We start from the raw sequence: 115,343 nt of genomic DNA, 5'->3' as shown, positions 1-115,343 counted from the left end.
TCATCGATTGACACCAACTTAATATGGCGACGAAATTTGCCACTGCCTTCGAGAACCTTGTGTGGATCGCTAAGATTCGCGCCTGAGCTAAACTCCAATGAAACATGCTGTTTATAGGCAAACACACCACAAAAACTGGCTTTAGTGCTAAAGAGTATACCGCCGTACTTAACGGCTTCAGTAATGGCCCGCGACGATGTGGTAGCGGCGGTTTTGACCTCCTGTCGCACCCCCTGCACTATTTCAAACAGACTCGGGCTGGTACATAAAATATCTTCTAACAGTTTTTCAAGTTGCGGTTGATCTTCCATCATGATCTCTTTACCTCTCATACAAGCAAGACTATCTCAGCCAGATTGTAGCGCGCTAATCGGACTGAATAATACCCTATTGAAGCATCCCCAAAAAATTGAATAGTGACGTGCCAATAAAAAGGCCAAGCGTGGAGTACGCTTGGCCTTTTGCTGGAGTTGTCCAACTTAGCAAGGCTAAGTCACACGGATAAAAACTGCGCCCTAGATTAAAACCCCTTCACACCGGCCATGTCAGGGAGATGATGAGCAATCCCCTTGTGGCAGTCGATACAGGTCTTTTCGCCGCTTGCCAGTGATGTTGAGTGCATCTGCGCCGCTCTGGGTGATTGGCGAGTAAAGTCCATGTAAGTGAAGTTATGGCAGTTACGACACTCAAGCGAATCATTGGCCTTTAACCTTGCCCACTCATGTTCTGCCAGTTCACGGCGCTTATCTTCAAACTTCTCACGGGTATTAATCGTCCCAAAAACCTTACCCCACACTTCCTTAGATGCCTGCATCTTACGGGCAATTTTATCGGTCCAGTTATGCGGTACGTGGCAATCAGGACACGTCGCCCGCACGCCACTGCGGTTAGTGAAATGAATCGTCGTCTGTAGCTCTTGATAGACGTTATTTTCCATCTCATGGCAACCAATACAGAAAGCTTCTTGGTTGGTCACTTCTAAGGCAGTGTTAAATCCGCCCCAGAAAATCACCCCAGCCACAAAACCACCTAAGGTCAAAAAACCTAAACTGTAATGCACACTCGGACGATTGAGTACCTGCCAGATTTTTTTCAGTTTATCTAACATGCTAACTCCTAGTGTTTTTTCTGCTCAGTGTTGGCTTTGATCAGATGTTCCATATCCACAAAGTCGTTTTCGACCAGTAACTTGGCATCTAACTGCGGCACATGACACTGAGTGCAGAAATAGCGGCGCGGCGATAACTCGGCTAAGAAGTTATTGTCCCTGTCCATAAAATGCGTGACGCTGACCATAGGCGCTTGCGAATCACCAATGCGGTTACGAGCATGGCAAGCCATACACTTGTTCACTTTAAGATCAAGCTGATAGCCGTCGATCTTGTGTGGGATCACCGGTGGTTGCATAGGATAGCTGCGCACTTCCTTCACATCGGTATTACGCACACTTTGCATCGCAGGTGGCGTAGGCTCGACATTGATAGGCGCTTGGCGCAGGGTATCAATTTTATCTTCGGGAATACTGGCGGCAGACACACTTGTCATGATGAATGAGCCAAATACCAATAAACCGATCGCTGAGACTAATTTTAGGGTTTTCATCGTGTTCTCCTTAAACCTTGACGATCTTCACCGCACACTTTTTAAAGTCAGTTTGTTTTGACAAGGGATCTGTCGCATCTAAAGTGACTTTATTAATGAGCTGGCTAGCATCAAACCAAGGCACGAACACTAAACCCACGGGCGGTTTATTGCGGCCACGGGTTTCAACTCGGGTCTTAATTTCACCGCGACGGGACACAACGCGAATTTCATCGCCACGGCGCAAACCGCGTTTTTTCGCATCTTCAGGGTGCATAAAACATACGGCATCGGGGAAGGCACGATATAGCTCAGGCACACGTTGGGTCATAGAACCCGAATGCCAGTGTTCCAATACTCGACCCGTCGACAACCAGATATCATATTCTTCATCGGGCGCTTCTGCGGCAGGTTCATAGGGCAGCGCGAAAATCACCGCACGACCATCGGGATGACCGTAGAACTCAAAGCCCTTACCCGCTTTAACATAAGGATCTGTGCCTTCACGGAAGCGCCACTTAGTTTCTTTACCATCGACCACAGGCCAACGTAGGCCATGAGCCTCATGGTAAACATCAAATGGGGCGAGATCGTGGCCATGGCCGCGGCCAAAGGTCGCATATTCCTCGAATAAGCCTTTTTGGACATAGAAGCCAAAGTGTTTAGCCTCATCGTTCAAATATTTAGGATCGGCATCCGCCAGCGGGAACTTATCAACATTACCGTTCTGATACAGGACTTCGAATAGGGTTTTGCCTTTAAACTCAGGGTTCGCCGCTAATACATCCTTAGGCCAGACTTCGTCTGTGGTGAAACGCTTCGCAAACTCCATCAATTGCCACAGATCCGAATGGGACTCACCCGGTGCCTGCACCATTTGATGCCAAAACTGAGTACGGCGCTCGGCGTTACCGTAGGCGCCCTCTTTTTCCACCCACATAGCGGTGGGCAAAATCAAATCGGCAGCTTGAGTCGTCACCGTCGGATAGGCATCGGACACCACGATAAAGTTGGCAGGGTTACGGTAACCCGGTAAACCTTCTTCATTGATGTTTGGGCCCGCCTGCATATTGTTGTTCACTTGCACCCAGTAACAATTTAAGTCGCCATCTTTTAGACGACGGTTTTGCTCGACAGCGTGATAACCGGGTTTAGGTGGAATAATGCCGCTTGGGATCTTCCAAATGTCTTCGGCATGCTTTCTGTGTTCAGGATTGGTCACGACCATATCGGCGGGTAAACGGTGGGAAAACGTCCCTACTTCACGGGCCGTGCCACAGGCTGATGGTTGACCCGTCAAAGAGAATGGACTGTTACCTGGGGTTGAAATTTTACCCATCAAGAGATGAATGTTATAAATCAGGTTGTTACACCACACACCTCGGGTATGTTGGTTAAAACCCATGGTCCAAAATGAGGTCACTTTGATGTCGGGATCGGCATACAGCTTGGCCAGTGCAATCAGTTTATCCTCAGGTACACCCGACAACTTACTGACTTTTTCGACGCTATAATCCGCCACGAAGGCTTTAAAGGTCTCAAAATCAATTGGGGTTGAATCCCCCGCCGTTTTAACATTTTTCGCTTTTTTCTCAAGGGGATGTGTCGGACGTAAACCATAGCCAATATCTGTTGTGCCCTGACGGAAGTTAACGTGTTTTTTCACGAAGTCCCAGTTCACTTTATCATTCTGAATGATGTAGTTAGCTATGTAGTTCAAAATGGCTAAATCAGTTTGCGGGGTGAACACGATCGGCAAGTCAGCCAAATCGAAGGATCTGTGTTCAAACGTCGACAACACGGCCACTTTTACATGGCTGGCACTGAGACGTCGGTCTGTCACTCGACTCCAGAGGATCGGGTGCATCTCCGCCATATTCGAGCCCCAAAGGACGAAGGCATCGGCGGCTTCCATATCGTCATAGCAACCCATAGGTTCGTCGATACCGAAGGTGCGCATAAACCCGACCACGGCTGACGCCATGCAGTGACGCGCATTCGGATCGATATTATTCGATCCAAAACCAGCCTTCATCAACTTAACGGCAGCATAACCTTCCCACACAGTCCATTGGCCCGAGCCAAACATGCCCACAGCAGTTGGCCCTTTGGCTTTAATGGTTTCTTTCCATTTTTGCGCCATGATGTCAAAGGCACTGTCCCAACTGATGGGCGAAAACTCACCGTGCTTGTCGTATTTGCCACCTGTCATCCGCAGCATAGGCGTGGTTAAGCGATCGCTGCCATACATGATTTTCGACAGGAAATAACCCTTGATACAGTTGAGCCCACGGTTCACTTCACTGTTGGCATCGCCATGGGTGGCAACCACTTTGCCGTCGCGAGTTGCGACAATCACGGAGCAGCCCGTGCCGCAAAAACGGCAAGGGGCCTTATTCCACTCTAATTTGGTTTGTTCTGAGCTGGTAATTAAGTTGCTTGCGCCAGCGGGCAAGGCTAAACCCGCGGCGCCTGCAGCGGCAATCACCGCATTGGCCTTGATAAAGTCACGTCTGTTCATATTCATTCTTCACCCTCTTCGAGCACTTCACTCTGGTGGTAAACCATCGTGGCTGATAACACGCCCGGAATGGCATTGATCGCTTCGATACTGTCCATCAAGGCGCGTTGCGTTTCGCCTTCGATCACGACGACCAATTTCACTTCGTTGTTGACGGAAAGTTCGGCATTTTCAATGGTCATTATTTGTTGTCTAACATCTGCCATTTTCTGCGGTAAGACCTGCACCACTAAACTGGTGATATGGAGTTCTTTGCTCATCCGACATTCCACTCTTATTTTTAACTATTTTATGATGTTACGTTTAACCAGCGCCCGGTGGACCCGTCAAAATTTGGCTGAACCAAATAGCAAAGCCCAGACCACTGACCAGTAGTACGGACAATAACGGTGCGAGAAACACGGTTAAAAAGATAAAGATTTTCAGTTCTAAGGATTTTTCTTCTGCGGTGCTAGCACTCATGCATCCTCCAAGAGGTGTGTTCCTGCCACTTTGAATGCGCTGCAAAAAAATCGCCAGCGGCAGGTTTTATGTATATCTATTGCATCTTTGGATCACGAAGCGATCATACCTTTTAGTTGTTAACAAAATGTATACCTCCAAATTGGTAAAGCGGATGATGCTTGATCCAGATCATCAATTTGATGTGAGTATTCGTCAGATCTCAGTTTTTAAACGTTTTTTGCTATTACAAATTAGATTATTGAATTTATTTTATGATTAATAAGCGACTGAAATGGATAAATCACTACGAGAAAACAAAAGAAAACCCGCAAAAAAAACCTGAGTATTCATAAAGGAGTAGGCAGTAGAAAGGTGTTAAAACATGTGAGATAACGACTTGATCCCAAAAGAAAGATATTCGGCATAAAAGCATCGCTGCCACCCAGAAAAAGCGCTCATTTCATGGCGCACCACTGGAGGTATATCGCGTGAGAAGCGTAAGCATAGGGAAAAAAAAACCGAGAAAATAGTTAGTTTTCTCGGTTTATTTAGTCATTTTTTGATCGCGTTATTGTTACATCAATCGGACAAAGACGCTCAGCTCGACCTTTAAATCAGTCTATTAAACCTGTTGAATATGATTCAAGATCCGCTTTTCAGATATCGGATAAGCCGTGCCTAATACCTGTGCAAAACAAGAGACACGGTACTCTTCAATCATCCAGCGTGCCTCGATTAACGCGGGCGGTGTCGGCATAGAACGTGGCACTTTCGCCAGTTGTGCGTTCAATGCTTCCAGTACCTTGTTGATGCTCTGCATATGCAAACGGTCACGGGTCGGATCAACGGGCAACTTCTCGACACGGATTTCAATCGCTTTTAAGTAACGCGCCACATCAGCTAAACGATTCCAACCACAGGATTCGACAAACCCTTTAAACACTAATTTGTCCAATTGGCTTTGAATATCACTCATAGCAAAGGCAATATCTAAGCTAATTTTGCCCTTGAGACGCTTTTTAATGCTCTGGTATAAGGTCAAAATCTGCTCGACCTTCAAGGCGATTTGCTCGGCGGTCGGGTTGAGTTCTTGGCGAACCCAATCCTTTGCCTGCTCAAATTGGGCTTGATTACGCACATCGAGGGCTTTTTCATCCAACAATTGCTGCACAGCGGCGGCAATAATGTCATCAATCAAGATTTGCACTTGACCGAAGGGATTGAAATACATCGCCAATTTCGCCTTATTCGGCAAAGCTTGCTGTAAGTGTTTCACCGGTGATGGAATGTTTAGCAGCAATAACCGTCGCAGACCTTGGCGATGGGCATCTAAGGCCTCAAATTCATCATCAAATAATTTGATCGCAACACTGTCTTTTTTATCGATCAGCGCCGGAAACGCCCGCACTTGGTAATTGCCTTTTTGCTGCTGATATTGCTGCGGCAAATCGCCAAAGGACCACTCAGTTAACGCTTCTTGCTCTATACCTTTATCCGCGACCTGACGAATGGCCTTCGCCACCACGCCCTGCAACTCGGCTTTTAAGGTATCGAGCACACGACCTTCGGCCACTAAGTTGTTTTTATCGTCTTCGATTTTAAAGTTCATCTGCAAATGCGCGGGCAGTTGCGTTAAATCAAAATCCTCCGGCGATATACGCGTGCCACTCATGCGCAGCAATTGCTTGCACATGGCCTCAAGCAAACTGGCACTAAAAGGCACCATGGCCTGCACACAAGCGCGGGCATAGTCAGGCGCGGGCACAAAGTTACGCCGTAAACTCTTAGGCAAAGATTTGATCAGCGCGATGCACTTTTCTTCCCTCAGCCCAGCCACTAGCCAATCAAAATCGCTATCGTCGATTTGATTAAGTAGCGCCACCGGAATGTGCACCGACACACCATCATCCGCCGCCGCGGGTTCAAAGTGATAACTTAGCTGCAGGCGCAAATTGCCCTTGTGCCACGTATCGGGAAAATCCAAGGTCGAAATATGGTCGGCATTGCGCTGCATTAACAGCGCTTTGCTGAAATCGAGTAAATCCGGTTGCTCGCGCTTGGCCTTCTTCCACCAGCCAAAAAACAGCTGGGCGTTGTAAATCCCTTCCGGGATCCGCGGCTCGTAAAAGTCCACCAACACTTGCTCGTCCACCAAAATATCGCGGCGACGGGATTTATGCTCGAGGGATTCAATGTCTTCGAGCAGCTTTTGGTTAGCGACAAAAAACGCTTCTTGGGTCTGTAACTGCCCTTCTGCCAAGGCGCTGCGGATAAAAATCTCGCGCGCTTCAACGGGATCGATGGGGCCGTATTGCACTTTGCGGCGGTGCACAACCGTCAAACCATAGAGCACTTGATTCTCAAGGGCGATAACGCTGCCAGGTTTTGCCTCAAAATGGGGCTCAACATAGCTTTTCTTGATCAAATGCGCCGCTAAGGGCTCTAGCCATTCGGGTTCGATTTTGGCGCAGCAGCGAGCAAATAAGCGTGAGGTTTCGGTAAGCTCAGCGGCCATGATCCACTTAGGGCCTTTTTTGGCCAACGGCGAACCGGGAAACACAAAGAATTTACGATTACGGGCACCTAAGTACTCGTTATTGTTATCTTTAAAACCAACATGGCTCAATAAGCCCGATAAGAGCGCGCGGTGCAAGCTGTCATAATTAGCTGGCGTATCGTTTAAGCGCCACTTTAAATCGTGCACGGCTTGTTTAAGCTGGGCGTATAAATCCTGCCACTCGCGAACGCGCAAATAGGCCAAATATTCATCGCGGCACTTTTTACGGAACTGACTAGCAGATAACTCTTTTTGTTGATCTTTTAAGTGCTGCCACAGGTTTATCCAACTGACGAAATCGGAACTGGGATCGGCAAAACGGCGATGGGCTTCATCACTGGCTTGCTTCTTCTCCATCGGACGTTCGCGGGGATCTTGAATCGATAAGCCCGCGGCAATCACTAACACTTCGTTCAAACAACCTAACTGCTGACTCTCGACCACCATACGCGCCAAACGCGGATCCACAGGAATTTGCGCCAAGTTGCGCCCAAGTGGTGTCAGCACTAGCTTGCCGTGTTTGCTCTCAACCGCTTGTAATTCTTCGAGCAGCAAGAAACCATCGCGGATATGGCGTGGATCGGGTGGCTCGATAAAGGGGAAACCGGCGATATCACCTAGGCCGATGGCCAGCATCTGCAAAATGACCGAAGCCAAGTTAGTGCGCAAAATTTCGGGATCGGTAAACGCCGGACGATTATTAAAATCTGCCTCATCGTACAAACGGATACAAATACCCGGCCCTACACGGCCACAACGGCCTTGGCGCTGATTGGCGCTCGCCTGCGAGATAGGTTCAATCGGTAAGCGTTGCACCTTAGTGCGATAGCTATAGCGGCTGATACGCGCCGTACCTGGGTCAATAACGTAACGAATGCCCGGCACAGTCAGCGAGGTTTCCGCCACGTTCGTCGCGAGTACAATCCGCCGACCTCTGTGACTACTGAAGACTTTAGACTGCTCGCCATAGGATAAACGCGCGTACAGCGGCAAAATTTCGGTATCGCGGTAATTACGCCGACTCAATTGCTCGGCCGTATCGCGAATTTCCCGCTCGCCGTTCATAAAGATCAGAATGTCCCCCAGCCCTTCGGCCACCAGTTCATCGACGGCGGCAAAAATGCCTTCGATTTGATCTAAATCGGCATCGCTATCTTGCACTAAAGGTCGGTAACGGGTTTCGACCGGAAAGGTACGGCCCGACACTTCGATAATAGGTGCATTGTTGAAATGCTTAGAAAAACGCTCAACGTCTATGGTCGCCGACGTGATAATAACTTTGAGATCGGGGCGTCTTTTGAGAATTTGTTTGAGGTAGCCCAGAATAAAATCGATGTTGAGGCTGCGCTCGTGGGCCTCATCTATGATGATGGTATCGTATTGATCAAGATTACGATCGGAGGTTAATTCCGCCAGTAAAATACCGTCGGTCATCAACTTGATATAAGAGTCACTCTTAAGCGCATCGGCAAAACGCACTTTAAAGCCAACCACTTCACCGAGCGGACTTTGTAATTCTTCGGCGACTCGGCTCGCCACACTGCGGGCTGCTAAACGTCGTGGCTGGGTGTGGCCTATCATGCCACGGCAACCTAGGCCTAATTCCAAACAGATTTTAGGTAACTGGGTCGTTTTACCCGAACCCGTTTCACCGGCGATGATCACCACTTGATTGCCCGCAATCGCGCGTGCAATATCATCGCGCATCAAGGAAACGGGCAGGTTTTCAGGATAGTGGATTTTAGGCCGAGCGTTACGACGCTGCTCAACCTTCTCAAACGCCGCCTGCGCTTGCTCGCTCAGCTGAGCTAAGACTTGGGTCTTTTTATCTGAGTCGGCTTCTTTATTGAGCTTAAATAAACGACGACGGATCCGCGACGCGTCGCTCTGATAACAAAGATTAAGAAAGGCGTTCGATAGCGGATGTTTGTCTGAGTTCAAATCCAAATTCCATTGCTAGCATCAAAAACGGCGATCCTAGCAAGGAAAGTGGCGTAATGGTATTGCTAATTTACTCTGCACTCAGTATATGGCGTGTCAGTTTCGCACTGGCTCGACTTAGATTAAACCGGTGACAGATAACATTGTTGCATATAGATATTCATGGCTTTGAGCACATTGGTGCGATTAATCGTGCCAATTACTTTGCCATGTTCAACCACTGGATACACTTTAGGTTTAGGCCCTAGCATTTGTTCGGCGAGCTGCAAAATACTGTCATCTGGCCCAACGAACAGCACTTCAGTGCGCATGCAATCCTTCACCACTGAGGTCATATCACAGTGATAGCTACTTTTAATCATCACAGCCAAACAATCCTGCTGGGATAAAAAGCCCACCAAATCGCCCGTATCATCAACCACTGCTGCGCCCATTTTATTATTATCTAACAACTTTTCGACCGCAGTTGCGAGCGACATATTAGCGCGCAGCAACACGGGCTGACGATCCATATGGTCGCGGATTTTAATTAAGTCCATAGTCTTTCCCTCGAATTAACCCTACGTTTGTAGTCTAGTCAAAATATCGGCAAGAATGTGCGATTTATATCGATTGGGCTTATCTAGTGCATAATACCAATCACATTAAATATCTAATCAGTTCAGAGCCTCACAGGCATCTCAATCCAAGGCGCATTGACGCAGAAATGGTTATTCCCTTTTAAGTCTATGCAACACGGGAGTGGGATGCCTGTGTGGCTCCCGAAGGGCGGCTGATGTTCACTACATGGCAAAGCGCTTTACACTACGTTTAAGGCTTTCGACAGAGCACCACTATGCCTTCAAGCCTTCGCCTTGTCTAAAGCGCGTTGAACTCCCGCTGAATGAACAGATATTTAATACGATTGGTATAATCCAATGTCAACAAGAGCTAACAGGACAAAAATAGCGTCAACAAAGGCAGCCAGAAATAGCGACTTAGAGTTAACTGAAGCGAACACTAGAAACTGAAATCAGGCAAGTATCTGATTGAGCTTCAATGAATGATGGCAGGTAATACCATCAGTCTTCGGTGATCATTTTACTTGTCATTCCAACGCGTTTTAATTCGCTATTGATACAAGCTATAAGTCGATATAAAAGCGATAACCCACACCGGGCTCAGTCCGCACATACTGAGGTTCACTCGGGGAGTCGCCTAATTTTTGCCTTAAGTGACTGACCACAATTCGTAGATAATGTGTGTCTTCTGTATGAGCGGGCCCCCAAATTTCTTTGAGCAACTGAGTCTGAGTGACAACGCAGTTAGGTGACGACGCCAATTTAGACAATACCGCGTATTCCTTGGGTGTGAGTTCGACAATTTGATGATCAACTTTAACCAGCCTGCGACTTAAATCAATCTGCAACTTGCCATCATCTAATATGGGTAATTTTTCAGGTTTGATATGGTCCCTTAAAATCGCTCGCACCCTTGCCAGTAACTCTTCCACACTAAAGGGTTTGGTCACATAATCCTGCGCGCCTGCATCTAATGCTGCGACTTTTTCTTTATCTTGATTGCGAACCGACAATACAATCACAGCAACATCGGACCATCCCCGTAACTCCTGTAGCACTTGATGGCCTTCCATATCCGGCAAGCCTAAATCCAAAATAACTAATTCAGGTTGCTGTCGAGCGACAGCTGCGAGCCCTTGCTGACCATTTTCAGCTTCGGTAACGTCATAGCCCTCACTGGTGAGTGCAATCCGCAGCATGCGGCGTATTTGGGTCTCATCATCGATAACCACGATTTTTATTGCCACGTCTCTAGTCCATTCTGTGGTTTATTAAGGATATTTTGGCTGAAAATGATTAGCCAGGAACGGGATAGTCTAACGGCAATTCAACTTCAAAACGAGTGCCTTGCCCCTGTAGGCAATCGGTAACGCGAACACTACCGCCGTGTGCAGCTATCATGCCTTTACAAATAGCCAGCCCCATACCTGTATTCTGTTTTTTCTGATCGCCATCGGCAACCACATAAAACATATCGAAAATTTGATCCCTATGACTTGCAGGGATCCCCGGCCCTCTGTCTTCTATTGCAATACAACAGCGATGATTTGAGATGGATAATTCAATACTAATAGGCTCTTCTGGTGGTGAAAATCGAACAGCATTTTCAAGAATGTTAAATAGTCCTTGTTCGATCAGCGCCGCATGCACAAAGAGGAGTGGGGGTTCTTTTTCTCTGTGATATTCAACGATTGCATTAGGGAAATAGCGTTTAAGCCTGCCAAGTACGCTGCCAATAATGTCATCTGCCGAAACCCAATCACGCTCTATGCTCAAAGTGCCATGACCCAGGCGTGTCATATCGAGTAGATTTTGGATATAGCTGTCCAAACGACGGCTTTCTTGCAAAATAGTATCAAGTAGCTCGTTACGGTCGGCCTCTAGCAATTGTTTATTCAATAGTTTTAAGCTCTCCGCCGCCCCCATCATGGCTGAGAGTGGTGATTTTAGATCGTGAGACACTGACGATAATAATGCGGAACGTAACTGCTCAATTTCTGTTTTCACCCGTGCTGATTCAAGATCTGACACTAACTGAATACGCCGCCATGTATTAGCGCCTTGCTGTAACATGGCCAGAATAAGCTCTCTATCAAACGGACTGAGTTCGTTGACCGTAGGTTGCCAATCTAAAATCGCCGCGCCAATCGTCGTACCTTCTAGTTCAATGGGGAACACACTCACACCCGATGCGCTCAAGGTATCGCTCAAACGCCCCGCCGCTTGCCCATGGCGCAAGGTCCAATCGATTGCGGCTAAATCAAGGTCGTTAAATGGCGTATTCAGCTGCGGTAAATAGGATCGCTGACCGTCTTTACGCTGCAAAACAATATAACAATCAGCATTCACTGAACCAGCAATCTTGCGCCCTATCGTTTGCCAAAGGGCTTTTTCATCATCGGCGACCGATAATTCTTGGGCAACATCTTTTAAGGTTTCAGCATAACGATTTGACTCACGCAGTAAAATAAACTGATTTCTGATCCGAGATGCCGCAGGGCCACTGATAAGCCCTATACACATCAAAAAGATTAAAGTGGCAATATCATCCTGACTATTTACATTCATAGTAAATTTGGGATCAGTAAGAAAGAAATTAAAGCTGAAAAAAGACCACACCGCGGTTGCCATGGCAGGCCTAGCGCCATAGGTTAAGCCAATGCTGACAATCAAGAAAACATATAACAACACCAGATTGCCATTACTGAGCCAAGTATCTAAAAATACCACCAGCGGAAAAATAACCACCACGCCAATCAGCCCAAGAATATGGCCTCGAAGATCACCAAAACTGGCTTTAGGCGTAATAGGATCTCGTACTTGCATTTGGTTTTCGGGTGCGTGATAGACACTCACCTCAACAGGTAAACCGGACTCAATCAAGCGTTGATACAGCCTTTTACGCCACCAAGGATAGGTGCGTTTCACACCCGCGCCGACTAATACTGTGTTAATTCGATGCAGGGCTATGTAAGGTAAAATGGCCTGATAACTGCTCGTATCGCGTAATACTTCGGTCTGCGCGCCAAGTTCCTTCGCTAAGGCAAAGGCCTCATTTAGCCTTTTCCGCTGATAAAGGCCCAGCGCTTTGCCGGTATCGACCCAAAGCACTAACCAAGGAATTTGCCGCCGCTCGGCAATCTGCCGACCTATGCGGATCAAATACTGATGATCACTGCTGTTACTCACTAAAACCAACAATCTGTCTTTGAGAACAAAATCCGTTCCCTGTGCTTTGGCATCGAGTTCACAAATCAGTTTTGCATCGACTCGCTCTATGACTTTTTTCATTGCTAATTCGCGCAGTGCAGTCAAATTCGAGACCGAAAAAAAAGCATCTAAAGCCGAGCGAGCATACTCTGGCAGATAAACTTTGCCTTGCTGTAAGCGTTCGATGAGTGTTGATGGCGGTAAATCGACAAATATAATTTCATGGGCTTCATCAAGGAAGCGATCGGGGACGGTTTCCCGTACCCGCACTTGAGTAATTTGCAAAACCAGATCATTCAAACTGACCAAATGTTGGATATTGACTGTGGTATAGACATCAATGCCCGCAGCCAATAATTCTGCGACGTCTTGATAGCGCCGTTTATGACGACTACCGGGGACATTCGTGTGGGCCAACTCATCGACTAAGATAAGCTTAGGCCGACGAAGCAGCGCCGCATCCAGATCGAATTCCGTTAAACGATTATGATGATAATCAATGGGTTTACGTGCCAATACCTCAAAACCCGCTACCATGGCCTCGGTATCGGCACGCCCATGGGTTTCCACCAGTCCAACCAGCAAATCGACACCTTGCTGGGCCATTTCCCTTGCCGCACTGAGCATTGCATAGGTCTTGCCCACGCCAGGTGCCGCCCCAAGAAAAACCGTCAGTTTACCTTTATCATTTTGCTGTATCTGACTTAAGAGCGCATTGGCTTGCTGTGTTTGACTGATTGGTACCACGATTAGAAACTCCTTGAAAGACTCACTATCCAGCGCGCATCACACAGGGACTGGCACTGACTCTGCGATAAATCCGTATCGACATAACCGACACTCAACACATCCAGCTCAGTCATATTGAGGTTCAGCCCAACTCGCCAATCTAAATAGTGGCTATTGCTTGCGGCCATAGAACCTAAAAACAGTGCCATATCTTGCTGAGAAGCAAAAAAATTGCTCCCAAGATGCAGTACTAGACTTACATTAGAGAACAGTTGCGGTTCATAACTGGCATAAACATACTGAAAATCGTCCACATTCTCGCCAAAATAATCAGGAGAATAAACCAGCCCTAACTTAGCATCGGCGTAGCTTACCACAGCATAAATTTCGTTATAACTCAGGTCGGTATCGTCCTGAGAGTATTGGTAACGTATCACGCCTAGGTCCGTTGTTAAGCCATTACCCCAATCCTTGGCCCAGCCAGCGGACAAGTCGAGTTCTAAACTTCCATCCCCAAATTCGATGTTACTGCCCCAAAGCGAGCCATACCAGCCAGAATCATGGCTTAAGCTATACCCTGCTTGAACTGCAGGTCCTTCATCAGTTTGAGAAATACCGCGAAACGCATAATCACTGATGAGCATCACACTCCCTTGACTCTGCCAAGAGGCATTGCCCCCATGAGTCTCAGTGCTGGCAAGCGCGCCCATAGAGAGTGAAGATAACGCCATCATCACACCCGCACAGAGGCGTGAACAATTAATATGTAACATAAAAATTTATCCTTAAATTCAGTAGAATATTGTTTTATTGAGCGTGTTTAGCAATCTGGTCGAGAGCGAGGTTGAGCTTGAGCACATTGACGCGCGCTTGCCCAAAAATGCCCCACTGCGGTGGTTCGATAAATTGCGCCACTAAGGTCAACACTTGTGGTTCGGCTAACTGTCGAGCCTGAGCCACGCGCGCAACTTGCAGTTTGGCCGCTGCGGGTGAAATATGGGGATCCAGTCCCGCGCCCGATGTGGCGAGTAAATCCACAGGGATATCAGCGGCCTGAACGGATTCTCTGGCTTGGATTTCTTGGCTTGTTGCCATCACACGTTCACGTAACGCCGGGTTACTCGGCGCAAGGTTACTACCACCTGTCGCCATAGGATCGTAACCGACAGCGCTCGGCCGACTAAAAAAATAGGCCGGATTAACAAAGGGCTGAGCGATGAACTCAGAACCCATAGCAACATTATCCCTGTGGATCACACTGCCCTTAGCTTGTACGGGAAATAAAGCGCCACCGAGCTGAGTCACAGTGCCGGTATAGACAACACCACACACAAATAACAGGGCGAGACTGGCTCTCAATCCCATAACGGCATGCTGAGTTTTAGTGGTATATACGATTGAATTCATTACTGTCTCCTAGAGCATAAGGGCAATGATTGAGTCGAGCGCTTTAATGCCGACAAAGGGTAAAATCACCCCACCTAAGCCATAAATCAGCATGTTATTTCGCAGTAATTTTTCGGCACTTATGGGTCTGAGTTTGATGCCTTTTAATGCCAATGGAATTAAGGCGGGAATGATAAGAGCGTTAAATACGAGCGCTGCGAGTACGGCTGAGGTTGGGCTGTGAAGCTGCATCAGATCCAGTGCACCAATCGCAGGCAAAGCCCCCGCAAATACCGCTGGAATAATGGCAAAATACTTAGCCACATCATTAGAGAGAGAAAATGTAGTCAAGGCGCCGCGGGTGATCAGCAATTGTTTTCCGACTTCAACGATAGCCAGTAATTTAGTGGGATCTGAATCCAAGTCCACCATATTGCCAGCTTCTTTAGCGGCTTGAGTACCTGAGTTCATCGCAAGACCTACATCGGCCTGCGCTAATGCCGGCGCATCGTTAGTGCCATCCCCCACCATAGCCACTAATCGACCTTTGGCCTGCTCTGCGCGAATAAGGGCAAGTTTATCCTCAGGTTTAGCTTCAGCGACAAAATCATCAACCCCAGCTTCGGCGGCAATCACGCCAGCCGTTAGCGGATTATCCCCTGTCACCATGATGGTCCGCACACCGAGCGCTCTTAAACGGGCAAACCGCTCCGCAACGCCTGGCTTAATCACGTCACTTAAGGCTATAACCCCTAAAATGTGCGTGCCACTGGCGACGACTAAGGGAGTGCCCCCCTGCAAAGCCACTTTGCGGATAAGCGCGTTAACAGATTCAGGCCAGTGAATTTGATGCTGCTGCGCCCAAAACTGCATCGCATCGCCCGCGCCTTTAATACCTTGAATACCATCGGTTAAAATCACCCCAGAAACCCGAGTCTCCGGCGTAAAAGGGATAAAAGTCGCATCCGTAGGTTTGACGGGCAATACCGCGCCCAAATCTATGGCCAATTTGAGTACAGATTTCCCTTCAGGGGTGGGGTCATCGAGGGAAGACAGTACCGCCGCATCACGCAACATCTCAGCAGCAATGCCTTTCACGGGTAAAAATGCGGTCGCTTGACGATCACCGAAAGTGATAGTGCCAGTTTTATCTAGCAGTAACGTATCGATATCCCCCGCAACTTCCACGGCTTTACCCGATTTAGCGACCACATTGGCGGCTAAGGCGCGGTTCATGCCTGCAATACCAATGGCAGGTAACAAGCCACCAATCGTCGTTGGGATCAAACACACTAACAGCGCAATTAACATAGTGTAATCAAGGCTTGCACCGACGAAACCCGCCATGGGTGGCAAAGTCACCACCACGATGAGGAAAACCGCAGTCAATGATGCAAGTAGCACAGTCAACGCCGTTTCGTTCGGTGTTTTCTGACGCTTCGCCCCTTCGACCAGCCCAATCATGCGATCTAAGAAGCTATTCCCAGGATCGTTAGCAACCAGCACGGTAATTTCACCCGTAAGTACCTTAGTGCCGCCAATCACACCGGAATGATCTGTACCCGCTTCACGCAGCACAGCCGCAGATTCACCGGTAATCGCCGATTCGTTGATAGTGGCTATCCCTTCGATGATTTCACCATCGGCAGGAATATAATCACCCTGTAAAACCTTCACCTTATCGCCTTTGACAAGCAAAGTTGCGGATACTGATTCCAACTCACCGTGGCGTATGCGCCTCGCCTGCAAGGCCTCTTTCGCCGACTTTAAGCTGGCCGCTTGTCCACGACCCCTTGCCTCTGCCACGGATTCCGCAAAGTTAGAAAACCACACAGTAAGCAAAAGAATAAGGGTCGTGGCTAACTCAAAACCAACAGTCTCGCCATTGAAGAACTTTTGTCCAGTGATCAAAGCGGCGAGTAAAGCGCCCACCATCACCACGAACATCACAGGGTTGCCAGCCATACTCACTAAGGACATTTTCTTTACAGCACCGAAGGCAGCTTGCTTCACGCCGGCGCTATCTAATATTTGAGCAGGTTTATGCATGACTATTTCTCCAAACTCATAGTGGCAAGTTCTAAAGCTTCGCCAATAGGCCCTAATACCGCCGCAGGTAAGAAAGACAGGAAGTTAATGATTAAAATCACAGCAATAAGGGTGAAACAAAAGGTGGGACTCTCAAGCTTCAAGCTCGCGTTACTGTCGGGACTCACTCTTTTACTCGACATCATCCCCGCAATCGCCAGCGGTAAAAACAGCGGCAGGTATCGACCGAGCAGTAAGGCGATAACGCAACTGATATTCCACCAAGGCGTGTTATCACCTAAGCCTTCAAAACCCGAACCGTTATTAGCAAAAGCGGAGGTATATTCGTAAAAGACTTGCGAAATCCCATGAAAGCCGGGGTTACTGTTGCCCGTAATACTCGGGATAGCCACAGTGATCGCCGTCAAACCTAAGACGCACAAGGTAGGTAAAACTAATAGACTTCCCAAAAGGGTGATTTCACGGGTTTCGAGCTTACGACCAAATATCTCTGGCGTACGGCCAATCATCAATCCCGATAAGAACACAGCAATCCACACATAAACGATAAAGTTAACAAAACCGCAGCCAATACCGCCCCATATCGCATTGAGTAGCATGCCTGATCGCGTCATCAATCCCCCTATTGGATTGAAGGAATCGTGCATGGCGTTGACCGAACCGTTAGAGGTTTGTGTGGTAAAAGAAGCCCATAGCGCCGATAGCTCAGGTCCAAAGCGAACTTCTTTACCCTCCATATTAGGCCCTTGGGCGCTTAATCCCGCAAAGGCGGCGTTGGGTTGCAACTCGCTGTACACAGTTGCCCCAAGAAAACTGACGCTCAATAAACCCATAGCAACCAGAGCCATCAAGGTAAATTTTTTGCGTCTTAGCATTCCACCAGCCATAAAGACGACGGCCATAGGGATCAGCACTAAGGCAATGGTCTCGATTGCATTACTGACTGGCGTTGGGTTTTCTAGCGGGTTACTACTGTTGGGGCCATACCAGCCCCCGCCATTAGTACCTAACTGCTTAATGGCCACCATAGATGCAACGGGGCCAATCGGAACGACCTGCTCAGTAATAGGTGATGCAGAATCTAAGGTGTTCACTTTTTGCGCACCGTCAAAACTACTCGGTACGCCTTGCCAAGTCAGTAACAGCGCCACAATAGCCGCTAATGGCAGCATAAGTCTGAGTACACCGCGCACTAGGTCAACATAATAGTTACCCAGATTTCGAGCCTCGCCCTCTTTGGCGCTGTCATTATTCAACCCGCCTAACATTCCCCGCAAAATCGCCACACAAACAGCCAGCGCCATGGCTGGAGTGACAAATTGCAGCGTGACAATGACAAATCCTTGGGATAGATAACTGAGCTGAGCCTGCCCGGAATAGTGCTGTTGATTGGTATTGGTGAGGAATGACACCGCAGTGTGCAACGCCAGATCCCAAGATAATGGTCCTATACCATCGGGGTTAAGTGGTAACACATGTTGGAATTTAAGGATAAGAAACGCCAAAATGCCAAGTACCAAGTTGCTGATAAGAAACGCCGCACCATAAGATTTCCATGTCATCCCCGAATGGGCATTTACGCCTATAGCCCGATAAATCCACTTTTCAATGGGATTAAATAAACGATCTGAAAAATGGGACTGACCAGAGAAAACTCCTGTCATATAGGATCCCAACAGCCATGCGAGCCCAAGCGCAGTAGTAAAAATAAGGGTAATTTCAAACATAACGACTCCTAAAACTTATTAGGGGCAAACATTGCCACTGCTAAGTAGATGAAAAGTGCTATGGAAAGTATTAGAAATATCCAGTCCATATAATTTGTCCTTAAGAAAGTGAGTAACAGGACAAATATATGAATTAACCGCGTAAAGTCTCTAGAGTTCAAATGACTAATCCCGTAAAGAATACGTAAAAGTCATCATAATCAGTGGTAAATAAGGCCACAATAAACCATGGCATTAGCTATAAAAGTAAAATAAAAATGCCAGCTAGAAATACTAACTGGCATTAACACATGACCAAGCGATGATATTGTAGATTAATTAAGCTCTATATTTTTCATTTTATTATAGCTATCAGTCTTAATCTCTTTAAGTACACCTTTATTGTCATCAATAAATAATGCTTTTATATCATTCTGATTAGCGACGACTAATCCTTCTTGACTTCCTAAACATAATAGCGCTGTAGACCAAGCATCTGCTCTAGCCGGATCCGTTGCCAATACAGTTACAGATACTGTGTTATGGGTTACGGGTTTACCGGTTCGCGCATCAAGAATATGTGAATAACGCTGCCCTAAATGATCAAAATAATGACGATATGTACCCGATGTCATGATCGCTTGAGGGAAATCAATAAGCAGAACCTTTTGCATTGTTCGCTGTTCTGGCAGCGGTTTTTCAATCGCGATTTTCCAAGCAGAACCGTTGAGCTTACTGCCGTGTACGACCATTTCACCGCCAATCTCTACCAAATAATTATCGATATTGTATCGCTTTAGCACATCTGCAACTTTGCCTACGCTATATCCCTGTCCAATCGAAGATAAATCAAGATGTACCTCTGGCAAATCTTTAGTTAACATTTGATTATCAATACTTAAATGATGTAAGCCAACATAGGTTAATGTCTGTTGAAGTGCACTTTCTGTAGGAATAGTTAATTGATTATGGGTAAATCCCCACAAATCGAATAATGGTTTAATGGTCAAATCATAACAACCCTCCGTTTTTGAAGTGACCTCCTTGGCTATCCCTATGAGCCCTAAAATATCATCCCCGACCGCCATAGCGGAGTGCATACTGTTAAAACGAGAAATCACCGAATCTGAACGGTAAGTAGACATATGAAGATCTATTTCTGCCAATTGCCGCTCAATCTCGCGATTTATCTCTGTACTATTTAACTTGTCTTTACTCCAAAATGTCACATGCCAACTCGTTCCCTGCGCAAGGCCTTCTAACTTGGTATAAACTGGCGATTTCTGACACCCTACTAGCGTAATGAGTAATATACATGTTAATAACCATTTCATTTAATGACCCTCCCAGTCAATTCGACAAATCAACCATAAAATACACTTAAAATTAAAATCGCCAGAATGCCCGTGAGAAAATAATGAGTACAGGAAATATTTCTAATCGCCCAAAAAGCATAGCGACACACATCAGCCATTTAGCCGCATCTTTTAACGTGCCAAATCCAGATGCAGTGTCACCATAACCAATCCCCATATTATTAATGCACGCGGCGACAGTTCCAAAGGCGGTGGCAAAATCATGTCCAATGGCGACCAATCCCCATACAAAAACGCAAGTAAAAAATATGTACAGGAAAAATAATCCCCATACTGAGCGAATGACTCTGTCTGAAACGACTTGGCCACTGATCTTTGTCGTTAAAATGGCATTAGGATGAACCAATTGATGAATTTCTCGGATCCCTTGACGGTACAAAAGTAAAAATCTGACAGCTTTAATACCGCCACAAGTAGAACCAAAGCATCCACCAAAAAAGCTCGCGCCTAATAATAAAAGCACAATATGACTGGGCCAATTAGGATAACCTGCAGAGCCTAATCCATTGTCCGTCATAACTGAAACCGTTTGAAAAAATCCATGTACCAATGAATCTTTAATATCAAAAGTTTGAGTACGATTCAGCTCTAAACAAGCGATCCCAACAACGATAGATAATATGAGAATAAAAAATCGAACCTCCGCATTATACCAAATAGGCTTGAAGCTTCGCCGAACTAACACTATGTAGTATAAGGCGAAATTGATTGCTGCAAGTATTGAAAACACACCACCCACAAGCTCAATTGCAGCACTGTTATAATATCCTAAGCTGTCGCTATGTGTGGAAAATCCACCCAATGAAACGGTAGATAGGCTATGACATATGGCATTAAACCAATTCATTCCTGCAAGTTTATAAGCAACTGCACAACCTAAGGCAAGTACGCTATAAAGCCCCCATAAATTTCGAGCCGTATCCGCAAGGCGAGGCGTCATCTTTTCCTCTTTCATGGGACCTGGCATCTCAGATTGATATAATTTTGCGCCACCAATACCAAGAAATGGCATAATTGCAACAGCCAAAACAATTATCCCTAACCCACCAAGGAAATTAAGCTGTGCTCGATAAAATAAAATCGATTTGGGTAGTTCATCAATATCTGAAAAAATCGAGGCTCCAGTCGTCGTAATGCCAGACACACCTTCAAACATGGCATCGGTTAAACTCAAGTCCAATCGTCTATCAAGAAGAAAAGGTAATGCACTCATTAAGGAAAATATCAGCCAAAATAAACAAGCGACCATGAAGCCATCACGTTTTTGCAGATTTTTATTTTCCTCACTTGTCATCTTCCAACCGACCACACCAATAAAAAGGGAAAGGAGGAATGTGATTAAAAATGGAGTGATATATCCATCTTTATAAAATAATGCAACAGCGATAGGCATCAACATGGTGAAGCTATATATGACAATCAAAAAGCTACATAGATGAATTATGGTATGAAATCGAGAGCTAGATTTCTGTATTCCACTGACTGCAATCATTCCAACTCACCTTTAGATATTTATCGTGAAAGACTTAATGAATAATTTATTAGGTATCATAAAATACAAGCGCTCACGTCCTGTTCTAAAATTATATGCTATCGATAACAGAGTTAGGTTAGGAAATAGATCGTCCCCTAATACTCTTTGTCGTCTAAGGTGGATTGCAAGTTGACTTATCGTCGCGACAATGGCTATGACAATAAAAGTGATTAGATTGATAAAAACAGCCACATCTATCATTGGGAGAGAATAACAAGGAACATTAAATAAAAAATAAACACGAATAGCTTCAACAAATACAGCCATATACGTATATTGAAAACAACATTGAAGTGTAATCATAACGACAACGAGTTGGAGTACAATAATAATGCTTTAGATGACACCCTCCAAGAGGGTAAATACAAGCAAATAGCGAGTAGGCACTCAGAAATAAAGCTCAACCTAACAGAGAGTTTAAAAACACTTAGTTTGTCCATCAAAATGTAAGTCGTTATGTCATACAGATTTGCACTTTAACAGACGAAAACAATTCTGACGCGTAAAAAAAACGTAAAAAATACGGAAATTAACTTTAGATAGACGAAATTAATAACATTATACGTTTGAAATCCCCAATCAATTTAACTGGGGATGGCTAGTATCAATATGCTTAAATGGCTAAGGCTTGCTCAAGATCGGCAATCAAATCTTGAGGATCTTCGACGCCAATGCTCAATCTAATCAGGTTGTCATTCACCCCTGAAGCTAGCCGACTTGCGGCATCCATAGCAGCATGGGTGGTACTTGCTGGGTGACAGGCAAGACTCTCTAAGTCGCCTAAACTGACCGCTTGAGTAAACAAGTTCAAATGATCTAAAAACTGCGCCGCTCGATTAAAACCCCCTTCGAGCTCAATACTCACCATACCGCCAAAGGCGTTGATGGTTTCACTCAGAACTTGATGACCTTGATCCTCTGCTAGCCCTGGGTAATAAACTTTTGCAATGCTCGGATGGGTTGCAAGAAAAGCGGCGACCTTAGCCGCGCCCGCAAGATGAGCATCCATTCTAAGTGCTAAGGTACGTAAGCCTCGCTGCAATAAATAGGCTTCCTGTGGCCCAATCGCAGCGCCGATATGTTTAAGCGCTATAGTGCGAATAGGTTGCATTAATGCCTTAGGTCCAGCGACAACACCTGCGATTAAATCGCCATGGCCACTTAAATACTTAGTGGCACTGTGCATCACGATATCAATGCCATGTTCCAGCGGTTTGAATAAATACGGGGTTAAAAACGTATTATCACAAATGGTTATAGCGCCCACTTTTTCGGCGGCAAGCTTAACCTTACGGTAGTCACTGACTTTTAAGGTCGGATTGGTGATGGGCTCAAATAAAATAATTTTTGTTTCGGCGGTAATCTCTGCCAACAAATGATCATCGTCTTGATAACGGCGCACAGTAATACCCGCGCGGGTTAACGTTTGGATTAAAAATGCCGCAGTGCCACCATATACCGGGTCGATAAATGCGATTTCATCACCTTGACTGGCTAAGGCATAGAAAATACTGCTGATTGCCGCCATCCCACTCGCAACAACGAGTGCTTCATCAGCCCCTTCCAGTTGTGCTAATTGATATTCAAGCGCCTGCACTGTCGGATTCGCCATGCGACTGTAGATAAAGCCCGGTTGCTCACCTGCAAAACGGGCTCGACCATCCTCGGCACTACCGTAGGCGAAGGTGCTACTTTGATAGATAGGAGTTGTAAGAGCGCCCGTCGAGTTATCAGCGGCATAATGGGTGTGAAGTAATTTAGTTTTAAATTGCATAATAGATCCTAATAACCATTAAATGGCATGAGCGAATGAGGCGTAATGTGCTTGAGCAACGTCGGGATGAGAGCGTAAACGCCCTTTTAATACGTTCTGGCCCACTTGGTGGAAAAGAGGATTTAATGGATCGCTTGCCGGTCCTTGAGCTTGGTTCGCCAGATGCTTTGGCAAAGGTAACAAAGGAACTGTCGCATTCAACTGCGCCGCCATAAAAAAGGCGCACGAATAGCGCTCGACCCCAGCAGGCGGGCTTGCCACCCTATGGTTGGTTGCCTTTAAATACCCATTAGAAGCCAACTCAAGTAATTCACCTATATTCACCACAAAGGCGTCTTCTAATGGCGGTATGCTTAACCAACCGTTGTCAGTCTGAACCTCTAAACCGGATTGCTTATCTTGCAGCACTAAGGTCAAATAGCCAGGATCTTTGTGTGCCCCTACGCCTTGGCCAGAAGTCTGTCCATCCGCGCTGGGATAGCGAATAAGCTTCATATGCTGATAAGGACCCGCTTCAATCGTGGCATCAAAGGCGCTTTCTGGCTGCTCCAGCGCAACAGCTAAAGCCCTCAATAGTGTGACACTGGTATCGGCTAAATCCTGTTGCCATGCCAATAAAGTCGATTTCATCTGTGGTAATTGTGACGGCCATTGATTAGGCCCCTGTAGCTGCCACCATATAGGCACATCAGACTGCTGAGGGTTAGCCACTTCTTCTTGCATGATATCAAACTGTTCCCGTAAGTCCGGTTTCCCTAAGGTCAATTCACCTTGCAAACGGGTATAACCGCGAAAATGCGGTGTATTAGCCATTTTCACCGCAAGTTTATCTACGACGGGCAGCGCAAAGAAATCTGCCGCTAACTGAAGTACTTGCTGCTGTCTAGCAAGCTCAATGCCGTGGCCCGTGAGATAGAAAAACCCTATTCTTCTGGCAGCATCGGCAAGCTTAGTAATAAAAGCGTTACGACGTTGTCCACCGGCATGCCAATCACTTAAATTCAATATCGGTAATTGTTCCATCAATGACTCCCATTTAATGCATTGTCTGAGCCGGATTCTATGCCTTAATGGGTCGATGGATAATGAATTAATAACTATTTGATATATTAAACAGTAATAATAGATCTTTTAGATATATAGACATCTAGGCTTCTACACTGCTAGATTTGAATTTCAAAGGTTAAAACAGCGGTAATTATTAGGCCAACTCAAACCGCACCACTCAGATAAACATCATAAGCCATACTGCTTAATGATCTTTATCTGGTTATTTTTCAATATATTAGTACCATTAAGATATAAAAATAAAAGCGAGTCCACTTTTGCGGCACTCGCTTTTTAAGGTTTCGAAGTTTTAACGTTTCTAAGTCATGTCAGTTATAAACCTAGATGCTTCTACAAATGACATTATTGATCATGCCAAATTAGCACTTGGGCTGGCTCACCATTACTACGGGTGGCGCGGTACATACCTTCGGTATTAAATGGCGTAGCAATATTGCCACGCTGATCGACTGCAATCACACCACCCGAACCGCCAGCAGTGATAAGACGTTGATTAATAACTTCATCTGCAGCCTGAATGATAGATTTTTGCTGATATTTCACCTTGGCACAAATATCCCCCGCGACGAGGTAACGGATAAAGAATTCACCATGACCCGTTGCAGATACGGCACAAACACCGTTTTCAGCATAAGTGCCAGCACCAATGACAGGAGAGTCACCGATACGACCAAAGCGTTTTGCCGTCATACCACCGGTCGATGTACCTGCAGCTAAGTTACCCTTTTTATCTAAGGCGACAGCACCAACGGTACCAAATTTGTAATCGAGGTCCTTCATCTCAACATTAGCAACTTGTTCAGATTTAGCCGCAACTTGCAGTTTTTGCCGTGTATCGAGTAATTGCTGATAACGCTCGTCAGTATCAAAATGATGGTTTGGCACTAAAGTAAAGCCTTGAGTCAGGGCAAATTCTTCCGCTCCTGCGCCCGAGAGCATCACGTGCTCAGATTTATTCATCACGGCCAAGGCTAAGTCAATTGGATTGGCAATATGACGCACTCCAGCGACAGCACCGGCATTCATCGTTTTGCCATCCATAATGGAGGCATCTAATTCATGTCCGCCGTCATAGGTGTAAACCGCGCCTATACCAGCATTAAACAGAGCACTATTTTCAAGGATATTAATTGCGGTTTGTACTGCCACTAAGCTGTCACCGCCCTCCTCTAAGACTTTTGAGCCTTTATCGACCGCTTCCTTTAACTTATCTTTGTAGGCTTGGCGTTGTTCAGGGGTGAGATTAGCTTTAGAAATCGTCCCCGCACCGCCGTGGATCGCAATGGCGAACGGTTTATCATTGGCAAAGGTGTTATGTGACATAAAAAGTAGGCCCGAAATAATTAAACTAAAGGTGGCTAATTTTGTTTTCATTCTTTACATCCCCTTAAAAAGTAGCGTCCTTTGTAACCATTTCATCGTGTAATTTCAATCATCTCCTTGCCTGTTGGTTTTATTCTGGCGACAATGATGCCAAATCACAGGGACTATAAAGTGCAGCCATTTTTGCAAATCACCTCACATTACATTCGTCTTTGCTTGTTTCTGAGTCTGATTTCAGTCACATCAGTCGCGGCAGCAGATGATTTTATCAAATTATCTGTTACAGGCGTGAATGAAGCGCTTCGAAGCAACATAGTTGCTCACTTAGGCGCTTTACCTGAATCTGAGGTGCAGCGCCGTGCCTTTTTGTTTAATGTCGATGACAATATCAGCACCGCCTTAGAATCCATGGGCTACTATCACGGTGAAGTAGAAGAGAAGCTGATTGAGCATGACAAGGGACCGTGGGAATTAAAACTTGAAATCAGCCCCGGCGAGCCAACCATTGTTCAGTGGGTCGATATTAATTTTAGTGGTGAAATGCTTGATGACCGAGCCTTCGATCAATGGCTCGCAAAGGTCAACATTAAACCCGGCGATGTGTTAAATCACGGTGTTTACAGCGACGTAAAATCGCAACTCGTCACCTTAGCCTTGGCACGAGGTTACTTCGATGGCGAATTTACTGAATCACAAATTAAAGTTAACCGCGATATTAATACCGCACAGGTAAGTTTGCATTTTGATTCAGGCAAACGTTACCGATTTGGCCAAGTCAGTTTCGATGGCCATAACTTAGAACCCGATATATTAGAGGATCTTATCCCCTTTAAAGAAGGTGCTTCATACTCAACTCGCCGTGTAAGCGCCTTGAATCGTCAGTTATTAGATACTGGTTATTTCGCCAATATCAAAGTGATCCCGCAAATCGATAACGTCGAAGATAACCATATTCCAATGCGAGTCGAATTAACGCCTAAGGCAAGTCACGCAATTGAACTTGGTTTTGGTGGTGATATTGGCAAAACAGATCAAGCCTTTGATCCGAGGGTGCGCGTGACTTGGCGTACACCACAAATCAATAAATATGGGCATTCCCAAGAAACCAGTCTCGAATGGTCGCCCGATAGACCAAAGTTATTAACCACTTATACGATTCCGCTCACACATCCCTTAGACGATCAATTAAAGATCCGCCTCGGTTTGCTGCGGGACAAATACGGTGTGACTCAAGTATATGATGCCGAGAATCGTGATTTTAGTAACACAGGCCAGCTCGAGTCGACTAAGTACCTTCTGGGGCTATTACGTCAGCAAAGACTAGAAAATCAATGGCTAATGAGTTATTCGTTGGAGGCCATACGCGAAGAATATACTCAGTCTGACGTCGATTATATGCCGTCATTTTATCTGGCAGGAATTAACTTTTCTCGGACTAGCCGGGGGGATAACTCACTGGATCCTAAATCCGGGTTTAGACAAATTTACAGCCTAGACTATGCCGATCCCTATTTAGGATCAGAAACCCGCCTAGCACGCTTGCAAGCTAAATTTAAATGGATTGATACCTTCTTCGATAACCACAGAATCGTCGCTCGTATTGATTTAGCCGCCAACTTAGCTAACGAAAATGATCTTGCCTCTATCCCACCATCACTACGCTATTTTGCCGGTGGCGATCAGAGTGTCCGCGGTTATGGTTATCAAGAACTCGGCCCCTATTTAGACTATGTTGCTGACGATGGAAAAACCAATCGCGAGGTTATCGGTGGTCGCTATTTAATGGTTGGTAGTTTGGAATATCAATATTATGTGACCCCCACTTGGCGGGTCGGCACATTTATCGATGCAGGTAACGCCTTCGATAATAATCAATTTGAACCTGTCGTATCTGTCGGTGGCGGTATCCATTGGATCTCCCCGATTGGTCCAATCAAATTAGATTTAGGGGTCGGATTGAAAGAAACTGAGACCATTGAAAGATCATGGCGAATTCACCTAACCATGGGGACAGATCTATGAGCCAGCCCCCAGAGCATAATAAGCCAAGCGAACAAGATATCGTTGATAATCCCATCATTGAAGCCAATGAAGCCGAAGCCACTGAAACCATAGTGACCTCTGTCACCCCATCGATGTCATTCATTCAAAGACTATGGCGGCAGTTCAAACTCTGGACTCGGATTATTATCTATGTGCCATTAGGGCTTTTAGTGTTAATCGCCCTATTACTCGGCACTGAATTTGGCTCGCGCATTACCGTGGGTTTAGCCGATCAATTTGTACCCGATCTTGAACTGACTTATACCTCTGGTTCTATTAACAAAGACTTAGCCCTATCTCACGCGGCTTGGTCTATGGCCGGAATGAACGTGCAACTTGAGGATCTGCATTTACTGTGGCAACCCGCCTGTTTGCTACAAAAACGCTTATGCGTGAATAGCTTATCTGCGGCCAAAGTCGATGTCACTATTGATACCCTAGCGCTTTCTGCAGACTCAAACGAAGCGCCAGTCGCGCCACTTGATGAAGAACCCAGCGAGCTCCTATTACCCTTTGATATTGTTTTAGATTCTGCTGAACTCAATGGCGTTAATATCCAAGTGGATGATATGCAATTTACCGCTAATCGTCTTAACGCAGAAGCACAATGGTTTACCGAAGGTTTGTCGGTTAAACAGCTATCCAGCGAAGGATTATTCGTACTGATCCCTGCATCAACCGATGTAGCAACACAAACTAGCACGGCAACGGTAACGAATGCAGCAGATCCCAACACGGCCACGGGAACAACACCGACACCATCGGCCAGTCCGTCGCTACCAAAAGAGGCTGAATGGGCTTTAGCACAATTGCCACAGGTATTTATGCCTTTCCCTGTGACGGTCAATGCCCTAACGCTAGACAACACCACACTGCAAATCGGCGATCGTAAAGATGTTTTTAGCCATGCAGAACTACAAGGCAGTTTCCGTGAATACCAATTGACCTTACACCATCTCGCCATTAGCCACACCGATGGCAGCGCCGATATCACAGGCAGCCTAACACTGGATAAAGATTATCCACTCGATTTAGAGGCAAATCTCACCCTTAACCAACTAGTCGAATTGCCAGAGCTCACTCATCAAGTATTAACGTTAAAGCTGAGCCAAAGTTTAGGGCAACTTCAGGTGAATGCCGTCGCCAAGGGCGATGCCGACTTTACGCTAGATGGCCAAATAACACTGCAAGACCCTAACCTGCCCTACAAGGTGAAACTTGAACAGACACGGCTTCAGTGGCCACTGAAGAACCCTCAATACTCGGTAAGCAATGCCACTCTCGATAGCCAAGGCGACCTCAATCGGCAAGAGGCGAGTCTTACTGGCAAACTGATCACACCCTTTCACAAAGTGCTCGACATAGACACTGACATCCAACATCAAGATGCTAAGTTAACCATCAATAACCTTGATGTAATGGGCGCGATTGGTAAGGTCAAACTCACAGGCGAACTCGATTATCAAAAAGCCATTAGCTGGAACGCCAATCTCTGGATCAATGACGTCAAATTGCAAGAAATACAGCTGCCACAAACGGATACAGCGCAAAGTAAAACGGGTTTACCGGACAGTTTGATTTCAGGAAAATTACGCACTAAAGGCTCATTTACAGACCCCCGTTGGCAAGTATCCCTGAGCGATACTGAGCTCACTGGCACTTTGCAAGGTTATCCCTTCGATATTACAGGGGATATCAGTGTGAATGATTCCCTGTATGTCAGTGCTAAGGGGCTGAACGCCAAAGTACTAGGTTCAACTCTGGCACTCAAAGGCGAAGCCAATGCCAACTGGAATCTCCAAGGTGAATTACAAGTGCCCGACTTTGGCCTGTGGTTACCTAAGGCCAGCGGCCAACTACAGGCGCAGATCAATGTCACTGGTGACGAGAAACACCCCCAGGTCGAGCTTACAGCGCAGCTGGCAGAACTTTACTATCAAAACATTAAACTGCAGGAATCTAATTTAAAGGCCTATTACAAGCCGCTAGATCAACATGAATTTGCTATCTCGCTAAAATCAAAAACCTTACAGATTGCAGAACAAAATTTAGATACAGTGACACTCGGGGCGAAAGGTACCATTAACGCTCAAAAACTCACTCTCAACGCCACGGGCGATCTTGGGCTCGATGCAACGATGAGCAGCCAATACGATGTGAAGAAGTCACGACTACAGCTCGATGTTGATCGTTTAAATCTCAACACGCCCGTAGGCCTATGGCAGCTCGATAACACCATTAATCTGGCTTGGGACCAAATCAAGAATCAAGGCAGCATTACGCCCTTTTGCCTCATGAATCCCAATAGCCGTATCTGCCTAAACAGTAATACACCAATAGGTAAAAAAGGCAGTGCACAGGTGAGCTACTCAGGTAATCCAGGGCAATTACTTGTCCCAATATTACCAACGAATATGCGTTGGAATGGCCCTGCATCGCTATTAGCCAATGTTGCATGGGCTGCTGGCCGTAAGCCTACTGCCGATGTGAACTTTGATTTTGCTCCCGGCAGCATTATGCTCAAACGGGATAAAAATCGTGAAGTCACCATTAATTACCAAAACCTGTCATTAAAAGCGACCTTAGATGCAAAACGGCTGGCGACGGTTTTAGATTTTGAATCAGAAGGCGTGGCCAGTTGGCAGAGTGAGATTAACGTCAATGTCACACCTGATCGCACTCTGTCAGGTTATGCCAATATCAAGCAAATCAACTTGCAGCCACTTGGGGAGTTTTTCCCTCAATTAAATACAGTGCAAGGTTTGCTAACGAGTCAACTTAACTTTGCGGGTAGTCTAGATGCGCCCGAAGTATCGGGGAGCATGGCCTTAACTGAGGGCGCCTTAGCCCTAACTGCAAACCCAACATTAATCGACAAAATTGACATGTCGATGTCATTTGCGGGTCAACAAGCGCAGCTTAAGGGACGCTGGATGATGGGCAATGGTTTAGGTAGAGTGAATGGTCAACTGCAATGGCCCCAAGGTCAATTTAGTGGCGAGTTAGCCCTCGAAGGCGATAAGCTCGCCGTGATCCAACCGCCACTGGCTATTCTCGATGTCTCCCCCGAGATCAACTTAACCTTCAACAGTAAGCAACTGGCAGTAAAAGGAAAAATAGCAGTACCTTCTGGCAACATTAAAATTGTGCCATTAGCGGAAGGCGGTGTCGCAGCCTCCGAAGACGTGGTATTTGACGACTCCATTGCCGCCACTCAGCCTAAAACTAGCCCCTACGCCATCGTTGCAGATCTGAATATCAGTGTGGGGAACGAACTCAGAATTGATGGTATGGGCCTCAAAGGTAAACTCCAAGGGACCTTAAAGCTACAGCAGCAAGCTTTCCGTCCTCCTTTGCTCTTCGGTAATATCAAAGTCAATCAAGGTAGCTACAAGTTTATGGGCCAAACCCTAAAAATCCGCACTGGTGAAGTGCAATTTGTGGGGCCAACGTCATTACCAAACCTGAATATTGAAGCAATACGGGAAATTAAGACTGAAGACTTAGTGGCAGGTGTACGCGTCACAGGCACGCCATCACGCCCAGTGGTGACCTTATTCTCCAATCCCGCCAAAGAGCAGGCCGAAATCTTGTCTTACATTATCAAAGGCAGTGGCTTTAACAGCGCCAATAATGAGCAAAATAACTCGCTGATGATGGGGGCTGCACTCGGTTTAGGATCACAGGTGGGCGGTGGCGCAATTAACAACCTAGGGAATACCGCGACAGGACTCATTGAAGAGTTTGGTTTCTCTAACGTGCAACTCGACACTAATGATGAAGGGCGTGTGGCGATCAGTGGCTTTATCGGCGATAACTTAATGGTGAAATACGGAGTAGGTGTATTTAACCCTGGTTACGAAATGACAGTCAGGTATTACTTACTCTCACAACTCTATCTAGAAACCGTGTCAGGCACTTTAGGCCAATCACTTGATATCTATTACAACTTCAATATCAAGTAACCATATGAATACCAAGATATTGACACTGAAAACTCTAGCCAAACAATCTCAAAATACGCGTTACAGTATGTTGAGGTTGTTTGGGTAAAGCCTAAGTGTCTACCCATAAATACAAACAACTAAAAATCAGCCACAAAAAAAGCGCCCTTAGGCGCTTTTTGCTTCAGTTACGACAATTAAGCGTAAACGAAGTCAACATGTTCAATGATTGGCTTGAACACGTGGCGTTGCATAGCTTGTGCACGAACACCCACTTCTTTACCATCAACAACGATAGTCAGAGTAGAAGTGTAGAAGTCAGCATTAGCTTGAATGTTAATGATATCTTTGTGATCAAAAACAATAGAAACTGGCTCTTTGCCTTGGCCATAAATAACAGCAGGTACTTTACCAGCATGGCGTAGGCGGCGGCTCGAACCTTTCCCTATTTCAGTGCGGGTTTGTGCTTGGATAGTGTAAGACATGTGTTTCTCACTTAAATTTAGAGTAAAAAGTTGCCGGCATTTTCGACCAATGACGGCTCATATAAAGCGCGCGAATACTAACATAGATACCCAAGGCGCACAAGAATACCGCAAACCCTCTATTTATCGGCGTCAGCGTTAGCAAAACAGACCGCTATTTATCAAATTGAGGAACTTGTATCTTGGCTGTTACGGCAGAGAAAAGGCTTTGATCTCAAACAAAAAACACGAGATCTAGATCACACTGGGAAATTGAGAAGCCTGTTAAGCTCGGGCAAATTTCGATAACTGCTGTGTCAAAAAATGCGTCATGCGCTATACCAGTTACAACAAGAAAATAGACTTTCATGCCAACTGGCCCGTGAACTCGTCTCTCTTATCGAAACCGTTCCTTATCAGCAAAATACCCTCGAATTAAAATTCTTAGAATTGCTTGCCTGCACCCAACAAAAAAACCGCAGCTTGATCTTACTTATGCAAATTATTGAGTCTGTCGATATTGAGTCACAGAGGCAAAGACAATATCAATTTTCACAACGTCTCAGCCTATTGATCTGTGATTGGCAACAACATAGAGAAATGAACAAACTCAATCAACAATTTATCCCGCTGCTCAGACATTACTTGATCGAATCGCAAGCCTTGGAACAAGATTTTTATCAGCAGATCCAACAACAGATCATTGCTACCAGTGCCTTACCGGACCACAATCGACGTGCACAAAGCCAGAATTAGGGTAATAACCCACACCACCGAGTTTCAGGGATAAAGCCGCTTCTCTGAGGGTTTTTAGTTTAACGCTAGGGATCGCTATGTCCATCGCCATGCCGCGCATGTGATAACTCTTCTTAGCAACTCCGCCACTGTGGCTCACGAGCATGGCATTGGTTTTTGGTGAACGGTAACCGGAAATCACATGGATTTCATCGTTGGTATTCAAGGTTGTTTTGAGCGAGTGGAGTAAATCAAATAAGCGCTTATCCATAGGTGCTGCCACATTCTGACGATGATCCCGCAGCAAATGATTAAAATTGTCTAACACCTTGCTCTGATAATGACCATCTACCCAGTAACTACCGTCATCGCGCTCGCCAGTATGACGATTAAACAAACTTAACTCGCGGATCCCTTTGGTTGAACGGCTGGCAACCGCTTTTGAGGGAATAAAGGAACATAATGCCACACCACTAAGGCCTAACAATAACTGCCTACGGGCAGGACATATTAAAGTCACATGATCACCTTTTGTATGCTTTTTGGTCACTAGTAAGGCAAATTATACTGAATAAGCCCTAAGATCAAGTTTTGCCAACCCCATTCTGAGTAGGATTTCAAAATGCCAAGCGAGTTCAGATGCTTATCTTGCTCAACTTTACAGCACAAAAACGTTAATGTTGTTCCAAAACCGTGGCAGGCACAGCATTCGTCAGCTCAAGCTCCAAATGATAAATGTCGCGACGGTATTGATCCTGCCCACTATCGTCTAACCATGCAGTCCAGTAAACCAGATGCACTGGCAGCTTTTCGGAAAGTGAAAACCACTGAGGCTCAGTAATACCAGGGGCTAACTTGTCCCATAAACGTTTGTCTTTTACTAAATGCTCTTTAAACCACTGGGCTAATTCAGTGGCTTTTTCAATACGAATACACCCAGATGATAGTGCCCTATCGTCCTTTTTAAAGAGACTTGGCTCAGAAGTTCCATGTAAATAGACACTGAAACTGTTATCAAAGTGAAACTTATATTTACCTAATGCATTCTTCGCCCCAGGGCGTTGTACAAGCTGATAGGGAAACGAAGCGCTGGCTAAGGCCTGCCATTCCTCTGGCATGCGTTGTACCCGTTGACCGTTATAATCGTACACATCAAATTGACGTTCATTAAGATAATGACCATTTCGCTGAATTTGCGGCAGAATGTCCCGCCGTAAAATGCTGCTAGGCACTCGCCAACTGGGGTTAAGCACCACGCTAGAAATCTGACTGTCCAAAATCGGTGTTTGCCGAGAAGATTTACCCACAATGACCTTGGAACTTAACACTGGCGTACCATTATCGACCAACGTCATCTCAAAAGCGGGCACATTAATCAGCAAATAACTCGGCTCTAATTTACGTTCAAACACTCTTTGTCGAATAGTGTTTTTAGCTAATAGTACCGCCCTCGCCCTTGGCGATTGGTTCACCCAAAATAAGGTCTGCTTACCTATCACCCCGTCCTGTTTTAGCCCATGCTTTTGCTGAAAGCGCTTAATGCCAATCATAAGTTCTTCGGTATAAACTTGATTCACTCTAAGCTCAGTGGCTAAGTCTCCCAATATCCACACACGCTTTGCTATGGTATCAACGATTTGATGACTCATTCCTAAGGTTAACTTTTCATCTAGCACTAAAGTTTCCCATGGTTCAATTGTGTCCAATTGCACTAAATGGGCGATTTGCTTAAGCACCCTTTGATATTGGGGATCCTCTGGAATAACGGATGAAACCGTCTCTGGGGCTCCAGCGTTGTTACATTCAACGGATGTCATCACATAATGCCAGTAACCGGTAACATCAGCTTGGATTCGTACTAAATCAGCAGTAGATAAGGTATTAGGAGAAAGTGTTAAGTCACGATAATGCTGACCAAATACCGGATTAACGCCTGCGAGATCCAATAGCAACACCTGTGGCACTAAGGCCGCAAGCGGCAGCACAGCAGTAAGATCTTCAGTTTTACCCTCAAGATTTGGCTGCGCAGCAATACTCGAATTTGATGTCAGGGATTGAGCGCCATCAGCTGCACCTACCTTTGGCACTAAAATTATTGGAATACAGAAAAAAAAGGCTGAGTAATAGTTGCGCTAGATTACGCCTCGTCGGCATAGGGTTAATCTGCAATGCTTTCAAGTTCGCGATGTGGAACTCCTGCTCTATCAATTTGAGTTCTCTCACGTTTAGCGTTACACGCATGGATGGGGGCAAATAGCGAATGATCTTTTTCAATATCATAAATACTCCCTTAGCTATTTTTAAGGTCACCTGAGAGCCAGCGGTAATATCAGTCAACAACACTATGATATAACTATTCCATGGAGATCAATTAATTACTAGGGGTTAACTCAAGATAACAAAAAGAAAAATGCCACTGAGGTCGTCAGTGGCATTGATATCAAACAAACTCGCATAAATATGCTGAGCAAGTGCTCGTTAGCAAAAAGACACGAGATCTTCTTCGACAAATTGCTCTGGTAATTTCTGTAGGCTACGTAACATCAAAGGATTTGCCAACACCATCGCCATTTCTTGACGATTGAGTAAAGCTAATGCGCTCTGTTGACAACGAGCTTCATGCACCTTCACATGTACTATGGCTTCCATCGCTTCAATTGGTGTACCCGCAGCACGCAAAGGCTGTTTATCCACCATGGCTAAATGCAATTCCATCAACGCAGGGTCTTTAAGTACCTGTGCTAACGTCCAAGGCTCAGCAATGTGTCTTTGGTAAGCGGCGCGCGCTTCTTGCGCTTGCAGACAAATTTGCGCAGGGTTACGTTCTTCTGGTGTTGCAAGAATACCGGCACGCTTGAACACTTCGCCAATTTTGACTGAACCTGTCCATGCAGAAATTGGCACAGCAATCCACAGACCGATCAACGCCGGACTCATCCAAGCTAACAAAGTCAAAGAATCCAAAATAGCCGCATAACCTAACATCACACCTGCCAGCATATGCCAGCGGTGACGATAAATTAACGTCATCCAAGGCATACTGCCGTCATCACGACGTTGCGGCGACCAACCACTGTCCCGCCCCATCAGAATTGACATCACAGCACCACAATGGATAAACATCATGATAGGTGCAATCAGCGCTGAAAGTATGACCTCAAAGATTACACTAAATATCGCTTTAATTCGACCACCAACACTGCGAGCAAACTCACCGTCTTTAAGCAGCAACAAGACACCAAATACTTTAGGGCCAAACAAAACCCCCATAGTAATGTAGAACAATCTTAATGCCCTATCCGAGTCCATGATGGGCCAAGTCGGGAACAGTGAAAATTGATCGGTGAAATATTCAGGTCGAATAAAGTGTGCCTGCAAAGCCAACATCAAACCGGTCAAAATCAACATCAACCAGAAAGGAGATGACAAATAAGCCATGATACCCGTCAGTAAATGTAAACGGCTTACCCAGTGCAAACCTTTAGTCGGCAAAATACGCGAATGCTGCAAGTTACCTTGGCACCAGCGGCGATCACGCACGGCTAAGTCGATAATCGACGGTGGACATTCTTCGTATGAACCCGGTAAGTCATAGGCAATGACCACACTCCAACCCGCACGGCGGATCAGCGCAGCTTCAACAAAGTCATGGCTCATGATGTGACCACCAAAAGGTGGCTTACCCTTAAGGTTGGGTAATCCGGCCGCGGTCATAAAGGCTTCGGTGCGGATTATGGCGTTGTGGCCCCAGAAGTTACCTTCTTTTTGTACCCACCAGCCTAACCCGGTACCAATTACCGGACCATAAATACGCGCCGCAAATTGCTGTAAACGGGCCATTAAAGTGGTGCCATTGATCAACGACGGAATCGTTTGGATCAAACCCGCATCAGGATCGGCCTGCATGCGCTGAGCTAAGCCAGTGATGGTTGAAGACTCCATCAAACTGTCGGCATCAAGCACTAACAAGTGATCATAACGCGACCCCCAACGACGGCAAAAATCGGCTACGTTACCCGCTTTACGGGCGACGTTTTTACGACGGCGACGGTAATACACCCGCGAATGCTTATGGGTTTCTTGACGTAACACCAGAAACGCCTGCTCTTCGAGCAAAGCAATATCGGGATCGGTAGTATCACTTAAGATAAACCAATCAAAAGCATGACCATGACCCGTTTGCGACAAGGTTTCAGCCATCACTGAAACCGCCGAGAATACCCTATCAGGAGATTCGTTATAGGTCGGCATCAAAATCGCGGTTCGCGTATGCAGTTCAGTCACTTGTAAATCTTTTGCCCGCGGTTTTCGCAGTAAAATTAAAAAACCTGCAATACCGCTACAAAACGCCAAAGCAATCCAGCAGAAATTAACCGCAAACAGCACTAGCACTAAATATTCCAGAGGAGTAATTCCGCCAATGCTAAATACCGCCCCCATTTCATAGATAGCAAACAAAGATAATAATAAAGCCCCACCCACCACAAACACACGACGGTAGGTACGCGAGCGTACCCCATCAGCCACAGTGCTACGGCGAGGGAATCCCTCTGGCATCTTACTTAAATTTTGGGGTTCCATAGCGCCAGGCCGTTCATTTGGCATAGCACTACCACCCACGAGGACTTCCGTCTCGAGTACCGAGTTATCGGATACAGTCATATCATGTTGCTCCGTCATGAACCTTACAGCGTCCAGCGATAGAGCCAGGTTTCAACCTGACGAGGAGTTGGGAACTTAAGTTCAGCGCGCAGTTCGATAAGATCTTTATCTTCTGGCTCTAATTCAAAAGCTAAGCGATAGCCATTTTTAGCGGCATTACGGGCAATCACCACGTTCGTGACCACACCACTAGAAGCTTCAACTTTAGCGACTGGCATTTCATCTGTCATCGGACCTTCAACTTGATAGTCGACCACAAATAAACGTCTTGGAGTCGCTTTAGCAATATCGGCACGACCACTGGCAGAGCGAGAAATATGTACAGCACCGACTTTCGCAGCAGGTTCTTCACCCCAACTCATGCGATAGGCAAAATGAAATTCACCGCCAGCAGGAATAGGCTGACGTGGTTTCCAATAACTAACAATGTTGTCATGAATCTCAGACTCTGTCGGAATTTCAGTCAACACCACAGAACCTTGCCCCCAATTACCCACAGGCTCAATCCATAGGCTTGGGCGACGTTCGTAATGGGCTTCTAAATCTTGATATGACGCATAGTCACGCTCACGTTGGATCAGACCAAATCCCTGAGGCGAGTTGTCAGAAAACGCACTGACTTGTAACTGACGTGGATTAGCCAATGGGCGCCATAAATGCTCACCACGACCATTTAACATCAATAAACCATCAGAATCATGTACTTCAGGTCTAAAATCATCGGTGTCGTGACGACCATTGAGTGAATGTAAGAACATGCTAGTGCTTGGTGCTAAACCGACTTTGCTCAGCTCAACACGAGGAAACAGTGTCGCTTCTACATCAATCAAGGTGTTATCACCGGGACGGACAGAGAAAGTATAGGCACCTGCTACGCTTGGGCTATCTAACAAGGCATGCACAACAATCAAGTTGCTGTCATTGTGTGGACGCTCAACCCAGAAGGCGCGAAATATCGGGAATTCTTCCCCTTCAGCGTCAGCCGTTTTTAACGCCAAACCGCGGGAAGATAAGCCATAGGCGTTACCTTTACCTAAAGCACGGAAATAACTCGCACCTTGGAATACCATAAGCTCGTCAAATACACCGTTCGTATTCAATTGGTTATGAATACGGAATCCTGAGTAGCCAATGTCATCATTTGGTAGCGCTTGAGTAATCACTTCACCCGCGGTGAAATATTTAGGCTCATAGGCTAAGTGCGTTGCATTCTGACCTTCTACAATCGCAATCTCGATCAGATCTTGAAAATAGAAACCACGGTGGAACATTTGCATTTGAAATGGCACGCCCTGATCACGCCAAATAGACGCAGTCGGGTTAAAACGAATATCTCTGTACTCATCGTATGACAGTTTAGCAAGGCCAGCTGGCAAAGGATCTTTGAGGGTCACATAAGGTTTCGCTGCCAAACGTTTTGCAATCTTCACGACAGTTTCGCTATCAAAAGCGCCTGTCTTAGTGAATCTGATTTGATTTTTTGTACTGGGCTGAGAAATCACTTTCGGTGGAGTAACCACAGGAACTGCCTCGGCGGGTTTTGTCTCTTCAGCGTACGCGACACCAGACAGGGCGACTACAGCGCCTAGCGTCAGTGAACATATGAGTGACGAATAAGGTTTGGACGATGGGCAACGCAACAAGCTAACCATAGATAGGTAACCTAAAAAATAAACTAAGAAATCAATGTTTTTTATGTATACAGTGAATTTTTTTCACTCTGATTTAGGGATGAAAAAAAACAGTTGCTTACATATCGCGAAAGATATCAGAAGGAGAAAAAAACTCATAAATAAAGATGCAGTTAACCCCTTCTACACAATACTATTTGAGAATAAGCTTATACCAAAAATGAATATTAAAATAACATTATCATGCTTATTTCTGTTTTCAAAGTTACAAAAACAAATTAAGTGATCCAAATGCTACATTATTGAAAGTAAAATGAGCCTTTTTACGCCTCAACTAAGTGTTGATGATCTTAGATGAAATATCACAATAAGCGAATCAATCTGTTGGTAAGCCTAAGGATTAACACTAAGACAGCAGGAAAATTCAAAATTTTACCCGCTTAAATGTATCAAAACAACTGAGCTGATGTCACTGAAACTGCGGATCTATTTTAACATTTCATTGCCTGAACTATTTTGGCAGAAAAAGTGTCACAGATAATCCACCTTGATCCCTAGGCGCAATCACTAAACGACCTTGGTGCAATTCTATGATGTGATAGCAGATAGACAAACCTAATCCCGCGCCTATGCCTTCATTTTCATTCACACGATAAAAACGTTCTGTCGCATTGGCAATCTGCGGCTCTGTCATGCCTTGGCCTCGATCCGCGACACAAATACCGATTTCATCATCCAAAGCATGGGCCGACACTGAAATTTCCGATTCCTGTGGGCTGTATTTACAGGCATTTTCGATAATATTCTTCAGTACAAGCAGCAAATAAAAACGATCACAGGTCACCGTTAGATTGGATGCGATATCGATATTCCATTCATAATCTGTGATTTGTGGCATTAATTGATTAAGCGCATCTTCGACCATAGGCAAAATGGCGTGGGATGACACATTAAGCTCATTAATCGAGTCCACCCTTGCTAATACGAGTAATTGTTCAACGGTATGACTCATGTGCACTACGCCAGCATCTATCGCAGCTAAATGGAAATTCTGCTGCGGATCATCATCAATCAGACTCTCTAAGCCATGTTGATGTAATTTAATCACAGATAATGGCGTTTTAAGCTCATGGGCCGCATCGGCGCTAAAACGACGCTCACGGGCGATAAATCGCGCGATACTATTGATATATAAGTTCAATGCGCGCCGAACAGGGACTAATTCTTTAGGCAATGACATAGTCAACGGGGTCAAATCGTTGGGTGCCCGTCCAATTAATTCTCTTTCAAAGGTTTTTAATGGCCGAAACAAGAGATAAAACAAGAAGCTAACAATAATTAATGTTAAAGGCACTACCATCAAGGGCACGATAACGGCATTATGCATGATTTGCGATACAAGCTCTTGGCGTACTTCATCCTGTTGAGCAGTGACAATCCAAACATGATTTTTAACCGAAAAAAAACTGAACACATGCCAGAGTTCTCCTTCGAACACTTTCTTATGATAACCCTGTACGAATCGACTGATAGGTTGATGACCAATATTATCCGATAAAACTAAGGCTTCACCCGCCTCACTCCAGATTTGAAACGCCAATTTATGCTCATAGGCCAGTTTCAGCGCATCGGCCTTTTCGGCAAAGGAACTGATCTGGCTATCGGGAACGTGGAGCACTTGGGGTATGACGAGATCCTGAGCTGTTGTATTGGGCTCAGTATGATAGAACAACTCCAACATTTTAGCAGTTTGGAGCATTTGCGCATCGAAGAGTTCTTCGATTTGATGCTTAGAATCCCGAGTACTCAACCAGCTAGACACAGCGACGGATACTGAAATACCTGACAAAATTAATAATGTCAGTACCAAACGCAGTGAATACACATCTAGCCCCTTTAATCGAATCACTTCTTTTTCCTAACGACTATGCTTCAAGTCATCACTGCATTATCAGTACCCACAAAAGTGGAGCTTGTCACTTAACTCTTCAAATTAATTTATTTCAATCAAGGTATAGCCTATTCCACGCACGGTTTTGATTAATTCATTGGCAAGTTTTTTGCGCAGATGGTGGATATGCACTTCTATTGAATTACTGCCGACTTCATCCCAGCCATAGGTTAACTGTTCTAACTGACTGCGGGTCAATACACGCCCTGCCGACTGAGCGAGTTCGAGCAGTAATTGAAATTCACGCCGTGAAAGCAGCACATTTTGATCGCGAAAGGTCACTTCACGGGTATTTAAATCGATACACAAAGCACCAATAATCAAACTGTTGTGATCGAGCCCATACTGACGCCTGACGATAGCACGAATGCGCGCGGCTAATTCACGCACATCAAAAGGTTTACCGAGATAATCATCGGCGCCCATGTCTAAACATTCAAGCTTAGTGTCAAAATCCGTATTAGCGGTCAGAACTATTGTGGGAATTGACACTCCCTGCTGGCGCCAAGCTTTAAGTAACTCTTTACCATTACCGTCAGGCAATCCCAGATCGAGCACTATGGCACTGAAGCTTTCATTTTTAACCCCCAGCAAAGCTTGCTGATAACTATTAAGGTGATCAACTTGCATACCCAGCTTTGCCAAACTCAAGCAAATCCCTTGGGCTAATAACTCATTGTCTTCAACCAACATAATACGCATTCAATGTCCTTAACTGAGCCCTAACGGAAAATACTGAACTTAACATCTTGTTGCTGTAAAAAATCTTCCGCGTCTCGCCCCTGCAGCATAGCCATAGTGGCGAGCATACCTGCAGTCACGCAGTTTGGCCCTAACACAGTCACAGAGCGCGGCGCATGGATAACGGGATAGCCAGTGCGTGGGTCGACAATATGGCCGTAACGCTTTCCATCGACTTCAAAAAATCGCCGCGTATCGCCACTGGTCGCTAATGCACCCTGACTAATCGCCAGTACACTCGCAGCGTGATCGAGGTGTCGTGGGTCTTCAATTCCCACTTGCCATGGCGTCACTTTGGACACGGGACAAGCGATATCACCGCCAAAATTCACTAACACTGGAATGTCTGGATAACATTCGGCTAACTCATAGGCGACTCTGTCGACCGCATATTCCTTAGCAACGCCACCAAAATCCAATTTCATTCCTGTTGGCATATCAATATGGCGCGAATCAAACTCGATGCGTTCAAATCCCACTAAGGCTTTCGCGGCAAGTATGCGACCATGTTCGGGCAATTGGGCTTTGGGATCAAAGCGCCACAGTTCCATTAACGGCCCAGCAGAAATATCAAAGAGTCCATCACTGAGCTGAAAACATTGTTTAGCAAAAGCTAATAACTGCCAGGTTTCTTCATCGATAAGCTGCTTATGACCATTGGCATGGTTTAATTGCCACAGACAATTCTGCGCGATAAAGCGACTGTACTTATGTTCGATACGCAGCGCCTCAGTGACAGCCATGTCCAACATATCGTCAGCAATATCGAGTTGATCACATGCGATGAGTATTTCACAGGGACTCGCCATGGCCCTAAATTCACCCACATAACCCCAATCACGTCGCTGCAACGAATAAGGTGCGGTCTTTAGGGACGATGTCGACATCATAAATCACCTCTTCACATGGCATCCCACTGGGATTCCGATTGAATAAGTTCAGGGGTAAATTGAGTATGGGTAGCTAAGCTACCCATACAGTTTAACGCCTTGCTATCTGAGCCAGTAGCATTATTTCGTATTAAAAAGAATAACTAAACTGTGCTGTAATTGCCTTCTGAGTCGGAAACAGATCGAAGTTTTGCAGCTCTCCAGGAATCGTAGCGCCGTTATTTTTCGGATCCTGTTGGTAATACTCTAAGCGATACGACATTTCATGACCGCCCGATAATCTATGGCCAAATTTAACCCCAATCGTATAAGCCGACATATCACCGATACGATAATCGGCACTGGCAAACTCAGGCAATGGCGTATCAGCCATCAAGAAAGGTTGATAGAAGTTAGCCGCCGTTTGTTGGTAATAACGTAGATGCAATTGACCGTAAAAATTGCCCGTAAAGTAATACCGATAATGGGTTTCTAAGGTATGCGATGTGAGGTCCCAGTCATCGGTATTATAACGATAGGAAAAATCCACCACACCCGCATCTAATGCGCCTTTGGTCATCACGTAAAAACTGTGCTTCAAGCGCGAATCAGGGCGGCTTTCATACAATAAATCCTGAGTAATGCCGTTGTTATCCACCACACTGAGCACCTTGTAGGGATCCGTTAAATAGCCATTGACACTCGACAAGCCGTAATTGGCTTGCAACAACCAGCGCTGACTAAGCACTTGGGTGATACCTAACATCACATCCGCGGTCTGCTTATTATCACTGCCACCTTGACGGGTCGCATCGAATGCGCTGCGATAAGCTTCCTCACTGGTGAAGTTATCGCGAATGACCATCGAAGATAAATCCACCGGACGACCGCCAACGGGGTCAACCACATCGAAACTATAAGCCGTACCTAAAAATAAAGTGGTGTTGTCTTTATTAAACCCTCGCTCAATTCCGGCATTGATGCCCATTGACATATAATCAAACTCTTTCGAGCCATATGCGCCAACATTGAGTTTCCAATCTGGTGTTAGCACTTCACTCCAACCGACATTGGCTTGTACGCGAGTATCGTGAAAGGTGTCATCTAACGGCGTTTCTCCCGCTGAAACATGATATTGACCATTACCAGATGGTCGAGTAAACGTTTGGCTGGTACTTTGGGCCACGGCGCCCGATGCTGAAGGCCCCGTTAGACTGTCAACCACGAGTTTGAGATCCAGCACACTGTCATCGCCAAAGGCTTTTTGCGCTGTGCCTATGGCTTCGATGGCTTGTACTCTATCTTGCTCACCGTAATACATTAACGCAGCATCGATCTTCCAGTCGTCAGCTTTTTTAGATAATTCAGTCGCATGGCCACTTGTTGCAAACAGTCCACAACTGGCTAATGCGAGAGCACCCGCTATCTGCTTCGATTGTCTTGTATTTATTGGGTTCTTTTTTTGGGTCATAACTGACAACACCTGTAGGTCACTTCAATCTATTCAATACCGCGGGATTTCGCCCCAGATTTTAGAACATCTGCTCGTCACATTTGTTTTAGTACGTCTGTTCATTACATCTGTGCGTTACATCTCAGGGCAAATAACACCAACGGAGAGTTTAGTTACAGCCACATCCGCCACCGGCAAATGCACGACCGCCGCTACTGCCTTCTTTACTAAAATAAATATGATCATCGAGTGCAAGGTCGAGCTTCTCACTGTCGAGCGCCATATCGCTGCGGGCCAACTGGCCTTTCTCCCACGGCTGCACTCCTAAACTTGAACATCCACTCAAACCTATGATGAGCGTTACTGCGACTAATGCGGGTTTAAGCATAAATTACTCCTTCAGTAAATTGACGAGTTCTTGCTCGTATTCAGCGGTTTTATCGGCATAAAAGCCAACATGATGCTGTACTAACTGACCTTGACGATTGAACATAAAACTGCTCGGCATGCCCAGCAAATCGAAACTGCGAGCGACATCACCTTCGGGGTTAAAACGCACTGAAAAATTGGCAGGGACTTGTTTTAAGAATTCCTGGGCTAACTCATTATCTGTATCTAAGTTGATTGCCACGACAGCTAATCCCTGATCTTGATACTTTTTTTGTATTTCATTCATCCAAGGAAACGATTTACGGCAAGGGCCACACCAGGATGCCCAAAAATCGACATAGACGACTTTGCCTTTAAACTCACTCAGGGAAACAGCTTGGTTTTGCGCGTTAAACACTTGATAGTCCAGCGATGGCGCGGCTTGTACGCCTGCGGCCAATAAACTGAGTAACAATAATATTTTCTTCATAGCATATTCCGCATTAACGATTACGTTCGAATCTATTAACTGAATCTTAAGGTTTTCTTAAACAAGCTTATATAAGTTTAATTAACCTGCTCGCCCAGACTCACCACGCGAATGAACCATAATCATCTGCATCGCCTTCATCACATGAGTGCTTATTAAGTGACCGATTTCATCCAAAATGGCAAATGTGAGACATTTTGTCCCATTAGAAAAAGTGAAATTAGATCTGTGTCATGTTAATTAAATGTCAAAATCAGTTCGGTCACATCTCTTAAAAATTCTTGATATACATCAATAATCTTTACACTCCAACGGCCTAAACTGGCACTGTCAATTATGTAAACCCTTACCAATTTACATTTAAATAACAAAAAAGGTTGACCCATGGACACACATGCAGCCCTATATGAACAGGGAAAGGCGCGCTTAGATGCGTTACGCCAATTCGCTCCCCGTCAACAACAATCGCTGATTGAAAAAATGCAACAGCACGGCATTAGTCGCCGTGATTTTATGAAGTGGAGTGCCATGGTGACGAGCATGCTCGCATTACCCCTCCCCTTTAGTAACTTAGTGGCCGAAGCTGCCGAATTAGCCGATCGTGTACCCTTAATCTGGTTACATATGGCCGAATGTACTGGCTGCTCCGAATCTTTAATTCGTACCGATACCCCCAATCTAGACTCACTGATTTTCGATCATATTTCCTTGGAATATCACGAAACCTTAATGGCTGCAGCGGGTTGGCAAGCCGAAGAAAACCTCGAACATGCACTCGAAACCTACAAGGGCCGCTATTTACTGGCCGTTGAAGGGGCGATTCCGACTGCAAATAACGGCAGTTTCTTAACTGTGGGTTGTAAAGGCCACACGGGTTTAGAAATCATCAAGCATGCTGCAGAAGGCGCCGCCGCGATTATCTCTGTTGGCACTTGTGCGGCGTTTGGTGGGGTGCAAGCCGCTTATCCAAACCCAACGGGGGCTAAAGGCGTGCATGAAGTGGTCAGTAAACCCGTGATTAACTTAGGCGGTTGCCCACCGAGTGAAAAGAACATAGTCGGCACTTTGATGTACTTCATCATGTTCGGAAAATTACCTGCACTGGATATGTTTAATAGACCTAAATGGGCTTACGGCGCACGGGTACACGATAACTGTGAACGCCGCGGCCGCTTCGATGCCGGTGAATTCGTTGAAGAATTTGGCGATCACGGTGCGAAAGAAGGTTACTGCCTTTATAAAGTCGGTTGTAAAGGTCCTTACACCTACAACAACTGCCCAACCGAGCGCTTTAACCATCACACTAGCTGGCCAGTACTCGCTGGACACGGTTGTATGGGTTGCTCAGAACCTAACTTCTGGGACGATATGGCTGACTTTGAAAAACCCCTTGGCCGTCAACTCCTCCATGGATTGGATGCGACCGCAGATACTATTGGTGCGGTGATTTTAGGCGCGACAGTGGTGGGCATTGGAGCCCATGCCGTTGCCAGTATTTTTGCCAAACCGCTGGAGGAATAACCCATGAGCAAGCGCGTTGTTATCGACCCTATCACACGTATCGAGGGTCACTTACGTATCGAAGTCGAAGTTGATGAAAATAACGTCATCAACAAGGCTTGGTCATCCTCCACACTTTGGCGCGGTATTGAAGTCATTCTCAAAGGCCGCACGCCTATGGATGTTGGCCTTATTGTGCAACGTATCTGTGGCGTATGTACCTATTCCCACTACCGCTGCGGTACTGAGGCGGTTGAAAATGCGTTAGGAATTCAAATTCCATTGAACGCGAGATACTTACGTTCATTAATGCAAACCTCTTTATACATGCACGACCATATTGTGCATTTCTACCATCTACACGGCTTAGATTGGGTTGATGTGGTTTCTGCACTGAGCGCCGATCCTGCTAAAGCGGCACAAGTTGCCCTGAAATACACAGACCATCCCATAGCGGCGGGTGAAGGTGATTTAAAAGCGGTACAAGAAAGAGTTAAAGGCTTTGTCGAAACGGGAAAATTAGGTCCATTTGCCAACGCTTATTGGGGTAACGGCACCTATAAATTTACCCCAGAGCAAAACCTTATCGCGCTATCTCACTACCTTAAAGCGCTTGAAGTACAACGAGTTGCGGCAGAAATGCTAGCCATTTTTGGTGGCAAATCACCACATCCACAATCCGTTGTTGTCGGTGGTGTGACTTCGGTGCGCGACATGCTCAGCCCTGCTCGCCTGCAGGAATGGAAGCAAAAACATGCGACCGTAACTGACTTTATTCTGCGTGCCTATCAAGCAGATATCGTGATGGCGGCCGAAGCCTTTGGTACTGAACCTAGCGTGTTGGGCGGGGTAAACGTGAAAAACTTCATGGCGACCGATGACTTTGTGTTAGCCAATGGCGAATACATGTTTAATCAAGGCGTGATCATGAATGGCGACCTTGCCGGCGTCAGTGATGTGAATCCAGATCTGATTGCCGAAGACGTCAGCCACGCTTGGTATAGCGCCGATGCACCGCAACATCCCTATGACGGTACAACGATTCCTAATTACACTGGTTTTGTTGAACGCGACACTGTCTACGGCAAATTGCCAACACTGGATGGTGATGGCAAATACTCATGGGTGAAATCTCCCCGCTATCAAGGTGAACCTGTCGAAGTGGGTCCACTCGCTTGCCTATTGGTGAGTTATGCCCGCGGTAACAAGGTGGTCGTGGATTCGGTTAATGCCCTGCTCGCTCGCACAGGTCTACCCGTAGCGGCTCTATTTACCACTTTAGGTCGCACTGCAGCCCGTATGTTGCAGACAGTCATCGTCGCCCAAGAAGGGTTAAAAACTTTTGATGCGCTGCTGACGAATATCCAGTCCGATGAATCTACCTATGTAAAACCTAATATTGATCCAAATAAAGAGTATGTAGGTCACGCCATGATCGAGGCGCCACGCGGCATGTTAAGCCACTGGATCCGCATTAAAAATGGAGTGATTGAGAACTATCAAGCCGTGGTACCGACGACCTGGAACGCAGGTCCTGTGGATGCCAACGGTAAAATGGGTCCCTATGAAGCCTCTTTAATTGGCTTGAAACTGGAAGATCCAACTAAGCCCCTTGAGGTGATACGTATTATTCACTCATTTGACCCTTGCATGGCGTGTTCTGTACACGTAATGGATTTCAAAGGCCAAGCATTGAGCGAGTTCCGTGTCAGTCCCAATGGTCAATAATCGAGGGAGGGAACGCAAAATGAACCATTCTGCAACCCGCATTCGGACACTGATTTTTAGTCCGGCAATACGGATTTTTCACTGGCTCAGGGCACTGTCAATTCTGGTGCTAGTGATCACCGGATTCTATATTGCTTGGCCGTTTCTGGTGGCGCCTGAAAGTACGGACGTACTCGTACAAGGCTGGATCCGCTTCGCTCATCTGATTTGCGGTTTTGTACTAACCGCAATCACCTTAGTCCGCTTCTACCTGTATTTTTTCAGCCGAAGCGACATTGAGCGGCGCTCATTTCGCGATGTCATGAGCGTAAAAAGCTGGATCACTCAGCTGAAATCTTACTTATGGATGGGGCACTTACATAAAGCCGGTGTCTATGGACCGCTGCAATTTGTGACTTATGTAGCAATCTCACTGGTCGCTCTTGTGATATGTATAACGGGTCTGGTGTTGTATGCCAATGTGTATCACCAAGGTTTAGGTGGCATGCTTTGGGGCAGCGCCGCTTGGATCACGGCACAAATGGGTGGGCTAGCACAAGTTAGGATTTGGCATCACTACCTCACTTGGGCATTTGTTATCTTTGTGGTTATCCACGTCTATATGGCGGTTTGGTCAGGGATACGCTTCAAACATAACTCAGTTGACTCGATTGTCTCTGGCTATGACTACCCAAAGCCAGACTCACACCACTAGGAGTCCAATGAAGATATTGCTACTCGGTATTGGCAATGTCCTGTACGCCGATGAAGGCATCGGCGTACATTTTGTCAATTATATAGCTGATAATTATCAGTTTACCCATGAGTCTCACCAGCTAACGCTGCTCGATGGCGGCACCTTGGCTCAGGGACTTATCCCTATTATTTGCCAATATGATTATTTAATCGTGGTCGATACTGTCAATGCCAATGGCGTAGAAGCGGGCGAGGTCTACTTCTTCGATTTTGATAAGGCTCCGAAGGAAATCGACTGGCAAGGCAGCGCCCATGAAGTCGAAATGCTGCAAACCCTCAATATGATGGAAATGGTTGGCGACAGACCTAAGACCTTTGTGCTGGGCGTCACCCCAACCGTGCTCGAACCTATGGTGCTGGGTTTGACCCCTAAAGTTGCCGCCGCAGTGCCGTTAATGGAATCAAGCTTGTTATCCCACTTAGCCTCCCTTGGGTTCACTGCGACGCGTATTGCCGATCACAGTATCGACTCGCTGATCCCTGACTCTTATAAACGCGGCGTTACTACTGGTGAAAGTATATAGAAAATGAAAAACATCAGATTCGATTTTACCTGTTCACGTCAGGTGCCTTTGTACGCGCATTTATGTAATCAATACCTAAATTACGATGCGCTGAACATCAGCATAGGCTGTGATGGCCTACATGACTTTGGTCAGCACAGTTACTTTATTGAAGCCCAGGGCGAGCAGACTCAACTCGAGCAACTGGCCGATGCCATTGCCGCGGACTTTTTGATTTCCGCTTGGTTGATTGACTCCGGCATTAAGGTCATCGACGAGCCCCAAGGCGGCAAAACCTTACTGCCCTACTCACAGTCTGGATCAAGTCCTGCCATCGCGTCTTTTTGCCAGCAATGTTATCCGCTGATTGGCGATAATCAGTCGGCGAAGTTTGGCGCGCTAGATTTAGCCTGCCCTTGCTGCAAGGGCGAAACACAATTAACGCCAGCGCAAAAAGCCTTAACCTTGTCAGATATAAAAGCCATGGCACAGGGGCTGCTGACACAAGGCCCACTGACATTAGCGGCCGCCGATGATCTGCAACTTAGTCTGACACCGTTTGCTCAGCCCTTAGGCGAGCGGCCACAACTGTTAATTTGTAATCCCAATACGCTGAACGCCCATTTCTGCCTGAACGATTCACAGGTGCTCGCGCTTTCCAGTATTGAAAAGCCACTTATCTGCGCCAGACCCATCCAAGAACACGACAAACTCAGTGCGCCACTGTACGACATTTGTTTTGCCTACAGCCGGGTGATTTTAGTACTCGCCGAAGTGTTGCGGCAAAAAGGGATCGATTGGGTTTACATTAAAGGGCCGCATAATAGGCCGAAGCTAGCGTGGGTCGATGGTGCTTGGGCACAAATCGCCAGTCACGATTTAAGCTCAACACAGGTTCAAACCAAGCACTTTATCGCTCCAGAACCCTTAAGGGAAAAAGTCAGTTTTCACGGTTATCAAGCCCAATGGCAAGCGGCGAAACGTTCACGATCGCACCAAGGCGAACTGAGTGTGGCAGTATTGACTCAAGTACCGTCAAGTGAAGACAGTGATATTCATTGCACCAGTATGCTAAGCGATAATAATCAAAATACAGTCAACACAGAAAATCACACCCTTGCAGACGCAGCGCTATTCAGTGCGCTGCTCAACGGTAAGTTTACCAGTCATAAACAGGCAAAAAATGCTGCGGTCATTTACTTAAGCCATACCCACGCCAGTCAAATTGTCACCTGCGATAATAAGGGCGACACTGAACTTTTCTTCGCCCTGCCCGAGCTGCCCGATAACGGTTACGAAATCTTCCATCAACTGGACAGCAGTCCACAAAAAGCCGTAGCGCAAAAATTTAAGAGCCTGTTTCCCGAAGATTACCTAAAACTTTTAAGCCTAAAGCTTCACGGCAGACGGGACAACTTACAAAGCCTGTGGGCGATTGCAGCCATATTAATTGGCCTCAATACCCAAGAAGAGACTCAAAGCCAAGCAAGGCTAAGCGATGCACTCATGGCCGCCGCCATGCGCTACCACGGTGCTAATGCACCGCGTATCGATTATCCGCTGACCAAAGGTGAAGCCCACCGCAGCCTAAATTGGTGTAAAACCTTAGGCACTGTCTTAAGTTTTCGTATTGCGGGTAATGACGATCCGAGTCAGCTCGCCTTTGCGATGCAAGACTCGCTGGCGGACTATTTATCTAACTGGATCGAGCATATCGATTTAAATATCGGCGTGCACAACATAGCCTTAGCGGGCAATGAATTAATCAATGAAACCCTGTGCAAACGCATCAGCTTACGCTTAGGCAAAAACTTCCCCTTAGTGGTCAATCGCAGCCTGGATTTAGACGGCGATAACTTAGCTGTTGGGGCACTTTACGTTAAGCAGCGCCAACTGAATGCCCATGATTAGGAGGCCAAAAGTTAAGTCACAACGTATGAAGCCACATAGGCACAATAGTCGCCACAAAAAGCACAGTGACCTGCAGATAAAACGAAGGCTGGCGTTGGAATACCTTGTCCACAAGGGAGCCACGTTAAAGCGTTGTCAGCTGCACGTCACTGGCATAGTACAAGGGGTGGGATTTCGCCCCTTTGTCTATCGTTATGCCCTTGAGTTTCAACTGACGGGCACTGTGCTCAACAATGCTAAGGGCGTGACCATTGAGCTGCAAGGTAATGATGAAAACCTCACTCGCTTTTTCACTGTACTCAATACCACTCCACCGCCACTCGCCCGTATCGACAATATAATCCAAACACCGCTGCCGATTTTGCTAAGCGAAACCACATTTGAAATTATAAAAAGCGACAGCCATGAGGACGATGACCCAAGTTCACCGATAGGTGCGCAGGTGGTAGTATCGGCGGATAAAAGTACCTGCCAAGATTGCTTAAACGACATGCATAATCCTGATGATCGCCACTTTGGCTATGCTTTTACCAACTGCACTAACTGTGGCCCTCGATACACGATTATCAATGCTTTACCCTATGATAGACACAACACCGCCATGGCCGATTTTGACATGTGTCCCGAGTGCGCCAAAGAATATCAAAACCCACTCGACCGCCGCTACCATGCCCAGCCCGTGAGCTGCCCCGCCTGTGGCCCCAGACTCAGTTTAAAAACACCGCAAGGGGAATACATCCTTCCCAGTTCCTCAAATGTCAGCACACCTGAATTGAGTACGGACCTTGCGGTACTGACAGCAGCGGCTGACAGATTACGCCAAGGGCAGATTCTGGCAATTAAAGGATTGGGTGGATTTCACTTAATCTGTGATGCCCGAAGTGACAATGCCGTCAACGCACTCCGGCTACGAAAACAGCGCCAAGTCAAGCCGCTAGCGGTGATGATGGCGGATATCACCATGGCGCAGCACTATGTCACAGGGACGGATGCTGAGTGGCAAGTGCTGAGTTCGCAGGAAAGGCCCATAGTGCTGATGAGCAGCCGAGCCGAACATGATCTCAGCTTAGCTGTCGCCCCCAATCTGAATAAACTCGGGGTATTTTTACCCTACACACCGCTACATCATTTGCTATTAGGTCTCTTCAAAGGGCCATTAGTTGCAACCAGCGCCAATGTTTCCGGTGAACCTATCATCACTGATTGTGATGAGCTTATTAGTCACTTAAGCCATGTGGTGGATGCGATAGTCGATCATAATCGGCCGATTATTAATGGCTGTGATGACAGTGTGGTGCAAGTGATCCAGCCGCAACTGGATTCCTCCGCAGAGGTGCAAGTATTGCGCCTCGCCCGCGGCTATGCACCGTTAAGTTTCCCCTTAGAGATACCGCTGACCCAATCGATTTTGGCCGTGGGCGCACAGCAAAAAAATGCCATCGCCTTAGGCTTTGGCAATAATGTGTTTTTAAGTCCCCATATTGGCGACCTGTTCAGTGTCAGCGCCGAGCAGTATTTTGAGCGCACCTTAGCCACTTTTGCTCGGTTGTATCACTTTACGCCAAATCTTATTATTCGCGATAAACACCCAGATTATGCCCCTTCGCGCTGGGCTGAAATGCACTCCAACTCAAGTGTACAACTCAGCGATTCCAGCCAAGCACAATGTTTATCGGTGCAACACCACCATGCCCATGTGCTCAGCGTGATGGCGATAAATCAATATCGAGATCCCGTATTGGGCTTTAGTTTTGACGGTACTGGGCTTGGGGAAGATGGCAGTTTATGGGGCGGTGAAGTGCTATTAACTACGCTCGATAAAGCGCAGCGACTGGCCCATTTTGAGCCCATAGCCCTGCTAGGCGGCGAGCAAGCCATTAAGCAACCCGTGAGGTTGTTACTGGCATTATTGTTCGAGCAAATGAGCCTCGATGCTGTGCTCGCATTACAATTACCTATATTAAACAACATGCGCCCAAACACTCTGGCTAACTTACATAAGATCTGGCAGAACGGCAGCGCGATAAAAACCTCCTCTGTCGGGCGACTGTTCGATGCCCTCGCCTGCGCCTTAGGTTTAATCGAAACCACACTGTTTGAAGGCCAAGCGGGCATGGCAATAGAAGCCGCGGCCAATCGCGCCGATGCATTAGCCCTTGAAGTCATTTCGCTTAACTTACCTCTTGACATCGACCAGTGGCGAAGCAGTGAGATGTTCAAGCAAATTGTTGAATTGATTACAGCACAACCGCTAACAGACAATAGATGCTATGCCATCGCCCGCGCCTTTTTACACACCTTAGGTGATGCTATTTGTGATTATGCTGCCCAGTATCAACACCTCCCAACCGTGCTCTGCGGTGGCGTATTTCAAAATAAATATCTATTGGAATACTGCCTGAGCAAGCTCAGCGCCCAAGGAAATAAAGTGTTATCCAGTAAACAGATACCCATCAATGATGGCGGCATCGCCCTAGGCCAACTTTGGTATGGCATTCATCAGAGTCAATAACCTTACTTATTTGATAACCCCTGATGTTCGCTCGCCATTTTTATCCCCATAAACCTGACGAACATCAAAGATCCGTAGCGCAATTTGTATCACACTCAACATTAGCGTAACCAAATTAACGATTCGTACATCAATCATTATTTGTCAGGCAAAGTCCTCGTACTCTGCCGATACAAGGAGAGGTAAAATGTGTAAAGACTGCGGCTGCTCCCTTACCCGCCACGACCATGATCATCTAGGCGCGCATGCCCATAGCCATGAGCATAATCATGACCATTCACATACTCATGAGCATAGCCATCAAGAGTTACACACAAATCCTCAGTTAAACGATAAAAAAACCTTGTCAGTCATCCACAAAATTTTAGATAAAAATGATGTCGAAGCAGGTCATAACCGCGCCCACTTTGAGGCACATAACATTACTGCCTTCAACATCATGAGTAGCCCGGGCAGTGGCAAAACCACCCTATTAGAAAATCTCAAAGAATACACGCAGCTCAACTATGCGGTGATCGAGGGCGACTTAGAAACCTCCCGCGATGCCGACCGCCTCATCGCTAAAGGCATTAAGGCCTATCAAATTCAAACGGGCAGCGCCTGTCACCTCGACGCCTTTATGGTGCACGGTGCCCTACATCATCTGCCGCTTGAAGGACTCGATATTTGCTTTGTCGAAAACGTCGGTAATCTCGTCTGCCCAGCCAGTTATGATGTGGGCACTCACAAAAATATCGTGCTGCTATCAGTGCCAGAAGGTGATGATAAGATTGAAAAATATCCTGTGATGTTCCGCCGCGCCGATGTAGTTTTTATCACTAAGTGCGATCTACTGCCCTATTTTGATTTCAAGCTAGACGAAGCCAGAGCGCAGCTTAAAAAACTCAATCCAGCAACTCAAATTATTGAAGTCTCAATTAAAGATGGCGACTCCATGCAGGCTGTAGCCGCTTGACTTAAAGACAACATTCGAGGTGCACAATAATGTGCTTGTCCATACCTTCCCAAGTGGTGGCGGTCGATATTGAGCGCCAGAGCGTCACCGTCGACACCTTAGGTGTGCGCCGCGATGTCAGCAGTCATTTAATGAATGAGCCACTGGAAATTGGCGACTATGTACTTATCCATATTGGTTTTGTGATGAACAAAATTGATAAGGAAGATGCGCAGCAAAGCATTGATCTATACGAAGAAATCGTCACTAAGCTTGAAAATGAAGCCATACACTGACCATCAGCAGTGCAGGATTAAGTCGCAAGGCGCACCCCTATCGAGTGCACCGAGGAAAAAGCATGCTTGAACTAAGACACCTCTATCAAGGCTTTCGCGATCCCCAAACGATTGCCAATTTAGCACGGGATATTCAGTTAACCGCTAAATTGGTTAAGCAACAAATCAATATCATGGAAGTCTGTGGTGGCCATACTCATACGATTATGAAATACGGCTTGCTAGATTTACTGCCGGATAATATTGAATTTATCCATGGTCCTGGCTGCCCAGTGTGCATTATGCCTAAAGAGCGCATCGACCAAGCCGCGGCGCTTGCCTCCCAAGAAAATGTTATTCTTGTGACCCTGGGCGATATGATCCGCGTGCCCGGTTCTCAAGGCTCTTTAGCCAGTTTTAGGGCCAAGGGCTGCGATATTCGCCCAATTTACGATCCCTTAGATACGCTCAAAATTGCCCGCGACAATCCCGATAAAACCGTAGTGTTCTTCGCCATTGGCTTTGAAACCTCAACCCCAATGACAGCAATTTTGTTACAACTGGCCGAACAAGAAAAACTCGAAAATCTACTATTTCATATCAATCATGTATTAGTGCCACCCGCAATTGATGCCGTGATGCACGATCCAAAAGCGAGGGTCAACGCCTTTATCGGCCCAGCCCATGTGAGCGTGATCAGTGGCGCAAAAATCTATCGCAGCACAGTCGAAAACTATGGCACGCCAGTGGTTGTCGCAGGATTTGAGCCCGTCGATGTGATGGAGTCGATTTTACGGATTGTGCGCCAAAAAGCCGCGGGCAAAGCTGAGCTCGATATCCAATACAGCCGTGCAGTATCGGAGGACGGCAACCTCACGGCGCAGGCCAAAGTAAATCAATTCTTCAATGTCAGACCGCAATTTCGCTGGCGTGGACTAGGCCCAATCCCCAATTCAGCGCTGCAGCTTAAACCCGAATATGCCCATAGAGACGCCGAACTGCGCTTTAAAGACCGCCTACCTGTGAAGGAAATTGACGATCATAAAGCCTGCCAGTGCGGCGATATACTTCGTGGGCTTGCTAAACCAAAGGACTGTAAAGTTTTTGGCCGCGGCTGCAATCCCGAAACGCCCTTAGGCAGTTGCATGGTCAGCTCCGAAGGTGCCTGCAATGCCTATTACCGCTATCAAGGTATCGATATCAAGGAGCCACATCATGGCTGATACGCTTAAAGATAAATCCATTCAACTCAGCCACGGCGGTGGCGGCAAAGAAATGAATAAACTGATCCGTGATCTGTTTTTTGCCGAGTTTGATAACCCAATCCTTCGCAGCGAAGAAGACGCTGCTAAACTCGATTTGCACGGTGCCAACGCCTTTACCACGGACTCTTTCACCGTATCCCCTTTATTTTTTGCCGGCGGTGATATCGGCAAGCTCGCCATCGCAGGCACAGTCAACGATCTCGCTATGATGGGCGCAGAACCTCAGTTTTTGAGTTGTAGTGTGATCATCGAAGAAGGCTTTTCTATCAAGGATTTAACGACGATTGTCCGCAGTATGGCGAAAGAATTAAAACACAGTGGTGCACGGATAGTCTGCGGCGACACTAAAGTCGTACCCAAGGGGTGCGCCGATGGTTTATTTATTAATACCTCAGGCATTGGTCGCATCTTGCGTCCCAATATTTCCTCGGCGAATGTCACCGTGGGCGATGCCATTATTGTCTCCCGTGATATTGGCTGCCACGGTGCAGCGATTTTAATGGCGCGTGAAGGACTCACGCTCGAATCTGCATTGCAAAGTGACTGCGCGACGCTCTGGCCCATAGTCGAGCAATTAATCGCCGCCAATATTCCCATTCATGCGATGCGCGATGCGACTCGCGGTGGCTTATCGGCAGTGCTCAACGAATGGGCCGTCGCCTCCAATGTCGGCATCACAGTGAATGAAGCCAGTATTCCCGTTAGCGATGAAGTCAAAGGTCTGTGCGAACTCTATGGTTTCGAAGCCATGGATCTTGCCAACGAAGGCACTTTCATCCTCGCCGTCCCCAACGACATCGCCTTAGGTGCGCTCGAGATCATGCAACGCTTTGGGCGCTGTGAGCATGCAGCGATTATCGGTACTGTGAGTGATGATTTAGTGGGGAAAGTCGTGCTAAGAACACCTTGGAATACTAAGCGTTATCTCGATCTTCCCCAAGGTGAACTGCTGCCAAGGATTTGCTGATGCACGAATATTCGATTGTGAGTGCCCTGATTGAGCAATGCGAACAGCACGCGCTGGCCAATCATGCCGATAAAATCACCCGAGTGGATATCAAGCTGGGCGTCATGAGCGGGGTTGAACCTAGCCTGCTACAAACCGCCTTCGATACCTTTAAGCTCGATGGGATTTGCAAAGAAGCCATACTCAATATGCAAATTCAGCCGCTAGTGATACTTTGCCAAGACTGCCAGACTGAATCCGTACTGAGTGAGCGCACGGTCGTCTGCCCTGCATGTCAAAGCTTTCGTACTCGCGTACTCGATGGCGAAGATATGTTACTGATGCAACTTGAGATGGAACAAGATGAAGATTAAATCCTGCATTGGTAACAGCACAGTCGATAAAGATCTCAATCAATAAAGAGTCCTATCAGCAAGAATATTCCTCAAAAAAATGGCTTTGAGCAATCAGCGCTCAAAGCCATTTTAAACCACACTATTTCAGTCACGCTACATCTCAGCTGTAGATAGAAACTTCACCCTCTGGGCGCGTCTTGAGAACGCGCAGGAACCACATATACTGCTCTGGGTAAGCTAAGATAACTTGCTCGACCACTTTGTTCAGTGCCAACGCCTCATTTTCTTTGCCCACCATTTCTTCAGGCGCAACGGCCGCCATCACGGTGAGATCAAATTGGCGTGTCGCTTGGTTGTAGCCAATCTTTACTGGCAGCACTTGGGCATTACCCGCCTGCGCTAAACGCCCAACAACAGGTAGCGTTGCCTTCACTGTGCCTAAAAAAGGCGCAAACACGCTTTGTTCAGGACCTAAGTCTTCATCGGGAAGATAAAAGAAACTGTTACCGCGCTTAAGCTCAGCCAATAACGCCCGAATGCCCGCCTCGCGCATATACACATGGCCACCACAACTGCTGCGTACACGATTACTAAACCAATTGAATAAGCCGTTTTTATGGGCTTTGGCCATAGTCACCATAGGCAACTCAAGGTTAAGGCGTAAACCAGCATAATCGATTGGCCACACATGGGGCATGATAAAAATGATCGGTTGCCCAGCAGCCTGCGCTTTAGTCACATGCTCAAAGCCGATTAAATTGACTCGACGACGTAAATGCGCTTTTGAGCGCACCAGCAATTCGCCCTGTGCTAACAACACCAAAACGAAGTTTTGCACGTTCTCACGGATTAACACTTCAATCTCGGCGGTGGATTGCTCAGGAAAGCACGCCCTTAAGTTGGCTCTGGCAACGCTAATGGGCTTTTTGGCAATTGGCATCACTATTTTTGCCAATAATCTTGCAATAGGATCACGCAGCCATGCGGGCATGAGTCCGAAAATCACTAATAGACCAATCACTAACCAAGTGGCCCAGTATCTAGGGTGTAATAAGGCGAGTTTAAAACGACGGTCAAAATGTTTGGGCTGTCTTGACAAAGAATTCACCTCAGACAGTGGATAAAAACAATGGAGATATTGCATGAAAAAATAAACAGGAAAGCCACTCTCTAAGGAGTGGCTTTCCCATCAAACAAACGAAATTACTTACCCGTGTTTGCTGCTTCTACACGAGTTTTCAGCTTTTGGCCGGGACGGAAAGTCACGACACGACGAGCAGAAATTGGGATATCTTCGCCTGTTTTTGGGTTCCTTCCCGGTCTTTGATTCTTGTCCCTAAGGTCAAAGTTGCCAAAGCCAGATAACTTGACCTGCTCACCACTTTCAAGTGCGCCCCGAATCTCTTCAAAGAACGACTCAACCATCTCTTTGGCGACACGTTTGTTCATTCCGAGTGTTTCAAAAAGATGTTCTGCCATTTCGGCTTTGGTAAGTGCCATACTTTAATCCCTCAACGATGCGTTGAACTCGGACTTAAGGGCAGAAACGACTGAACCAACGGTCTCAGCAATCTCTTTTTCCTCAAGCGTACGAGTAGTGTCTTGTAATGTAAGTGCTATCGCCAGGCTCTTCTTGCCAGGTTCAACACCTTTACCTAAGTATACATCGAACAAGTTTATGCCAACCAACTGATTTTCGCCAACTTTTCTTATCAATTTCATTACATCACCTGCAGATACACTCTCATCTACTACGACTGCGATGTCACGACGATTAGCTGGAAACTTAGATACAGCTTGGGCTAGCGGCAAACTGGTATGCAATAAAGCATCCAATTCCAACTCAAAAACGATGGTTTTACCATTGAGTCCAAAAGGCTTCTCCAAACTAGGATGGATTGCACCTATATGACCGATCGCTCGATCATTTCTCAATATTTCAGCACATTGCCCCGGATGGAGAGCAGAATGCGTCGCTCCTCTAAAGCTAAATTCTGATGCGGAAACTGTCAAGCCGATAATTGCTTCTAAATCACCTTTAAGGTCGAAAAAATCAACAGTTTTCGATTCCATAGCCCAATGTTCATCATTTTGGAGCCCAGTAATGACACAAGCGAGCATTGCTTGCTGTCTTACACCGGATTCTGCATTGATATCAGGAACAAAGCGCAGGCCAGTTTCAAAAAGTCTCACGCGACTCTGTTGACGACTTTGGTTGTAGCCAACGGCGGCCAATAAACCGGTGAACATTGACAGGCGCATGGCCGACATTTCACTGGAAATTGGGTTTGGTAACACCATAGCGTCTAAACCAGGGTGAACCAGATTTTGCAGTTTTGGATCGACAAAGCTGTAGGTTACCGCTTCTTGGAAACCACGAGCGACCAATAAGGCACGCACGCGTTTTAGGCTTAAGTCAGATTCTTTATGATCTGACATACGCAGCGCGGCAACAGGCGCCGTATTCGGGATATTGTTATAACCGTAAATACGGGCCACTTCTTCGATCAAATCTTCTTCAATCGCCATATCGAAACGATAAGTCGCGGTAGTGACCTGCCAACTATCTTGGCCCACAACCACACTGAAGCCGAGACGTTGTAGAATTTCGACCACATCTGTGTCTGGTACATGGTGACCTAAAATTCGATCTAACTTGCTGCGACGTAAAACGATTTGTGCAGGTTTGGGTAAATCAGCCTCTGATTTAGCCTCAACTACAGGGCCAGCTTCACCGCCACAGATATCAAGTACTAAACGGGTCGCACGGTCGATAACCTTGTGTTGCATCTCAGGGTCAACACCACGCTCAAAGCGGTGTGATGAATCTGTATGCAAACCTAAACGACGTGACTTACCCAAAATGGCAAGCGGCGCGAAGAACGCACATTCAAGCAGTATGTCTTGGGTCGTGTCGCTCACGCCTGAATATTCGCCGCCAAACACACCAGCAAGGGCTAATGGACGCGCATCATCGGCGATCACTAAGGTATCGCTGGGAATGGTCACTTCGCTGCCATCAAGCAGGGTGATTTTCTCTTCGCCAGTGCCTAAACGCACTTGGATATCGCCTGTTAACTTGGCAAGATCGAAAGCGTGCATAGGTTGACCGAATTCAATCAACACAAAGTTAGTGATGTCTACGATAGGATCGATAGAACGAATACCGCTACGACGCAGTTTTTCCTGCATCCATAATGGCGTAGGCGCTTTAACATTGACGTTTTTAACCACACGGCCTAAGTAACGTGGACACGCTGCAGGCGCGTTAACGTTAATCGTGACCTGTGCATCTGTCGTTGGCGTGACGGCTTGCCACTGTGGCTCAACCACTGTTTGGCGGTTTAACACGCCCACTTCACGGGCAAGACCTACCATGCCTAAGCAATCGGCACGGTTAGCCGTTAAATCCACATCGATAACGGCATCGTTAAGTTGCAGATAATCACGGATATCAGTGCCAAGCGGCGCGTCCAATGGCAATTCGATGATGCCATCGCTTTCGACGTTGATGCCAAGCTCGCTGTATGAACACAACATACCTTCTGATGGCATGCCACGCAGCTTGGCTTTCTTGATTTTGAAATCGCCAGGTAATACGGCGCCAACCATAGCCACGGCCACTTTAAGACCCTGACGGCAGTTTGGTGCACCGCAGACGATATCGATAAGTTCACTACCACCAACGTTGATTTTGGTCACGCGCAGTTTATCGGCATCGGGATGCTGACCACACTCCACCACTTCACCAATCACTACACCGCTAAAATCGGCAGCCACGGCTTCAACGTCATCGACTTCGAGACCGGCCATAGTGATCTGGTGGGATAATGCTTCACGGCTGACTGAAGGATTTACCCATTCACGAAGCCAAGATTCGCTAAATTTCATGCTATTACAGCTCCGTTATTTAAATTGCTTCAGGAAACGTAGGTCGTTTTCGAAAAACGCACGTAAATCGTTTACGCCGTAACGCAACATAGTTAAGCGCTCGACACCCATACCAAAAGCAAAACCAGAGTATTTTTCTGGATCTATGCCAACGCTGCGCAGCACATTCGGATGTACCATACCGCAGCCAAGCACTTCTAGCCATTTACCATTTTTGCCCATCACGTCCACTTCCGCTGAAGGTTCAGTGAATGGGAAGTAAGATGGACGGAAACGCACTTGCAGATCTTCTTCGAAGAAATTACGCAGGAAGTCATGCAAAATGCCTTTCAATTCGGCAAAGTTAACATGCTCATCAACCAACAACCCTTCCACTTGGTGGAACATAGGCGTGTGAGTTTGGTCGTAATCGTTACGATAAACACGACCAGGAGAAATAATGCGTAATGGTGGCTTTTCAGTTTCCATAGTACGGATTTGCACGCCCGAAGTTTGGGTACGCAGCATCAGTTTAGGATTGAAATAAAAGGTATCATGATCAGCACGCGCAGGATGGTGCTCAGAGATATTCAGTGCGTCGAAATTGTGGAAATCATCTTCAATTTCAGGCCCCTGCTTTACCGAGAACCCTAATTCCCCGAAAAAGGTTTCGATGCGCTCAATGGTTCGAGTCACAGGATGTAAGCCACCGATCTCTTGGGTGCGGCCTGGCAAAGTCACATCAATCTTTTCAGCGATTAATTTGGCTTCCAATTCCGAACTCTTCAGACCATCGATGCGCTCAGTTAATTTTTGTTGAATCGCCTGTTTAGCATCATTGACCGCTTGGCCAAAGGCTGGCTTTTCTTCAGGGCTTAAGCTACCCATCATTTTCATCATGTCGGTGATCTTACCTTTCTTACCAAGGTAATCGACACGGATATCATCCAGTGCTTTTAGATCACTGGCCTGGTCAATAATGACTAAGGCTTGTTCTACGATCTCAGTTAACTGCTGCATTTTCTCTTCCACTGCATAGTCGCGCTTGATAAACAAGTGCTATGGGCGCCAAACTTTCAGGCTATTTGGGTGCTCAGGTTATCGGGCGTTAATGCCAGACGCTTTGCTAGCTATAACGAAATAAAAGGATAGAAATTTTACGCGAGCGAGCGGCATATTACTAGGGCTTATTGGGGGTTTTATCATGCAAATTCATGTGTTACCCCAGTTCAGAGCCTGAGTTTTGCTCAAGGTGAAATACAAACCTCGATTCTGACCAAAACAAGTTCTCTATTCAGCCACTAGCAGCACTTGTAACTAAACTGTAAACTAATGGTTGTACCCTGCCAAAATTGCAGCAAACAACACAATAACGACAGCAATTAGACTACATTAGCGATATAAATCATTACAAAACAGAAAACTATCAAGTCTATGGCAAACTGACCGATATACATTCGGTTCACAGCCCATTTTATCGAGGCACTCATGAAAGAAGTAAAGTTTCGCTGGATAGATCAATATCTTATCCATATGACCTTAAAAACTAAATTCGCTATTCTCTCTATCGTTCCCATGCTAATGATTGTTGGGCTGGCGATTTTTCTTGATAACCAATCCCAGCAAACCTTAGTGCAAGGACAGCTCAACGGCCTGCAAAATGCGTCACAACAAATCAACCAAGTCACGGGCACCTTATATAACAAACTACCAGAGCAAGAACGCCAAGCTATCCTTAGCCAGCTAAGCCGCGACATCAAAGGCAATGTCAGCATTATTTCGGTGAATGAGGCCGACAGTAAAGCGCAATCCTTAGCTCGCAGCGGTGGCGGTATTGATAATAGCGGTAAGCTACCTAGAGCTGTGAGTGGCGTTAACGATCAAAACCTGATCACGATTATTCCCTTAGACAGCAAAGAAATTGATGCCCTGCTCGCCAAAGATAACCTGCTGGTTTACGGCCTGATGGCGGCGCTTCTATTTGTGTTGTTTTTATTTAGCTACTACATTTCGACCTTCGTGGGCGGCGCACTTTATACGACAGTGATGGCATTAAAACGGGCCGCATCGGGCGATTTAACTGGGCGTTTAAACTTCTTCGAAGTAAAAGACGAGTTCAGTATCTTAGCTATCAGCATAGATACCTTAGTTGAACGTCAACATCTGTTAGTGAAACAAATCGCAGAATCGACAACAAAAATCCGTGAGGTAGTCTCCTCGTTTCGTAGCACAGCGCAGCAAGGTCAATCTTTGGCGGTGAACCAGAGACAACATTTGGATTCCCTAGCAACGGCAATGGAAGAAATGACCGCTGCAGTGAAGGAAGTTGCCCGTAATGCTGAACAATCTTCAGCTGAAACCCAAGAAGCCAATCAACAGGTTAGCGCTGGCGGTAAAGACATTGAAACCACAGTCAAGGCTATTGACGTGTTATCGGATGAAATTTCTGCGGCCTCAAATGCGGTGGGCGTTCTCAATGACAACGCCAGTAAAATTGATGAAGTGGTGTCAACCATTAATGCGATTTCCCAGCAAACCAACCTACTGGCCCTCAACGCTGCGATTGAAGCGGCACGCGCCGGTGAACAAGGTCGTGGCTTTGCCGTGGTGGCCGATGAGGTACGTACTTTAGCGGGGAGAACTCAGGCCGCAACGGTTGAAATCAAAACCATGATCGAATCACTTCAATCGGGTACTCGCAATCTGACACAAGTGATGTCGCGTACTGTGAATCAAGCCAATGAAGGTAAACAACACGTACTGCAAACGGGTAAAGACTTAGAGTTTATCGCCCACCACAGCAACAAAGTGTTTGAAATGAGTGTGCTAATTGCGACCTCGGCCGAAGAGCAGTCGGCAGTGGCCAACGAGATTGCGACTAACTTAATGGAAATTCGCAACCAATCACACGATGTGGAGCAATCGGCCAACCAGTCGGTTTCAGGTTGTGATGAGCTGCAAGCAACAGCTGGTCAACTTGATCAGTTGATGGTGGGATTAAAAATCTAGTCGAGCATTATTTGATGGAATTTAAATTCACTTAACACCCAAAATGCACAAGGGAGCGATAATCGCTCCCTTGTTGTTTTCATTCTGACGGTCACTTTCCAATCAACAAGTGTCGTTTCAATTAATAAGTTAATTTTCAATCGATAACGCTATGGCAAAATGAATTCACGTCTGTTAATCCACGTCTTTAAGTGGCCATAGCACGATATGATCTTCAATATCCTTTACGCGTCTTTCATCCACCACCTTGCCTTGGATCGACATACCCGCTAAATGCATCGCTTCTTTGGAGCCTGTGAGCAGCGGGTGCCAGCTCGGTAGCTCACGCCCTGCCGCTAGGCGGCGATAGGCACAACTGTCGGGCAACCAAGTTAACTCATGGATATTATCAATCGTGATCACTGTACATTGGGGGACATGGGTGAAACGGTCACTGTAATGCAGACAGCCTGCCGTTTGATGATCAAGCAAAAGGCAAGCTGCATTGGTGTAATACAAGTCTTCGGTTTCATCATCTATCAACTTGTTTAAACAACATTTACCACAACCGTCACACAGGGATTCCCACTCGGTTGTGCTCATCTGCGCTAATGTTTTACTCTGCCAAAATGCCATGATTAACTGTATCTTCTTAATAAAAAACCCGCTCAATGCGGGCTATTTTACACTAATTTGTCGTCAGATACGCAATGCCACTGAGATTAACGAGTGTGGTTTCACGCGCCTGAGCTCATTAGTAGCGTCTTGATGCTACCCAGTTAATCTTTGATCCCAAGGCTCAACTTATGCTCAGCCAATAAATTCACCTGAGGTGGTGGAATTTGTAAATAAAAGCCATTTTCTGCCATTGCCGCTCTGACTTTATGTATATCTGCCATTCCTAACGCGTCCCGTTTAGCGATAGGAAACACCATCACCAACTTTGGCACGCCAAACATTTCCATCAAAGGCACTGGAACATCGTCAAAACAATCTCTTTTCTTCACAAATAAATAAGTATCAGCCTTTCGGCTACTTTTATAAACGGCACATAGCATAAGAATCAAATATCCAATAGTTCAAACTTGCCAGTCAATGGGGCACACTATAACATGGTCGCCTAGTAATTTAATTGTAAAATCAGCGAACCGACTGATGATTTCTGGAGAATAGTGCCGGGATGTCAAAACCTAGCTTAGAGTTAAAAGGCGCTTCTTTTACTCTTTCAGTGCTTCATATTAATAGCAGCGATTTACAAGCTGTCATGACTGAATTAGACCATAAATTGGCACAGGCTCCTCAGTTTTTTCTGGGTGCTCCTTTAGTCGTCAATCTGAGTGCCATTCAGCACGACAGCTTGAATTTAAGTGCGTTAAAGGATCTGCTGATCTCACGTCAATTAGTGATTGTTGGTATAACGGGCGCGACAACCGTACTCAGTAAACAGGCTAAAGACTTAGGCCTTGCCATAGTCAAAGCGGGAAAACAGAGCAGTACCCCGCCGCCGGCCCCGCGCCAAACTAAAATAGTGAAGCAAAATATTCGTTCAGGCCAACAAGTCTACGCAAAAAATGGTGATTTAATCATATTTGGTGCGGTAGGCAATGGCGCAGAAGTCATCGCAGATGGTAGCATTCATATCTATGGCGCATTACGAGGGAAAGCCATGGCAGGCGCCGCGGGCGATACCAGCGCCGTTATCATTGCCCACTCTCTGGAGGCCGAACTCGTTTCAATAGCAGGGCAATATTGGCTCGCTGAAAATCTACAACAACATAGCTCAGATAAAAGCGGCTGCATTCGCCTAAACGGTGAGTCGCTTATGGTTGAATCATTGCCCCTCTAAATGGCAGAACAAAGGATAGAGAGAAACATGGCACAAATTATTGTTGTCACTTCAGGTAAAGGCGGCGTAGGTAAAACCACATCGAGTGCTGCAATTGCGACCGGTCTTGCCATGCAAGGACACAAGACAGTCGTTATTGATTTCGATATAGGTTTACGAAACTTAGACTTGATCATGGGTTGCGAGCGTCGTGTTGTTTATGACTTCGTTAATGTGATCAATGGTGAAGCCAATTTAAATCAAGCGCTGATCAAAGATAAACGCTGCGATAAGTTATTCGTTTTACCCGCTTCACAAACCCGTGATAAAGATGCACTGACCAAAGAAGGTGTTGGCCGTGTTTTAGACGATTTGGCCAAAGACTTTGAGTTTATTCTGTGTGACTCTCCCGCAGGGATTGAGCAAGGCGCTATGATGGCATTGTATTTTGCCGATATCGCCATTGTGACCACGAACCCAGAAGTCAGCTCAGTGCGCGACTCAGACCGTATTTTAGGTATGTTGCAAAGCAAATCACGCCGCGCAGAACTGAATCTAGAGCCGATAAAAGAATATTTACTCTTGACTCGCTATTCACCGAGCCGTGTAAAATCGGGCGAAATGTTGAGTGTTGACGATGTTCAAGAAATTCTGGCCATTGAGCTACTCGGCGTTATTCCTGAGTCACAATCTGTACTGAAAGCCTCTAACTCAGGCGTACCTGTGATTATCGACCAAGAAAGTGATGCAGGTTTAGCCTACAGTGATACAGTCGCACGCTTACTGGGTGAAGATGTACCAGTACGCTTTATTACGGAAGAAAAGAAAGGTTTCTTACAACGGATATTTGGTAGCTAATTATGTCTTTACTCGACTATTTCAAAAGCAAGAAAAAGCCTAGCACTGCGGTAATGGCTAAAGAGCGCCTACAGATCATTGTGGCTCATCAACGTGGACAAAGGGACACTCCCGATTACTTCCCGCAGATGAAACAAGAGATCATCGCCGTTATTCGCAAATATGTGCAGATTTCTGATGATCAAGTTTCTGTGCAGTTAGATCAAAACGACGCGAACCTGTCGGTACTCGAACTTAACGTCACTTTGCCTGACAGATAAGTCGATTACGCAAAAAGCGTCATCTTCTGTGGAAGATGACGCTTTTTGTTGGCTGTTTTTCCGCTATCGGTAAGTTTTAAATACTGCGCATAAAGTACAAGACTTCACGCGCAAGATTTAAATACTAGATCAAAAGCTTTAGACCTCAAGCTTAGCTAGGGACTCAGCGGCAATCTCGCCCCGCCATCCGCATAACACCGCGGGCAAATCCCCTTGTTGCTTATCCCAACGCCATTGCAAAAACTCATGGATATGACGTTTAGAACCGAGCATTTCCTGCGGCACATCATGCTGTTCGCATAACTCAACTAAGCAGCTTTTAATCGCCTTAAAGGCCGATTTATAACCTGATTTTAACGCCAGCACATCCACTAACTCGGGTAAATTGACCAAATCAGCGGTTTGCAGCACACGTAATAGATCTTTGCCGTGGATACGTTTTTCTTGCTCAGTCAAATCATTGAGCTTAAACAAGTCGGCCGAGGATTTAGGTTGCTTCTTCGCTAATGCGATAAGACCATGATCTTTAACCACAAAACCTAGAGCTAAATCACGCACTAAAGCTTTTTCAAGACGCCACTTAGCAAGCACTTTAAGGTAAGCCAATTGGATTTCGGTCAGTTGGAAAGCATTTTTCACTTTCAAATAAGCCGTGTCGAGATCAGGATCGGCAAGCCTGCCCTGAGTCATCCTCTCCCCTTCCTCGTATAACCAAGCTAAACGCCCTTGGGCGCTGAGTTTCGCTTCCAGTTGAGGATAAAGCTGATACAAGTACAGGACGTCATTAGCGGCGTAGCTTAACTGTGCTTCCGTTAAAGGACGGCGGATCCAATCGGTACGCGACTCGCCTTTATCGATCACTTCGCCAAGGCAAGTTTCAACTAACTTGGCATAACCTACACCATGCCCCATACCACACAAAGAGGCGGCAATTTGGCTATCAAACAAAGGCGTAGGCTGACATTTACCATAGTGGGCAAACACTTCTAAGTCTTCACTGCAGGAATGCACAAGCTTAACGATATTCGGGTCCGATAACAGCGCCCAAAACTGGGCTAAATCAGGTAAAGCCACAGGATCAATCAAAGCTAAGGTTTTACCATCATAAGCTTGGATCAAACCTAACTTGGCATAATAAGTACGAGTACGAACAAACTCGGTATCTAACACGAGTATCTTACTCTGTTTATATTGGGCAACGAGGGCATTAAGGCTTGCTTCATCACTCACATATTGAAACGCTGACAAATTCTTCTCCAGATCCTGTGGGTCAATCACAGTCCATAAAAACAAAAGCCGGCAAATGCCGGCTTCAATCTTACGCGCGCTTAGCTTCGTCTCTAAGCTCTCGTCGCAAGATTTTACCCACGTTGGTTTTAGGTAACTCGTCCCTAAATTCTACCAGCTTCGGCACTTTATATCCCGTTAAATGAATACGGCAGTGCTTAATGATGTCTTCAGCGGTTAAAGATTTATCTTTTGCCACCACAAATACCTTCACTAACTCGCCACTGGCGTCGTTTGGCACACCAACGGCAGCCACTTCAATCACTTTTGGATGAAGTGCGACCACTTCTTCGACTTCGTTAGGGAATACGTTAAAGCCTGATACTAAGATCATGTCTTTCTTACGGTCGACAATATAGAAGAAACCTTTCTCATCCATATAACCAATATCGCCCGTAGCTAACCAACCGTCAGTGTCGATCACTTTGGCGGTTTCTTCAGGACGTTGCCAATAGCCTTTCATCACCTGAGGACCTTTACCGAACAGTTCACCGGTTTCGCCTTGGGCTAATACCTTGCCGTCATCATTACGGATTTGGATCAGTGTCGAAGGTGCAGGAAAACCAATTGAACCGTTATAACCGTCTAAGTTATATGGACAACAGGTTAATAAGGGTGAGGCTTCCGTCAGACCATAACCTTCAAGTAAACGGGTTTTAGTAATGGTTTGCCATTTATCCGCCACGGCTTTCTGTACCGCCATACCGCCACCGATAGAGAGTTTTAAGCGTGAGAAATCCAACTGGGAAAAATCATCACTGTTCACTAAAGCGTTAAATAAGGTATTCACCCCAGTTAATGCGGTAAAAGGATACTTTTTCAACTCAGCCACAAATCCTGGGATATCGCGAGGATTGGTGATGAGTAAATTCTGACTACCTTTGTGCAAAAACAGCAGGCAATTCACGGTCAAGGCGAAGATGTGGTACAGCGGCAAGGCCGTTACGACAAACTCACTGCCATCGTTTAAAGCGGGAGAATATGCACCATCGGCCTGCAATACGTTTGCGACAATATTGCCATGGGTCAACATAGCGCCTTTAGAGACCCCAGTGGTGCCACCTGTGTATTGTAAAAATGCTAAATCATCGTTAGTGACTTCAGGTTTGATGTATTGCATGCGACGACCCGTTGATAAGGTATCGCGCATTGATAAAGCATGGGGTAAATTGTATTTTGGCACTAACTTCTTAATGTACTTCACCACAAAGTTCACTAAGGTGCGTTTTGGTGCACTTAATTGATCACCTAAACTGGTGATAATCACGCTTTCAACGGGAGTTTGATCGACCACTTCTTCTAAAGTGCGGGCGAAGTTTGACACCACCACAATGGCTTTAGCGCCAGAGTCAATCAACTGATGTTTAAGCTCGCGCGGTGTATAAAGTGGGTTAACGTTAACAACCACCATACCTGCACGCAAAACACCAAACAGTGCAATGGGATACTGCAACAGGTTTGGCATCATCAAAGCGACACGGTCGCCCTTTTCAAGCTTTAATTCATTTTGTAAATACGCAGCAAATGCTCGGCTGCGTTCTTCCAATTTACGATAGGTTAGCGTGGCACCCATGTTGATAAATGCAGGTTGATCTTCATACTTAGCCACCGCTGTCTCGAACATGTCGACAAGCGATGAGTATTGTTCCACATTAATTTCAGCAGGCACATCTTCTGGCAAATGATTAATCCAAGGCTGATCCACTACTCTCTCCTAAATCCCCACAACTGCGGAAACAATATCCATACAAGCGTCAAGACTCGATAAATACCGAGTTAAAATACCGGCTTACATTTTATAGTTATTAATTTACTCGTCATAAATCATACGAGCGTTTTAATTTTGATCATCATCACATAAAAAAAACAAAAAACCTAGCGTCTTTTTTATACCCATATAAGCAACCTATTAAACGAATTTGCGGATCAAACGTGCAACGCCTTCGGCATTGTCCATATGCACATGATGATCGCCCTCAATTATGTGTTCAGACAAATGCTTGAACCACGTTCTGGCCTTAGGTATCGCGCTCTGCAACTGACTAAATCCCTGTTTGCCACAAATTAATAAGGTTTCGACATTGATGTCCTGCATCAAGGCATCAACTTGGGCGAAGGTTAATCGTTGGGGTGAATCTAATCTTAATCGAGGATCACTACGCCAACCTATGCCATCACCTTCGGGCTGCATATTACGATCGAGCAACAAACGACACCAAGGTTCGGCAAGTCCTGTTAAATGTGCCCTCGCCCGCACCGCAGTATCTATACTGTCGTAAATCTTTGCCTGCCCATGCTTCTGAGTTAAATACTTCTCATGCTGATAGAAGCTTTTTTTCAATCGCGCCTTAGCTTGCGTTGGCAACTCAGACAAGGGGCTTAACGCTTCAATCAATACCAGCTTGTTAACCTTTTCGGGAAACGTCGCCGTGTAAGCTGAGGCGATAATACCGCCAAGCGAATGCCCAATCATTGCCGCTGGCTTTTGCGGTAATGCCGTTAACAACGCGTCTAAATCATACAAATAATCAATCCAATGCAGCGGATAGTGTCCCGGCCTATGTGCAGAAAAGCCGTGTCCCGGCCAATCAATGGCAAGCACTTGATAATCAAGTAAATGCGCTGCTAAGGGTTCAAAACTGTTGGCGTTATCTAACCAACCATGTAAGGCAAGTAATAAAGGTTTATCCTTCGCCCCCCATAATCGGCCCGCGACCGTAATATGAGGTAATACAAATTCAATTTGATTTTTGGGGGCGAAAGATTGCCACATAATGCCTCTGATGTCAGGTAATTAAGATGATTTTTTGACAAATTTAAGTGTCATACGGTCACTTTCACCGATCGCTTGGTATTTTTCTTTATCGGTATCACCCAAGGCAAAAGAGGGCGGTAGCGTCCAAACACCTTTGGCGTAATCTTTCGTATCTTTGAGGTTCGCATTGATTTCTGCACTTTCAACTAAGGTAAAACCTGCTTTTTTGGCTAAAGCAACCATAGCCGCTTGATCCATATAGCCAGTGCTGAAGTTCATTCCTTCGTTGGCTCTATGCTCTACCACGCCAAAGATACCGCCGTCCTTCAACACTTTATAAGACGCGGCAAACACGTTTTCCAGCTGATCTGTCGATGCCCAGTTATGTAGATTTCGGAAGGTTAATACCAGATCAGCACTACCGTCAGCGCCTAAATCCATCTTATGTGGAGGATCGAAGGTTACAATCTTAGCATTGCCCATGACGTCTTTATTGGCCGTCATCCACGCAGCATACTTAGTGCCAGCGTTCGCGCGATAACGATTTCCGGGAGTATCTGTCGCAGGAGCCGTTTCGAAACTGGCTGCGATATATTGGCCCTCTTTAGCAAGATAAGGCCCTAATATTTCACTGTACCAGCCATTACCCGGCCAGAGTTCAATCACAGTCTGTTTTGGGGTAATGCCAAAAAAAGTTAAGGTTTCAGCGGGATGACGATAAACGTCACGACTGGCATTTTTAGCCTGACGAAAATCGCTTTTTAAGACTTTATCTAAGCTTTCATCGGCATAGGTAACACTCGAACATAAACCAGCAAGCAGCAGACTGGCAACTAAGGTGACTTTTTTCATTGTAATTCTCCATGGATACCGAAGGCTTAACCTAGCAGCCAATGGCCAAAAATCCAAGGAATAGAAGTCGGAAAACTAAGCTTTAAGCGACATAAGTGGTTATAGCTCAAAGTGATGAGCAAAATCACCTTTACCTAAATCAACAAAGTTCAAAGCAGAAAAAAAGATGGGGAAAACACTAGACGACTGAGGCATTAAACAAGCTTGAGAACTAACGGCTTGCGGCATTATCTACGCGGCGCCACGCAAAATACAAAGCGCAGGCACTGGTTAATAACCATAATCCCACCCAAATCCACGCGGGGATCCAAGAACGCTCGGCCAACATCACTGCATCACCTTGACCATCAAGCCCGAGCAACACAGTCGGACTCGCAAGTGCATTAAGCATGATCATCAAGCCAATAATACGCAAAAACTGAGTCAATATTTTGTTTTGACTGAGTTTAAGCGGTAACAACAAAATAATAGTCAGCACAGCTAAAATCGCTAACGTGAGAATATCCCTGCCCCAAAGCAAGCCGCTTAGCACGACTAAGGCACCTAGCAAGGCAAAACTCACGCGGATCCCCTTTGGCCAAGTCGCTAATAAATAGATTAAATATCCCCAACAGGCTGCACCAAAATACCCAGCAAAGCCAATAAACATCGGCGAGCCGCCTTGGCTAAAACAAAATCCTGCGCCGTTTGGAAACAACTGAATATGGCTGACCACGCCCGAGCTTAAAATCGTTGCAATACCATGGGACAGTTCATGAAAATAGCTTTCAAGCCATTTAAACGGCACGCTCAAATAGGGAATTCGAGTTATCAATAAAGCTAAAACTAGCTCGATAATAAACAAACCACGGCTTGGCACACCACTTGTGGCTAAGCCTGTCAGTTTAGAAGAGGAAAATCGCGAGGTTGAACGAGAAGACGTTTTTTGATGCTCAAGCATACAAATCCACACCCACCATTTGCTGAATTTCATCGCGTTTGGCGGCATGTTGGGTTTGTAAATATTGGGCAATCGCTCCCTGATGACCGCGAGTATCTTGCTCATACTCGAGGTGCGCACCAAGCCTTGACTGTAAATTTCCCGCTGCGTTTTTACTTTTAGGCTGAGTTTCTAAACTAAGGGCTTCGACGGCATTTTGCTCAATCACTGGGCGTGACGATTCAGGCGCAGTCAGCCCCTGAGCGATAGCGGGTCTATTACTCGCTACAGCATTCGTCAAACTCATTTGATTCACATTAACTTGCATCAAGAAGCCTTAAGTTTGCACTATCCATCGTTAAGCCATTCATCGTAAAGAATGCTTAGTATCAGTTGCCTGAGATTCTATCGCAGATACTCAAGCAAAGAACAGCTTATTCACGGCCGGGTAACTTTTTCCATGTGACTGTATCACGTAAATACACAGGTTCAAGCTCATCGACCGAGGTTGTCAGTCCAGCTTTTATGCCTGCTTCAGCCAATATCAGCATAGCCTTTGCATCGGGATATTTCACGGCCTCGAGAGCTAAAATCCCCTTGCCGAGTGCCAGCAAATCGGGATAAGCATCAAAACCTGTGCCGCAGCCCACAATTGGCGCTTGAGTATCGAGCTGAAGTTGTACGTCCGCAGGTGAACTGACCACTTCTTTACCGACAAGCGTTGCAATACCGTCAACGGCCACAAACTGGCCCCAATACACTTCGCCCATGCGCGCATCAATGGTGCACAAAACTTGCTCGGCTTGATGCTCGCTAATCGCCATTTGTGCCATTGCCGCTAAGGTTGAAATACCAATCACAGGCAAATCTAACCCCAGTGCCAGACCTTGCGTCATGCTAGTGCAGATGCGGATCCCCGTAAAACTGCCAGGGCCTCGTCCGTAAGCAATCGCAGTCACTTTATCTAAGCGAATGCCCGCTTGCTTGAGCACTGAATCGACCATAGGCAGCAGACGTTGACTGTGTTCACGCGGTGCATCGGCAAGTTCAGCATAAATCTGACCTTGGTATTGCAGCGCAGCTGAGCAGGATTCGGTACAAGTGTCTAAGGCAAGAATACAAGCAGAGTGTTCATGTGTTATTGTCATTTCAAAACCGGATTAGCGGGCAAGATTTCGCATCAAATTTACATAATCTGTATTGCGCGAATATGCCATGAGAAAACTGGCGCAAATAATAACATCAAATGCCCGAAAACAAAGGGCTAAGCAAGCAACTCAGCTAAAATAGCGCTCGCATGACATTCAGTCGCAAATCTGGACGAGATGGATTTATGTGATCTAAGTCAATGATCAATAAACTCATTAATGAATATAGCTCGCTTGGGGAAACTTTTTCAACTTTGATTGTCAGAGCAGAAAAGTAAGGGGCGAATTTATCCCTTGCCATTCCCTTAGTATTGTACGATTGCTTTAACCCGCCTTCGATAAGGACATTTCATGTTAAACACGCCTCCATTGCGTCGCCTAAGACGCTTACGTAATTCAGAAGCAATGCGCGATCTACTGCGCGAAACCCATATTTCGCTGAGCGATCTTATCCATCCCCTGTTCATTGAAGAGCACATCACCCATGCCGTGCCCATCTCCACGCTACCTGGCATCAGCCGCTTACCTGAGAGCGCACTGGCGGGTGAAGTTCGCGAGCTTTATGCCCTCGGGATCCGCTATGTGATGCCCTTTGGGATTTCCCACACTAAGGATGATAAGGGCAGCGATACATGGGACGACAATGGTTTACTCGCCCGTATGGTGCGCACCATTAAAGCTACCGTGCCTGAGATGATGGTAATCCCCGACATTTGTTTTTGTGAATACACAGATCACGGCCATTGCGGCGTAGTTCACAATAATGAAGTCTGCAACGACCTCACCGTCGAAAATTTAGTTAAGCAATCGATAACAGTCGCCAAAGCGGGCGCTGATATGTTAGCACCATCGGCCATGATGGACGGTCAAGTAAAAGCCATTCGCCAAGGGCTCGATGCCGCAGGTTTTGAACATGTGGCGATTCTGGCCCACTCGGCAAAATTCGCCTCTTCCTTCTACGGTCCTTTTAGAGCCGCGGTTGATTGTGAACTCAGCGGAAATCGCAAGGGATATCAACTGGATTATGCTAATGGTCGTCAAGCCCTGTTAGAAGCCTCATTAGATGAAGCCGAAGGCGCCGATATCCTGATGGTTAAACCTGGCACCCCCTACTTAGATGTGCTCAGCCGTTTAAGACAAGAAACCCACTTGCCACTCGCCGCCTATCAAGTCGGCGGTGAATATGCGGGCATTAAATTTGCCGCCCTTGCGGGCGCGTTGGATGAGCGTGCTGTGGTGACTGAAACGTTTATCGGCTTAAAGCGGGCGGGTGCAGATTTGATTGTCAGCTATTACACCAAACAATACGCCCAATGGTTAACTGAAAGCCGATAGTTGCGTCGGTAGCTAATCAAAAGTTACGCTAATCGTTAAACCGATAGCTAAGCGGCTTGTTAAGAGAACAACTAGGTTTTGCACTTTAGAAACCCCATAAAAACGCCACCTTTATCGGTGGCGTTTTTGTATTTAACACCTTGTGCTAAATCGCTTAAGCCTTCTGCAATCTTGCAAACAAGGCTTTCACTTTTTCCACTTTAGGACGCACGACCATCTGACAATAGGGCTGCTCACCGTGTAAAGCGAAGTAGTCATTGTGATAATTTTCAGCGGGATAAAAAGTATCAAACGCTGAAACCTGGGTCACTATCGGCGCATCAAAAACCTTGGCTACTGCTAACTGAGCAAGCATAGCGGTAGTTTGCTCTATCTGCTCAGCATTATGGGTAAACACCACGGAACGATATTGTGGCCCCTTATCATTACCTTGACGATTAAGCGTGGTCGGATCATGGCTCTCAAAAAAGACCTGTAATAGCGTCGTAAAATCAATTTCCTCAGGGTTGAACTCGATATGCACAACCTCAGCATGGCCGGTTTGGCCCGAGCAAACAGATTTATAATCGGCATCATGGGCTTCGCCGCCGACATAACCTGAAGTGACATTCACCACGCCCTTTAGGCTTTTAAAAATCGCTTCGACGCACCAAAAACACCCTGCACCAAAAGTCGCAAAGTGATTCGGTGCTGGTTCAACAGCATCATCCATCCCTTTGAACACCATAGATACGGAGTTAACACAGTGACGGATATTGTTAGGTGTTAACATTTCACCTTCAAAGACATGCCCCAAGTGACCGCCGCACTGGCTACAAACAATCTCGGTTCTGCGGCCGTCAGCGTCTATATGGCGGGTTACAGCGCCGGCAATTTCATCATCGAAGGCAGGCCAGCCACAATGGGCATTAAATTTATGCTCAGAGCGATACAAGGGGGCATGGCATTTTTTGCATAAATACAAACCCTTAGCATCGTGCTCATAATACTCACCACTAAAGGGGCGTTCAGTGCCTTTCTCTTCGATAACATAGCGTTCAAAATCGGTCAGTTTATTCATATTAATGCCCTTTCGACTCACGTCGTTGTGTATTTCGATATTCTTTGATTAAGAAGCTGATTTATAAGGAAGCCAACATAAGACCCACTCCAAGCAAGATTTCTTGCACTCGGCTTCAAAATGCGGCTGACATCAATCCAATCACAACAAATCTAATGCCCATACTAACGGATTTGGTGACTAAAATCTTACCACTCAAGTAAGTACTAATATAAGTGCTCATATTAAGTACTCATATAAGCGACTGCATAAATGACGGAAAATACGGCAGTTGATCCAGATCACAGTCGCTGAGTATTTGCACCCACATCAGCGCACGGCTACACTTGCTGCGGGTCAATTTACAACTAAATATAACAAGTAGAAACCAAAATGAAATTAGAAACCATTGATTACCGCGCTGAAAACAGTGCCCAGCAATTCGTTGAATCACTTCGGGAAACTGGCTTTGGTGTTTTATCTAATCATCCGATTGATAAGCGCTTAGTTGAAGACATCTACACCGAGTGGCAAGCCTTTTTTAACTCAGAAGCTAAAAACGATTATATGTTTAAAAAAGAAACCCACGACGGTTTCTTCCCTGCGTCGATTTCTGAAACTGCCAAAGGCAACACAGTCAAAGACATTAAAGAGTACTACCACGTCTACCCTTGGGGCCGTATCCCCGATTCACTACGTGCCAATATTCTCGCCTATTACGACAAAGCCAACGCGCTGGCCGCTGAGCTTTTAGAGTGGATTGAAACCTACTCACCCGAAGACGTAAAAGCCAAGTTTTCGATGCCATTGCCAGAAATGATCGCCAACAGCCAAAAAACCTTGCTGCGCATTCTGCATTACCCGCCGATGACGGGCAGTGAAGAAATGGGCGCCATTCGCGCCGCAGCACATGAAGATATCAACCTTATCACAGTGTTACCTGCAGCCAATGAGCCTGGATTGCAAGTGAAAGCCAAAGATGGCACTTGGTTAGATGTTCCCAGCGATTTTGGCAACATTATTATCAATATCGGTGACATGTTACAGGAAGCCTCTGGCGGCTATTTCCCATCGACGTCACACCGCGTCATCAATCCTGAAGGTACGGATAAAACCAAGTCGCGGATCTCTTTGCCGTTATTTTTACATCCAAACCCTGCTGTAGTGCTATCGGATCGCTATACCGCTGACAGCTATCTGATGGAAAGATTGCGCGAACTCGGGGTGATCTAAGCCTTAATTCAGCCTATTAATCCAAGCAACAATCGCAAGAGACAGTCAAGGATTAAGCGATTAAAGCGCCTTAGGGCGCTTTTTTTATGACATTCGCCACCTTCAAGGTAGAATAGCCGTTCTTTAAGTTATTTAGGACAAGGCGTTATCATGGCAATTCAGTGGTATCCGGGGCATATGCACAAGGCACGCAAGGAGATTGAAGAGGCAATGCCTCAGGTCGATCTTGTTATCGAAGTGCTGGACGCGCGTATTCCCTACAGTAGCGAAAACCCCATGGTGGCTCAGCTTCGAGGCGACAAACCTTGTATCAAACTGCTCAATAAATCTGATCTGGCCGATCCAGAGATCACCGCACAATGGATTGAATACTTAGAGCGTGAGCAAGGCGTCAAAGCCACGGCGATCACAACGCTGCAAGCGGCAATGGTGAAAAAAATCCCTGATCTCTGCCGTAAGCTAGTGCCAAGTCGCGATAAAACCGAAAAAGACATTCGCACTATGATCATGGGGATACCCAACGTTGGGAAATCTACCATTATAAATACCTTAGCTGGCCGTGTTATCGCCAAAACTGGTAACGAACCTGCGGTAACCAAAACCCAGCAACGGATCAATTTACGTAACGGTATCGTGCTGTCGGATACCCCGGGTATTTTATGGCCCAAAGTGGATAACGAAGCGAGCAGCTATCGCCTTGCCGTCACTGGTGCAATTAAAGATACGGCAATGGAATATGAAGATGTGGCCCTGTTCGCCGCCAAGTATTTCTTAACCGCTTATCCAAAAGAGATTTGTGAGCGTTATAACTTAAGTGAATTACCCAAGGATGATGTCGCACTTCTCGAGGAAATCGGCCGCAAACGTGGTGCGCTGCGTCCCGGTGGTCGCATCGATATGCACAAGGCATCAGAGTTATTACTGCATGAATATCGCTCGGGGAAAATAGGCTTACTCTCGCTAGAAACGCCTGCGATGGCAGAGCTTGAAAAGATTGAAGTCGCCCGTATCATGGCCGAAAAAGAAGCAGAGAAAGAAGCCAAACTGGCAGCAGAGAGACTTAAACGTTCAGGCAAACGTCATAACGACTAGTCAGCCTGTCACTCTGCATTTGGAATATAAGGCGCATAGTTTGTTAAAGACGTTAAAGACAAGACGCTGATGACTTTTATATTCCAGCTTATGGCGCTCATTCATCAATGTTTAAAGTTAAAGCCAGTATATTGAATATACTGGCTTTTTTATTATCTGAAACGAAACTTTCGCGTTAAAAAACACTTTTACGCCAATGACTTCTGCGTGCCTGATATAAGCTCTCAATATCAGCCAGTCATCATCCTCTTGGCACAATACACCAAGGAGCCATCTTGGGTTTGACTGCACAGCAAAGGTGCTTTAGTCGCGGGATAGATCGACCACTTCTTTCAAGTTTTCTAATGGTACCCACCCTGATTCTTCACTGACAGCTTTTATACACCATACCCAGCCATTCAACATTCGTGTGCCAATGAGTTGTTCCCTTTCATGCACATTAAGTTCTCTTGCCGTATAGTCCTCAAGCGCCAGCCCGTTGGCATTTTTTAGGCGCTGAATCACTTGACCAGGAACCCAACCAGCATCTTGCCCTGGCGTAGTGCAAAGGAACCAGAGATCCCAGCCTTCAGGACCTGCATATTTTTCTCCAACGGTAAGAGGATCACCTTTTTTGAACGTAATGGGGTTAGGAAACTCACTTTCATGTGGATTGACAACGATATATTTCTTAGTAGTCATGTGTTCAGCTAACCTTTTGATAAGTATTTGTGAACGTTAAACTTATTGGCTTATCAAAGCACGCCTAATTAACGCATTGTTTGAATGAAACTTATCAGTTTTCTATCAAACATACTATCCGACAACACACGCATGCACAGTTTTCAAACCAATTATCAGCATAAAAACTGTAATATTTTGATTTTAAATACGATGACAATAAACTGCATTGTGAGTAGGAAAATGCCAGTTAGCGTAATATGAAGGTATATTCAGTTAGCCAAAAACCGCGCCAATTTGCACGCGGTTTTCAATGGGAATTAACAGCAAGCTAATGAATAATTACAACTTTTTTAACTTATTTTAAGGTCTTCCAAAACATGATCTGCAGCCTGGAATGCCAACGCTGCCAAAGTGAGGGTTGGATTACCCGTTGCAACCGTTGGAAACACTCCGCTACCGACTAAAAACAGATTGCTATGGTCCCAAGATTGCTGACGAGGATTCACCACCGACGTATCTCTGCAGTCCCCCATTCGATACGTCCCCACAATATGTCCAGCACCGTAAAACGTAAAATTATGGCCCTGATATTCAAAATTATTCGACGTTACTTGACTCTTATCACCATAAAATACCGGCGCAGGCGGAGCCTTGGTATATTCCCGCGCATCAAGGGCGTCAAAGAGTTTGGTCGAAATATCTTTAGCCGACACGAACGCATTGCGCACATAATCTTCGCGGACTCGATAGGTTAATTTTGGGCGCGGTAAACCTAAATTATCAGTCAAGGTCTCAGACAGTTCGACACGGTTTTCCGGATCAGGCAATTGCTCAATTAGATAGCCCATACGAATTTGCCGTGTGTAAATACCATTCAAGGTATTCACCAGTGAGGCACCAAATAAGACGCTATTCGCAGACATGGCGGGATCAAACCGTAATGGAGTCCCCTGCTGATTGACAGAATCCCCATTTAATTGCGAATTATTTTGTCCAAATACAAAATCAGCTAAGGTCGTGAATGGATCATTTGCTGCCCACTGCCAACCTTCATTGCCGATTTCAATACGATAGGCGGCACGGTCTTTACGAAAGGCGCCATCACGTAAACTTTCGATACCCGCAGTAGATAAAGGCCCCCGAAAACCGTAGACAGGATCTTTCGCCAAACCCCAGGCCAAATACATAATGTGATCCATCAAATTACGCCCCACTTGATCGCTATGGTTGGCGACGCCGTTTGGACAGGCTTTATTACGTTTAGACATGAGCAATAATTTTGGCGTCTCAATCGCGTGAGCTGCAATCACATATTTTTTACCCGTAACGGTACCGCCACCCGTCGCTATCCCTCCGTGAGTTTGATAGGTCACATAATCAATACCAACAACATCCTTTGTATTTTCATCCACTTGAACATTTGTCGCAACATGACGATAAAACACATCAACATTGCCGGTTTGCAATGCTCGCCCGAGCGTCACAGTGGCATCGTATTTGGCTTGGATAGGGCAAATAGGAATACAATTCGTATTCCCCGCACATTGACGGCGTTCACCCGGTAATGAATTGCGCCCCTGGGGGGTTGGCGTAACTGATAATTGAATATTGTCGTACACCATATCGCTCACAGCTTGTTCATATTGTTGATCAACTAAAGATGAAACAATGCCAGGCATTGGGTAATCGTAATTCGGCCCATAAACACCATCCGGTGAAACATTAAATCCGCGATAAAGCTGATCCATCGCCTCTTTGTCACCGGCGACGCCAATCTCATTGGTCGCCTGTTCATAGTAAGGAACCAGCGCCTGATAAAATTGTTTTCCACCGGGCCAATCCACACCCTGCTTATACTGGGTTTGCAACTCAAAATCATTGGGCAATAAATGCAAACTGGTTCCTAGCCAATGCCAAGTTGTGCCGCCGCCAATACGCTCATAGGAACTAGCAAAAGCAAACTTTGCTTCAGGGCTGTCAGGTTTCAAATGTTCAGGCTGCGGCGTGTAGTCGAAATAACATTGCTTTGGATTACGCCATGCGCCAATTTGCAACACGGTATAACGCGGCACATTTTCCTTCGCAGGATCAGGCAGCCCGAGTGGATTATCCGCCGTCGATGCAGCTGGATTTTGCGTAGTAGGAGGATAAGGTGATTCAGGTGTTTTGGCATTGGCTTTAAAAAAGGTTTCCATGTAACCACTGCGGTCAACAGGCACTTCCAGCCCTGCTTCGAGGATTAATACTTTTTTCCCCGCCATCCCCAATTGATAAGCCATGATAGAGCCGGCAATACCTGATCCCACAATAATGACATCGTAATTAGTTTGAGTGCTCATACAGCACCTCCTTGATGACCCGTATATGCCGACAGTGCAGCGGGTGGTTTTGCCCAATAGCCATAGCGATAATTTGAATCCCCCATCGGATGAGCCTGCATAACTTGCCAGACTAGACCCGTGGTATAACTTTTTGCCGAAATCATATCGCTAACCGTGGTTTCCTGCTCTGTATCCGTCGCGGGAATGATGGTTGGCCATGCACCTGAGTACCACATAAAAATTAATTTACGACAGGCCAACACAAAATTAGCCCCGTTATCAGGCGCCAGCATTTGCGTGCCAATTTGTTGATCTGATAATTGCTGCGCTTTTAACGCCGCAAATTTTTGCAGAATAGTTGTAACTAAAGTTGGGTCCTTCGATTCTTCGGTTATTTTTTGCGTAAACACGGCTAAGTATTCGGATTTAATATCCACGGGATCCAATGTCGGGGCAATAATACTGGTAGCAAAGCCGGTTAATACCGCGCTCAAACCAATAAAATTATTCATAGTATCGGCAGTCGCGCCTGTAATATCAGTCATGATGAGTTCCTTTCGTAAATTATTGCGCGCGTTGCAGCAAGTATGTGAAATCAGCAAAATTACCGTTAGTGGTTGCCGCATTATTGTGACAAGCCATACAGCTACTTGATGTTTGCTTTACCGAACCTTGGATATAAGTTTCGAGTGTGGTGTTCGCTAAAAATGAAGGAGCAGGCACGCCTGTTGGATCGGTGGGATTTTTGGCATCGGTAGGCCATTGCGTGCTGACCAATTCGTAATTCATCCATACCGATCCCGGCACGACAGCGTCGAGTGCAGCGTGATAACTGGCATTTAAGGCTTTAGCATCGGCAGTGATAGGAATAACGCGTTCAACTTGAGTTGGTTTAGTGTGCGGGTTTGCCGGATCCCACGGACGTGCTGGGGGTTCATTCACTTTGCAGTCAGTACATTTAGCATCGTAAAAATTATATGCCGACAATGATGCTGACTCACCTTGGGTTGGCGCGTTAGCGACATGCTCAAAGGTAGACCAAATCCATTGTGGTTCACCCGTGGTTTTGTGAGCAATGTGAAACCCCACTAGACCGACTTGTTCAAGCGCACACGCGGGCTTGACCCCGTGTTGCTCTTCGGGATTGTTATAAACAAGCGCGTAAGTTGTATAGTAATTCGTCGAATCAAACTTGCCGCCCATTTTTATCCATGAGGCTTTAAGCATGATAGAACCTACCTGCCCGGTTTTACTGTCGCTCGCGGTAAAGTCGACATCGGCATTAAACTGTTTCTGACCTTTTTTACTGTAGAGGTTATTGTCCAAAATAAAATTGAACATGGTTTCATTGGTTAATATTTCATAACGGGTATAAAGCCCGTTTTGATCAATCAATGGACCCGTTGTAAAAGGTTCACCACTTTCATCCAACACATTCGGGGTCTTCCCTACTTGCGTTAAATAAATAGTCCCTTCAGGAATGGACTTTGGATCAATACTTTTGCAAACATCCGGCACATTATTGGACTGATCCCACCCAGGTGGTTTTACGCCATCGGGTAAAAAAATCTCCCGGCTTTCCTTCCAATGCAGCCACACGACTGGCTGGTTAGTTTTTTGCCCAATGGTAGACATAGTATTGGGTGTGCCATCGGCATTTGCTGGCCAGTTAAGTGCAATAAAGGATTGCCAAGAAAAATCATCAAAATCATGTTGCAGGCTTTCGAGTAAGAACGGGGGTTTTGCTGTGATTTCCAGCGGCATAACAGGGCTTAACGTGGGTAGCGTTATAGCTGCTTTTGTCTCTACTGGTGCTTCTGCATACACAGCAGCACTCATACACAAAAAAAGCGCTCTATAGCTAAAAATTTTGATAGACATGAAATTAACTCTCCTTGTTATTGGGACTTATTCAATGCTTAAAACGTTTACGATTCCACTTTCTTTAACGACTTAAAATCAGGGCTTTCACAACACCCGCCACTGCAGGCGTGATGTCACGATACAAATAGCGTACAAGACTTAACCTCAACCAAATCCAAATAAATGGGTTTCGATATTAAAATTGAAGTTTGCTGTTTTGATCGCAGTCTCTGGCTTACTGAGCCGGTCTGAACAGGTTGATTGATACGGATAAATATTAACGTCTTTCATTGAAATTCCTTTTCATGATTGCGTTTTATCACGATACCTTGAGTCTAGATTATTCATTGATGATCACCTCAAATGAAACCTAGTTATCTCAGTGGAAGGGTTAAGCACTCCTGTGTTCCCGTAGTGAAAATAATTCTATTCTGCAGAAAGAAAAGTAACCTTCTGAAAATATTCCATGTTAAAAGATTGTTTACGTTTCACTTATTGTCAAGCGTGAGGCAGGAGGTTTATTTTATTTGCAAAAAAGCCCGCCGCACGACGATAACAGCAGTAAAAGCATAATGTGATATCAAGAGTTCAACATTGATCTGAAGTCTGCGAGGGCCAAGCGTGGGCAGAGCTCCAACACTGACTAAGCGATCGTAAAATCGGTCGCAACTACTCGTGGCCTAATTCTTATTTGGTAGCCATTGATTCAACAATAACTGTCAAAGTTTGGAAGATTTCGACTCATTTTCATCATTAGATTCTGTAAAGAGTCACTCAGCATCTGATTATATGGCCTTGCTAATGACTTTATAAACACTTTGACTGAAACAGAACACAACTTGTTCTTACTGTTGAAACAGGAAATCTATTTTCTTGTACTGACGAAAACTCTAAGATTAAAAATGATGCCATTTGGGGATGCTTTGACCTACTTAGGTAGCCCTGTGAAATATGATCATATCGTTCCACTTGCTTCCCACAATTGAGCCGCAGCATACCTTCACAAACTTGTTATTCACCGATGTTTGTGCCCATAACCAATACATTTATACCTTTATAATTCACTTGTTCTATAGGCTTAAACCCATGATGTAAGTACAAACCTCCAGTTAAATCTTCTGTTTGAAGATATAATTTTTTCACGCCTATTTTATGTGCTAGCGATATTATCTCTTTCACAAGTTTTGAGGCGACACCCTGTCCCCTAGCCTGCTGAGTGACGTAAACACCACCAAGCCAAAATTCAAATTCTGGGTAAATGTCCATTTCTCGAATTTTTAGCTCTGCTGAGCCAGCAAGAACACCATTTACTTTTCCAATGATCAGAATAGGCGCGGTATCTCGATTTATTGATGCAGAGACTTTTTCAACGACTTCCTCCTTGGTATAACTACCATTGTCTTGGCACCATTCGTTGAAATACCAACTAGCTACCGTGTCTATCGCAGAGGGATTATCGGCAAGTAATGAAATTTCCATATATGTCCTTAGATGTACAACGATTTGATTTTCTTTATGAACAACATCTTACCAACTTAACCTTGTAAGGCAAGCAGCCCACAACCATTGATGTTTGTAGTCAAACTATACTGATATCTATTAATGACTTTATGATGATGTGTACTTTACTGTGGCTTTATTGAAAGTTCGGACTGGCATGACTTCTAGGTTGAAAGTAACCTCATCACATTAGCTTTTTTATAGCCACAACTTTATTCGCCCTACTTGCATTTTAAACTTTAAAACAAGCTTTGGGGCATTTTAGAGTTAACCGATTTTAAGCACGCCACGCTTTAATCGCTTCTGTTGCTAAACCAGCTAGCTGTTTTGAAACTTCACGACCTTTGTAAATTGACGTTGTGTCTTTTGCGATTGGAACAGAATAATGAATATCGTGAGCAAGATTATTTAGATACTCGCGGCCACCACCTTCATAATTTTGCAGTTCCTGACCATTGAGCTGGATCATATAGCTATAGCCAAATGCACTCATGTTGCAATTTGCATTCAAGTACAAGCGACCTTCATGCTCCAAAAGGAACCATACTCGGTTTTCAGAATCCATTACTTTCATCGTCATCTCGCATAAGGGGATTTACCCGAACTTATCATAAAACCCAAACCGTAAATGGAAATACGCATCTCAACGGAACTTTTCGGTCAATTGATCTAATAAAGCTTCCATACTCTGCTCGAGGAGATCGAGCACTAGTTCAAAACCCTGTGCGCCGCCATAGTAAGGATCTGGTACTTCCGTTATTTGCGTATCAGCATAGGACAACATTAACTGTAACTTGTGTTGATACTCAACCGGACAACGGCTAAGCAGATCCGCCAAATTGGCATTATCCGCAGCTAGAATTAAATCAAAATGCTCAAAATCAGCATTCACCACCTGCCGCGCCCGCATGCCCTCGAAACTAAAACCCCGCTTTTTACCAGCCTCAATAGCGCGGCTATCAGGCTTATCCCCTTGGTGATAACCAATAGTACCCGCCGAATCCACCTCAATATTAAGCCTGCGCTCAGTAATCTTAAAACGACAAACCGCCTCTGCCGTCGGTGAGCGACAAATATTACCCATACAAACCATCAATATTCGCCGTACACTTTGATTTTTTAACATGAATACCTCATAGCTTAGTATTATCAATAATTTATCTAATGTGCTTAAACCTAGATGTAAACTTAATATGATAAGCAGCTTAATACATTAATTATTTACCTATAAATACAACATATTAAACCTAGAAACACAAAATATTAAACCTAGAAACACAAAATATTCTTACGCCAAACCATTATCAAAAATAAAATGCGCGCTACGATCCGAAAGTTAAGGGTGTCACCTCAGCTAAAATATTCCCCTTGAGCCATATACATACCAAGCACGCACAAAATTTAACCTAACCCGTAAAATATACGATAAACAGCGCAGAAACAAATTAGCCTCCTTGCTAAGGATTTTTTATCGACTAGGTTTATATGTCAGAGTACGGTTTAAAATAAAACTGAATGTTCACCGCATACTCGCTCAAATAAAAAATACACCACAAAGTACAAGAAGAGGAAAAGTAAAATGGATTTTATTGAACGAATCGATGTTCTATCAAAACGCATCCCTCAAATTGCTAATAGCCTTCAAACTGAGGAAGCGACTAAGAATGCCTTAGTCATGCCATTTTTGCATACAGTTCTAGGATATGATGTTTTTAATCCTAGCGAAGTTGTCCCAGAATTTACGGCAGATACTATAGGTAAAAAAGGTGAGAAAGTTGACTACGCATTAATTAAAGAAGGTGAAGTGCAAATCCTTATTGAATGCAAAAAGTACAATGAAAAGCTGTCCATAAAGCATGCGTCACAACTATTTCGTTATTTTTCTGTCACAAACGCACGCTTAGCTATTCTTACAAACGGTACTGAATATCAATTTTATACCGATCTTGATGCTCCTAACAAAATGGATGAAAAACCATTTCTGATCTTAGATCTTGAAAATATTGATGAACACTTAATTCCTGAAGTTAAAAAGCTGACTAAAAACTCGTTCGACGTTAACTCAATAGTCAGCGCGGCAGGAGAACTAAAATACTTGAGTCAGATAAAACGTATTATTAGTGAGCAATTTAAAGAACCTGAAGAAGAGTTTATTCGCTTTTTTGCCTCAAGGGCTTATGATGGGGTTCTTACACCTAAAGTAAAACATCAATTTGCTGAAATTACTCATAAAGCACTAAGACAATTTCTCAACGACAGCATTAATGAACGTTTAAAATCCGCTATTGGCAATGATAAACCAACTGATGAAAACAAAAATTTAATCGATACCCCAATCCCATCCAATGATGAAAAAATTAAAGTAGTTACTACTGAAGAAGAAATTGACGGTTTCAATGTGATAAAAGCTATATTGAGGAAAAAAATAGAAGTTAATCGAATCATCGCAAGGGATACCCAAAGTTACTTTGGCATACTATTGGATGATAATAACCGAAAACCCTTATGCCGCTTACACTTCAATGCTAAACAAAAGTATCTAGGATTAGTGGATGAAAATAAAAATGAAACTCGTCATCCTATTAACTCTGTAGATGATATTTTTAATTTCAGTGAACAACTATTATCGACAGTCGCCTATTACGAATAACACTATCAAAATATCAATTGCGCATTACTCAGCGTAAAGACTAATGCGCAATTTGATTTACTAGGTACGGCTACTCAGTTTCAACATCGGTTCTTACCCGTAAAAAACTGGCAAACCGCGGTAAACCGTTAACGGTAAGACCAAGATATTTATAGGTAATGATAGTGCCCACGGCGGGGGGATGTTGGCGCTCTGCGAGACTAAAACCTGTGCCAATACTAAAAATTCGGCCATCTGGCGTTTGCACTTTTAATGCGCCCATCTGCCCTGCAAATTGACCTTTACCTGGGATATAAGCGATAACAGTAGCTTCAGCATCATAATAAGGTTTTAACTTCATCAGATGAGGATTGCGGCCACTAATATAAGTCGCAGAACTGCGATGCAGCATCAAGCCTTCGGCGCCTTTTGCAACTAAGGCATCGAGTTTTTGATACAGGGCTTCAAGGCTTTCTACTTGGAACTGCACTATGACTTCAAGATAATTCGATTTGCCACTCAGTTCAGTCAGCGCAAATTGATAGCGATGCTGAAAGTCGCCACTCGCCTTGGGGACATCGAACACCATAAATCGCACTTTGCGCCAATCATCATCCTTAGCTGAGGTTTGTCGAACTAAACTCGACACCGCTTCAAACTGACCTCGCCCAAGCCATAATTCACCATCGAGGGGATAATTCGGAAAATTCGCAGTAAACCAAATGGGTGTGGCGATGGAATTTCCCTGCCGAGTGAATAATTCCTTGCCATTCCAGTAACCTCGAACCCCGTCGAGTTTCTCACTAATCAAAAAATTTTGAATATTAATATCTTGCGAAGTTCGAGTCGCATCAAACTCGGTAGCAAGTTGTATAGCAGGTGGTGAGGTTTGTGCGTTAACCGAAAGAGTTAAACCGCAAAGTATGAGCAAGCTGAGCTTAAAAACACTAAAACGGATGAACTGATTAAATGTTAAATTTCGTAACGGGTTAGTATGAGTCATTCCCTTGCCCACGCTGCAATATATCCTTCATCAAGCTTAGGCCGCACGGCTAAAGTTGCACTAAAATAACCGAAAAAGTCACTAACTCCCTAAGTTAACAACGAATGTTGATGATCAAATTTGCTCAGTTAATTGTTTATGCACTTTTCATCTCAGGCTATACTGCGGCCAAATTTATGACTCAGTCAAATGTTAACAAAGACAACAGTAGGATTTATTCCCCCTGTTTTGAATGAGCAGAACCTCAGCGCTTTGTCGCTAACGTCAATTGGAAACACTATGAAACCAGCCAATAATCACGGTATTAAGCGCATATTCAGAGCGACGGGATTTTCGATGAAGGGCCTAAAGGCCGCTTGGATCCACGAAGCCGCCTTCAGACAGGAATTAATCTTAACGATAGTCATGTTACCCGTAGCCTTATGGGTTGATATCAGCACTATTGAACGCCTTATGCTGATTTTCACGTTGTTTATCGTGTTGATTGTTGAGCTATTAAACTCGGCGATTGAAGCTGTGGTTGACCGTGTCGGCAGTGAAATACACCCGTTAAGTGGCCAAGCCAAGGACATTGCCTCGGCTGCCGTCTTTATGAGTCTTGCGCTTTGTGGATTAACTTGGCTGGTTGTATTAACGCCGCTAGTGCTTTAATTCTTAGTTTCTAAACCGTCGCATGAGCAACCATTGAGCCATCGTCCCTTAAAAAGTCGATGGCTTGTTTGATCTGGGCTAAGCGGTCATTCTCAGCCCAATACGCAAGATACACATTTCGTGAAATGGCATTCGCGCCGCTGACGAGATGCAATTCGCCGCCGCGCAATGCATGTTGCACTAGATGCTCAGGTAAAAATGCGCAGCCGCCATTATTCAAGATGAAATCTAACGCAATACGCGCTGAACTTGTGTGCAGCGTTGGCACTGGCAGCGAGGCATATTCCTGCGCGTGAACAATATTGAACGCCGTACCCCAATCGACTTTTACATATTGCCCCGGCACAACCGCTTTTACCGTTTGACCTTTTAAGCTCGACACCAACAACAAATTAATTTGCCCCAGTTGCACTATCTCAAATTGATCAAGCTTTGGCGGATCGAATGAAATCGCAATATCTAAGGTGCGGTCCATTAGCTGACGCGTCATTGCATTCGCGGGTAGCACTTCGGTGCGCAACGCCACGCCAGGTAAACCGACATGCAGTCCCTGTAAATAACCTTGCAAGTAAGCGTCCCAAATATTCGGCCCTGCACCAATGGCAAGCTGCGTTGTCTGTAACTGGCTGAGGGAAACATCTTGCTTAGCCCGCTCCCATGCTGTTAACACCGCTTCGGCATGACCAAGCATACGTTCGCCTGCTGGCGTGGGCTGAATATTATTACGTTGCCGTTCAAATAAGGCGACACCCAAAATGCTCTCAAGCTGTTTCACCCTAAAGCTCACAGCACTTCGGGTGAGATAAAGATTCTCAGCCGCTTTACCAAAATGGCGAGTACGGGAGACTTCGAGAAAGGTTTTTAGTAAATCGGTATCCATAAAAATTCTTGACCAACATAGGCAAATTTTTTTGATTTATAAATCAATAATACTAGCCAATACTCCAGTTGCAAATCTTTGTATATCAAAAACTAGAGGGTATCTGCCATGTCTGAACAGTCTTTTTTTAACGCTAACAAGGGTTCTGAGACGTTTAACGGCTCAGTTGCTGCCAGTTTTGTCTCTCAAAAACGTTTCTACGACGACGCTAATTTCCCCAAAGGCTTTAAACGAAGCGGCGATTTTACCAATAAAGAAGCTGAACTCCTTGAATTGCATGGTCATGCGATGAAGAATTTAGCGGAAGGAAAAACGCTGCCTTGCACCTCTGATGAAGCCCAATTTGTGGAAGTCGCCAAAGGAAATATCGCCCCCAGTAGCTTGTTAGAGCAGATCTGGGTAAAGTATCGCAGGCTCGCCATGGGGAAACCCTTTTATGCCGTGGTTGGTACAGTGCATTTGCCTGCAACCAAGCCCGAGATAGAAATAGAGGCTGAGGCTGTATTTGATATTGAAGATGATGTTCAGGATGAACCTGAACCCGAGGATAAAGAATGAAGATTAAGGTTTGCTACTAAATGCGTGGTTGGATTTTATATAAAGAAACCGCGACTCAGCTAAAACCTGAATGGTATGAAATTGAGCGTCTACTGGCGGCAGCAAAAGCCGATAACATAGAGTTGGAAGTTTACGCACCTGATGAATTTGATCTGACTGTCACCAGAGAAGATAACAAGAGTATTTTATTGAATGGGCAAGCCGTCGAGCTGCCCGATTTTATCATTCCGCGAATGGGCTCAGGCACGACCTACTTTGCTTTAGCCATTATTCGTCACTTAGAAAGATTAGGGGTATATTGCCTCAATCCATCTAAAGCTATTGAAATCGTTAAAGACAAGTTATTCTCCCAACAATTGTTGGCCGAGAAGAATCTGCCTACGCCTAAAACCATGTTAGTTAAATTCCCCGTCGATATCGCCCTCGTAGAACGCCATCTCGGTTTTCCTGTGGTGATAAAAACACTTTCAGGCTCACAGGGCAGTGGTGTGTTTTTATCCCATAAGGCGCGTGAATTTGACGATTTAATGCAGTTGATTGAAGCGACCAATAAAAACGCTAACATCATTCTGCAAGAGTTTATCGCTAACAGTCATGGGCGTGATCTACGCGTATTCACTATTGGTGGTCGTGTGGCGGGTTGCTATGAAAGGCGTGGTCAAGAAGACAGCTTCAAAGCCAATGTCAGTGCCGGTGGTTCAGCGCGTCCATTTCAGATCACTCCTGAAATTGAATGGCTTGCCACCCAAACAGCCAATATTCTCGATCTTGATGTTGCAGGTATCGATTTATTGTTTGATAACGGCCATTACAAAATTTGTGAGGCTAACTCATCTCCTGGGTTTGAGGGCTTAGAGTCCTGTTTGAATGTGGATATTGCCGCGCAAATTTTGCATTTTATTCGCATCCGTTTAGGCATGTTTAATAAAGATGAACCAAGTAGCCCAAAAATCGTAGCTGATAGCGTAGAGGCTGAGACTTCTACCCCGTCACTTCTATCGTCTGCGTCCTCTATCGAGACGAAATAGAAGCACTAGGACATATCAATATCTAGCGGGATCGTACCGCTAGATATTCTCAATATCGATGATTCTCCGCCATGTTTGTGTCTATATCCATTTGTATCTCGCCCCATCCAACACAACAACCCTAAAGCCGTTCAGGCAGGAAACACTTGCCCTGAGTCTTTCAATCCACAATTGATGTGATCGCTCACTCAAATTTCATTCAACCTCACGAGAACCAGCCCTACTTTTGTTTTGAATCACAATTTTTTGCATTTTTTAAAACATTTTGTTCACATTAAAAAATTTACTGTTAAACTCCAAATGTTGTTTTTTTATGGCACTAAATTCTGACCTTATCGCTAAACATAATAAGAATAATGCTGGAGTCACTCCTTAACATGTCGATACGCCTATTACCCCTAATCATAGCGTCACTGCTCAGCACTCAAGTGCAAGCCGATGATTTTACTATTCAGTTGGGCGGCTTTTATTCGCAATCAGACACCAATATGGAAGTCACTAACCCTATTTCGGGTAATAATTTCACTTTAGATTATGAGTCCGATCTACAACTTGCAGAAAACGAATTTTTACCCTTTATCGAGTTAAATTATCACTTTAACGAACGGCACAATATCTACCTAGACTGGAAACAGCTTCATCGTAACGCCGAAACCCAAGCCTTAACCAAACCCTTCCTGCTCGAGATTAACGACACCATTTACGATATCAAAGCAGGCGGTAATCTAAATTCAACCTTAAACATTGATGTACTGCGCTTCGGCTATGGCTATGATGTATTTCAAGGCAGTAACTATGATGTCGGTCTATCACTTGGTTTACATACTATGTTTATCAAGACAGGTTTTGAAGGGGTGATTGGTGTTTGCGCTTCATCGGAATTACTCAATAATGTCTGCGGTAGCCAAGCAATTCCGCGCATTGTTGACGAAAATGTCACTGCACCACTGCCCGATATTGGCATATATGGTCAGTATGAATTTGTTCCCGGTTGGCAAATCACCAGCCATGCACAGTATTTCTATATCAAACTCAATGATGTCAAAGGCGAACTGGTTGATATTAAAGTGGGGGTTAATGCACAAATCACCCCAAACTGGCGTATGAGCGTGGCCTATAACTACTATAAAGTTGACGTTGATATCGCCCAAAATTCGCCGAATAAAGATACTCAAATCGCCGATTACAACATCTATTACAATTTTATTGGCCCTATGCTTTCTATCAGCTATTCCTTTTAATTCAATAAAAATCTCTTCCCATATTGTATTAAACACCCCTTCTAGCTCAAACAGTTGCCCGACCCCTGGCCCAAAATTAGTGCTAAAAAATAAGGGCGCCTACTGGACGCCCTCATAATTCAACCCATTAAACCTATTTACGGCCATCCTGCTCACGTTTGGCTTTAAAGTCTGATGATTCAAGCCAATGGGGCCAATCTGAACCATTCGCTAAGGTGGTTATCATACTGGCGATCAAGTCTAGGTCTTGACTCACGCCCTCCAACGTCCAATTTGGATCATAATCATCGGCTCCTTGGTGATATTTATGCGCAATATAGTCAGGATCTGTATCCCCAAGACTCATAAATAACAATCCTGGTACACCTTGCTGGGCTAGCGCAAAATGGTCTGATCTAAACATCAATCCATTCTGTGGTCTTGGATCCGCTTTAACCGAACGGTCTTGGGCTTTGGCGGCTTTATCTAAGTATTGCTCCAACTCAGATACCCCTTCCCCATAGCGCAAAATGTAATCCACTCCTTTATTTACATTCATGCCATCGATATTTAAAAAGGCGACGATGTTTTTCGTTGGCACACTCGGATGCTGAGCAAAATGCTGCGCTCCAATCAGACCGGTTTCTTCCGCCGTAAAGGCACTGAAGAGCACCGAGCGATCCAGTGGCGCCGTCTTGGCTTGCTGTTTGAAGTAACGCGCCAAGGCTAAAACCCCCGCCACACCGCTGGCATTATCGACCGCACCGTTTAAAATCTCTGACTTACCGTCTTCAATCACAGTGCCAAGGTGATCCCAATGGGCATGCATCATCACCACTTCGTCGGGGCGCGTTTTACCGGGCAGTAAGGCCGCGACGTTATGGGACTCGGCGCGCTCAATTTTATTGTTTAACGTGAGCTGCGCGCTCAGCTTAAGTGGGATAGCCTTAAAGTTTGGCTTAGCTGCTTGCCGTTTTAAGGTATCAAAATCCAATCCCGCTTTGGCAAAGATTTTTTGTGCGGTTTCGTGCTGAACCCAGCCCATCACGCCCACTTGACCTTGGTTATTATTGGCATCGACCAGAGTAAACTTAGTGCCCGTGTTGGAGTTTTGCACCACTCCCCAGCCATAGGCGGCTGGCGCTGTTTCATGGACAATAAACACGGCCTCAGCGCCTTGACGCGCCGCTTCCTCATATTTATAAGTCCAGCGACCATAATAGGTCATAGCATTGCCTTTAAATATTGTTGGATCTTGGGTCGCAAAGCCGGGGTCATTCACGAGAACGATGACCGTTTTGCCTTTTACATCTAACCCTTGATAATCATTCCAGCCATATTCGGGTGCATTGATACCATAGCCAACAAATACCACATCGCTTTTATTCAGGCTCACGGTGTCGGCGATTCTTTGGGTTCTCGCGGTAAATTCACTGCCATTGGCAAATTTAAGTCCGCCGATATCAAGCTGCATGTTTTGATCGGCACTAATTTGCGCCAAAGGAACCGCCTGTAAATAGCTATCGCCAAATCCGGGTTTGAGACCCATATCTTTAAATGCTGCCACTAAATAGTCTAAAGTTAACGTCTCACCTTCAGACAAGGGCGCGCGTCCCCCAAAAGCATCACTAGCTAAGGTTTTCACATCGGTTCGGTATTGCACGAGATCGAGACTTTTCACAAATGCCGTTTCAGCAAAGGCTGGTAATGAGATAGTGGCCAACAGACTTGTGGTTATGATTAAATTTTTCACAACTTTCTCCCAAGTTATTATCATTATTTGGTTTTAAGGATAGACTTTACCATATCATCTTTAATTTATGATGGAAGTCTTAGCGCAAACGGAGTCGCTGCATCCAAGAGTAAACGGTAATCATGCCTCCATCTGACCGATATTCTTGTCGTTGGCCTAAATCTGACTGCAACAGAATAAAAAATAGCGAAAATTTTAAAATATCCGTGTATTTTCATTGAGTAAGGTAACAATATGTCGCTAGAGTTATTACAAGCCGCTGCACTGAACCTCAAAAAAGCAGTGCCTCTGATGCTCAAACATAAAATTCCGACCACACCCGTCAACTATGCGCTTTGGTACACTTATGTTGGTGAACAAAATCCCGAGTTAAATCAACAACTCGATACTGTTATTGCCCAATACAACACTTGCCCTCCAGTCAGTAGCGAACTCTTGTATCGCCAATATGTTGCCGACCCAGTTGAACTCGATGTCAGAGAAATGCGCCAAAATCTGGATGCTATGGTGACTGAGCTTTCCCAATCACTCAAAGATACCAATCTAGATGCCAATGACTTCCAGTCACGTATCGAAAGTAATTTTGAAAAGCTCAACCGCATCGAAGACGAGGGCTTTAGTGTTGAGCAAGTACTCGATCTGGTCCGCAGCTTAGTGAAAGAGTCGGACAATATTCGCTCGAGCACAGAGTTCTTTACCGGTCAGTTGCAGAAGGCTCAAACCGAAATAGACGCACTAAAGAAAAAACTTGAACAAACAGAAAAAGACGTTCTCTACGATGCACTGACGGGCTGCTTTAATCGCCGCGCCTTTGACACTGATTTTGCAGGAATGATAGCCCAAGCCCCCTTAGGCACTTGTGTGATCTTGGCCGATATCGACCATTTTAAAGTGTTTAACGACACCTATGGCCACCAGCTCGGCGACCAAGTGTTACGCGCCGTGGCGAAACGGCTACAGGAATCCTGCCGCGATGGCACGAAACTGTATCGTTTTGGTGGTGAAGAATTTGCGATTATTGTCCCTAAAAGTCAGCTACGTATCGCAAGGCAACTGGCCGAAGCTATGCGCCGTGGACTCGAAAAACTCAGTTTAAAAGACAGACGCAAAGACGAGCGCATCAATAATATCAGTGCCTCATTTGGGGTTGCCCAATGGCAAGAAAAACAAACGGGCATGCAATTGATTGAAGCGGCAGACAAATTACTTTATGAAGCCAAACGCTTAGGACGAAATCGTGTGCTGCCTATCAGTAACTGATGGTTATAACTTAGCCTGAAGCCGATAATTCAGCTTCAGGCTAAGATGATTAACAAAAGAGCATTTTTTGAAAGCTAAGTGAATGATTTAAATTAGATTTCAGATTAATGTTTGAAACTGCGAGAAACAGTTCCAATATTCCCTTGCACGCCACTCCCTATTGAAACGGATGCATTCGTACCGTGTGTTTCCATCGACTCATTTTCGACGGGTATCGCCTGCACCACAAACCGCAGTTCAGCACCACCTTGAAGTGAATCGAAGGGATAACACGTAATTAACGTTAAGCGATTATCATCGGATGGCGCCATAAATTGAGTTTCTGTTTCATGTACGACCTGAGTCGCCACCACTTCATAAATAATGTGATTGCCTTTAAGCGTTTGTAACGATAATCGACGCCCCACGGCCATGCCATTGAGTATCGCAAAATGCGTGTCCCTATGGCCGGCAATCACAGTATTGCCTTTTTGCCCCGCTGGCGCACTGGACAACACCAGACTCGGACCAAAGGCCAAATTTCGCCCAGAAGCCCCCGCAAGAACGTATAAACTGTCATTAAGCTCTGCTTCAATATTGTTGTTCGCCGCCACTTGCTCACGATAAATAGACAGCTTTGCCACGGGATAGGTATCCGCCCATGACCAAGGTTTATGGGATTGACCATCAGCCAAGGTTTTAGTCCACGCCTGTTCAATCAAATACTGGGCAAAGTGTGCTTTAGCTTGCATATAGAGTCCCTTTCCTAACAATGTTGCGCCAATTAAAAATAATCCCACCACTAAAAATCGCTGTGTTCTGCTTTTGCTCATCGCGCTTAACTCATCGTTCACTGGTAAGTGCCACCAAGGCCGCCTTCTCTTCCCGTCTTTGTCGAAGAATCGATCCCGTAAGAACCAAGGCGAGTAGCAAGGTCAGTGCACCTAATAACATATCCAAACGGCTTGACGTCGCGGTTTGCGGCAAGGCTCCAAAAGGTTGCCAACCTAAGGGCAAGTGTTGACGAACCACGGCATCACGGCTCATTGCAGTTGAGTCAATTGGGGTTAAGTCCACCGCCACTAAGCTGGTATAGGCGCTGACTAAGTGATAATTCATTGATAAGGCCGTCACTTGCTGTTTGACCTTGTCATCATTCGCGCCATTTTTACTCAACTCCAATGCACCAATCTGTTTACGCGCCCACAGCAAATCTAAACCCGCACCTTGATGGGTCATCAATCCTGCGGAGTTGTCCTGCAGCGAGAGCGACTGTTGCCAGTTTTGATGCCCTTGGCGTCCTGAAATCACTAACTCCTGTGGCTCACGGGCGCTGCGCTTTAAACTCACGAGCACTGGCTCACCGCGGTAAAGATCGGCAATCGGTGATGGCCAGTAATCGGGCACACTGCCATCATCAAAACGCACTTGAATATCGGTTAACACCGGATATTGAATTTTGCTGAGTAAGGCGCTGATCTTCTCATCGACTTCATCCACTTTGCCAATATAAGTAAAAGTGCCACGACCGAGTTCAGCCGCCCTTTGCATAAAGTGAGAATTAGGCGCCGAACCTATGCCGACAGTAAATAGGCGACTCTCACCTATTTGATAACGGATCAAATCAAATAACGCTTGTTCATTGCCCACAGAGCCGTCGGTCATAAAGATCACTTGGCGCAAAGGCTGCGTTGCATCAAGCGATACACTGCCCAAAGATTTTGGCAAGGCAGCGTCCAGTGCTAACGCCATTTCAGTGCCACCATCGGCCTGTAAACGGCTCACAAACTGACGTGCCCGTGACAAATTCGACGATGTCGCCGGTAATGACACTGTTGAGAACTGAGACAAACTGGAGTTAAATTCGATAATGTTAAAACTGTCCTCCGGCTTCAGTCCTTTTAACGCGTATAACAGTGCATTTTTAGCTTGAACGATAGAATCCCCCGCCATAGAGCCCGAAGTATCAATCACTAAAATTAATTCACGGGGCAAACTCGGCTGAGTACTCTTTTCAACCTTAGGAGGCAACACCATGACGAGACTGTAATTATCATCATTTACGCCGCTGGTTTTACTTGTCTCAAGTGTATCCTGAGACAGATTTTCGCCATCGAGCTTATGGGTTTTACCTTGCTGATTAAACACCCAAGCCATTGGGCTAGTGCCCTGCTGTACTCGCCATTGCAGCACAAAATCCCGATTAGCGGGCACACGTTGCGCCAGCGATACATCGACCGCGCCGCTGTTGTCTTGCTTGAGTTTGATGTCATGGTAAGGACTCTCAATGGACGCTTTATCAACCCCCTTTGCGAGTAAAACTTGAATGTCTGCCTTCAGCACAGGATCGCGTCCACTGGCGCCGTCCCGCACTGGTGCCACAATGTCAGCATCAAACACCTGCGAACTTGTCACTCGGCTTGATTGGCGCACCTGTGCCATAGGATCATGTGAATCGCTTACACTTGAATCCGATGTTAATCCCGGAATATAACGGGGCGCGACCACCAGCGGAAAACGTAAACTAAACAAACCATCTTCATATTTAATGGTCTCCTGATAGCTGATTTCTACAATCAGCTCCTCTTGAGGTGCTAGGTTTGCGACTTCGGTCGTGAACATATTAGACCGCTCTTGGCTCACTAAGCTGGCACGTTTACCTTCAGCTTTCGCTTGCTCAAAAATCTGCTTGGCATCGGCCTTAGGATGAATTTGCCCTTCGATCACTCTCTGGCCTATATGTAATCGCAACGAATCCACCGCAGCCTCATTGGGCAGCGGGAACAAATATTGCCCATTCAACACAAATTCAGTGTTGTTGCGAAAAACCTGTTTCACGCTCACGCGATTACTTAAGCCAGAGACTTGCATCGACACTTGTGTATCGAGCGGCAAAGATGGCACCCAAGCACCGCTCGGCTGGCGATAAAGCAACAGCCCCTGCGTGATATCATCGTAATTAATGATGTGTGACTCTGCCGTTCTGTGAGCACTATTTTGCCCGACCAATGCCGAAGCCATATTCTGTGGCACAGATAATGTGCCGGTACTATTCGGCGAAGCCAATGCCACAAAGGGCAAACCCCAACACACGGCGGCACTGATCAGCAATACCGCTACCGCTTCACTCACTTCTTTTACCCTTTTCCCTGTGATCATCACAAAGGCTTCCTCTATTAACAAATATGAACTGATGTTAGTTGTCGTTAATATGAACGACGTAAAATGGACTGCTTAAATTGACCACTAGTCAGCAGCATGCCTGGCCGTCAAGGCCAAATGAGGCTGTAGTGTTAATGTCACGCGGCGGTCGAACACATCCGATTCTCTGTCTTGGTCGGCTTGCAAAGGCGATAAAGCGCCAAAGGCTTGAGTGGTCATACGCTCGGCAGTGACGCCTTGCTTAATCAGGTAGCCACGCACCTCCAGTAGACGCTGTTCAGAAAGGGCTTGGTTGTAACTCTCATCACCACGGCGGTCGGCATAGCCCTTCAGCTCAAGATTGAGTTCTGGTGATAAATTCATCACCTCAGCCACATCATCTAATTGAGGCAAAAAATGCGATTCAACCTCAGAGGAACCGGTACGAAACTGTACGCTAAGCCCCAAGGCAAGTTCACTGAGCAATTGACGTTGCGCGGATAGCAACTCATCAAGCTCTTGCTGCGCCTTGGTATATTCGCTCGCCCGTTTTTCGGCGGCTTGCTGTTTTACACTCCACTCGGATAACTGGGACTCTTGCAAATGGATCTGTCTTTGCTGAACGTGCAGTGTGTCTGTATCGCTGACTGATTTGCCAATTAAGGTGCCAGTGAACGCACCAATAATAGCCCCCACTGGACCACCGACTAACGCCCCCACGAAGGCTCCACCACCGAGGCCAATTAAGGCTTCCGGTTGTTCGTCCTCGCTTGCGTATTCGTCATCCATCGCGATACCGCTAGCATAGGCATCATTTTCTAGGGTGAGGTCTTGTCCTATCACTTGGTTTTGCAGTGAAACCCGCGCCGACACACTGGCTATAGGTGCGCTTAATAAACTCAAAACCAATAGATTAATTAGTGTCTTTTTCATCATCTCATTCCTTTTTGATTATTAGCCGAGCTTGGACTCGTACCTGAAGCAATCCACTCAACACCACATCAGGTCAAACGGGTACAAAACTGAATGGGGCTATTAAACACAAGTGGAATGGCATGAGCAGGGATGGAAAATGGCAATACAACTATCAATTGTGGCAACAAAATGGCAATTGCATTTGTGGCCTTTTTTCTCGGGTAAAATCCTGTATAGTCACGAAAACTTACTCCCCCAAGTCAATAGGAATACGGCTCTATGAAGCGTATCGCCATAGTGGAAGATGAAGCGGCCATTCGCGAGAATTACAAGGACGTGCTGCAACAACACGGTTACAGCGTGCAAACCTACGCCGACAGACCATCGGCCATGCTAGCCTTTAATACCCGTTTACCGGATTTAGCCATTATCGACATCGGCTTAGGTAATGAAATTGACGGCGGCTTTATGCTATGTCAGTCATTGCGCGCCATGTCGAGCACGCTGCCGATCATCTTTTTAACCGCCCGTGACAGTGACTTTGATACTGTGTGTGGCCTGCGTTTAGGCGCCGATGATTACTTGAGTAAAGAAGTGAGTTTCCCCCATTTAACCGCACGCTTAGCCGCATTGTTTCGACGCTCTGAACTTGCGGCCAGCCAAACGGCGCAGGAAAACCTGCTCGAACGTGGCCCACTGACCATTGATGCCAACCGCATGCAAGTCTATTGGAACCAGTTACCAATCGAGCTTACTGTGACCGAATTTTGGATGGTGCATGCGTTAGCCAAACATCCAGGCCATGTACGCAGTCGCCATGAATTAATGCAAGAGGCTAAAATCTTTGTCGATGACAGCACTATCACCTCCCATGTGAAACGCATTCGCAAAAAGTTTATCGCTACCGCGCCAGAGTTTGATTGTATTGATACTGTCTATGGTATGGGTTATCGCTGGGATAGCTTGGCCTGATCTATGGCTTAACCAACCTTTAAGCGCGCGGCGTTGAACCAGATAACCTTGGATGAATGAACTTTTAAACCCATTAATGCTGATCCTTAACTTATGACACGTTTCCCCTTTGGTCTACGCACTAAAGTCATCGGCCTTAGCCTGTTCTTGCTCTGCCTACCTTGGCTGGGGTATCAATATGTGTGGGAAATGGAAAAGTATCTTCGCCACGGCCAAGAACGCACCTTAGAAGGCACCACTCAAGCACTGGCCACCGCGCTGCACGAGCGGCCAAAATTGTTCGATGGGCAAGCGAGTTTTTTAAAGCAAGTGGAAAAAAGCCGCGATCTATACGCCTATCCACTGGCGGGGGCGATTCTACTCGACGGCAAACTCAACGAATGGCAGGAATATCAGCACAGATTTATCCAATACGGTGAGGCGCACCAAATTATGCGTGCCGATCCGAACGCTCCCCTGACCTTAAGCTTTACCCACATGGTCGGACAATACGATGGTTATCTGTATGCTTTTTTTCAAGTCATTGATCCAACAGTGGTACTGCGGGGTAAAAATGCCCTAAGTGTTGATAGAAACGATCATCTCTCGATTGCGACACTCGCGCCCGACAATAAATTCAAACGCTATATCGTTGCCACGACTCAACCCGGCTGGATCAGCGCCTTCGAATTACCCGCTAATCCTAAGCAAACTGTGCCCGTCACACCTGAGGTGCGTATCCAAGGACAATGGGCAACGACAGATGTGGGCTACAATGTCGAGCTGCGTATTCCCTTAGACATGGTCGGCAGCAAACTCGGATTTGCCATTGCCGATGTCAACGACAGCAAATACCGTGATGTCGCTGCAGTTGTCGGCACCTCGGCTTTAGATACGGTCGACAATCTCGGCACTGTGCTGGTACCATCACCGGAAATAGAAAGTATTATCAAAGGCATGAGCCACTATAGCTCACGTATTTGGGTGGTTGATAAACACGGCCGCGTACTGGCAAAATCCGGTGACATTCGCGCTAATGACAGTGTATGGACCCGCACCTTAGAAGATGAAAAGAGCACCGCGCTGTGGGATACCTTCAAGCGTGATTATCTGCATCCGCTGTACTATAAAATTCTCACTAAACCGCCCAAAGACTTTATTGATTCCTTACAAGATTCCACCGAGCTTGACGGCAGTCATATCCAAAAAGCCCTCGCGGGTCAGCAAAGTTCGACTTGGCGGTTAACCCCAGACAACAAAGCCGTGGTACTCGCCGCCGCCAGTCCTATTTGGATTGATAACAATGTGATGGGTGCCGTCGTCGCCGAAGAAACCACCCACGGAATTCGAACCCTACGCAACCGAGCGCTGGAAAAACTCTTTAACGTGATTTTGACCATAATGAGTATGGGCACCTTGGCGCTGTTCTTCTTCGCCTCGAGTATTTCTAACCGCATTCGTAAATTGCGCGATGAAGCCGAAAATGCCATCGACAGCCAAGGCCGTGTGCGTAATCACCTCAAACCGTCGAAAGCTCGGGATGAAATTGGCGATCTGTCCCGTAGCTTTTCTAGCATTGTGGGGCGACTGGGTCAGTACACTCACTATCTAGAAAACATGTCGTCGCGCCTGTCCCATGAGTTACGTACGCCCGTGGCTGTGGTGCGTTCATCCCTTGAGCATTTAAACCTGCAGACCTTAGATAAAGACACGCAAAAATATGTCGACCGCGCCCAAGAAGGTGTCAGCCGCTTAAGCATGATTTTAAATAACATGAGCGAGGCAACACGCTTAGAGCAGAGTTTAACGCAGGCCGATATCACTAAGTTCCCACTCGCTCAAGTGGTCAGCGGTTGTATGCAAGGTTATCAAATGACCTATCCAGAACAAGGCTTTAGTGTGAAAGTGCCCGAGCAACCACTGATGATGCAAGGGGTGCCAGAATATATCGCCCAGTTAATGGACAAACTTATCGCCAACGCCATTGAGTTTTGCCATAAAGACAGTGCTATCGAAGTCACACTCACCCAAGTGGGTAAGCAAGCGACTCTGCTTATCAGCAACTTAGGACCTGAACTGCCCATTGATATGTCGGAGCAGATTTTCGATTCCATGGTGTCGGTGCGGATAAATCAAGCCCAAGATAAACCCCACCTAGGCTTAGGTCTGTATATCGCGCGATTGGTCGCCGAGTTCCACCAAGGACAAATCCTTGCCCGTAATCGCAGCGAACATAATGGTGTGGATATCCTTGTTACCTTACCTTTAAATTAAGAACATGCGGGCTTTAAGTTAAGCGTGTTACAGCTTTTAAGCCCTGCGTCATAATCTCAACAGCTAAAATACAGGAGGCCAATAACATGAGCCAAACTCATCACGCGCCTCCTGTCATTTATGCGGGCAGATGCTAAGATGACCGCCATAACAATCGATAAGAAACGCCAATTATTCTCCCAAATTGTTCAACCTATTCGTTCAACCTAAATGCCAAGGTAATGATCCAATGACAGATAAACATCATCAAGCCACCCAAATCGTCAGCTTAGGTCGAGACAAAAAATGGACCAAAGGCGTGATCAATCCGCCCGTCTTTCGCGCTTCGACTATCGTCTTCGAAACCATGGATGAAATGCGCCACGCCGCGAAAAATAAAACCAATGGCGAGATGTTTTATGGCCGCCGTGGCACCCCAACCCATTTTGCCTTTCAGGCTGCGATTGCAGAACTAGAAGGCGGCGTCGGTACGGCGCTGTATCCTTCTGGCGCTGCGGCGATCAGTGCGGCGCTACTGTCATTTTTAAAAACGGGCGATCACCTGTTAATGGTTGATAGCGTGTATGAGCCAACGCGGGATCTGTGCACCCATATTCTCGGCGGTTTTGGTATCGAAACCACTTACTACGATCCGCTGATTGGCGCAGGCATTCGCGACCTCATTCGCCCTAATACTAAAGTGTTGTTTTTAGAGTCTCCGGGCTCCATCACCATGGAAGTGCAAGATGTACCGACCTTGTGCCGCATCGCCCACGAACATGGGCTGATCACTATGCTGGACAACACTTGGGCCTCGCCCATCAATAGCAAACCCTTTGAAATGGGTGTAGATATCTCAATTCAAGCGGCGACCAAATATATCGTCGGTCACTCGGATGTGATGATAGGCACGGCCACGGCCAACGAAAAATACTGGCCACAATTACGTGAACACAGCTATTTGATGGGACAAACCACATCGCCAGACGATGTGTACCTTGCTGCCCGCGGCCTACGTACCTTAGGCGTGCGTATGGCGCAACATGAAAAAAATGCCCTGCAAGTGGCCAACTGGTTGAAAACCCGGCCAGAAGTCGATCATCTACGTCATCCCGCGTTTGATACATGCCCTGGGCACGAATTCTTTAAACGCGACTTTAGTGCCTCCAACGGCTTGTTCTCCTTTATCTTAAAACAGGGCGATGGCGATGCGGTCACCGCACTGGTTGAAAATATGAGTCACTTTAAGATGGGCTTTTCTTGGGGCGGCTACGAGAGTTTAATCCTCGGCATTTTCGGTATTGAAAAAATCCGCTCAGCAACTCAATGGGATGCGAGCAAACCTTTGATCCGTTTACATATTGGTTTAGAAGATCCCGCTGATTTAATCGCCGATCTCAGTGCTGGGTTTGAACGTTTTAACGCTGTATTGGCGGCCAAAGCTAAGTAACGATATTTAATGTGCTAAGTGCTAGCTGAATATAAAGAAGGGGCGGAATAAATATTCCGCCCCTTCTCTTATCGATACTGACACAAATACGAATGTTTACTGCAATATCATTATGCTTATCGCAAATAAACCGCTAAACCATAAACTCTACAGCGATTAATGCGCTTTCGTTCCAATACTTAATGCAGGATCGACCCAAGCCGCAGAGCCATAAAGCGGCACTGTTGAGAGCGCATGTTTATGGCTGCCATTGGTCTCTTTCGTCGAATAGGACAAATACAACAGAGTCTGATTTTGCGCATCGTAAATTCTACGCACTTTTAATGACTTAAATAAAATACTCAGGGATTCAGTGAAAATCACTTCGCCGTGTTTCCCCATATCTATCTTCGCCAGATCGGCCGCAGTAATTGGCCCAGTTTGACGGCAACTGATCCCCATATCGGACGGATCAGCAAAATCTAAATTGGCTTCGATACGACTGATATGGCAAGTCACCCCAGGTATTTTAGGATCGTTTTTAGCATCAATAATCACATCTTTAGTGGTAAAAAGCCCTAAGCTCACCTTACCCACATCGTCACCACAACCCGCAAGCAATAAACCTACAGAGGCCGCAAACGCACACTTCAACAGAGTTTTCATTCATACATCCTTTTACATTAGTGCTGATATGCTAGCGCTTATATATTAATGCGTAGCGAATAGCTTTTGTGCCCAGCGGGTTAATCCGGCTGTCACAGAGCCAAAGTGATCGCCGACCACGACCGGAATATCGGGATAAATACCAGCGATTTTCGCATAAATCGCAGGGCTTCGTGCCGTACCACCCGTCACGTAAATCACATCGGGTTTACACTCTGCTTCAGCGGATAAATCCTCTGTTGATGAGCGGTTTACCGCGACATTTGTTGCAGCCAAAGTTTTTGCAGCTTGCGTGAGCGCTTGGTGCATCAGGGCTTCCACTTTCGTCAGCGACGGCTCAATGGCATTTTCAAACAAGTCACGACTCACACCCGCGTGCAGCGCCGCTTCGATAAAATCCAGATTAACATCAGTATTATCGGTATCTGACAGCGTAATTTTCGCACGCTCGGCTTGGCGAACCAGTTGATAGCTTAACTGCTGCTGTTGCACCTTTAACAATCGCTTCAGTAACTGTGGCTGCTCGGCTTCTTTAACCAATTCATCAATCAATTTACGGCTACTTAAGGTACTGAATTCTCGCTGGGCGCTAATATCATTCACTGCAACCGCATTCCAAAAGGTTTTACTGGGCATAGGTTTGCCATTGATCATCAAGGAACCTAAACCAAAGTGCGGCATAAAGGCATTCATTGCAAGGGCGATATCGAGATCATTACCGCCGATCCGCTGGCCGCTGTGACCGAGGAAATCTTCACTGCGATCCGCTTTTTGTTTATGGGCGGGTCCCATTTTTACCACAGAGCAGTCCGTTGTACCGCCGCCTACGTCGACGACCAATACCGTTTTGTTGTCGGTCAAGGTCGCTTCATAATCCATCCCCGCCGCTAACGGCTCGAACAGAAAATCAACGTCAATAAAACCCGCACGTTTTGCCGCTAAGGTCAAAATGGCTTCGGCCTGACGGTTACTCTCTTCACCGCCTATGCCTTGAAAGTTCACCGGACGACCAATAATCGCATGGGTGATCATCGCAGTGCTACCCTGTTTCACAAGGTCTTTTTCAACTAACACAGATTCGGCGCGCACTTTAATGTGCTGCATCATCAAGGTAACAATATCTTCAAACAGGGCCACTTGTTCGGGTCTAAGCCCTGTCGCGCCTAAAAAGGATTTTGGCGAACGGACATAGAATCCCTCCTCCGGCATTTCTAAATACGCGCTCACCGCCTGCTCGCCAACAAATACAGCCTGAACATCGGCATCGAGATCTAACTCATGGCGCACCATACGGGCACGACTCAATTGCGCGGCGCGCTTTTTGGCGTAATCGGCTTTTAACTCAATAGGAAGACCACGGTAAACCGCCTCGGCGATCAGTTCCCTGTCCATCGCGTATAAGGTCGAAGGCAAATAAGCTGATTGCTCTGATAACGCCAATAACTGCACACCATCATCCAGCATGATCCCTACGGCGCAGTTAGCACTACCATAATCAAATCCAACAAACATACCTTTTACTCCCGCGATAAAAAAGCCGAGCAAGATAACATAGTTTGCGATAATGCCCAAGGAGTTAACACTGACGGATTTATCCCCAGTAAGCCGCGCTTGCACAGTTTCTCAAGACTTAAATCGCAGTAACGCGAACTGAGTTTGAGCTCAATCCAAGATGATCATCATAAGGTCATATTTCTGTCACACTCGTCATCAAGTTGACATATTTCCCTCGTATCTTTATCCCAGATAAATCCCAGACTGATTTTGGCGTGTACGCAATATTTATCATTGAAACTCCTTCACTTGTCGGCAGTAAATCTGATTGCACAACGGCGGATGAATGCTATTGTATATTGCGCCATGACGCTTGCTTAAAGGAGCTGTGCAGTGTCCCCGAATACCGATAAACTTTCGATTGATAAAGAACTCTCTTGGTTGTCTTTTAATGAGCGGGTATTGCAAGAAGCCTGCGATCACAATGTTCCCTTAGTGGAGCGAGTGCGCTTTTTAGGGATATTTTCCAATAACATGGATGAGTTTTTTAGGGTGCGTGTGGCTGCGGTCAGACGCTCCATTTTGCTGTCATCCCTGCAGGAAGGTCGCAGTAATAGCCGCCATTTAATGGCCAAGATCCAATCGAAAGTGATGGCATTGCAAGAAAGGTTCGATGGCATATACACGGATTTAATGCGCGAACTTGTACGTCGTAATATTTTGTTAATCAATGAGAAACAATTAAGCGAGTTCCACAGCGACTGGCTGAAAAAGCATTTTAGAGATCATTTCAAACGCCATATCGCGCCGCTTATGGTCAATAATAATCGCGATCTGATCAAGCAAATCAATGACGACGCCACCTATTTGTGTGTGTGTTTGTTCACTAAAGCTCGCCGCCAATACGCCTTAGTCGAAGTGCCGACTAAAAATGTACCGCGGTTTATCGAACTCCCAGCCGAAAAGAGTAAAGCGAAAAAATATCTGATTTTATTAGATAATATTATTCGCCACTGCGTAGATGAACTCTTTGGTCCCTTCTTCGAGTACGATGCTATCGAAGTGTATTCGATGAAGTTAACCCGCGATGCCGATTTTGATATCACTGACGAGCTTGAACAAACCCAGCTTGAGAAAATGACCAAGGGATTGAAAAAACGTCTTACCGCCGAGCCTGTACGCTTAGTGTATGACAAAGAAATGCCTGAACACATGTTGGTGATGCTCAAAGAAAACCTGAACATCAGCTCGACCGAATGTTTGATCCCAGGCGGGCGTTACCACAGCTTTAAAGACTTTATCGCCTTCCCCAACCCGAGCCGCGACTACCTCGAAAACGAAAAACTACCGGCGCTCAATAGTGCAGGTTTTGGCCGCAGTGCCAACAGTTTCGATGCGATTCGGATGGGCGATATCATGCTCAATTATCCGTACCATAAGTTTTCCCACTTTACCGAAATGGTGCGCCAAGCGGCCTACGATCCGGCGGTGCGCTTTATTCGAATTAATTTATATCGAGTGGCGAAAAAATCCCATGTAATGCAATCGCTTATCGATGCAGTGAAAAACGGCAAACAAGTCACCGCCGTCATTGAACTCAGGGCCAGATTCGATGAGCAATCCAACATCGAATGGACCCGCATCTTGGCCGAAGCGGGCGTCAAAGTTCACCACGGTATCACCAGCTTAAAAGTACATTCCAAGTTGTGCTTGATTGGCCGCGAAGAACAAGGGGAAATCAAACTCTATTGTCACGTTGGCTCAGGCAACTTTAACGAAGGCACGGCGCGGGTCTACACTGACTTGTCGCTGTTCACCGCCAATCAAGAAATTGCCCGAGAAGTAGAGCAAGTATTTGACTTGATTGAACATCCGTATCGCCGCGATAATTTCCAGCATTTAATCGTGTCGCCCTACGATGCCAGACAAAAACTGAGTCACTTAATTGATAATGAAATCGTTAATGCCCAGAGCCATATGAAGGCGGCGATTACCTTAAAATTAAATAACTTACTCGATGAATCCTTGGTCCAAAAACTCTATGAAGCCTCGGCGGCTGGGGTCAAAATCAAGTTACTTATTCGCGGCATGTGTTCGCTTATCCCGCAAATTCCGGGGATCAGCGACAACATCGAAGTCTATAGTATCGTCGACCGATTCCTCGAACACTCGCGGGTGATGCTGTTCCACGCGGGTGGAGAGAACAAACTCTTTATCTGCTCCGCCGACTGGATGAGCCGCAACATAGATAATCGCGTTGAAGTGAGTGTACCGATTTATGATCTGCGCCTAAAACAGATGATAATGGATATTTTATCCTTACAATTCAATGACAACACTAAAGCACGTGTCATCAACAAGGAACAAAGTAATCCTTATCGGAATCGCGGTAACAAACGAAAAGTGCGTTCTCAAATTGCCATTTATCAATATCTGATTAATTATGAGAAGCGCCAACTGCAAGAATTTAATGCCTTACGTATTTCCACCCATGAGGGTGACGCTGAGCGAGAAGTGAAAACTCAGCCTGACATAACACCAGAGTTACGGGCCAAAGCCAGCTAACCGCTGGCTTTATATCGCTTTGATTGCCTAAGGATAATCCGATTGGTAACCACATATTCGCACACACAGTCACACGTTACGCCCAGCAATGTACTCGCAAACTCTAAATCGCGTCACTTTGTCGCCATCGATATGGGGTCGAACAGTTTTCATCTGGTCATCGCCCGCGAGCAAGATGGCAGTTTGCAGATTTTACATAAAGAAAAACAACAGGTTCAGCTCGCCACTGGACTCAATGCGCAAAATATTCTCGACAATGACGCCATAGAACGTGGGCTCAATTGCCTACGGGATTTTAACCAACGATTTTCCAATCTCGACCAAGCGCAAGTGCGATTAGTCGCCACCCACACTCTGAGAATTGCCAAAAACCGCGATCAGTTTATCGAGGCTGCACTCGCCATCATGCCCTATCCGGTGGAGGTCATTTCGGGCCATGAAGAAGCGCGTTTGATTTATAACGGTATTGCCCAAAGCCAAGTGCTAGGGAAAAGTAATTTAGTCATCGATATCGGTGGCGGTTCTACCGAAGTGGTGATCGGCCAGAAAAATACCCCAACTCAGTTATCTAGCCTGCGCTGCGGTTGTGTGAGTTTCAATGAGCGTTTCTTTATTGATGGGCTCATCACCCCAGCCTCATTTCGCGATGCCCAAAGTGCGGCTGATAAGCAGTTCGCGTCGCTCTCAAAGGAATATTTCGCGGGCGGCTGGGAACTCACCTTGGGTAGTTCAGGTACAGTGAAAGCCATCTGCGAAGCGATTCAAGAAGAGCACGGCGATGAAACCATCACGCTGCCACGACTCAAACAGCTCAAAATCAAGTTGATCAAATGTGCCCATATTAGCCAAATCCAATTTGCCAACGTCGATGATAAACGCATTCCCTTAGTGCCCGCCGGACTTGCCATTTTGATCAGCTTTTTTAGGCGCTTACCGATTCAAAAACTTGAGTTTAGCCCAGGCGCACTGCGTGAAGGCGTACTCTATGAACTGGCAAAGATTGGTCAATATCAGGATATTCGCCACCGCACCGTCGACAGTATTGCCCAGCTTTATCATATCGATATGGCCCACGCCGCTAAGGTACGCGACACTGCCATGGCCTTGTTTGAACAGGTCGCCGACGAATGGCAATTAAGGCCCCATGCGCGCTTGCTCGCCTATAGCGCGACCTTACATGAAATCGGATTACACATTAATTCAAAATCCCTGCACAAACACGGCGGTTACATTATCAGTAACAGTGACTTACCAGGATTTAGCGAAGCATTACAGCTGGATTTAGCGCGGCTTATCACCAATCACAGAAAAAAGCCTAACGAATTAATGCTCGCTGAACTCGATCCCAACCATAAGCTCACGCTCAATCGCCTACTCAGCCTGCTTAGGCTCGCTGTCTTGCTCAATCTTGGCCGTATCGCTAAGACGCTGACCTTAGATCATATTAAAGTGATCCCCGATGGACTCATGCTAGTACTACCAAGCCATAAGCGGAAAATCAGCTTGTTTATGAAAGATTTACAGCGAGAACAAAAACAAATGCTCACCCTTGGAATGAACCTGCGTTTAGTGTCGAGTCTGACTTAGCGGTTACGGCGTTAGCTCAGCCTAACGTGGCCGAGGCGAGTGTGGGTTAGCTCTGTGTGAGTGAGTTTAGCGAGGATTCGGCACTGTTCGGCGCTAAAATATGCCCTTAATCGAGGGCCATTATCTCGCCTAAAAACAAGGTTAAGTTAGCTGTCAATCTGGCTAGGTAACCGGATTTCAACAGCATAGCGGTAGACTTAATCCATGCGCCACAACAGATTAAAGTTTAAAGGATTTTTAACCCTTCACTAAAGCACAAATTCCTGCTCGCGCGTTTGCCGCTGAGTGGGGATTTCTGCTATCATCCACGGCTGACTAATCATAATTCCACGAATTTAAAGATAATCAGAGTCAAACCCTTTTTATCTCGCGATATCAGCCCCATCGCCTGCAGGTACAAGTATGATTAACCACTTTAGTGTGCTTGGTATAAAACCCAGTGCCAAAGAAGACGACATTAAAAAAGCCTATCGACGGCTGTCAAACAAATATCATCCCGACAAGTTGTTAGGCGCCTCGGAAGAGGAAAAGCAGCAAGCCGCCGTACAACTTGAACGCGTTAAAAATGCTTATGATGTGTTGTCCGATCCTAAGCGACGTAACGCGTTTATCAAAGATTTCAATAACGTCATAGTGACCGATCCCGCGAGCGCCATGCGCGAGCTGTGGGATCAATTTTATCCTTGAGCGTTTTCTAGAGTAGTGTCAAATGGTCAAAAAACTGAATATCTCACGCATTAATGAGCTTAAAAATAATGCCTACGACAATATCGAGTCCTACGACGATCCCGATACACCTAAAGCGCTAGAGCAATTTACTAGCCAAATCAAAAAGGTGTTAGAAGCCGATCCTAAGATGCTCGATACTGTGCCTGAGTACCTGCCTGTCGCGCTTTACGGTCGAATTAAATTTCCCGCCGAAGCCAAACTCAAGTGGGCACATTGGATAAACACGGCTACTCAACCCGAGTGGGATGAGTTTAAAGTCACGATTGGCTTTAACAATGCTGATTTACCTTTAGTGTTAGCCGTGCGTGGTTACTCGGAAACCTTACTGATTGAAAGCTGCGCCGTACTGTATTTACTTGAAACTCAAGGTAAAGCAACGCCAGCAGCGAAGCATCACGACGATGAAGATGATGACAACGATTATGTTGGCACCTCAGATAACGACGACGATGATGAAGGCGAAGAGGAAGATGGCTACTACGATCACTACGATGATGAGGACCGCTAATGAACACTAGTCTCATTGAGATTACCGTCGCCGAAATTAAAGAGTTGGCGGACGTAGAGCCAAAACAAGCGAGCAAACGCTTTGAAATCATTGCAAATACCATGAGCGACGAGCAATTAGTCGAAGTTATCGAGCACATGGATATCGTCACGCTGACCCAAATCAACAGTCACCATGATATCTCTTGTCCTTCGATCATGTCTGAACTCATGACCCCGGAACAAATTCGCGACATCGTCTGTCAGCAACCTTTGTACTGGGAAGAAAAAATCAAAAACAATGCCGAAGAACTTATTCAGCATACCTTTGATTTTTTGACCTATTTAATTCGCATCCAAGATAGCGAAGAAAAACAAACTGCGATTTTAGAATGTATCGCCGAAGATCCAGCGGGCCTCTTCTACCTGTCGATTCCTTTCATCGAAATGATGTTAGGCGAAAAGCATGAAGATGAAGACGGCTACACCGATCTCTACGATGACGAAGAAGACACTGAAACCATCGGCTACGACAGCCGCGTCGCCAGTGAAGATGCACACAGCCTCAGCATAGACGACCCACGCAGCCTAATGGCCTTGATCCACGAGCTCGCGCCCGATGTTGAAAAAGCCATTAAGAGTCTGCTGCGAAACGAAAGCTCAGGTTGGGAAATGATCATCAGCAAGTTTGTCAACGAGCTGGTTATTCAAGCCAAAGAGAAAAACCAAGTGACGGATGAATACGCTGAAGTCGATGATATGTTTAGCTTTTTGGATTAAGGAATTATTTGATGCAACTGGTACTGCGTGATGTAGATCAAGGACCCTACCTGAGCAAGGTATTGATCCAAGGCCAAGCAGACGAAACGCTGAGCGGTGAACAGCTGTCACAAATCAAATCCAAAGCCATTTTGATGAGCCTCAAACTGGCCGATAAGTTTTACAACAAGTATAAAATGCACCTGCTCGAACAAGCGGCGCACGATGTCATTGGTGTGGTGAGTCTTGGTTTGATGGAATTGTCAAACCAAAACCCGCAGCAGGCGATACGCCTGTTGATCACCGCCGATGGCATAGTCAAATGCTTCCAAAAAGGCTGGAGCATGCTCAGCACTGTCAGCAAGCATAAACTCATCAACGGCAAGTCACTGTACGGTGATGTCGACAAGTTCTTGCTAGAACAAGTGTCTAGCCCGCCAGATGCGGAAGAATGGTTAGGCTATGAAGCCTATCAAGATGCCCTGCTTGAGCATCAACGCCAACAGTCAATTGCGGCCCTATTGGCACAGTTTTACGCGCAATCGAGCTATGATCCGCTAGATTTTCTCAATCTAGAGAGTGTATTAGCCGAAGCGGTACTGTATCGATTGTTGTTTGATGGCGCCAAAGTCAGACAAGATTTGAAAAAGCGTATCGGCAAAATCACCTTAAAAGAGGAGTGGTTTACCCGTGAGCATATTGAATTGGAAACTCAGAAAGCGTTAGCAGAATTACCCGCAGAACTCGCTGAAACCATCAGTAAAGATCTCGGTAAAAACTTTGTCCCCGCCCTACTGCGTACCCTGCACTTTGCGAAAAGCTACCGCGAACTATTACTCAGCGACGCTTCACCCGAACGCTTAGAAAGATTCGAACACAAGGAAGGTCTCGTCGGCCTTCTCGGCTGGCCACTCTACATAGTACTTTGACCGCTACTTTAATCGGTAATATGATCAATAGGTTAACGAGTGCTTGACTCGCTTAAAATGAGTGCTTTATTGAAAAATAAAGCACTTTTTTACTGTCTTTTGTCTCTATGCCCAATCTCAATAATCAGTATTGAGGTCTCAGTTTTGAGTAGTTTTAGCTTTAAAATAAGTGACTTACAGAGATATAACTCTTCAGTTAGATAAATTCTGGAGATTCATCCCTCCTCAGATAACCCCAAATCCGAAACATGCCATTTTCTATCGAATAAGGAATTGAATATTGGGCTAATTGTGCGCTTACAACATCAGAAAAGTCCGTCACTCGATCCGCCACTAATCGGCCTAGCCATTCTCTTTTGAATGGATTAACTTCTAACCACTCAATGGTTTCTGCTATTTCAAGTAACTCGTGCCACCACACAGCAGTAAAACCTGCATTAGGGTTTTCATCATAAATCAATTTGTATCGCACATAGGGAATAAAGTCTTCAGATCCATTTAATGCCTTTTCAAGCTCGCACCACTTTGTTTTATTCATTACAGACGAAAGCTGATGCTCGTTCACATACTTCAAAACTTCAGAATTCATTTTTTAGTGTCCCAAGCGACTCAGTGAAAAACTAAATGATATAGCTTTAATAGATATATATTGCCAATAAAAACTAATTAATATGACAGATAAAATGATGGGCAATAAATTAGGCCAGCCATTTTAAATCGTGGAGCGCTTATTGGTTTGACCTACTCATATTGGCTTGCCATCGTATTTGCTCGTCGACAGGGTGAATAGAAACCTAGGGATTCTAAGTTTATGAATGAGAGCCATGGACAGCGAACTGGCAGTTAAACAAGAATGTTGTTCAAGTCCATCCTAGAATGCCCGACCGCCCCAGT

At 45.8% G+C, this 115,343-nt stretch carries 96 protein-coding genes and 1 pseudogene (1 of these 97 running past the window's edge); 36 read left to right on the top strand and 61 right to left on the bottom strand.

Features of this window, described 5'->3' with window-relative positions:
- From AAA952_RS13345 to AAA952_RS13255, 20 genes are all read right to left on the bottom strand, one after another.
- Window positions 1–314: the 5' portion of a DUF1801 domain-containing protein gene (locus AAA952_RS13345; protein WP_338257673.1), read on the bottom strand. The gene continues 58 nt to the left of window position 1, outside the view; 314 of the gene's 372 nt are visible here — the first part of the coding sequence; its start codon is at window positions 312–314; its stop codon lies off the left edge, out of view.
- A 206-nt stretch (window positions 315–520) separates the two neighbouring features.
- Window positions 521–1,108, bottom strand: a complete 588-nt coding sequence (locus AAA952_RS13340; RefSeq protein ID WP_028760143.1) for a cytochrome c3 family protein — start codon at window positions 1,106–1,108, stop codon at window positions 521–523.
- Between the two features lie 8 nt (window positions 1,109–1,116).
- The gene (locus tag AAA952_RS13335; protein ID WP_105252303.1) at window positions 1,117–1,602 is read right to left on the bottom strand and encodes a nitrate reductase cytochrome c-type subunit; all 486 of its coding nucleotides are present in this window, start codon (window positions 1,600–1,602) and stop codon (window positions 1,117–1,119) included.
- 10 nt (window positions 1,603–1,612) lie between these two features.
- A complete protein-coding gene (napA, locus tag AAA952_RS13330; RefSeq protein WP_219252909.1) occupies window positions 1,613–4,102 on the bottom strand; it encodes a nitrate reductase catalytic subunit NapA in 2,490 nt (829 codons plus the stop codon).
- Window positions 4,103–4,104: 2 nt separating this feature from the next.
- Window positions 4,105–4,362: a chaperone NapD gene (locus AAA952_RS13325; protein ID WP_028760146.1), complete on the bottom strand. Its 258-nt coding sequence runs from the start codon at window positions 4,360–4,362 to the stop codon at window positions 4,105–4,107.
- Window positions 4,363–4,405: 43 nt separating this feature from the next.
- Complete coding sequence (locus AAA952_RS13320; protein WP_028760147.1) at window positions 4,406–4,564, bottom strand: nitrate reductase; 159 nt, start codon at window positions 4,562–4,564, stop codon at window positions 4,406–4,408.
- A 604-nt stretch (window positions 4,565–5,168) separates the two neighbouring features.
- Complete coding sequence (gene hrpA / locus AAA952_RS13315; RefSeq protein ID WP_445190381.1) at window positions 5,169–9,044, bottom strand: ATP-dependent RNA helicase HrpA; 3,876 nt, start codon at window positions 9,042–9,044, stop codon at window positions 5,169–5,171.
- A 122-nt stretch (window positions 9,045–9,166) separates the two neighbouring features.
- A complete protein-coding gene (locus AAA952_RS13310) occupies window positions 9,167–9,583 on the bottom strand; it encodes a CBS domain-containing protein (protein ID WP_028760149.1) in 417 nt (138 codons plus the stop codon).
- A gap of 584 nt (window positions 9,584–10,167) precedes the next feature.
- Window positions 10,168–10,851 carry a response regulator gene (locus AAA952_RS13305; RefSeq protein WP_028760150.1) on the bottom strand — a complete coding sequence of 228 codons (684 nt, stop codon included), beginning with the start codon at window positions 10,849–10,851 and terminating at the stop codon, window positions 10,168–10,170.
- A gap of 49 nt (window positions 10,852–10,900) precedes the next feature.
- On the bottom strand, window positions 10,901–13,561 hold the full coding sequence (locus tag AAA952_RS13300) for a sensor histidine kinase KdpD (RefSeq protein WP_338257663.1): 2,661 nt from the start codon (window positions 13,559–13,561) through the stop codon (window positions 10,901–10,903).
- A gap of 2 nt (window positions 13,562–13,563) precedes the next feature.
- Window positions 13,564–14,316 (bottom strand): TorF family putative porin, encoded by a 753-nt coding sequence (locus tag AAA952_RS13295; RefSeq protein ID WP_338257661.1) that lies wholly within the window; start codon window positions 14,314–14,316, stop codon window positions 13,564–13,566.
- Between the two features lie 34 nt (window positions 14,317–14,350).
- Window positions 14,351–14,950, bottom strand: a complete 600-nt coding sequence (kdpC, locus tag AAA952_RS13290; protein WP_168824074.1) for a potassium-transporting ATPase subunit KdpC — start codon at window positions 14,948–14,950, stop codon at window positions 14,351–14,353.
- A gap of 9 nt (window positions 14,951–14,959) precedes the next feature.
- The gene (gene kdpB, locus AAA952_RS13285; protein ID WP_131525163.1) at window positions 14,960–16,978 is read right to left on the bottom strand and encodes a potassium-transporting ATPase subunit KdpB; all 2,019 of its coding nucleotides are present in this window, start codon (window positions 16,976–16,978) and stop codon (window positions 14,960–14,962) included.
- 2 nt (window positions 16,979–16,980) lie between these two features.
- A complete protein-coding gene (gene kdpA, locus AAA952_RS13280; protein ID WP_131525162.1) occupies window positions 16,981–18,705 on the bottom strand; it encodes a potassium-transporting ATPase subunit KdpA in 1,725 nt (574 codons plus the stop codon).
- Between the two features lie 8 nt (window positions 18,706–18,713).
- Window positions 18,714–18,794, bottom strand: coding sequence for a potassium-transporting ATPase subunit F (locus AAA952_RS22380; RefSeq protein ID WP_105252297.1), 81 nt, complete (start codon window positions 18,792–18,794; stop codon window positions 18,714–18,716).
- Window positions 18,795–19,019: 225 nt separating this feature from the next.
- Window positions 19,020–20,018 carry an FAD:protein FMN transferase gene (locus AAA952_RS13275; protein WP_338257656.1) on the bottom strand — a complete coding sequence of 333 codons (999 nt, stop codon included), beginning with the start codon at window positions 20,016–20,018 and terminating at the stop codon, window positions 19,020–19,022.
- Between the two features lie 52 nt (window positions 20,019–20,070).
- Window positions 20,071–21,552 (bottom strand): TrkH family potassium uptake protein, encoded by a 1,482-nt coding sequence (locus tag AAA952_RS13270; RefSeq protein ID WP_049821715.1) that lies wholly within the window; start codon window positions 21,550–21,552, stop codon window positions 20,071–20,073.
- A 655-nt stretch (window positions 21,553–22,207) separates the two neighbouring features.
- Window positions 22,208–23,368, bottom strand: a complete 1,161-nt coding sequence (locus AAA952_RS13265) for a trans-sulfuration enzyme family protein (protein ID WP_338257653.1) — start codon at window positions 23,366–23,368, stop codon at window positions 22,208–22,210.
- An 18-nt stretch (window positions 23,369–23,386) separates the two neighbouring features.
- Window positions 23,387–24,391 carry an isopenicillin N synthase family dioxygenase gene (locus AAA952_RS13260; RefSeq protein ID WP_338257651.1) on the bottom strand — a complete coding sequence of 335 codons (1,005 nt, stop codon included), beginning with the start codon at window positions 24,389–24,391 and terminating at the stop codon, window positions 23,387–23,389.
- Window positions 24,392–24,778: 387 nt separating this feature from the next.
- Window positions 24,779–25,810: an isoaspartyl peptidase/L-asparaginase family protein gene (locus AAA952_RS13255; protein WP_219252678.1), complete on the bottom strand. Its 1,032-nt coding sequence runs from the start codon at window positions 25,808–25,810 to the stop codon at window positions 24,779–24,781.
- A 120-nt stretch (window positions 25,811–25,930) separates the two neighbouring features.
- Between AAA952_RS13255 and AAA952_RS13250 the strand changes: the two genes are divergently transcribed.
- Window positions 25,931–27,781 (top strand): autotransporter assembly complex protein TamA, encoded by a 1,851-nt coding sequence (locus AAA952_RS13250; RefSeq protein ID WP_028760161.1) that lies wholly within the window; start codon window positions 25,931–25,933, stop codon window positions 27,779–27,781.
- On the top strand, window positions 27,778–31,767 hold the full coding sequence (gene tamB / locus AAA952_RS13245; protein ID WP_338257646.1) for an autotransporter assembly complex protein TamB: 3,990 nt from the start codon (window positions 27,778–27,780) through the stop codon (window positions 31,765–31,767). The genes AAA952_RS13250 and tamB overlap by 4 nt, the downstream gene beginning before the upstream one ends.
- A 176-nt stretch (window positions 31,768–31,943) precedes the next feature.
- Here tamB and rplY read toward each other — a convergent pair whose 3' ends face one another.
- On the bottom strand, window positions 31,944–32,231 hold the full coding sequence (gene rplY, locus AAA952_RS13240) for a 50S ribosomal protein L25 (protein WP_028760163.1): 288 nt from the start codon (window positions 32,229–32,231) through the stop codon (window positions 31,944–31,946).
- A 303-nt stretch (window positions 32,232–32,534) separates the two neighbouring features.
- Between rplY and AAA952_RS13235 the strand changes: the two genes are divergently transcribed.
- Window positions 32,535–32,966 (top strand): hypothetical protein, encoded by a 432-nt coding sequence (locus tag AAA952_RS13235; RefSeq protein WP_106650352.1) that lies wholly within the window; start codon window positions 32,535–32,537, stop codon window positions 32,964–32,966.
- Here AAA952_RS13235 and AAA952_RS13230 read toward each other — a convergent pair.
- From AAA952_RS13230 to AAA952_RS13185, 10 genes and pseudogenes are all read right to left on the bottom strand, one after another.
- Window positions 32,917–33,465 (bottom strand): DUF882 domain-containing protein, encoded by a 549-nt coding sequence (locus AAA952_RS13230; protein ID WP_028760165.1) that lies wholly within the window; start codon window positions 33,463–33,465, stop codon window positions 32,917–32,919. The two genes, AAA952_RS13235 and AAA952_RS13230, sit on opposite strands and share 50 nt — an antisense overlap.
- Before the next feature lie 154 nt (window positions 33,466–33,619).
- Window positions 33,620–35,099, bottom strand: a pseudogene (locus tag AAA952_RS13225) (L,D-transpeptidase family protein).
- 324 nt (window positions 35,100–35,423) lie between these two features.
- Window positions 35,424–37,607 carry a glucans biosynthesis glucosyltransferase MdoH gene (gene mdoH, locus AAA952_RS13220; RefSeq protein ID WP_105252289.1) on the bottom strand — a complete coding sequence of 728 codons (2,184 nt, stop codon included), beginning with the start codon at window positions 37,605–37,607 and terminating at the stop codon, window positions 35,424–35,426.
- Window positions 37,608–37,630: 23 nt separating this feature from the next.
- On the bottom strand, window positions 37,631–39,259 hold the full coding sequence (locus AAA952_RS13215; protein WP_263199030.1) for a glucan biosynthesis protein G: 1,629 nt from the start codon (window positions 39,257–39,259) through the stop codon (window positions 37,631–37,633).
- Window positions 39,260–39,749: 490 nt separating this feature from the next.
- A complete protein-coding gene (locus AAA952_RS13210; protein ID WP_338257635.1) occupies window positions 39,750–41,147 on the bottom strand; it encodes an ATP-binding protein in 1,398 nt (465 codons plus the stop codon).
- Window positions 41,148–41,231: 84 nt separating this feature from the next.
- Window positions 41,232–41,891: a response regulator transcription factor gene (locus AAA952_RS13205; protein WP_028760171.1), complete on the bottom strand. Its 660-nt coding sequence runs from the start codon at window positions 41,889–41,891 to the stop codon at window positions 41,232–41,234.
- A 20-nt stretch (window positions 41,892–41,911) separates the two neighbouring features.
- Complete coding sequence (locus tag AAA952_RS13200) at window positions 41,912–42,820, bottom strand: FAD:protein FMN transferase (RefSeq protein ID WP_338257633.1); 909 nt, start codon at window positions 42,818–42,820, stop codon at window positions 41,912–41,914.
- Between the two features lie 130 nt (window positions 42,821–42,950).
- Window positions 42,951–44,270 (bottom strand): DUF3570 domain-containing protein, encoded by a 1,320-nt coding sequence (locus AAA952_RS13195; protein ID WP_173496597.1) that lies wholly within the window; start codon window positions 44,268–44,270, stop codon window positions 42,951–42,953.
- Window positions 44,271–44,421: 151 nt separating this feature from the next.
- The gene (locus AAA952_RS13190) at window positions 44,422–44,640 is read right to left on the bottom strand and encodes a DUF4266 domain-containing protein (protein WP_028760174.1); all 219 of its coding nucleotides are present in this window, start codon (window positions 44,638–44,640) and stop codon (window positions 44,422–44,424) included.
- A 3-nt stretch (window positions 44,641–44,643) separates the two neighbouring features.
- Entirely contained in the window at window positions 44,644–45,111 is a 468-nt protein-coding gene (locus AAA952_RS13185; protein WP_028760175.1) for a TlpA disulfide reductase family protein, read from the bottom strand.
- A 384-nt stretch (window positions 45,112–45,495) separates the two neighbouring features.
- Here AAA952_RS13185 and hyaA point away from each other — a divergent pair, with 384 nt between their 5' ends.
- The 11 genes from hyaA (at window position 45,496) to hypA (ending at window position 57,794) form a co-directional block, all read left to right on the top strand.
- Window positions 45,496–46,632: a nickel-dependent hydrogenase small subunit gene (gene hyaA / locus AAA952_RS13180; protein ID WP_028760176.1), complete on the top strand. Its 1,137-nt coding sequence runs from the start codon at window positions 45,496–45,498 to the stop codon at window positions 46,630–46,632.
- Between the two features lie 3 nt (window positions 46,633–46,635).
- Window positions 46,636–48,339 carry a nickel-dependent hydrogenase large subunit gene (gene hyaB / locus AAA952_RS13175; RefSeq protein WP_105252282.1) on the top strand — a complete coding sequence of 568 codons (1,704 nt, stop codon included), beginning with the start codon at window positions 46,636–46,638 and terminating at the stop codon, window positions 48,337–48,339.
- 19 nt (window positions 48,340–48,358) lie between these two features.
- Window positions 48,359–49,033 (top strand): Ni/Fe-hydrogenase, b-type cytochrome subunit, encoded by a 675-nt coding sequence (gene cybH / locus AAA952_RS13170; RefSeq protein WP_028760178.1) that lies wholly within the window; start codon window positions 48,359–48,361, stop codon window positions 49,031–49,033.
- 7 nt (window positions 49,034–49,040) lie between these two features.
- Window positions 49,041–49,598 (top strand): HyaD/HybD family hydrogenase maturation endopeptidase, encoded by a 558-nt coding sequence (locus tag AAA952_RS13165; protein ID WP_012587810.1) that lies wholly within the window; start codon window positions 49,041–49,043, stop codon window positions 49,596–49,598.
- A 3-nt stretch (window positions 49,599–49,601) separates the two neighbouring features.
- Window positions 49,602–51,488 (top strand): Kae1-like domain-containing protein, encoded by a 1,887-nt coding sequence (locus AAA952_RS13160; protein WP_338257626.1) that lies wholly within the window; start codon window positions 49,602–49,604, stop codon window positions 51,486–51,488.
- Between the two features lie 94 nt (window positions 51,489–51,582).
- A complete protein-coding gene (hypF, locus tag AAA952_RS13155) occupies window positions 51,583–54,000 on the top strand; it encodes a carbamoyltransferase HypF (protein ID WP_338257624.1) in 2,418 nt (805 codons plus the stop codon).
- 187 nt (window positions 54,001–54,187) lie between these two features.
- A complete protein-coding gene (hypB, locus tag AAA952_RS13150; protein ID WP_338257622.1) occupies window positions 54,188–54,955 on the top strand; it encodes a hydrogenase nickel incorporation protein HypB in 768 nt (255 codons plus the stop codon).
- A 29-nt stretch (window positions 54,956–54,984) separates the two neighbouring features.
- Window positions 54,985–55,230, top strand: coding sequence for a HypC/HybG/HupF family hydrogenase formation chaperone (locus tag AAA952_RS13145; RefSeq protein WP_263205419.1), 246 nt, complete (start codon window positions 54,985–54,987; stop codon window positions 55,228–55,230).
- Between the two features lie 62 nt (window positions 55,231–55,292).
- The gene (gene hypD / locus AAA952_RS13140; protein WP_263205421.1) at window positions 55,293–56,432 is read left to right on the top strand and encodes a hydrogenase formation protein HypD; all 1,140 of its coding nucleotides are present in this window, start codon (window positions 55,293–55,295) and stop codon (window positions 56,430–56,432) included.
- A complete protein-coding gene (gene hypE / locus AAA952_RS13135; protein WP_219250505.1) occupies window positions 56,425–57,441 on the top strand; it encodes a hydrogenase expression/formation protein HypE in 1,017 nt (338 codons plus the stop codon). The genes hypD and hypE overlap by 8 nt, the downstream gene beginning before the upstream one ends.
- Window positions 57,441–57,794 (top strand): hydrogenase maturation nickel metallochaperone HypA, encoded by a 354-nt coding sequence (gene hypA / locus AAA952_RS13130; RefSeq protein ID WP_212599835.1) that lies wholly within the window; start codon window positions 57,441–57,443, stop codon window positions 57,792–57,794. Before hypE ends, hypA begins: the two co-directional genes overlap by 1 nt.
- A 142-nt stretch (window positions 57,795–57,936) precedes the next feature.
- Here hypA and lpxM read toward each other — a convergent pair whose 3' ends face one another.
- The 4 genes from lpxM to pheS all read right to left on the bottom strand — a co-directional run bounded on the left by lpxM (window position 57,937) and on the right by pheS (window position 62,666).
- Window positions 57,937–58,875, bottom strand: coding sequence for a lauroyl-Kdo(2)-lipid IV(A) myristoyltransferase (gene lpxM / locus AAA952_RS13125; protein ID WP_263205425.1), 939 nt, complete (start codon window positions 58,873–58,875; stop codon window positions 57,937–57,939).
- A 104-nt stretch (window positions 58,876–58,979) separates the two neighbouring features.
- Complete coding sequence (ihfA, locus tag AAA952_RS13120; RefSeq protein ID WP_006081370.1) at window positions 58,980–59,276, bottom strand: integration host factor subunit alpha; 297 nt, start codon at window positions 59,274–59,276, stop codon at window positions 58,980–58,982.
- 3 nt (window positions 59,277–59,279) lie between these two features.
- Window positions 59,280–61,667, bottom strand: coding sequence for a phenylalanine--tRNA ligase subunit beta (gene pheT / locus AAA952_RS13115; protein WP_338257613.1), 2,388 nt, complete (start codon window positions 61,665–61,667; stop codon window positions 59,280–59,282).
- A 15-nt stretch (window positions 61,668–61,682) separates the two neighbouring features.
- Window positions 61,683–62,666 carry a phenylalanine--tRNA ligase subunit alpha gene (pheS, locus tag AAA952_RS13110; protein ID WP_006081368.1) on the bottom strand — a complete coding sequence of 328 codons (984 nt, stop codon included), beginning with the start codon at window positions 62,664–62,666 and terminating at the stop codon, window positions 61,683–61,685.
- A gap of 468 nt (window positions 62,667–63,134) precedes the next feature.
- Here pheS and AAA952_RS13105 point away from each other — a divergent pair, with 468 nt between their 5' ends.
- Window positions 63,135–64,655 (top strand): methyl-accepting chemotaxis protein, encoded by a 1,521-nt coding sequence (locus tag AAA952_RS13105; protein ID WP_106650330.1) that lies wholly within the window; start codon window positions 63,135–63,137, stop codon window positions 64,653–64,655.
- A gap of 174 nt (window positions 64,656–64,829) precedes the next feature.
- Here the strand turns inward: AAA952_RS13105 and AAA952_RS13100 are convergent, their stop codons facing one another.
- Together AAA952_RS13100 and AAA952_RS13095 are read right to left on the bottom strand one after the other, a co-directional pair.
- Window positions 64,830–65,270, bottom strand: a complete 441-nt coding sequence (locus tag AAA952_RS13100) for a YcgN family cysteine cluster protein (RefSeq protein WP_219250509.1) — start codon at window positions 65,268–65,270, stop codon at window positions 64,830–64,832.
- A 143-nt stretch (window positions 65,271–65,413) separates the two neighbouring features.
- Window positions 65,414–65,692: a YcgL domain-containing protein gene (locus tag AAA952_RS13095; RefSeq protein WP_028760191.1), complete on the bottom strand. Its 279-nt coding sequence runs from the start codon at window positions 65,690–65,692 to the stop codon at window positions 65,414–65,416.
- A gap of 122 nt (window positions 65,693–65,814) precedes the next feature.
- Between AAA952_RS13095 and minC the strand changes: the two genes are divergently transcribed.
- The 3 genes from minC to minE are packed head-to-tail and all read left to right on the top strand — an operon-like array spanning window position 65,815 to window position 67,577.
- Window positions 65,815–66,480, top strand: coding sequence for a septum site-determining protein MinC (gene minC, locus AAA952_RS13090; protein WP_006086392.1), 666 nt, complete (start codon window positions 65,815–65,817; stop codon window positions 66,478–66,480).
- Between the two features lie 27 nt (window positions 66,481–66,507).
- A complete protein-coding gene (gene minD / locus AAA952_RS13085; RefSeq protein WP_006086391.1) occupies window positions 66,508–67,317 on the top strand; it encodes a septum site-determining protein MinD in 810 nt (269 codons plus the stop codon).
- Between the two features lie 2 nt (window positions 67,318–67,319).
- On the top strand, window positions 67,320–67,577 hold the full coding sequence (gene minE, locus AAA952_RS13080) for a cell division topological specificity factor MinE (RefSeq protein ID WP_006081361.1): 258 nt from the start codon (window positions 67,320–67,322) through the stop codon (window positions 67,575–67,577).
- A 138-nt stretch (window positions 67,578–67,715) separates the two neighbouring features.
- Here minE and rnd read toward each other — a convergent pair whose 3' ends face one another.
- The 7 genes from rnd to tsaB all read right to left on the bottom strand — a co-directional run bounded on the left by rnd (window position 67,716) and on the right by tsaB (window position 74,538).
- Entirely contained in the window at window positions 67,716–68,825 is a 1,110-nt protein-coding gene (gene rnd, locus AAA952_RS13075; protein ID WP_115334811.1) for a ribonuclease D, read from the bottom strand.
- A gap of 70 nt (window positions 68,826–68,895) precedes the next feature.
- Window positions 68,896–70,569 carry a long-chain-fatty-acid--CoA ligase FadD gene (gene fadD, locus AAA952_RS13070; RefSeq protein ID WP_263199047.1) on the bottom strand — a complete coding sequence of 558 codons (1,674 nt, stop codon included), beginning with the start codon at window positions 70,567–70,569 and terminating at the stop codon, window positions 68,896–68,898.
- Between the two features lie 204 nt (window positions 70,570–70,773).
- Window positions 70,774–71,637 (bottom strand): alpha/beta fold hydrolase, encoded by an 864-nt coding sequence (locus AAA952_RS13065; RefSeq protein WP_263138284.1) that lies wholly within the window; start codon window positions 71,635–71,637, stop codon window positions 70,774–70,776.
- Between the two features lie 21 nt (window positions 71,638–71,658).
- The gene (locus AAA952_RS13060) at window positions 71,659–72,471 is read right to left on the bottom strand and encodes a class I SAM-dependent methyltransferase (protein ID WP_263199051.1); all 813 of its coding nucleotides are present in this window, start codon (window positions 72,469–72,471) and stop codon (window positions 71,659–71,661) included.
- Window positions 72,472–72,682: 211 nt separating this feature from the next.
- Window positions 72,683–73,411, bottom strand: coding sequence for a M50 family metallopeptidase (locus AAA952_RS13055; RefSeq protein WP_338257600.1), 729 nt, complete (start codon window positions 73,409–73,411; stop codon window positions 72,683–72,685).
- The gene (locus tag AAA952_RS13050; RefSeq protein WP_105252271.1) at window positions 73,404–73,718 is read right to left on the bottom strand and encodes a hypothetical protein; all 315 of its coding nucleotides are present in this window, start codon (window positions 73,716–73,718) and stop codon (window positions 73,404–73,406) included. Before AAA952_RS13050 ends, AAA952_RS13055 begins: the two co-directional genes overlap by 8 nt.
- 106 nt (window positions 73,719–73,824) lie before the next feature.
- The gene (gene tsaB, locus AAA952_RS13045) at window positions 73,825–74,538 is read right to left on the bottom strand and encodes a tRNA (adenosine(37)-N6)-threonylcarbamoyltransferase complex dimerization subunit type 1 TsaB (RefSeq protein ID WP_131525918.1); all 714 of its coding nucleotides are present in this window, start codon (window positions 74,536–74,538) and stop codon (window positions 73,825–73,827) included.
- Window positions 74,539–74,889: 351 nt separating this feature from the next.
- Between tsaB and hemB the strand changes: the two genes are divergently transcribed.
- Window positions 74,890–75,873 carry a porphobilinogen synthase gene (gene hemB, locus AAA952_RS13040; RefSeq protein WP_338257595.1) on the top strand — a complete coding sequence of 328 codons (984 nt, stop codon included), beginning with the start codon at window positions 74,890–74,892 and terminating at the stop codon, window positions 75,871–75,873.
- 154 nt (window positions 75,874–76,027) lie between these two features.
- Here hemB and AAA952_RS13035 read toward each other — a convergent pair whose 3' ends face one another.
- Entirely contained in the window at window positions 76,028–76,933 is a 906-nt protein-coding gene (locus tag AAA952_RS13035; RefSeq protein ID WP_263181840.1) for a bifunctional methionine sulfoxide reductase B/A protein, read from the bottom strand.
- 372 nt (window positions 76,934–77,305) lie between these two features.
- On the opposite strand from AAA952_RS13035, the gene AAA952_RS13030 reads away from it, so the two are divergent.
- Together AAA952_RS13030 and ylqF are read left to right on the top strand one after the other, a co-directional pair.
- Window positions 77,306–78,145: an isopenicillin N synthase family dioxygenase gene (locus AAA952_RS13030; RefSeq protein WP_113939512.1), complete on the top strand. Its 840-nt coding sequence runs from the start codon at window positions 77,306–77,308 to the stop codon at window positions 78,143–78,145.
- A 150-nt stretch (window positions 78,146–78,295) separates the two neighbouring features.
- A complete protein-coding gene (gene ylqF, locus AAA952_RS13025; RefSeq protein WP_011919190.1) occupies window positions 78,296–79,237 on the top strand; it encodes a ribosome biogenesis GTPase YlqF in 942 nt (313 codons plus the stop codon).
- Window positions 79,238–79,540: 303 nt separating this feature from the next.
- Here ylqF and AAA952_RS13020 read toward each other — a convergent pair whose 3' ends face one another.
- The 7 genes from AAA952_RS13020 to AAA952_RS12990 all read right to left on the bottom strand — a co-directional run bounded on the left by AAA952_RS13020 (window position 79,541) and on the right by AAA952_RS12990 (window position 86,710).
- A complete protein-coding gene (locus AAA952_RS13020) occupies window positions 79,541–79,918 on the bottom strand; it encodes an SH3 domain-containing protein (RefSeq protein WP_338257587.1) in 378 nt (125 codons plus the stop codon).
- 332 nt (window positions 79,919–80,250) lie between these two features.
- Window positions 80,251–82,239, bottom strand: a complete 1,989-nt coding sequence (locus AAA952_RS13015) for a GMC family oxidoreductase (protein ID WP_338257585.1) — start codon at window positions 82,237–82,239, stop codon at window positions 80,251–80,253.
- Window positions 82,236–82,766 (bottom strand): hypothetical protein, encoded by a 531-nt coding sequence (locus AAA952_RS13010; protein ID WP_338257584.1) that lies wholly within the window; start codon window positions 82,764–82,766, stop codon window positions 82,236–82,238. The genes AAA952_RS13015 and AAA952_RS13010 overlap by 4 nt, the downstream gene beginning before the upstream one ends.
- Window positions 82,767–82,785: 19 nt before the next feature.
- Entirely contained in the window at window positions 82,786–84,102 is a 1,317-nt protein-coding gene (locus tag AAA952_RS13005) for a hypothetical protein (RefSeq protein ID WP_338257582.1), read from the bottom strand.
- Between the two features lie 993 nt (window positions 84,103–85,095).
- Window positions 85,096–85,563 carry a GNAT family N-acetyltransferase gene (locus AAA952_RS13000; protein ID WP_028760209.1) on the bottom strand — a complete coding sequence of 156 codons (468 nt, stop codon included), beginning with the start codon at window positions 85,561–85,563 and terminating at the stop codon, window positions 85,096–85,098.
- Window positions 85,564–85,861: 298 nt separating this feature from the next.
- A complete protein-coding gene (locus AAA952_RS12995; RefSeq protein WP_028760210.1) occupies window positions 85,862–86,158 on the bottom strand; it encodes a hypothetical protein in 297 nt (98 codons plus the stop codon).
- Between the two features lie 69 nt (window positions 86,159–86,227).
- Window positions 86,228–86,710 (bottom strand): low molecular weight protein-tyrosine-phosphatase, encoded by a 483-nt coding sequence (locus AAA952_RS12990; RefSeq protein ID WP_263205453.1) that lies wholly within the window; start codon window positions 86,708–86,710, stop codon window positions 86,228–86,230.
- A 453-nt stretch (window positions 86,711–87,163) separates the two neighbouring features.
- On the opposite strand from AAA952_RS12990, the gene AAA952_RS12985 reads away from it, so the two are divergent.
- Window positions 87,164–88,234 (top strand): type I restriction endonuclease, encoded by a 1,071-nt coding sequence (locus AAA952_RS12985; protein WP_338257577.1) that lies wholly within the window; start codon window positions 87,164–87,166, stop codon window positions 88,232–88,234.
- Window positions 88,235–88,304: 70 nt separating this feature from the next.
- Here AAA952_RS12985 and AAA952_RS12980 read toward each other — a convergent pair whose 3' ends face one another.
- The gene (locus tag AAA952_RS12980; RefSeq protein WP_338257575.1) at window positions 88,305–89,216 is read right to left on the bottom strand and encodes a DNA ligase; all 912 of its coding nucleotides are present in this window, start codon (window positions 89,214–89,216) and stop codon (window positions 88,305–88,307) included.
- Window positions 89,217–89,495: 279 nt separating this feature from the next.
- On the opposite strand from AAA952_RS12980, the gene AAA952_RS12975 reads away from it, so the two are divergent.
- Window positions 89,496–89,867, top strand: a complete 372-nt coding sequence (locus tag AAA952_RS12975; RefSeq protein WP_028760259.1) for a diacylglycerol kinase — start codon at window positions 89,496–89,498, stop codon at window positions 89,865–89,867.
- A 10-nt stretch (window positions 89,868–89,877) separates the two neighbouring features.
- On the opposite strand, the gene hdfR is transcribed toward AAA952_RS12975, so the two are convergent.
- On the bottom strand, window positions 89,878–90,747 hold the full coding sequence (hdfR, locus tag AAA952_RS12970) for an HTH-type transcriptional regulator HdfR (protein WP_263197023.1): 870 nt from the start codon (window positions 90,745–90,747) through the stop codon (window positions 89,878–89,880).
- 108 nt (window positions 90,748–90,855) lie between these two features.
- On the opposite strand from hdfR, the gene AAA952_RS12965 reads away from it, so the two are divergent.
- The 3 genes from AAA952_RS12965 to AAA952_RS12955 all read left to right on the top strand — a co-directional run bounded on the left by AAA952_RS12965 (window position 90,856) and on the right by AAA952_RS12955 (window position 93,574).
- The gene (locus AAA952_RS12965) at window positions 90,856–91,305 is read left to right on the top strand and encodes a DUF413 domain-containing protein (RefSeq protein WP_028760261.1); all 450 of its coding nucleotides are present in this window, start codon (window positions 90,856–90,858) and stop codon (window positions 91,303–91,305) included.
- 20 nt (window positions 91,306–91,325) lie between these two features.
- On the top strand, window positions 91,326–92,333 hold the full coding sequence (locus AAA952_RS12960) for an ATP-grasp domain-containing protein (RefSeq protein WP_105252744.1): 1,008 nt from the start codon (window positions 91,326–91,328) through the stop codon (window positions 92,331–92,333).
- 377 nt (window positions 92,334–92,710) lie between these two features.
- Window positions 92,711–93,574 (top strand): hypothetical protein, encoded by an 864-nt coding sequence (locus AAA952_RS12955; RefSeq protein ID WP_338257570.1) that lies wholly within the window; start codon window positions 92,711–92,713, stop codon window positions 93,572–93,574.
- Window positions 93,575–93,707: 133 nt separating this feature from the next.
- Here AAA952_RS12955 and AAA952_RS12950 read toward each other — a convergent pair whose 3' ends face one another.
- Complete coding sequence (locus tag AAA952_RS12950) at window positions 93,708–95,330, bottom strand: M28 family metallopeptidase (RefSeq protein WP_338257568.1); 1,623 nt, start codon at window positions 95,328–95,330, stop codon at window positions 93,708–93,710.
- A 210-nt stretch (window positions 95,331–95,540) separates the two neighbouring features.
- Here AAA952_RS12950 and AAA952_RS12945 point away from each other — a divergent pair, with 210 nt between their 5' ends.
- On the top strand, window positions 95,541–96,566 hold the full coding sequence (locus tag AAA952_RS12945; RefSeq protein ID WP_338257566.1) for a GGDEF domain-containing protein: 1,026 nt from the start codon (window positions 95,541–95,543) through the stop codon (window positions 96,564–96,566).
- A gap of 104 nt (window positions 96,567–96,670) precedes the next feature.
- Here AAA952_RS12945 and AAA952_RS12940 read toward each other — a convergent pair whose 3' ends face one another.
- The 3 genes from AAA952_RS12940 to pdsO all read right to left on the bottom strand — a co-directional run bounded on the left by AAA952_RS12940 (window position 96,671) and on the right by pdsO (window position 100,622).
- The gene (locus AAA952_RS12940) at window positions 96,671–97,378 is read right to left on the bottom strand and encodes a class GN sortase (protein WP_338257564.1); all 708 of its coding nucleotides are present in this window, start codon (window positions 97,376–97,378) and stop codon (window positions 96,671–96,673) included.
- A 10-nt stretch (window positions 97,379–97,388) separates the two neighbouring features.
- Entirely contained in the window at window positions 97,389–99,704 is a 2,316-nt protein-coding gene (locus AAA952_RS12935) for a marine proteobacterial sortase target protein (RefSeq protein WP_338257562.1), read from the bottom strand.
- Between the two features lie 87 nt (window positions 99,705–99,791).
- On the bottom strand, window positions 99,792–100,622 hold the full coding sequence (gene pdsO, locus AAA952_RS12930; RefSeq protein WP_338257560.1) for a sortase-associated OmpA-like protein PdsO: 831 nt from the start codon (window positions 100,620–100,622) through the stop codon (window positions 99,792–99,794).
- A gap of 258 nt (window positions 100,623–100,880) precedes the next feature.
- On the opposite strand from pdsO, the gene pdsR reads away from it, so the two are divergent.
- From pdsR to AAA952_RS12915, 3 genes are all read left to right on the top strand, one after another.
- Window positions 100,881–101,573, top strand: coding sequence for a proteobacterial dedicated sortase system response regulator (gene pdsR / locus AAA952_RS12925; RefSeq protein ID WP_006081337.1), 693 nt, complete (start codon window positions 100,881–100,883; stop codon window positions 101,571–101,573).
- 93 nt (window positions 101,574–101,666) lie between these two features.
- Window positions 101,667–103,826, top strand: a complete 2,160-nt coding sequence (gene pdsS, locus AAA952_RS12920) for a proteobacterial dedicated sortase system histidine kinase (RefSeq protein ID WP_338257557.1) — start codon at window positions 101,667–101,669, stop codon at window positions 103,824–103,826.
- A 229-nt stretch (window positions 103,827–104,055) separates the two neighbouring features.
- The gene (locus AAA952_RS12915) at window positions 104,056–105,255 is read left to right on the top strand and encodes a cystathionine beta-lyase (protein WP_028760270.1); all 1,200 of its coding nucleotides are present in this window, start codon (window positions 104,056–104,058) and stop codon (window positions 105,253–105,255) included.
- A 156-nt stretch (window positions 105,256–105,411) separates the two neighbouring features.
- Here AAA952_RS12915 and AAA952_RS12910 read toward each other — a convergent pair whose 3' ends face one another.
- Together AAA952_RS12910 and yegD are read right to left on the bottom strand one after the other, a co-directional pair.
- Entirely contained in the window at window positions 105,412–105,900 is a 489-nt protein-coding gene (locus AAA952_RS12910; protein ID WP_113941505.1) for a CreA family protein, read from the bottom strand.
- Window positions 105,901–105,945: 45 nt separating this feature from the next.
- Window positions 105,946–107,412: a molecular chaperone gene (gene yegD, locus AAA952_RS12905; protein WP_263205698.1), complete on the bottom strand. Its 1,467-nt coding sequence runs from the start codon at window positions 107,410–107,412 to the stop codon at window positions 105,946–105,948.
- A 375-nt stretch (window positions 107,413–107,787) separates the two neighbouring features.
- Here yegD and ppk1 point away from each other — a divergent pair, with 375 nt between their 5' ends.
- The 6 genes from ppk1 (at window position 107,788) to atcC (ending at window position 114,449) form a co-directional block, all read left to right on the top strand.
- Window positions 107,788–109,959 (top strand): polyphosphate kinase 1, encoded by a 2,172-nt coding sequence (gene ppk1 / locus AAA952_RS12900; RefSeq protein ID WP_338257553.1) that lies wholly within the window; start codon window positions 107,788–107,790, stop codon window positions 109,957–109,959.
- 42 nt (window positions 109,960–110,001) lie between these two features.
- Entirely contained in the window at window positions 110,002–111,546 is a 1,545-nt protein-coding gene (gene ppx, locus AAA952_RS12895) for an exopolyphosphatase (RefSeq protein WP_338257551.1), read from the top strand.
- A 402-nt stretch (window positions 111,547–111,948) separates the two neighbouring features.
- Window positions 111,949–112,233, top strand: coding sequence for a cold adaptation protein ActJcold adaptation protein ActJ (gene atcJ, locus AAA952_RS12890; RefSeq protein WP_006081330.1), 285 nt, complete (start codon window positions 111,949–111,951; stop codon window positions 112,231–112,233).
- A 22-nt stretch (window positions 112,234–112,255) separates the two neighbouring features.
- Entirely contained in the window at window positions 112,256–112,783 is a 528-nt protein-coding gene (atcA, locus tag AAA952_RS12885) for a cold adaptation protein AtcA (protein WP_115015148.1), read from the top strand.
- On the top strand, window positions 112,783–113,541 hold the full coding sequence (gene atcB / locus AAA952_RS12880) for a cold adaptation protein AtcB (RefSeq protein ID WP_006086363.1): 759 nt from the start codon (window positions 112,783–112,785) through the stop codon (window positions 113,539–113,541). The genes atcA and atcB overlap by 1 nt, the downstream gene beginning before the upstream one ends.
- 11 nt (window positions 113,542–113,552) lie before the next feature.
- On the top strand, window positions 113,553–114,449 hold the full coding sequence (atcC, locus tag AAA952_RS12875) for a cold adaptation protein AtcC (RefSeq protein WP_338257546.1): 897 nt from the start codon (window positions 113,553–113,555) through the stop codon (window positions 114,447–114,449).
- A gap of 196 nt (window positions 114,450–114,645) precedes the next feature.
- On the opposite strand, the gene AAA952_RS12870 is transcribed toward atcC, so the two are convergent.
- The gene (locus tag AAA952_RS12870) at window positions 114,646–115,038 is read right to left on the bottom strand and encodes a DUF6678 family protein (protein WP_263197008.1); all 393 of its coding nucleotides are present in this window, start codon (window positions 115,036–115,038) and stop codon (window positions 114,646–114,648) included.
- Window positions 115,039–115,343 lie beyond the last annotated feature (305 nt).

It is taken from the genome of Shewanella sp. M-Br, assembly GCF_036245925.1.
Classification (GTDB): domain Bacteria; phylum Pseudomonadota; class Gammaproteobacteria; order Enterobacterales; family Shewanellaceae; genus Shewanella; species Shewanella oncorhynchi.
This window is presented reverse-complemented; position numbering and strand designations above follow the sequence as displayed.

Bases quoted from the DNA above. Each gene is read 5' to 3' on its own strand.
- AAA952_RS13015 (WP_338257585.1), bottom strand. From the start codon at position 82,239: ATGAGCACTCAAACTAATTACGATGTCATTATTGTGGGATCAGGTATT.
- tsaB (WP_131525918.1), bottom strand. From the start codon at position 74,538: ATGACAATAACACATGAACACTCTGCTTGTATTCTTGCCTTAGACACT.
- atcC (WP_338257546.1), top strand. From the start codon at position 113,553: ATGCAACTGGTACTGCGTGATGTAGATCAAGGACCCTACCTGAGCAAG.
- atcB (WP_006086363.1), top strand. From the start codon at position 112,783: ATGAACACTAGTCTCATTGAGATTACCGTCGCCGAAATTAAAGAGTTG.
- hypD (WP_263205421.1), top strand. From the start codon at position 55,293: ATGCTTGAACTAAGACACCTCTATCAAGGCTTTCGCGATCCCCAAACG.
- AAA952_RS13325 (WP_028760146.1), bottom strand. From the start codon at position 4,362: ATGAGCAAAGAACTCCATATCACCAGTTTAGTGGTGCAGGTCTTACCG.
- cybH (WP_028760178.1), top strand. From the start codon at position 48,359: ATGAACCATTCTGCAACCCGCATTCGGACACTGATTTTTAGTCCGGCA.
- AAA952_RS13235 (WP_106650352.1), top strand. From the start codon at position 32,535: ATGCGTCATGCGCTATACCAGTTACAACAAGAAAATAGACTTTCATGC.
- AAA952_RS12975 (WP_028760259.1), top strand. From the start codon at position 89,496: ATGAAACCAGCCAATAATCACGGTATTAAGCGCATATTCAGAGCGACG.
- hypE (WP_219250505.1), top strand. From the start codon at position 56,425: ATGGCTGATACGCTTAAAGATAAATCCATTCAACTCAGCCACGGCGGT.
- AAA952_RS12870 (WP_263197008.1), bottom strand. From the start codon at position 115,038: ATGAATTCTGAAGTTTTGAAGTATGTGAACGAGCATCAGCTTTCGTCT.
- tamB (WP_338257646.1), top strand. From the start codon at position 27,778: ATGAGCCAGCCCCCAGAGCATAATAAGCCAAGCGAACAAGATATCGTT.
- hyaA (WP_028760176.1), top strand. From the start codon at position 45,496: ATGGACACACATGCAGCCCTATATGAACAGGGAAAGGCGCGCTTAGAT.
- AAA952_RS13185 (WP_028760175.1), bottom strand. From the start codon at position 45,111: ATGAAGAAAATATTATTGTTACTCAGTTTATTGGCCGCAGGCGTACAA.
- minE (WP_006081361.1), top strand. From the start codon at position 67,320: ATGTCTTTACTCGACTATTTCAAAAGCAAGAAAAAGCCTAGCACTGCG.
- AAA952_RS13030 (WP_113939512.1), top strand. From the start codon at position 77,306: ATGAAATTAGAAACCATTGATTACCGCGCTGAAAACAGTGCCCAGCAA.
- AAA952_RS13050 (WP_105252271.1), bottom strand. From the start codon at position 73,718: ATGCAAGTTAATGTGAATCAAATGAGTTTGACGAATGCTGTAGCGAGT.
- minD (WP_006086391.1), top strand. From the start codon at position 66,508: ATGGCACAAATTATTGTTGTCACTTCAGGTAAAGGCGGCGTAGGTAAA.
- AAA952_RS13205 (WP_028760171.1), bottom strand. From the start codon at position 41,891: ATGCGTATTATGTTGGTTGAAGACAATGAGTTATTAGCCCAAGGGATT.
- kdpB (WP_131525163.1), bottom strand. From the start codon at position 16,978: ATGCATAAACCTGCTCAAATATTAGATAGCGCCGGCGTGAAGCAAGCT.
- AAA952_RS12935 (WP_338257562.1), bottom strand. From the start codon at position 99,704: ATGATCACAGGGAAAAGGGTAAAAGAAGTGAGTGAAGCGGTAGCGGTA.
- AAA952_RS13105 (WP_106650330.1), top strand. From the start codon at position 63,135: ATGAAAGAAGTAAAGTTTCGCTGGATAGATCAATATCTTATCCATATG.
- AAA952_RS13215 (WP_263199030.1), bottom strand. From the start codon at position 39,259: ATGGTTAGCTTGTTGCGTTGCCCATCGTCCAAACCTTATTCGTCACTC.
- AAA952_RS12965 (WP_028760261.1), top strand. From the start codon at position 90,856: ATGTCTGAACAGTCTTTTTTTAACGCTAACAAGGGTTCTGAGACGTTT.
- AAA952_RS22380 (WP_105252297.1), bottom strand. From the start codon at position 18,794: ATGGACTGGATATTTCTAATACTTTCCATAGCACTTTTCATCTACTTA.
- AAA952_RS13095 (WP_028760191.1), bottom strand. From the start codon at position 65,692: ATGCTATGTGCCGTTTATAAAAGTAGCCGAAAGGCTGATACTTATTTA.
- hdfR (WP_263197023.1), bottom strand. From the start codon at position 90,747: ATGGATACCGATTTACTAAAAACCTTTCTCGAAGTCTCCCGTACTCGC.
- rplY (WP_028760163.1), bottom strand. From the start codon at position 32,231: ATGTCTTACACTATCCAAGCACAAACCCGCACTGAAATAGGGAAAGGT.
- AAA952_RS13055 (WP_338257600.1), bottom strand. From the start codon at position 73,411: ATGCTTGAGCATCAAAAAACGTCTTCTCGTTCAACCTCGCGATTTTCC.
- mdoH (WP_105252289.1), bottom strand. From the start codon at position 37,607: ATGACTGTATCCGATAACTCGGTACTCGAGACGGAAGTCCTCGTGGGT.
- hyaB (WP_105252282.1), top strand. From the start codon at position 46,636: ATGAGCAAGCGCGTTGTTATCGACCCTATCACACGTATCGAGGGTCAC.
- hypA (WP_212599835.1), top strand. From the start codon at position 57,441: ATGCACGAATATTCGATTGTGAGTGCCCTGATTGAGCAATGCGAACAG.
- AAA952_RS12945 (WP_338257566.1), top strand. From the start codon at position 95,541: ATGTCGCTAGAGTTATTACAAGCCGCTGCACTGAACCTCAAAAAAGCA.
- AAA952_RS12980 (WP_338257575.1), bottom strand. From the start codon at position 89,216: ATGACTCATACTAACCCGTTACGAAATTTAACATTTAATCAGTTCATC.
- minC (WP_006086392.1), top strand. From the start codon at position 65,815: ATGTCAAAACCTAGCTTAGAGTTAAAAGGCGCTTCTTTTACTCTTTCA.
- AAA952_RS13275 (WP_338257656.1), bottom strand. From the start codon at position 20,018: ATGAAATGGTTATTAACATGTATATTACTCATTACGCTAGTAGGGTGT.
- AAA952_RS12940 (WP_338257564.1), bottom strand. From the start codon at position 97,378: ATGAGCAAAAGCAGAACACAGCGATTTTTAGTGGTGGGATTATTTTTA.
- AAA952_RS13145 (WP_263205419.1), top strand. From the start codon at position 54,985: ATGTGCTTGTCCATACCTTCCCAAGTGGTGGCGGTCGATATTGAGCGC.
- AAA952_RS12915 (WP_028760270.1), top strand. From the start codon at position 104,056: ATGACAGATAAACATCATCAAGCCACCCAAATCGTCAGCTTAGGTCGA.
- kdpC (WP_168824074.1), bottom strand. From the start codon at position 14,950: ATGAATTCAATCGTATATACCACTAAAACTCAGCATGCCGTTATGGGA.
- AAA952_RS12955 (WP_338257570.1), top strand. From the start codon at position 92,711: ATGTCGATACGCCTATTACCCCTAATCATAGCGTCACTGCTCAGCACT.
- pdsO (WP_338257560.1), bottom strand. From the start codon at position 100,622: ATGATGAAAAAGACACTAATTAATCTATTGGTTTTGAGTTTATTAAGC.
- AAA952_RS13335 (WP_105252303.1), bottom strand. From the start codon at position 1,602: ATGAAAACCCTAAAATTAGTCTCAGCGATCGGTTTATTGGTATTTGGC.
- AAA952_RS13260 (WP_338257651.1), bottom strand. From the start codon at position 24,391: ATGGAACAATTACCGATATTGAATTTAAGTGATTGGCATGCCGGTGGA.
- napA (WP_219252909.1), bottom strand. From the start codon at position 4,102: ATGAACAGACGTGACTTTATCAAGGCCAATGCGGTGATTGCCGCTGCA.
- pdsS (WP_338257557.1), top strand. From the start codon at position 101,667: ATGACACGTTTCCCCTTTGGTCTACGCACTAAAGTCATCGGCCTTAGC.
- AAA952_RS12990 (WP_263205453.1), bottom strand. From the start codon at position 86,710: ATGTTAAAAAATCAAAGTGTACGGCGAATATTGATGGTTTGTATGGGT.
- AAA952_RS13035 (WP_263181840.1), bottom strand. From the start codon at position 76,933: ATGAATAAACTGACCGATTTTGAACGCTATGTTATCGAAGAGAAAGGC.
- AAA952_RS13340 (WP_028760143.1), bottom strand. From the start codon at position 1,108: ATGTTAGATAAACTGAAAAAAATCTGGCAGGTACTCAATCGTCCGAGT.
- pheS (WP_006081368.1), bottom strand. From the start codon at position 62,666: ATGCAGCAGTTAACTGAGATCGTAGAACAAGCCTTAGTCATTATTGAC.
- AAA952_RS13195 (WP_173496597.1), bottom strand. From the start codon at position 44,270: ATGACCCAAAAAAAGAACCCAATAAATACAAGACAATCGAAGCAGATA.
- ihfA (WP_006081370.1), bottom strand. From the start codon at position 59,276: ATGGCACTTACCAAAGCCGAAATGGCAGAACATCTTTTTGAAACACTC.
- AAA952_RS13320 (WP_028760147.1), bottom strand. From the start codon at position 4,564: ATGAGTGCTAGCACCGCAGAAGAAAAATCCTTAGAACTGAAAATCTTT.
- AAA952_RS13255 (WP_219252678.1), bottom strand. From the start codon at position 25,810: ATGAAAACAAAATTAGCCACCTTTAGTTTAATTATTTCGGGCCTACTT.
- AAA952_RS13010 (WP_338257584.1), bottom strand. From the start codon at position 82,766: ATGACTGATATTACAGGCGCGACTGCCGATACTATGAATAATTTTATT.
- AAA952_RS13060 (WP_263199051.1), bottom strand. From the start codon at position 72,471: ATGAAAAAAGTCACCTTAGTTGCCAGTCTGCTGCTTGCTGGTTTATGT.
- AAA952_RS13160 (WP_338257626.1), top strand. From the start codon at position 49,602: ATGAAAAACATCAGATTCGATTTTACCTGTTCACGTCAGGTGCCTTTG.
- atcA (WP_115015148.1), top strand. From the start codon at position 112,256: ATGGTCAAAAAACTGAATATCTCACGCATTAATGAGCTTAAAAATAAT.
- AAA952_RS12960 (WP_105252744.1), top strand. From the start codon at position 91,326: ATGCGTGGTTGGATTTTATATAAAGAAACCGCGACTCAGCTAAAACCT.
- pdsR (WP_006081337.1), top strand. From the start codon at position 100,881: ATGAAGCGTATCGCCATAGTGGAAGATGAAGCGGCCATTCGCGAGAAT.
- AAA952_RS13005 (WP_338257582.1), bottom strand. From the start codon at position 84,102: ATGTCTATCAAAATTTTTAGCTATAGAGCGCTTTTTTTGTGTATGAGT.
- AAA952_RS13310 (WP_028760149.1), bottom strand. From the start codon at position 9,583: ATGGACTTAATTAAAATCCGCGACCATATGGATCGTCAGCCCGTGTTG.
- AAA952_RS12950 (WP_338257568.1), bottom strand. From the start codon at position 95,330: ATGATAATAACTTGGGAGAAAGTTGTGAAAAATTTAATCATAACCACA.
- AAA952_RS13065 (WP_263138284.1), bottom strand. From the start codon at position 71,637: ATGTGGCAATCTTTCGCCCCCAAAAATCAAATTGAATTTGTATTACCT.
- AAA952_RS13265 (WP_338257653.1), bottom strand. From the start codon at position 23,368: ATGCAATTTAAAACTAAATTACTTCACACCCATTATGCCGCTGATAAC.
- AAA952_RS13000 (WP_028760209.1), bottom strand. From the start codon at position 85,563: ATGGAAATTTCATTACTTGCCGATAATCCCTCTGCGATAGACACGGTA.
- AAA952_RS13295 (WP_338257661.1), bottom strand. From the start codon at position 14,316: ATGTTACATATTAATTGTTCACGCCTCTGTGCGGGTGTGATGATGGCG.
- hypB (WP_338257622.1), top strand. From the start codon at position 54,188: ATGTGTAAAGACTGCGGCTGCTCCCTTACCCGCCACGACCATGATCAT.
- hemB (WP_338257595.1), top strand. From the start codon at position 74,890: ATGTTAAACACGCCTCCATTGCGTCGCCTAAGACGCTTACGTAATTCA.
- AAA952_RS13020 (WP_338257587.1), bottom strand. From the start codon at position 79,918: ATGACTACTAAGAAATATATCGTTGTCAATCCACATGAAAGTGAGTTT.
- yegD (WP_263205698.1), bottom strand. From the start codon at position 107,412: ATGTTTGTTGGATTTGATTATGGTAGTGCTAACTGCGCCGTAGGGATC.
- AAA952_RS13200 (WP_338257633.1), bottom strand. From the start codon at position 42,820: ATGATGTCGACATCGTCCCTAAAGACCGCACCTTATTCGTTGCAGCGA.
- atcJ (WP_006081330.1), top strand. From the start codon at position 111,949: ATGATTAACCACTTTAGTGTGCTTGGTATAAAACCCAGTGCCAAAGAA.
- AAA952_RS12995 (WP_028760210.1), bottom strand. From the start codon at position 86,158: ATGAAAGTAATGGATTCTGAAAACCGAGTATGGTTCCTTTTGGAGCAT.
- AAA952_RS13100 (WP_219250509.1), bottom strand. From the start codon at position 65,270: ATGGCATTTTGGCAGAGTAAAACATTAGCGCAGATGAGCACAACCGAG.
- AAA952_RS13165 (WP_012587810.1), top strand. From the start codon at position 49,041: ATGAAGATATTGCTACTCGGTATTGGCAATGTCCTGTACGCCGATGAA.
- kdpA (WP_131525162.1), bottom strand. From the start codon at position 18,705: ATGTTTGAAATTACCCTTATTTTTACTACTGCGCTTGGGCTCGCATGG.
- AAA952_RS12985 (WP_338257577.1), top strand. From the start codon at position 87,164: ATGGATTTTATTGAACGAATCGATGTTCTATCAAAACGCATCCCTCAA.
- ylqF (WP_011919190.1), top strand. From the start codon at position 78,296: ATGGCAATTCAGTGGTATCCGGGGCATATGCACAAGGCACGCAAGGAG.
- AAA952_RS13190 (WP_028760174.1), bottom strand. From the start codon at position 44,640: ATGCTTAAACCCGCATTAGTCGCAGTAACGCTCATCATAGGTTTGAGT.
- pheT (WP_338257613.1), bottom strand. From the start codon at position 61,667: ATGAAATTTAGCGAATCTTGGCTTCGTGAATGGGTAAATCCTTCAGTC.
- AAA952_RS12910 (WP_113941505.1), bottom strand. From the start codon at position 105,900: ATGAAAACTCTGTTGAAGTGTGCGTTTGCGGCCTCTGTAGGTTTATTG.
- AAA952_RS13270 (WP_049821715.1), bottom strand. From the start codon at position 21,552: ATGATTGCAGTCAGTGGAATACAGAAATCTAGCTCTCGATTTCATACC.